Source organism: Acinetobacter sp. GW821-FHT09D10 (genome assembly GCF_059416285.1).
On the sequence record NZ_JBWKOW010000005.1, the window covers coordinates 2,614 to 117,956 of the forward strand.

General features: G+C 38.6%; 102 protein-coding genes, 1 tRNA gene and 2 pseudogenes (1 of these 105 running past the window's edge). 43 read left to right on the forward strand and 62 right to left on the reverse strand.

All coding sequences use genetic code 11. The features are described from left to right. The 4 genes from AC07M3_RS12275 to AC07M3_RS12290 all read right to left on the reverse strand — a co-directional run. Positions 1–932 (reverse strand): BapA/Bap/LapF family prefix-like domain-containing protein (locus AC07M3_RS12275; RefSeq protein ID WP_494599133.1); only part of this gene is annotated, 932 nt, incomplete at its 3' end. A gap of 457 nt (positions 933–1,389) precedes the next feature. Beyond that, complete coding sequence (locus tag AC07M3_RS12280; protein WP_092708989.1) at positions 1,390–2,892, reverse strand: cation:proton antiporter; 1,503 nt, start codon at positions 2,890–2,892, stop codon at positions 1,390–1,392. 242 nt (positions 2,893–3,134) lie between these two features. Beyond that, a complete protein-coding gene (gene ypfJ, locus AC07M3_RS12285; protein ID WP_198496739.1) occupies positions 3,135–4,034 on the reverse strand; it encodes a KPN_02809 family neutral zinc metallopeptidase in 900 nt (299 codons plus the stop codon). Between the two features lie 26 nt (positions 4,035–4,060). Further along, positions 4,061–4,990, reverse strand: a complete 930-nt coding sequence (locus tag AC07M3_RS12290) for a DUF808 domain-containing protein (RefSeq protein ID WP_133747836.1) — start codon at positions 4,988–4,990, stop codon at positions 4,061–4,063. 207 nt (positions 4,991–5,197) lie between these two features. On the opposite strand from AC07M3_RS12290, the gene trpS reads away from it, so the two are divergent. Continuing rightward, the gene (gene trpS / locus AC07M3_RS12295; RefSeq protein ID WP_092708983.1) at positions 5,198–6,211 is read left to right on the forward strand and encodes a tryptophan--tRNA ligase; all 1,014 of its coding nucleotides are present in this window, start codon (positions 5,198–5,200) and stop codon (positions 6,209–6,211) included. Positions 6,212–6,611: 400 nt separating this feature from the next. Here trpS and sucD read toward each other — a convergent pair whose 3' ends face one another. The 10 genes from sucD to sdhC form a co-directional block, all read right to left on the reverse strand. Then, the gene (gene sucD / locus AC07M3_RS12300; protein WP_003655479.1) at positions 6,612–7,502 is read right to left on the reverse strand and encodes a succinate--CoA ligase subunit alpha; all 891 of its coding nucleotides are present in this window, start codon (positions 7,500–7,502) and stop codon (positions 6,612–6,614) included. A 14-nt stretch (positions 7,503–7,516) separates the two neighbouring features. Further along, positions 7,517–8,683, reverse strand: coding sequence for an ADP-forming succinate--CoA ligase subunit beta (sucC, locus tag AC07M3_RS12305; RefSeq protein ID WP_003655470.1), 1,167 nt, complete (start codon positions 8,681–8,683; stop codon positions 7,517–7,519). Positions 8,684–8,829: 146 nt separating this feature from the next. Further along, positions 8,830–10,263, reverse strand: a complete 1,434-nt coding sequence (lpdA, locus tag AC07M3_RS12310; RefSeq protein ID WP_042897586.1) for a dihydrolipoyl dehydrogenase — start codon at positions 10,261–10,263, stop codon at positions 8,830–8,832. Between the two features lie 61 nt (positions 10,264–10,324). Continuing rightward, a complete protein-coding gene (gene odhB / locus AC07M3_RS12315; protein ID WP_003655463.1) occupies positions 10,325–11,515 on the reverse strand; it encodes a 2-oxoglutarate dehydrogenase complex dihydrolipoyllysine-residue succinyltransferase in 1,191 nt (396 codons plus the stop codon). Continuing rightward, the gene (locus AC07M3_RS12320) at positions 11,515–14,355 is read right to left on the reverse strand and encodes a 2-oxoglutarate dehydrogenase E1 component (RefSeq protein WP_004639167.1); all 2,841 of its coding nucleotides are present in this window, start codon (positions 14,353–14,355) and stop codon (positions 11,515–11,517) included. The genes odhB and AC07M3_RS12320 overlap by 1 nt, the downstream gene beginning before the upstream one ends. Before the next feature lie 157 nt (positions 14,356–14,512). Beyond that, on the reverse strand, positions 14,513–14,641 hold the full coding sequence (locus tag AC07M3_RS12325) for a hypothetical protein (RefSeq protein ID WP_002116082.1): 129 nt from the start codon (positions 14,639–14,641) through the stop codon (positions 14,513–14,515). Between the two features lie 283 nt (positions 14,642–14,924). Further along, positions 14,925–15,635 (reverse strand): succinate dehydrogenase iron-sulfur subunit, encoded by a 711-nt coding sequence (locus AC07M3_RS12330; protein WP_003655458.1) that lies wholly within the window; start codon positions 15,633–15,635, stop codon positions 14,925–14,927. 14 nt (positions 15,636–15,649) lie between these two features. Beyond that, a complete protein-coding gene (gene sdhA / locus AC07M3_RS12335) occupies positions 15,650–17,485 on the reverse strand; it encodes a succinate dehydrogenase flavoprotein subunit (RefSeq protein ID WP_092708979.1) in 1,836 nt (611 codons plus the stop codon). 12 nt (positions 17,486–17,497) lie between these two features. After that, positions 17,498–17,863, reverse strand: a complete 366-nt coding sequence (sdhD, locus tag AC07M3_RS12340) for a succinate dehydrogenase, hydrophobic membrane anchor protein (RefSeq protein WP_003655454.1) — start codon at positions 17,861–17,863, stop codon at positions 17,498–17,500. Further along, entirely contained in the window at positions 17,863–18,264 is a 402-nt protein-coding gene (gene sdhC / locus AC07M3_RS12345; protein WP_003655453.1) for a succinate dehydrogenase, cytochrome b556 subunit, read from the reverse strand. Before sdhC ends, sdhD begins: the two co-directional genes overlap by 1 nt. A 497-nt stretch (positions 18,265–18,761) precedes the next feature. Between sdhC and AC07M3_RS12350 the strand changes: the two are divergent. Then, a pseudogene (locus tag AC07M3_RS12350) lies at positions 18,762–18,842 on the forward strand (hypothetical protein); the annotation flags it as partial. A gap of 366 nt (positions 18,843–19,208) precedes the next feature. Further along, complete coding sequence (gene gltA / locus AC07M3_RS12355; protein WP_004789414.1) at positions 19,209–20,483, forward strand: citrate synthase; 1,275 nt, start codon at positions 19,209–19,211, stop codon at positions 20,481–20,483. A gap of 80 nt (positions 20,484–20,563) precedes the next feature. On the opposite strand, the gene AC07M3_RS12360 is transcribed toward gltA, so the two are convergent. Next, positions 20,564–21,049, reverse strand: coding sequence for a DUF1289 domain-containing protein (locus AC07M3_RS12360; protein WP_307012758.1), 486 nt, complete (start codon positions 21,047–21,049; stop codon positions 20,564–20,566). Between the two features lie 111 nt (positions 21,050–21,160). Between AC07M3_RS12360 and trhO the strand changes: the two genes are divergently transcribed. Then, entirely contained in the window at positions 21,161–22,093 is a 933-nt protein-coding gene (gene trhO, locus AC07M3_RS12365; protein WP_494567430.1) for an oxygen-dependent tRNA uridine(34) hydroxylase TrhO, read from the forward strand. Positions 22,094–22,217: 124 nt separating this feature from the next. Here the strand turns inward: trhO and AC07M3_RS12370 are convergent, their stop codons facing one another. Both AC07M3_RS12370 and AC07M3_RS12375 read right to left on the reverse strand, forming a co-directional pair. Further along, positions 22,218–22,742 (reverse strand): YecA/YgfB family protein, encoded by a 525-nt coding sequence (locus AC07M3_RS12370; protein ID WP_003655445.1) that lies wholly within the window; start codon positions 22,740–22,742, stop codon positions 22,218–22,220. 74 nt (positions 22,743–22,816) lie between these two features. After that, positions 22,817–23,023, reverse strand: coding sequence for a PA3496 family putative envelope integrity protein (locus tag AC07M3_RS12375; RefSeq protein ID WP_002116495.1), 207 nt, complete (start codon positions 23,021–23,023; stop codon positions 22,817–22,819). 358 nt (positions 23,024–23,381) lie between these two features. On the opposite strand from AC07M3_RS12375, the gene rpoD reads away from it, so the two are divergent. The 6 genes from rpoD to AC07M3_RS12405 all read left to right on the forward strand — a co-directional run bounded on the left by rpoD (position 23,382) and on the right by AC07M3_RS12405 (position 29,959). Beyond that, positions 23,382–25,265 carry an RNA polymerase sigma factor RpoD gene (gene rpoD, locus AC07M3_RS12380; RefSeq protein ID WP_005036489.1) on the forward strand — a complete coding sequence of 628 codons (1,884 nt, stop codon included), beginning with the start codon at positions 23,382–23,384 and terminating at the stop codon, positions 25,263–25,265. A 97-nt stretch (positions 25,266–25,362) separates the two neighbouring features. Then, entirely contained in the window at positions 25,363–25,650 is a 288-nt protein-coding gene (locus AC07M3_RS12385) for a YbeD family protein (protein ID WP_045435226.1), read from the forward strand. A 202-nt stretch (positions 25,651–25,852) separates the two neighbouring features. Beyond that, positions 25,853–26,506 (forward strand): lipoyl(octanoyl) transferase LipB, encoded by a 654-nt coding sequence (gene lipB / locus AC07M3_RS12390; protein ID WP_151743340.1) that lies wholly within the window; start codon positions 25,853–25,855, stop codon positions 26,504–26,506. An 81-nt stretch (positions 26,507–26,587) separates the two neighbouring features. After that, on the forward strand, positions 26,588–27,121 hold the full coding sequence (locus AC07M3_RS12395; RefSeq protein WP_003655436.1) for a hypothetical protein: 534 nt from the start codon (positions 26,588–26,590) through the stop codon (positions 27,119–27,121). A gap of 1 nt (position 27,122) precedes the next feature. After that, the gene (locus AC07M3_RS12400; protein ID WP_092708965.1) at positions 27,123–28,307 is read left to right on the forward strand and encodes an iron-containing alcohol dehydrogenase; all 1,185 of its coding nucleotides are present in this window, start codon (positions 27,123–27,125) and stop codon (positions 28,305–28,307) included. A gap of 266 nt (positions 28,308–28,573) precedes the next feature. Continuing rightward, positions 28,574–29,959, forward strand: coding sequence for an APC family permease (locus AC07M3_RS12405; RefSeq protein WP_494567431.1), 1,386 nt, complete (start codon positions 28,574–28,576; stop codon positions 29,957–29,959). A gap of 37 nt (positions 29,960–29,996) precedes the next feature. On the opposite strand, the gene AC07M3_RS12410 is transcribed toward AC07M3_RS12405, so the two are convergent. Continuing rightward, positions 29,997–30,557, reverse strand: a complete 561-nt coding sequence (locus AC07M3_RS12410) for a flavodoxin family protein (protein ID WP_005036479.1) — start codon at positions 30,555–30,557, stop codon at positions 29,997–29,999. A 116-nt stretch (positions 30,558–30,673) separates the two neighbouring features. On the opposite strand from AC07M3_RS12410, the gene AC07M3_RS12415 reads away from it, so the two are divergent. Next, the gene (locus tag AC07M3_RS12415) at positions 30,674–31,054 is read left to right on the forward strand and encodes a winged helix-turn-helix transcriptional regulator (RefSeq protein ID WP_192834413.1); all 381 of its coding nucleotides are present in this window, start codon (positions 30,674–30,676) and stop codon (positions 31,052–31,054) included. A 71-nt stretch (positions 31,055–31,125) separates the two neighbouring features. On the opposite strand, the gene AC07M3_RS12420 is transcribed toward AC07M3_RS12415, so the two are convergent. The 3 genes from AC07M3_RS12420 to AC07M3_RS12430 form a co-directional block, all read right to left on the reverse strand. After that, complete coding sequence (locus AC07M3_RS12420; RefSeq protein WP_494567541.1) at positions 31,126–31,758, reverse strand: hypothetical protein; 633 nt, start codon at positions 31,756–31,758, stop codon at positions 31,126–31,128. 28 nt (positions 31,759–31,786) lie between these two features. After that, a complete protein-coding gene (locus tag AC07M3_RS12425; RefSeq protein ID WP_494567432.1) occupies positions 31,787–32,584 on the reverse strand; it encodes a DUF6502 family protein in 798 nt (265 codons plus the stop codon). Positions 32,585–32,669: 85 nt separating this feature from the next. Then, positions 32,670–33,860, reverse strand: a complete 1,191-nt coding sequence (locus tag AC07M3_RS12430) for a cupin-like domain-containing protein (protein ID WP_494567433.1) — start codon at positions 33,858–33,860, stop codon at positions 32,670–32,672. Positions 33,861–33,961: 101 nt separating this feature from the next. Here AC07M3_RS12430 and AC07M3_RS12435 point away from each other — a divergent pair, with 101 nt between their 5' ends. Further along, positions 33,962–35,569, forward strand: coding sequence for a PT dipeptide repeat lipoprotein (locus AC07M3_RS12435; RefSeq protein ID WP_494599134.1), 1,608 nt, complete (start codon positions 33,962–33,964; stop codon positions 35,567–35,569). A gap of 60 nt (positions 35,570–35,629) precedes the next feature. On the opposite strand, the gene AC07M3_RS12440 is transcribed toward AC07M3_RS12435, so the two are convergent. The 7 genes from AC07M3_RS12440 to rplU all read right to left on the reverse strand — a co-directional run bounded on the left by AC07M3_RS12440 (position 35,630) and on the right by rplU (position 41,418). Further along, complete coding sequence (locus tag AC07M3_RS12440; protein WP_002116042.1) at positions 35,630–36,103, reverse strand: tRNA (cytidine(34)-2'-O)-methyltransferase; 474 nt, start codon at positions 36,101–36,103, stop codon at positions 35,630–35,632. A 43-nt stretch (positions 36,104–36,146) separates the two neighbouring features. Next, positions 36,147–37,520 carry a siroheme synthase CysG gene (gene cysG / locus AC07M3_RS12445; RefSeq protein WP_231764682.1) on the reverse strand — a complete coding sequence of 458 codons (1,374 nt, stop codon included), beginning with the start codon at positions 37,518–37,520 and terminating at the stop codon, positions 36,147–36,149. Positions 37,521–37,587: 67 nt separating this feature from the next. Further along, positions 37,588–38,859 (reverse strand): serine--tRNA ligase, encoded by a 1,272-nt coding sequence (serS, locus tag AC07M3_RS12450; protein ID WP_017392554.1) that lies wholly within the window; start codon positions 38,857–38,859, stop codon positions 37,588–37,590. 118 nt (positions 38,860–38,977) lie between these two features. Then, positions 38,978–39,778 carry an RsiV family protein gene (locus AC07M3_RS12455; protein WP_494567435.1) on the reverse strand — a complete coding sequence of 267 codons (801 nt, stop codon included), beginning with the start codon at positions 39,776–39,778 and terminating at the stop codon, positions 38,978–38,980. A gap of 115 nt (positions 39,779–39,893) precedes the next feature. Beyond that, on the reverse strand, positions 39,894–40,589 hold the full coding sequence (gene lolA / locus AC07M3_RS12460; protein WP_003655415.1) for an outer membrane lipoprotein periplasmic chaperone LolA: 696 nt from the start codon (positions 40,587–40,589) through the stop codon (positions 39,894–39,896). Positions 40,590–40,830: 241 nt separating this feature from the next. Then, on the reverse strand, positions 40,831–41,088 hold the full coding sequence (rpmA, locus tag AC07M3_RS12465; protein ID WP_003655414.1) for a 50S ribosomal protein L27: 258 nt from the start codon (positions 41,086–41,088) through the stop codon (positions 40,831–40,833). An 18-nt stretch (positions 41,089–41,106) separates the two neighbouring features. Further along, a complete protein-coding gene (gene rplU, locus AC07M3_RS12470) occupies positions 41,107–41,418 on the reverse strand; it encodes a 50S ribosomal protein L21 (protein ID WP_004639133.1) in 312 nt (103 codons plus the stop codon). A gap of 443 nt (positions 41,419–41,861) precedes the next feature. Between rplU and sdsA the strand changes: the two genes are divergently transcribed. From sdsA to AC07M3_RS12510, 8 genes are all read left to right on the forward strand, one after another. Next, positions 41,862–42,839 (forward strand): All-trans-nonaprenyl-diphosphate synthase, encoded by a 978-nt coding sequence (gene sdsA, locus AC07M3_RS12475; RefSeq protein WP_494567436.1) that lies wholly within the window; start codon positions 41,862–41,864, stop codon positions 42,837–42,839. A 14-nt stretch (positions 42,840–42,853) separates the two neighbouring features. Next, positions 42,854–44,914: a site-specific recombinase gene (locus AC07M3_RS12480; RefSeq protein ID WP_133747821.1), complete on the forward strand. Its 2,061-nt coding sequence runs from the start codon at positions 42,854–42,856 to the stop codon at positions 44,912–44,914. 183 nt (positions 44,915–45,097) lie between these two features. Continuing rightward, the gene (locus AC07M3_RS12485; RefSeq protein WP_004639128.1) at positions 45,098–45,724 is read left to right on the forward strand and encodes a phosphatase PAP2 family protein; all 627 of its coding nucleotides are present in this window, start codon (positions 45,098–45,100) and stop codon (positions 45,722–45,724) included. Between the two features lie 23 nt (positions 45,725–45,747). Continuing rightward, positions 45,748–46,995 (forward strand): multidrug efflux RND transporter periplasmic adaptor subunit AdeI, encoded by a 1,248-nt coding sequence (adeI, locus tag AC07M3_RS12490; protein WP_056483250.1) that lies wholly within the window; start codon positions 45,748–45,750, stop codon positions 46,993–46,995. A 12-nt stretch (positions 46,996–47,007) separates the two neighbouring features. After that, positions 47,008–50,184 (forward strand): multidrug efflux RND transporter permease subunit AdeJ, encoded by a 3,177-nt coding sequence (gene adeJ, locus AC07M3_RS12495; protein ID WP_199990696.1) that lies wholly within the window; start codon positions 47,008–47,010, stop codon positions 50,182–50,184. Continuing rightward, entirely contained in the window at positions 50,184–51,638 is a 1,455-nt protein-coding gene (adeK, locus tag AC07M3_RS12500; RefSeq protein WP_004639123.1) for a multidrug efflux RND transporter outer membrane channel subunit AdeK, read from the forward strand. The genes adeJ and adeK overlap by 1 nt, the downstream gene beginning before the upstream one ends. A 109-nt stretch (positions 51,639–51,747) precedes the next feature. After that, the gene (locus tag AC07M3_RS12505) at positions 51,748–52,098 is read left to right on the forward strand and encodes a YbjQ family protein (RefSeq protein ID WP_003655405.1); all 351 of its coding nucleotides are present in this window, start codon (positions 51,748–51,750) and stop codon (positions 52,096–52,098) included. A 7-nt stretch (positions 52,099–52,105) separates the two neighbouring features. Next, on the forward strand, positions 52,106–52,540 hold the full coding sequence (locus AC07M3_RS12510; RefSeq protein ID WP_494567437.1) for a YbjQ family protein: 435 nt from the start codon (positions 52,106–52,108) through the stop codon (positions 52,538–52,540). On the opposite strand, the gene AC07M3_RS12515 is transcribed toward AC07M3_RS12510, so the two are convergent. The 3 genes from AC07M3_RS12515 to AC07M3_RS12525 are packed head-to-tail and all read right to left on the reverse strand — an operon-like array spanning position 52,537 to position 54,530. Beyond that, complete coding sequence (locus AC07M3_RS12515) at positions 52,537–52,971, reverse strand: nuclear transport factor 2 family protein (protein ID WP_005049894.1); 435 nt, start codon at positions 52,969–52,971, stop codon at positions 52,537–52,539. The two genes, AC07M3_RS12510 and AC07M3_RS12515, sit on opposite strands and share 4 nt — an antisense overlap. A gap of 53 nt (positions 52,972–53,024) precedes the next feature. Next, a complete protein-coding gene (locus AC07M3_RS12520; RefSeq protein WP_311075661.1) occupies positions 53,025–53,831 on the reverse strand; it encodes an SDR family NAD(P)-dependent oxidoreductase in 807 nt (268 codons plus the stop codon). Positions 53,832–53,858: 27 nt separating this feature from the next. Beyond that, positions 53,859–54,530: a hypothetical protein gene (locus AC07M3_RS12525; protein WP_494567438.1), complete on the reverse strand. Its 672-nt coding sequence runs from the start codon at positions 54,528–54,530 to the stop codon at positions 53,859–53,861. A gap of 196 nt (positions 54,531–54,726) precedes the next feature. On the opposite strand from AC07M3_RS12525, the gene AC07M3_RS12530 reads away from it, so the two are divergent. Beyond that, positions 54,727–57,624, forward strand: a complete 2,898-nt coding sequence (locus AC07M3_RS12530) for a valine--tRNA ligase (RefSeq protein ID WP_494567439.1) — start codon at positions 54,727–54,729, stop codon at positions 57,622–57,624. A gap of 66 nt (positions 57,625–57,690) precedes the next feature. Continuing rightward, on the forward strand, positions 57,691–58,602 hold the full coding sequence (locus tag AC07M3_RS12535; protein ID WP_494567440.1) for a hypothetical protein: 912 nt from the start codon (positions 57,691–57,693) through the stop codon (positions 58,600–58,602). A gap of 77 nt (positions 58,603–58,679) precedes the next feature. Here the strand turns inward: AC07M3_RS12535 and AC07M3_RS12540 are convergent, their stop codons facing one another. Further along, complete coding sequence (locus AC07M3_RS12540) at positions 58,680–59,696, reverse strand: molecular chaperone DnaJ (RefSeq protein WP_494567441.1); 1,017 nt, start codon at positions 59,694–59,696, stop codon at positions 58,680–58,682. A 129-nt stretch (positions 59,697–59,825) separates the two neighbouring features. Continuing rightward, positions 59,826–60,731 carry an AEC family transporter gene (locus AC07M3_RS12545; protein WP_494567442.1) on the reverse strand — a complete coding sequence of 302 codons (906 nt, stop codon included), beginning with the start codon at positions 60,729–60,731 and terminating at the stop codon, positions 59,826–59,828. A gap of 120 nt (positions 60,732–60,851) precedes the next feature. Between AC07M3_RS12545 and AC07M3_RS12550 the strand changes: the two genes are divergently transcribed. The 3 genes and pseudogenes from AC07M3_RS12550 (at position 60,852) to AC07M3_RS12560 (ending at position 64,162) form a co-directional block, all read left to right on the forward strand. Beyond that, positions 60,852–61,736: a LysR family transcriptional regulator gene (locus AC07M3_RS12550; RefSeq protein WP_494567443.1), complete on the forward strand. Its 885-nt coding sequence runs from the start codon at positions 60,852–60,854 to the stop codon at positions 61,734–61,736. 303 nt (positions 61,737–62,039) lie between these two features. Continuing rightward, positions 62,040–63,227 (forward strand): ammonium transporter, encoded by a 1,188-nt coding sequence (locus AC07M3_RS12555; protein WP_419297977.1) that lies wholly within the window; start codon positions 62,040–62,042, stop codon positions 63,225–63,227. Positions 63,228–63,453: 226 nt separating this feature from the next. Beyond that, positions 63,454–64,162 (forward strand): annotated as a pseudogene (locus tag AC07M3_RS12560) (phosphatase PAP2 family protein). Position 64,163: 1 nt separating this feature from the next. Here the strand turns inward: AC07M3_RS12560 and AC07M3_RS12565 are convergent. The 6 genes from AC07M3_RS12565 to AC07M3_RS12590 form a co-directional block, all read right to left on the reverse strand. Next, positions 64,164–65,498, reverse strand: coding sequence for an ATP-binding protein (locus AC07M3_RS12565; RefSeq protein WP_494567444.1), 1,335 nt, complete (start codon positions 65,496–65,498; stop codon positions 64,164–64,166). A gap of 24 nt (positions 65,499–65,522) precedes the next feature. Continuing rightward, on the reverse strand, positions 65,523–66,197 hold the full coding sequence (locus AC07M3_RS12570) for a DNA-binding response regulator PmrA (RefSeq protein WP_045435286.1): 675 nt from the start codon (positions 66,195–66,197) through the stop codon (positions 65,523–65,525). Positions 66,198–66,211: 14 nt separating this feature from the next. Beyond that, on the reverse strand, positions 66,212–67,861 hold the full coding sequence (locus AC07M3_RS12575; RefSeq protein ID WP_494567445.1) for a phosphoethanolamine transferase: 1,650 nt from the start codon (positions 67,859–67,861) through the stop codon (positions 66,212–66,214). Between the two features lie 181 nt (positions 67,862–68,042). Continuing rightward, the gene (locus tag AC07M3_RS12580) at positions 68,043–69,332 is read right to left on the reverse strand and encodes a DcaP family trimeric outer membrane transporter (protein WP_375037787.1); all 1,290 of its coding nucleotides are present in this window, start codon (positions 69,330–69,332) and stop codon (positions 68,043–68,045) included. 272 nt (positions 69,333–69,604) lie between these two features. After that, complete coding sequence (locus AC07M3_RS12585; RefSeq protein WP_132071766.1) at positions 69,605–69,796, reverse strand: hypothetical protein; 192 nt, start codon at positions 69,794–69,796, stop codon at positions 69,605–69,607. A gap of 73 nt (positions 69,797–69,869) precedes the next feature. After that, a complete protein-coding gene (locus AC07M3_RS12590; RefSeq protein ID WP_494567446.1) occupies positions 69,870–71,129 on the reverse strand; it encodes an MFS transporter in 1,260 nt (419 codons plus the stop codon). A gap of 127 nt (positions 71,130–71,256) precedes the next feature. On the opposite strand from AC07M3_RS12590, the gene AC07M3_RS12595 reads away from it, so the two are divergent. The 4 genes from AC07M3_RS12595 (at position 71,257) to AC07M3_RS12610 (ending at position 74,316) form a co-directional block, all read left to right on the forward strand. Next, a complete protein-coding gene (locus AC07M3_RS12595; protein ID WP_494567447.1) occupies positions 71,257–71,883 on the forward strand; it encodes a lysophospholipid acyltransferase family protein in 627 nt (208 codons plus the stop codon). 66 nt (positions 71,884–71,949) lie between these two features. After that, positions 71,950–72,867 carry a patatin-like phospholipase family protein gene (locus AC07M3_RS12600; RefSeq protein ID WP_205468595.1) on the forward strand — a complete coding sequence of 306 codons (918 nt, stop codon included), beginning with the start codon at positions 71,950–71,952 and terminating at the stop codon, positions 72,865–72,867. Positions 72,868–72,971: 104 nt separating this feature from the next. Further along, entirely contained in the window at positions 72,972–73,433 is a 462-nt protein-coding gene (locus AC07M3_RS12605) for an NfeD family protein (RefSeq protein WP_494567448.1), read from the forward strand. Between the two features lie 28 nt (positions 73,434–73,461). Next, positions 73,462–74,316 (forward strand): SPFH domain-containing protein, encoded by an 855-nt coding sequence (locus AC07M3_RS12610; RefSeq protein WP_005036413.1) that lies wholly within the window; start codon positions 73,462–73,464, stop codon positions 74,314–74,316. 63 nt (positions 74,317–74,379) lie between these two features. On the opposite strand, the gene AC07M3_RS12615 is transcribed toward AC07M3_RS12610, so the two are convergent. The 3 genes from AC07M3_RS12615 to prpF form a co-directional block, all read right to left on the reverse strand. Continuing rightward, entirely contained in the window at positions 74,380–74,748 is a 369-nt protein-coding gene (locus tag AC07M3_RS12615) for an MmcQ/YjbR family DNA-binding protein (protein ID WP_209735108.1), read from the reverse strand. Between the two features lie 58 nt (positions 74,749–74,806). Next, the gene (locus AC07M3_RS12620) at positions 74,807–75,718 is read right to left on the reverse strand and encodes a polyprenyl synthetase family protein (RefSeq protein WP_494567449.1); all 912 of its coding nucleotides are present in this window, start codon (positions 75,716–75,718) and stop codon (positions 74,807–74,809) included. 159 nt (positions 75,719–75,877) lie between these two features. Continuing rightward, positions 75,878–77,065 carry a 2-methylaconitate cis-trans isomerase PrpF gene (gene prpF, locus AC07M3_RS12625; protein ID WP_494567450.1) on the reverse strand — a complete coding sequence of 396 codons (1,188 nt, stop codon included), beginning with the start codon at positions 77,063–77,065 and terminating at the stop codon, positions 75,878–75,880. A 379-nt stretch (positions 77,066–77,444) separates the two neighbouring features. On the opposite strand from prpF, the gene AC07M3_RS12630 reads away from it, so the two are divergent. Further along, positions 77,445–78,800: an amino acid permease gene (locus tag AC07M3_RS12630; RefSeq protein WP_003655361.1), complete on the forward strand. Its 1,356-nt coding sequence runs from the start codon at positions 77,445–77,447 to the stop codon at positions 78,798–78,800. A 116-nt stretch (positions 78,801–78,916) separates the two neighbouring features. Here AC07M3_RS12630 and AC07M3_RS12635 read toward each other — a convergent pair whose 3' ends face one another. After that, positions 78,917–79,171, reverse strand: coding sequence for a TIGR03643 family protein (locus AC07M3_RS12635; protein ID WP_003655360.1), 255 nt, complete (start codon positions 79,169–79,171; stop codon positions 78,917–78,919). A 315-nt stretch (positions 79,172–79,486) separates the two neighbouring features. On the opposite strand from AC07M3_RS12635, the gene AC07M3_RS12640 reads away from it, so the two are divergent. Next, positions 79,487–79,559 (forward strand) — tRNA-Arg (locus AC07M3_RS12640). 1,249 nt (positions 79,560–80,808) lie between these two features. On the opposite strand, the gene AC07M3_RS12645 is transcribed toward AC07M3_RS12640, so the two are convergent. The 6 genes from AC07M3_RS12645 to AC07M3_RS12670 form a co-directional block, all read right to left on the reverse strand. Then, a complete protein-coding gene (locus AC07M3_RS12645) occupies positions 80,809–85,614 on the reverse strand; it encodes an RHS repeat-associated core domain-containing protein (RefSeq protein ID WP_494567451.1) in 4,806 nt (1,601 codons plus the stop codon). Positions 85,615–85,717: 103 nt separating this feature from the next. Next, positions 85,718–85,960 (reverse strand): hypothetical protein, encoded by a 243-nt coding sequence (locus AC07M3_RS12650; protein WP_494567452.1) that lies wholly within the window; start codon positions 85,958–85,960, stop codon positions 85,718–85,720. Between the two features lie 335 nt (positions 85,961–86,295). Continuing rightward, positions 86,296–87,171, reverse strand: a complete 876-nt coding sequence (gene hchA / locus AC07M3_RS12655) for a glyoxalase III HchA (protein WP_494567453.1) — start codon at positions 87,169–87,171, stop codon at positions 86,296–86,298. A 208-nt stretch (positions 87,172–87,379) separates the two neighbouring features. Further along, complete coding sequence (locus tag AC07M3_RS12660) at positions 87,380–88,378, reverse strand: NAD(P)H-quinone oxidoreductase (protein WP_494567454.1); 999 nt, start codon at positions 88,376–88,378, stop codon at positions 87,380–87,382. 46 nt (positions 88,379–88,424) lie between these two features. After that, positions 88,425–89,321 carry an AraC family transcriptional regulator gene (locus tag AC07M3_RS12665; protein ID WP_494567455.1) on the reverse strand — a complete coding sequence of 299 codons (897 nt, stop codon included), beginning with the start codon at positions 89,319–89,321 and terminating at the stop codon, positions 88,425–88,427. Positions 89,322–89,477: 156 nt separating this feature from the next. Continuing rightward, positions 89,478–90,296 carry an undecaprenyl-diphosphate phosphatase gene (locus tag AC07M3_RS12670; RefSeq protein WP_005036395.1) on the reverse strand — a complete coding sequence of 273 codons (819 nt, stop codon included), beginning with the start codon at positions 90,294–90,296 and terminating at the stop codon, positions 89,478–89,480. Positions 90,297–90,649: 353 nt separating this feature from the next. On the opposite strand from AC07M3_RS12670, the gene AC07M3_RS12675 reads away from it, so the two are divergent. Together AC07M3_RS12675 and AC07M3_RS12680 are read left to right on the forward strand one after the other, a co-directional pair. After that, positions 90,650–91,450 (forward strand): PaaX family transcriptional regulator C-terminal domain-containing protein, encoded by an 801-nt coding sequence (locus tag AC07M3_RS12675; protein WP_494567456.1) that lies wholly within the window; start codon positions 90,650–90,652, stop codon positions 91,448–91,450. 105 nt (positions 91,451–91,555) lie between these two features. Next, a complete protein-coding gene (locus AC07M3_RS12680) occupies positions 91,556–92,548 on the forward strand; it encodes a fatty acid desaturase family protein (protein WP_494567457.1) in 993 nt (330 codons plus the stop codon). 48 nt (positions 92,549–92,596) lie between these two features. Here AC07M3_RS12680 and AC07M3_RS12685 read toward each other — a convergent pair whose 3' ends face one another. Continuing rightward, entirely contained in the window at positions 92,597–93,634 is a 1,038-nt protein-coding gene (locus tag AC07M3_RS12685; RefSeq protein ID WP_494567458.1) for an AraC family transcriptional regulator, read from the reverse strand. 154 nt (positions 93,635–93,788) lie between these two features. Here AC07M3_RS12685 and AC07M3_RS12690 point away from each other — a divergent pair, with 154 nt between their 5' ends. Beyond that, complete coding sequence (locus AC07M3_RS12690; RefSeq protein ID WP_494567459.1) at positions 93,789–94,487, forward strand: NAD(P)H-dependent oxidoreductase; 699 nt, start codon at positions 93,789–93,791, stop codon at positions 94,485–94,487. 598 nt (positions 94,488–95,085) lie between these two features. Then, positions 95,086–96,516: an OmpP1/FadL family transporter gene (locus AC07M3_RS12695; RefSeq protein ID WP_199990724.1), complete on the forward strand. Its 1,431-nt coding sequence runs from the start codon at positions 95,086–95,088 to the stop codon at positions 96,514–96,516. 58 nt (positions 96,517–96,574) lie between these two features. Here the strand turns inward: AC07M3_RS12695 and thrH are convergent, their stop codons facing one another. Continuing rightward, entirely contained in the window at positions 96,575–97,192 is a 618-nt protein-coding gene (gene thrH / locus AC07M3_RS12700) for a bifunctional phosphoserine phosphatase/homoserine phosphotransferase ThrH (RefSeq protein WP_003655338.1), read from the reverse strand. A gap of 184 nt (positions 97,193–97,376) precedes the next feature. Between thrH and AC07M3_RS12705 the strand changes: the two genes are divergently transcribed. After that, on the forward strand, positions 97,377–98,111 hold the full coding sequence (locus AC07M3_RS12705; RefSeq protein ID WP_494567460.1) for a phosphoadenylyl-sulfate reductase: 735 nt from the start codon (positions 97,377–97,379) through the stop codon (positions 98,109–98,111). Positions 98,112–98,282: 171 nt separating this feature from the next. Continuing rightward, complete coding sequence (locus AC07M3_RS12710; RefSeq protein WP_042897680.1) at positions 98,283–99,668, forward strand: WS/DGAT/MGAT family O-acyltransferase; 1,386 nt, start codon at positions 98,283–98,285, stop codon at positions 99,666–99,668. 29 nt (positions 99,669–99,697) lie between these two features. On the opposite strand, the gene AC07M3_RS12715 is transcribed toward AC07M3_RS12710, so the two are convergent. The 6 genes from AC07M3_RS12715 to AC07M3_RS12740 all read right to left on the reverse strand — a co-directional run bounded on the left by AC07M3_RS12715 (position 99,698) and on the right by AC07M3_RS12740 (position 104,519). Beyond that, positions 99,698–99,871, reverse strand: coding sequence for a PA1571 family protein (locus AC07M3_RS12715; protein ID WP_002116397.1), 174 nt, complete (start codon positions 99,869–99,871; stop codon positions 99,698–99,700). A gap of 139 nt (positions 99,872–100,010) precedes the next feature. After that, positions 100,011–101,465, reverse strand: coding sequence for a ribonuclease G (rng, locus tag AC07M3_RS12720; RefSeq protein ID WP_005036381.1), 1,455 nt, complete (start codon positions 101,463–101,465; stop codon positions 100,011–100,013). Positions 101,466–101,578: 113 nt separating this feature from the next. Beyond that, a complete protein-coding gene (locus tag AC07M3_RS12725; RefSeq protein WP_494567461.1) occupies positions 101,579–102,139 on the reverse strand; it encodes a Maf-like protein in 561 nt (186 codons plus the stop codon). Next, positions 102,127–102,618, reverse strand: coding sequence for a rod shape-determining protein MreD (gene mreD / locus AC07M3_RS12730; RefSeq protein ID WP_003655328.1), 492 nt, complete (start codon positions 102,616–102,618; stop codon positions 102,127–102,129). Before mreD ends, AC07M3_RS12725 begins: the two co-directional genes overlap by 13 nt. Further along, positions 102,605–103,462, reverse strand: a complete 858-nt coding sequence (gene mreC, locus AC07M3_RS12735) for a rod shape-determining protein MreC (protein ID WP_092708854.1) — start codon at positions 103,460–103,462, stop codon at positions 102,605–102,607. Before mreC ends, mreD begins: the two co-directional genes overlap by 14 nt. 16 nt (positions 103,463–103,478) lie before the next feature. Continuing rightward, a complete protein-coding gene (locus AC07M3_RS12740; RefSeq protein WP_004789315.1) occupies positions 103,479–104,519 on the reverse strand; it encodes a rod shape-determining protein in 1,041 nt (346 codons plus the stop codon). A 133-nt stretch (positions 104,520–104,652) separates the two neighbouring features. Between AC07M3_RS12740 and gatC the strand changes: the two genes are divergently transcribed. The 5 genes from gatC (at position 104,653) to AC07M3_RS12765 (ending at position 109,295) form a co-directional block, all read left to right on the forward strand. Next, positions 104,653–104,967 (forward strand): Asp-tRNA(Asn)/Glu-tRNA(Gln) amidotransferase subunit GatC, encoded by a 315-nt coding sequence (gene gatC / locus AC07M3_RS12745; protein ID WP_000107699.1) that lies wholly within the window; start codon positions 104,653–104,655, stop codon positions 104,965–104,967. Positions 104,968–105,020: 53 nt separating this feature from the next. After that, entirely contained in the window at positions 105,021–106,499 is a 1,479-nt protein-coding gene (gene gatA / locus AC07M3_RS12750) for an Asp-tRNA(Asn)/Glu-tRNA(Gln) amidotransferase subunit GatA (RefSeq protein WP_494567462.1), read from the forward strand. Beyond that, the gene (gatB, locus tag AC07M3_RS12755; protein ID WP_494567463.1) at positions 106,499–107,968 is read left to right on the forward strand and encodes an Asp-tRNA(Asn)/Glu-tRNA(Gln) amidotransferase subunit GatB; all 1,470 of its coding nucleotides are present in this window, start codon (positions 106,499–106,501) and stop codon (positions 107,966–107,968) included. Before gatA ends, gatB begins: the two co-directional genes overlap by 1 nt. Positions 107,969–108,080: 112 nt before the next feature. Further along, a complete protein-coding gene (locus AC07M3_RS12760; RefSeq protein ID WP_092708845.1) occupies positions 108,081–108,545 on the forward strand; it encodes a hypothetical protein in 465 nt (154 codons plus the stop codon). A 171-nt stretch (positions 108,546–108,716) separates the two neighbouring features. After that, positions 108,717–109,295 carry a DJ-1/PfpI family protein gene (locus AC07M3_RS12765; RefSeq protein ID WP_017392506.1) on the forward strand — a complete coding sequence of 193 codons (579 nt, stop codon included), beginning with the start codon at positions 108,717–108,719 and terminating at the stop codon, positions 109,293–109,295. A 110-nt stretch (positions 109,296–109,405) separates the two neighbouring features. Here the strand turns inward: AC07M3_RS12765 and AC07M3_RS12770 are convergent, their stop codons facing one another. The 3 genes from AC07M3_RS12770 to AC07M3_RS12780 all read right to left on the reverse strand — a co-directional run bounded on the left by AC07M3_RS12770 (position 109,406) and on the right by AC07M3_RS12780 (position 111,909). After that, positions 109,406–109,924: a hypothetical protein gene (locus tag AC07M3_RS12770; RefSeq protein WP_005049977.1), complete on the reverse strand. Its 519-nt coding sequence runs from the start codon at positions 109,922–109,924 to the stop codon at positions 109,406–109,408. 110 nt (positions 109,925–110,034) lie between these two features. Continuing rightward, a complete protein-coding gene (locus AC07M3_RS12775) occupies positions 110,035–110,805 on the reverse strand; it encodes a hypothetical protein (RefSeq protein WP_494567464.1) in 771 nt (256 codons plus the stop codon). A gap of 39 nt (positions 110,806–110,844) precedes the next feature. Further along, on the reverse strand, positions 110,845–111,909 hold the full coding sequence (locus AC07M3_RS12780) for a DUF1176 domain-containing protein (RefSeq protein ID WP_494567465.1): 1,065 nt from the start codon (positions 111,907–111,909) through the stop codon (positions 110,845–110,847). A gap of 124 nt (positions 111,910–112,033) precedes the next feature. Between AC07M3_RS12780 and AC07M3_RS12785 the strand changes: the two genes are divergently transcribed. Beyond that, positions 112,034–112,783 carry a DUF4850 domain-containing protein gene (locus AC07M3_RS12785; protein WP_494567466.1) on the forward strand — a complete coding sequence of 250 codons (750 nt, stop codon included), beginning with the start codon at positions 112,034–112,036 and terminating at the stop codon, positions 112,781–112,783. Between the two features lie 40 nt (positions 112,784–112,823). On the opposite strand, the gene sbmA is transcribed toward AC07M3_RS12785, so the two are convergent. Together sbmA and AC07M3_RS12795 are read right to left on the reverse strand one after the other, a co-directional pair. Next, on the reverse strand, positions 112,824–114,020 hold the full coding sequence (gene sbmA / locus AC07M3_RS12790; protein ID WP_494567467.1) for a peptide antibiotic transporter SbmA: 1,197 nt from the start codon (positions 114,018–114,020) through the stop codon (positions 112,824–112,826). Between the two features lie 236 nt (positions 114,021–114,256). Further along, positions 114,257–115,343 carry the 3' portion of a threonine ammonia-lyase gene (locus tag AC07M3_RS12795; RefSeq protein ID WP_045435365.1) on the reverse strand. The gene runs 149 nt beyond the window's last position, so the window shows 1,087 of its 1,236 coding nt (coding positions 150–1,236); its start codon lies off the right edge, out of view — the gene reads right to left on this strand; it ends in the stop codon at positions 114,257–114,259.

Genomic DNA, 115,343 nt, shown 5'->3' on the forward strand with positions numbered 1-115,343 from the left:
GGGTCAATCACTGGCACATTCGGTGCTGTGGTATCTACTGTATATGTTTGTGTGTCGTTAACAGTACTGCTATTACCTGCTGCATCTGTAAACGTTACTTTCGCATCAATGGTTTTATCTGCATCTGCCGTTAAGCCACTACCCGGTATGCTTACTGACCATGTACCTGCAACCTTGTCTACAGTTGCGGTATAAGTCACCCCATTAATAACAACTGTAACGGCTGTATTCGCCGCATCTGTTGGAATATTTTTAAGAACACCAGTAATCGTAACGTTACCAGCTGCTTCTGATGAATTGATTACATTATCTGAAGTAACAGGATTAACTGAGAAAGTTACCCCATCTGTATTTGGTGGTGTTGTGTCGGTAGGTGTTGAAGAGTCGTCATCATTGCTATCACTGTTTGATGCTGCTGCAATGATACCACCCGCAACTAATGGGATAGCCCATAACCATGGGTTTATGCCCGCATCATGATAAAGCAATGGTTCAATTGAAGAAATAGGCTGATAAATAACATCAGACACCAACTCTTGTGGTGCCTCTGCAGGTAAAGCGGCTGGTAAATCTTCAGCTACGAGTGCTTGTGGTTCAACATCACTGTCGGCATCCGCATCGGCATCCGCATCCGCGTCTGCATCATTTTCAGCATCTTTGAATTTTGCCCAGATTAACTGTCCATTTTCATCTTGAAAAACAAGGCTGTTATCTTTAGGCTCAGCTGTTCCACTAAAGAAGCCTTCAATAACAATAGTTTCACCGTTTTTAAGGCGAATGACTGCATTGGTTCCCTCCCTATTCACTACCAATACATCACTGGCAGCCACTTTTACTAATACCACCGACGCTTCTGTAAGCGATGCGGAAGTTCCCTTGATGGTTGACAAGGTGTCGTGACTATCCTTGGCAATAATTTGTATTTCAGGCATATCTGTATTCCTTTTATATTATTGATTTAAATGATTTTATGTATAATTCTTTTTACTTAATGTTTTCAAGTTTTTGACCTACAACTTAAAAACATTAAGTAATGTGATCATTTTTACATTAAACACTTTAAAATAAAAAAAACAAATACTAAAGTACCTATAGAAAAAATTTTAATTAATACAAATTATATATAAGTCTTCTTTAAGTTTTTCTTGTGTTAATTTAACTAAAAATTGCATTAAATGTTTTATATATAAAACAAATTTAATCTTTTATTATTTACCATTTGTTGAAATGTCATTTAATTAAAATATTCATATAACAATTATTAATATCTTAATAAAATAAAATATATTATTAATGATATATATAGAAAAAAAAGGCTTTAGGTAATATTTTACTATTACACTAAAACCTAATTTTTAAATATCTTATAAAATTTAAAACTGAAAATATTTAGAAATTATCAGGACTCTCAAATCGTTTTACTTCTTGTAACTTATTTGGGTCATGCATTGTTGCAATTCCATCTTCAGTTTTTTGGTCTACCAGAATATCCGGATTAAAAACGGTAATCGTTTCTCTACCCAGTGCATCTTCACCTACAATATATTGAAAGCCTCTCCGATTCATCTTATGACACAATCTTTGATATAGACCTTTTAGTCCTTCGGTTTCTTCATTCGGATTGTAATAGAAAGCATTCATCACAGCTGGTAGGCCTAGACCACATACAATGCCTGACAACAACACACTAATAAAAGTATAGCCAATCAGGATACTGCTATATGGACTTAATGCGGGAATATTGGCAACTGCCAAAATCAGTGCAAGTGAAATCCCCCCTCGTACCCCACCCCAAGATAAAATGGTTAAACTACCATTATAACTTTTCATTTTCCGCATGTTCGGGAAAAAGGCAAAAGCCATAAAGTTGGCAGCAAAACGAGAGATATGAAGTATAAAGAATGCAACAATACCACCTAAAATTAGGCTAAAGTTTAAATCAAGAATAAATAACTCTAAGCCAATTAAAGTAAACAGGAATGAGTTGATAATTCCTTCTACGGTATGCCAAAAATGATTAATTTCTTGAATCTCTCGCTCTTCTCGTATTTCTTTCCATTTGTTTCCAACAATTAAACCGCCAATTACACAAGCAATTGGTGCTGATGCATGAGCAAACAAAGCAACCAAATATGCTCCACTCGCGAGCAAAGCTGTTGTTAAAATCAGAGACTCCATTTCGTGTTTACCACGTAATAGACGCAACACCCCTACTCCAAATGCCCAACCAATTCCGACCGCAACAACGATTTCATAGAGTAAAGCTTCTAGTGTCGCTATCAACGAAAAATGTTCACCTTGTAAAACATTGAGCAAGGTCATAAATAATGCAATACACATTGCATCATTAAACAGTGACTCGCCTTCTAGTTTAACAATCAAATGATGCGGCGCACGAATCGAACTCAGTACACCTTTAATACCAATAGGATCTGTTGCCCCTAAAGCTGCACCTAAAAGTAAAAGCACCAGAATTGGCACATGATATCCAACCAGTAGTTGGAACCCATAGAGCAATCCACCAAATAAAACGGCGCAAATGACTAATGCAATGGTGGCCAAAATACTGATTTGCTTCCAGTAACTTCTTAAATCAGAAATTTTAAATTTAAGTGCTGAAGAAGTTAGAATAAAACAGATCACACCATTAATTAAAAAATCGTAGAAGTCGATATGGCGTACTACTTCCTCAATATGGTGGATATTGATGGTAATAAATTCGTTACCATTTAACAGACTAGCCCCCCATTGCAAAATAAAGACAAAAATTGCCGAAACCAGAGGTACACCAATAGCCTGTGGAAAGCCCAAAATACGCTTATTAAAAATCGTGGTGGCTATTGAGAGCGCAAAAACCACTGTAAGTGCTTGTAGTAGAAAAAAATTACCCATGAATACCCTTCTTCTGGGTCAACGACCAAATAAAAGAAACTTTGCTAGATCGACCAAACTGAACAAAAAAGCTGGCATTAACAATGCCATAATTTAAAAAACAAAAACTAGGACACAAGTTTAACGAATTGATTGAACAATCTATCACTCTGTTAAATTTCTTAACATTATTTATAGTTATGATCTCAAGAAAAATGGATGAGCTTCTTAAATATGTTTAACAAGACTCACCCTATAGAATCTTAAACTGGATTATTAAAAGTATCACATTGGTTAATATCGCCAGTTTTTAAACCGACCTGAAACCAGTGCATTCGCTGTTCACTACTACCATGAGTAAAGCTATCTGGAACAACCTGACCAGTAGAGCGCTTCTGTAAATAATCATCTCCAATTTTTTGAGCAGCATCCATCGCTTCTTCAATGTCACCTTGCTCTAAAAATTGTGTACGTTGCTGATTATGACTCGCCCAAATACCAGCCAAACAATCAGCTTGCAACTCTTGGCGAACAGATAATTGATTACCTTCTCTTTGGCTCACTTGTGCACGGGCTTGTTGTACTTGTGAAGAAATACCAAGCAAGGTTTGAACATGATGCCCTACCTCATGTGCAACAACATAAGCTTGAGCAAAATCGCCTGCCTGATCTTGTCTGGAAAGTTCAGATTGGTTTTGCTCACCAGAAATCCCCATTTGCTGACGCATATCTTTAAAGAATTCTGTATCGATATAAACCTTCTGGTCTGCCGGACAATAAAATGGCCCCATTGCAGATTGCGCAGTACCACACCCAGACTGAATCATTCCACTAAACAATACTAATCTTGGCGGTGTATATGTTTTACCTAACTGTTTAAATATAGGAGTCCACGTATCCTCTGTATCAGCCAAAACAGTTCCAACAAAATCAGAGGCTTCTTTTTGCTCGGCTGTTAAACTTTCTGGTGCAGTTGCATTTGACTGTTGTGATGCAGTGACCTGCTGAGTTGCCTGATAAGCTTGTTGGGGGTCAACCCCAAAAAACTTCCACGCAACAAATGCAACAACCAAACCAATAATGCTGATACCACCTGCTCTAACACCGCCACCACCTCGACGATCTTCAACATTGGTACTAATTCGACGACCTTTCCAGCGCATAATTTCCCTCTTATTTTAGAATGGCATCATGAACCCGATGCTTTTTTTGGCCACATTTTTTGTATTAAGCTCACAATTAATAAAACAATTGCACCAGCAACCAGTCCTATTACAAAGTTAACCAGCGTCGGTGTTAAAGCGCCAATGATATTTCCTACCGCTGGTATAGTCTCAACATGGTCCACTGTATTTTCAGTTAAATGATGTAGTAAAGGAATAGTATGATTAATAATCCCTCCCCCTACCAAAAACATTGCAATAGTGCCAACAATAGAAAGTAACTTCATCAAAATAGGTGCAAATGCGAGCAAGCCACGACCTAAAGTCTGCTTAAAAGATGCCGTTTGATCTGTTAGATATAATCCAAGATCATCAATCTTAACAATCATGGCAACCAAGCCATAAACACCAATTGTCATCACAACTGCAATAATGCTGAGTACACTTACTTTAGTCATTAAGGTAGCAGTAGCAACGGTACCCAGAGAGATCACAACAATTTCTGCAGATAAAATAAAGTCTGTGCGAACAGCACCTTTGATTTTATCTTTTTCAAATGTTGCTAAATCTAATTCTTCGTTTTCAAGCTCTGCTTTGGCCTCCTCAGGAGTAGAGGACTTTTTATGCATAATGGTATGAAGAACTTTTTCCACTCCCTCATAACATAAAAATAAGCCACCTAGCATTAACAAAGGATTAATGAGCCAAGGTGCAACCACACTAATTAATAATGCTAAAGGAACTAAAATAAGTTTATTAACAAATGAGCCTTTAGCCACTTTCCAAACAATAGGAAGCTCACGATCTGCACGAACACCTGTGACTTGCTGAGCATTCAAGGCTAAATCGTCACCTAAAACTCCGGCAGTTTTCTTTGCTGCCATTTTGCTCATTAAAGCAACGTCATCTAAAATTGTTGCAATATCATCTAGTAATAAAAGTAAGCCACTTGCCATTTCTTATCCAAGTTTGTATTTATTACGCTATTGTAAGATGATTTTTTTGAATTTCTGTAATTTTACTGAATAAATTCACAATATTATTTTAAGAAAAGTTTACCCAATCGCTGACGAATTTTTTTTATTTCCCGTACAATAATGCCAATCTTTTATATTGCAGGGCTTACTACCCCTGATTAAGCCAATAAGACAGTGGAATAAATAATGAGTAATGTTGATCAGCGTCCAATTATTTTGACAGGCGACCGCCCAACCGGACAACTTCATCTTGGGCATTTTGTCGGTTCTTTGCGTTCTCGTGTAGGTTTACAGGATAGCCATCATCAACATCTCTTATTAGCAGATGCTCAAGCATTAACAGACAATGCAGATAATCCAGATAAAGTCCGTCGCAATATTTTGGAAGTTGCTCTAGATTATTTAGCTGTAGGCATTGATCCAACAAAAACCACGATTTGCGTACAATCATGCTTGCCAGCACTGAATGAGCTCACCATGCTCTATCTTAACTTCGTGACGGTTGCACGCTTAGAACGCAACCCGACCATTAAGTCTGAAATTCAAATGCGCGGTTTCGAGCGTGATATTCCGGCTGGTTTCCTCTGCTACCCTGTTGCACAAGCTGCTGACATTACTGCTTTCAAAGCGACTGTGGTTCCAGTGGGTGAAGATCAAATTCCAATGATTGAACAAACCAATGAAATTGTACGTCGAATAAACCGTCAAATCGGCCAAGACCTTTTGCCTGAATGTAAAGCTTTGCTTTCAAATATGGCACGTTTACCTGGTTTTGATGGCAAGGCAAAAATGTCTAAATCATTAGGCAATACCATTGTTTTAAATGCTTCTGATAAAGACATCAAAAAAGCTGTAAATGCAATGTATACCGATCCAAATCATCTTCGTATTGAAGATCCAGGTCAGGTTGAAGGAAACATTGTATTTACTTACTTAGATGCATTTGATCCAAATAAAGAAGAAGTTGAAGAATTAAAAGCGCATTATCGTCGCGGCGGTCTAGGTGATGGAACGGTTAAAAAACGTCTTGAAAGTGTTTTGAAAGAATTGATCAGCCCTATCCGTGAACGTCGTGAAGAACTTGCTAAAGATCCTGACTACATTATGGATGTTTTACGTCAAGGTACAGATAAATGCCGTCTTATTACTCAACAGACCTTAGATGAAGTTAAAGATGGCTTAGGATTATTTAAATTCTAATGCTATTTATAACTAAAAGCCCTTCGGGGCTTTTTTTATGCTTATTTAATCCATAGTATTAATTTTTTAGAATTACTAATGTATCCACTATCATTCACATGCTTTTACCCTATTAACGTGAAGTAACACTTATTAACGCTAATAGCGATGAAGAATTTCTTAACTATCTCTATTATTTGTTATGTAGGTTACATTATATGAACCTCACGACATTTCTCCTTAAACCGAAACTGTTTTTACAGATTCGTTGTTCTACGCAATGATCACCCCAATCATTGCGTATTTTTTTTGCTTAAACATTTTATTTTGTCTTCTTTAGAAATTTTATTTTTGATTTATAGATAAAAAAACACCGCATCATTTTCAGATGCGGTGTTTTTTAAGATTCAGGATAAAGCGATTAAGCTAAACCTTTCTCTTTTAAAACTTGCAACATTGTTGAACCAAGCTCAGCTGGGCTACGAGTGTAAGCCATTCCAGCGCGTTCAAATGCAGCGAATTTCTCTTCAGCAGTACCTTGACCACCAGAAATAATCGCACCAGCGTGACCCATACGCTTACCTTTAGGTGCAGTTACACCAGCAATGTAACCTACTACAGGCTTAGTCACGTTAGATTTGATGAATTCAGCAGCTTCTTCTTCAGCTGTACCACCGATCTCACCGATCATGATGATAGCATCAGTATCTGGATCGTCTTGGAACAATTGAAGAGCTTCGATTTGGTTCATACCTGGGATTGGGTCACCACCAATACCGATACAAGTAGACTGACCTAAACCAAGCTTAGTTGTTTGAGCAACAGCTTCATAAGTCAATGTACCTGAACGTGAAATGATACCAATACGACCTGGTTGGTGAATGTGACCAGGCATAATACCAATCTTACATTCACCCGGAGTGATCACGCCTGGGCAGTTAGGACCAACTAAACGAGTACCGTTACCGTTAGTTTCTAAGTAGCGTTTTGCTTTAAGCATGTCGATTGTTGGAACACCTTCAGTGATCACAACGATTAGGCCAACACCTGAATCAACCGCTTCAACGATAGAGTCTAAAACGAATGGAGCTGGTACATAGATTACAGATGCATCTGCATTTGTTTCACGTACAGCTTCTTTCATTGTGTTGAATACTGGCAAGTCAAGGTGAGTTGTACCACCTTTACCTGGAGTAACACCACCAACAACTTTTGTACCGTAGTCTAAAGCTTGTGCAGAGTGGAAAGTACCGTTTTTACCAGTAAAACCTTGTACCAATACTTTAGTGTCTTTATTAATTAATACGCTCATGATTGATACTCCCCTTACGCTTTAACTGCAGCTACAACTTTTTCTGCGGCATCAGACAAGCCATTCGCAGAAATTAATTTCAAACCAGATTCATCAAGTAATTTAGCACCTAACTCAGCGTTGTTACCTTCTAAACGAACAACAACTGGAACAGTTACGTTTACTTCTTGAACCGCTGCAATAATCGCTTCAGCAATCATGTCACAACGTACGATACCACCGAAGATGTTGATTAAAACACCTTGTACAGATGTATCAGCAAGGATGATTTTGAACGCTTCGATTACACGTTCTTTAGTTGCACCGCCACCAACGTCAAGGAAGTTTGCAGGCTGACCACCATAAAGTTTAATGATGTCCATAGTTGCCATTGCAAGACCAGCACCGTTAACCATACAACCAATGTTACCTTCTAAAGCAACATAGTTAAGATCAAATTCAGATGCTTTTAATTCACGCTCATTCTCTTGAGATTTGTCACGTAAAGCAGCAACTTTAGGTAAACGGTAAAGCGCGTTAGAATCGATACCAACTTTTGCATCTACACATAAAATATCGCCATTTTCACGAACTGAAAGTGGGTTAATTTCGAATAATGCAAAGTCATTTTCTACAAATGCTTGGTAAGCAGCAGCCATAATTTTAACAAACTGGCTGATTTGCTTGTCTTTCAAACCTAAAGCAAACGCAACTTCACGCGCTTGGAATGGTTGTAAGCCAACTAATGGATCAACTTCAACTTTGATAATTTTTTCTGGAGTTTCTTCTGCAACTTTCTCGATTTCTACACCACCTTCTGTAGAAGCCATGAAAGTAATACGACGGCTAGAACGGTCTACAACCGCGCCCAAGTAAAGCTCACGCTCAACTGGGTATACGTCTTCAGCAACAATAATGCTGTTTACTGGTTGACCATTTGCATCAGTTTGATACGTTACAAGACGAGTACCAATAATGTTGTTTGCAAATTCGATAACATCTTCTTTAGATTTTGCAACTTTAACGCCACCAGCCTTACCGCGACCACCAGCATGAACTTGCGCTTTCATTACCGCGAATTTACCACCAAGCTGTTCGAATGCAGCAACTGCTTCGTCTGCATTGGTTGCCAAGATACCTTCTTGTACCGGCATACCATATTCTTTCAATAACGCTTTAGCTTGATACTCATGTAAGTTCATTTAGTTACCTACTTAACTTTGTTTGTTGTCTTCAATTTGCGCAACATTCTCATGTTGTATATGCAAATTGCTGTCTACTCTATCACCTTGATGTTTTTTTAATCACACCATCAAATGTGAAAAAGAGCGGAGAACCGCTCTTTATTTTATTTACGCTTACGTTGAATCGCGTGAATTGCACGACCATCTACAGCAAGTGCAGCTTCATGAACAACTTCAGAGAATGTTGGATGACCAAATGTCATTAACTGAAGGTCTTCAACAGAAGATACAAATTCAAGTGCGATCATACCTTGGTGTACGATATCAGATGCAGCAGGTCCAATGACATGCATACCTAATAAACGGTCAGTTTTTGCATCAGCAACGAACTTAACGAAACCAGCACCTTCACCCGCAGCTAAAGCACGACCATTTACAGCAAAACCGAATTGACCAGTTTTAACTTCATGACCTTTTTCTTTAGCTTGTTCTTCAGTTAAACCAACCCATGCCGCTTCCGGATGCGTATAGATAACAGAAATGATTGTGTCATAGTTCACTTGAGCTGCATGACCGTGGATACGCTCAACAGCCATTACACCTTCTTCCATTGCTTTATGAGCAAGCATTGGACCGCGAACCAAGTCACCAATTGCATATACACCTTCTACAGAAGTTGCACAGTAATCGTTTACTTCAACTAGACCACGTTCAGTCAATTTAATACCTGAATCGTCTGCCAACAAACCTTCTGCATAAGCTTTACGGCCTACACAAACGATTAATTTGTCAAAAGTCTGAGTTTTTTCTTCGCCACCTTGAGTGTATTTAACAGTCACTTCGCGACCATTAACTTCAGTACCAGCAACTTTAGCGCCAATACGAATATCAAGACCTTGCTTAGTTAAAAGTTTTTGGTAGTCTTTTGCCAAAGCTTTATCAGCCATTGGTAAAAATGCATCCATTGCTTCAAATACAACAACTTCAGAACCAAGACGACGCCAAACAGAACCAAGCTCTAAACCGATTACACCAGCACCAATAACACCTAAACGTTTAGGTACTTCTGGGAAGTTTAATGCGCCAGTTGAATCAACAATAATATCTTGATCTACAGGAGCTACTGGAATATTTACAGGTACAGAACCAGACGCAAGAATCACGTATTTAGGTTCTAAAACTTGAGTCTCACCTTCGTGTGAAACAAACTCAACTTTTTTACCAGCAAGTAATTTACCAGTACCTTTTAACCACTCAATACCATTGCCTTTAAGCAATTGATCGATGCCACCAGTTAATTGGTCAACAATTTTGTCTTTACGAGCAAGAAGCTTAGCAAGATCAAAATTCACTTCACCTGTAGTAATACCGTGATCAGCTAAATGATGCACTGTATCTTCATAACGATGAGAAGAATCAAGTAATGCCTTAGAAGGAATACAACCTACGTTTAAGCATGTACCACCTAAAGATGGCTTACCATTGTGAATACGTTTTTCGATACAAGCGACTTTAAAGCCTAGTTGAGCAGCACGAATTGCAGCTTCATAACCACCAGGACCACCGCCAATAACAACAAGATCAAATTGTTGAGACATTGTTTATCTCCATGGTCCGAGATAGAGGATCACTCTATCTCGGTAATATTATTCGAAGAAATTAAAGATCAAGGATGAGTTTAGCTGGTTCTTCTAACAATTCTTTGATTGCTACTAAGAAACCTACTGCTTCTTTACCATCAATCATACGGTGGTCATAAGAAAGCGCTAAATACATCATTGGCAAGATTTCAACTTGACCATTTACAGCCATAGGACGCTCTTGGATTTTGTGCATACCCAAGATACCAGTTTGCGGCTGATTCAAAATTGGAGTTGAAAGTAATGAACCGAAAGTACCACCATTAGTAATAGTGAAAGTACCACCAGTCATTTCTTCGATAGATAATTTACCATCGCGCGCTTTAGCAGCATAAGCACCAATACCTGCTTCAACTTCTGCATAGCTCATACGATCAGTATCACGTAATACTGGAACAACAAGACCACGATCAGAAGATACTGCAACACCGATGTCATAGTAACCATGATAAACAATATCATCGCCATCAATTGAAGCATTTACCGCAGGATAGCGCTTAAGTGCTTCAGTTACAGCTTTAACAAAGAATGACATGAAGCCTAAACGAGCACCATGGCGTTTTTCAAACGCATCTTTATATTGCTTACGCAATTCCATGATTGGCTTCATGTTAACTTCGTTAAATGTAGTTAACATTGCAGTTTCTTGAGTTGCAGAAAGAAGACGCTCAGCTACACGCTTACGTAAACGAGTCATTGGAACGCGTTTTTCGATACGCTCACCAACAGCTACGCTTAACGGAGTAACGTTAGCAGCTGGTTTAGTTTGATGGTTTGCCACATCTTCTTTAGTGATACGACCACCGCGACCAGTACCTTGTACGTCAGCAGCAGCAATACCAGTTTCAGACAAAGCTTTACGAACTGCAGGAGCTTGACCAGATACAGCTTCAGTGCGCTCAACAACAGGAGCTGCACCAGCTTGAGTTTGAGCAACTGCTTGCTCTACTGCAGGAGCAGCCGCTGCACCAGCACCAGCTTCAAACTGAGCAATCACTTCGTCAGAAAGAACTGTATCGCCTTCACCTTTAATGATTGCAACTAAGCTACCATCTGCAGGAGCAACCACTTCTAAAACAACTTTGTCGGTTTCAATATCACAGATTACTTCATCACGTGATACAGGTTCACCCACCTTTTTGTGCCAAGTTGCGATGGTTCCATCTGCAACAGACTCTGGGAATACCGGTGCTTTAATTTCGGTTGCCATTATTGAGAATCTCCTGATTGTTCAGCTTCGATTGCCAATGCATCATTAATTAGCTGAGCTTGTTGTTTTGCATGCAAGTACGGTGAGCCACAAGCTGGTGCAGCAGAAGCTTCACGACCTGCAAAACTGATACGGATTTGTTTGCCAGATTTTAAGATATCGTCATATAAACGAGGTGCGATAAATAACCAAGCGCCTTGGTTCTTCGGCTCTTCTTGTGTCCAAACAAGTTCTTTCACGTTTGGATATGCAGCCAAGATTTCCGCAAGACGTTGTTCTGGATATGGATATAACTGTTCAATACGTACGATTGCGACGTTAGTTAAGTTTTGTTCACGACGTTTTTCGAGTAAGTCGTAATAAACTTTACCGCCACAAAGTACAAGACGAGTTACATCTGACTTGTTAATTTGATCGATTTCGTCAATTACAGTCTGGAATGAACCATTTGCAAGCTCTTCTAAAGTAGAAGTAGCAAGTTTATGACGAAGTAAAGATTTCGGTGACATTACGATCAATGGCTTACGAATTGGGCGTACAGCTTGACGACGTAATGCATGGAAAATCTGTGCAGGTGTCGTTGGAGTGATCACTTGCATGTTATCTTCAGCACATAACTGTAAGAAACGTTCTAAACGAGCTGACGAATGCTCTGGGCCTTGACCTTCGAAACCGTGAGGTAACAACATTGTCAAACCACAAACACGCTCCCACTTAGTCTCGCCAGAAGCAATAAACTGGTCAATTACAACCTGAGCACAGTTTACGAAGTCACCAAATTGTGCTTCCCAAATAATTAAGCTCTTAGGAATTGTAGTTGCATAACCATATTCAAATGCAAGAACAGCTTCTTCAGACAATAAAGAATCGTAAATTGCAAAACGAGGTTGGTTCTCTTTGACATTGCAAAGTGGAATATATGTTGAACCATCAACTTGGTTATGCAATTTTGCATGACGGTGCGAGAATGTACCACGCCCAACGTCTTCACCAGTAATACGAACAAGGTAATCCTCATCAATCAAGGTTGCGTAAGCTAAAGTTTCAGCAGCACCCCAGTTCAATGCAATTTCACCAGTTTGCATTTTCACACGATCTTCAATTACTTTTTGCACTTGACGCTGCATAACAAATCCTTCCGGAAGTTTGCTCATGCCTTCGCCTAATTCTTTTAAGCGATTTAAGTCAAATGAAGTATCCCAATCGTCTGTGTAGTCATGGCCCAAATAAGGCGTCCAATCAACAAACATTTTCGTATTTGGTTCAAGTACTAAAGCATTTGCCACATGGTTTCCGGCTTCTAAATCTGCACGGTAATCTTCAACCATTTGGTCTGCTTCAGCACGATCAATTACTTTTTGTTGAACAAGCTGATCTGAATAGAGTGTACGAGTTGTTGCTTTTTTAGCAATCACTTGATACATCAATGGTTGTGTACCAGATGGCTCATCTGCTTCGTTATGACCACGACGACGGTAACAGAACAAGTCAAGCACAACATCTTTACGGAATTCGTGACGGAAATCATGTGCTAATTGAGTAGCAAAGATTACTGCTTCAGGATCATCGCCATTCACATGGAAAATTGGCGTCTGAATCATTTTTGCAACGTCAGTACAATATTCAGTAGAACGCGCATCACGTGGATCAGAAGTTGTAAAACCAACTTGGTTGTTCACGATAATGTGTACAGTACCACCAACCGTATAGCCACGAGTTTGTGACATCTGGAAGGTTTCCATGTTCACACCTTGACCTGCAAATGCAGCATCACCATGAACAATTACTGGCAATACATCATCACCGCCGATGTCTCTACGACGCACTTGACGTGCGCGCACAGAACCTTCAACTACAGGACCAACGATTTCCAAGTGAGATGGGTTAAATGCTAATGCCAAGTGAACTTCGCCACCTGGAGTCATTACATTACTTGAGAAACCTTGATGGTATTTAACGTCGCCAGAACCTTTCTTATGAATAGCCTTACCTTCAAACTCGCCAAACAAGTCTGCAGGGTTTTTACCCATAATATTAACAAGAAGATTTAAACGGCCACGGTGTGGCATACCAATAACAACTTCTTTACAACCAACAGCACCAGCACGTTGAATGATTTCATTCACCATAGGAATAAAAGATTCACCACCTTCTACACCAAAGCGTTTAGCACCAACGTATTTATTACCTAGGAATTTTTCAAGCCCTTCTGCAGCGGTTAAACGCTCCAAGAACCCTTTCTTTTGATCATTTGTAAAATTAAGCTGACCACGAACACTTTCAAGACGTTGTTGAATCCAACGCTTTTCTTTTGTGTCCACGATATGCATATATTCAACACCGATTGAACCACAATAGATTGCTTCCATTGCTTCAATCATTTCAGCAAGCGTTGCTTCGCTTTTGCCAATCTCAAGATTGCCTGTGTTGAATACTGTGTCTAAATCTGATTTGGTTAAACCATGTGCTGAAAGATCTAAATCAGGAATATCTTCACGCTTAGCAAGACCTAATGGATCTAATTTAGCTTTTTGATGTCCACGATTACGATAAGCAGCAATAAGTTGTAAAACGCCAATTTGACGACGTTCATGCTCAGTACTTACCGTACTTTGTACAACAGGTTGAACACGATTAGCATTACGTCCTAGTAATAGGAATTGCTCACGCACAGCGCCGTGTGGTTGGTCACCCTTTGGATATTTATCGAAATATTGGCGCCAGTCCTCAGCTACAGAGGTTGGGGAAGACAGGTACTGCTCGTAAAGTTCTTCAATATACGCTGCACTATCAGCGGAAAGTTCAGTGTCAAGACGCAATGCGTCAGCAACTTCTTGCATTTGTGGACCCATTTCCTATTGCAAAAAATATTACAGGCTGCCTTTTAAGCACACCCATGATGCATAATGCCAAATTGGTAAAAAAGGCATTACTTACCCAACAGGTCTTTAAGACCATGGGGCGTCATACTACCTAGAGAGGAAACTCCATAGGTAATTAATGAATCACAACACCCTCAATGGCATCATCACTCACCTTATACTCGATTAAAACCGAGCAATTTTTTGCAAATCTTTTTAGAAAAATTAACTTTAAAATTAACTTTTCTAAAATGACTTTAACCATAAAAATTAAGCACAGATCTAAGATCGTGCTACTTAAATTAATTTCACTAGTATACGCTTTTTTCACCTATAACTTTGTGGCAAATCGTATCATGTTCTTAACGAACGATTGATTTTTTTGACACATACCACCTATAAACTGGCGAAATACATATGCGATTTTATCTTTTAATATATGGTGCAATATATAAAAACCTCATCTTTTTCGACCAAAGTCTAAAGTTTACATTATAAAGTTAAAAAAAAACGCACATCAAGGATGTGCGCTTTCTATTTGTGCAGAATTAACCCGCTTGATCTAATAGCATATTACGGATATGACCGATTGCTTTTGTAGGATTTAGACCTTTAGGACATACTGACACACAGTTCATAATACCTTTACAACGGAACAAACTAAATGGATCGTCAAGACGAGACAAACGGTCTGCAGTAGCAGTATCACGAGAATCAATAATAAAACGGTATGCATTCAACAATGCTGAAGGACCCAAGAACTTGTCAGGGTTCCACCAGAATGATGGGCATGAAGTTGAACAACATGCACAAAGAATACATTCATACAAACCATTTAAGTGTTCACGCTCTTCTGGAGATTGTAAACGCTCTTTAGGTGGAGCTGGTTGATTATTGATCAAGAAAGGCTGAATCTTGTCATATTGATCATAGAATTGGTTCATATCAACAACCAAATCTTTAACTACCGGCAAACCTGGTAATGGACGAATTACGATTTTCTCTGGTAAATCATTCAGGTTTTCTAAACAAGCCAAACCATTTTTACCATTGATATTCACACCATCTGAACCACAAATACCTTCACGGCAAGAGCGACGGAATGTTAACGTTTCGTCTTGAACTTTCAATGCAAGCAATGCATCAAGCAACATACGGTGCTTATCAGTCAATTCAAGCTTGAAAGTTTGCATGTACGGCGCTTTATCCTTATCAGGATCATAGCGGTAGATTTCGAATGTACGAGTACCTCTACTCATCTTTATACTCCCGATTAGAATGTACGTGGTGCTGGCGGAATTGCATCAACAGTCAACGGTTTGAAGCGCACTGGCTTATATTCCAAACGGTTATCTGATGAATACCATAACGTATGTTTCATCCACTCATCATCACGGCGACCGTATGAATAAGTTGGGTGATCAGCTGGTAATTCATAATCAACTACAGTATGCGCACCACGACACTCTTTACGCGCAGCAGCTGAAATCAGAGTTGCTTTTGCAACTTCATACAAGTTTTCAACTTCAAGTGCTTCAACACGCGCAGTGTTAAATACTCTAGATTTATCTTTCAAGTGGATATTACGCACACGTGGCTCAAGAGCAAGAATCTCTTTTACACCCTTATCAAGCAATGCTTGAGTACGGAATACACCAGCGTGATCTTGAACGATATCACGAATTGCATCAGCAACTTCTTGAGCATTTTCACCAGAAGTTGAATCATCCAACTTACGTACACGAGCTAATGTTTGCCCCAATACATCTGTTGGAAGTGGTGCATATTCATCACCATGATGCTTAGTTACGTAATCGATAATGTGCTCACCAGCAGCTTTACCAAATACAACCAAGTCAAGAAGTGAATTCGTACCTAAACGGTTTGCACCATGTACAGATACGCAAGAACATTCGCCAATTGCATAGAAACCTTTTACAGGTTTAGTGTAGTTGTCTGTACCCACTTCAGGTAAACACACCTGACCATGCATATTCGTAGGAATACCACCCATTTGATAATGGATTGTTGGCACTACAGGAATCGCTTCTTTTGTGATATCAACGTTCGCGAATTTTTTACCAATCTCAAATACAGATGGTAAACGCTTCATGATTGTTTCAGCACCCAAGTGAGTCATATCAAGTAAGATATAATCACCTTTTGGACCACAACCACGACCTTCTTTAATTTCTTGGTCCATAGAACGTGAAACGAAGTCACGTGGAGCCAAGTCTTTTAAAGTCGGTGCATAACGTTCCATGAACGGTTCGCCATCTTTATTACGAAGGATTGCACCTTCACCACGACAACCTTCAGTCAACAACACACCAGCGCCCGCAACACCCGTTGGGTGGAATTGCCAGAACTCCATATCTTGCAATGGAATACCAGCACGAGCAGCCATACCAAGACCGTCACCAGTGTTGATATAAGCATTTGTTGATGCACGGTAAACACGACCAGCACCACCAGTAGCAAATAATGTCGCTTTTGCTTGGAATACTGAAATATTACCAGTTTCTTGATCAATCGCTGTTACACCAAGAACATCACCAGCTTCGTTACGGATCAAATCAAGAGCGATCCACTCAACGAAGAATTGAGTGCCCATTTTCACGTTGCTTTGATAAAGCGTGTGCAATAATGCATGACCTGTACGGTCGGCAGCTGCACAAGCACGTGGAACTGGTTTATCACCATAGTTAGCAGAGTGACCACCGAACGGACGTTGGTAAATTGTACCATCAGCGTTACGGTCAAACGGCATACCCATGTGTTCAAGTTCATACACAACTTTTGGTGCTTCACGACACATAAATTCAATTGCGTCTTGGTCACCTAACCAGTCAGAACCTTTTACTGTATCGTAAAAATGGAAATGCCAGTTATCTTCTTGCATATTACCTAACGACGCACCGATACCACCTTGAGCAGCTACAGTGTGCGAACGTGTCGGGAAAACTTTAGTCAGTACTGCAACCTTCAAACCCGCTTGAGCGAGTTGGTAAGATGCACGCATACCAGAACCACCACCACCAACGATAACTGCATCGAAAGTGAGGTTTTGAATATTTGAATAATCTTCTTTAGGGGTTATCGCGCCCATGATGTCTTCCTATCAATTCGCCCAGAAAATCTGGATACCCCAGATTGCGTACACAAACACTGCAATAATGACAGCCGTCGTCAGTACAAGGCGTAAACCTTTCGCTGAAGGACCCATTTGACGAGTAGTGACATAGTCAGTAAAAACTTGCCACATACCAATCCATGCGTGTGCGATAAGCGATAAAATTGCCAATAAAGAAAAAATCTTCATTGGTAATGTCATCATGAAACCAGCCCACTGTTGATAGTCAAATCCACCTTTGCAGAGAATCCAACCCAAAAGAACAACAGTATAGGCTGCTAGTACAACCGCACTTACACGCTGGATAAACCAATCACGAGAACCTGAACCAGTTAAACCTGTAGCACTTTTCATTAGAACATAATCCATACAAAGGCTGCGATAATGGCTACCACAGATAAGATCAATGAAATTGTCGCTGCAATACGACCACTTTGCAGTTCTTCAGCAAAACCTAAATCTGCAAGTAAGTGCTTCACTCCAGCAATAAAGTGGAATAATAAGCCGGCTACAAATACCCAAACGATAAAACGTACAAGGATATTTCCAAACACGACATTTTTAACGTAGTCAAATCCTTCTGGTGAAGATAATGATTTATCTAAAATCCATAATAGAACTGGTACTAATAAGAAAACGATGACACCTGATAAACGGTGTAAAATTGATGCAATAGCCACGGGTGAGCGTAAATTTACCGCTAACACCTGACCCATGGACAAATTGACAGGTCTGTTGCTTTTCACAGCGGGCATCCTGTAGGTAGAAACTCCGACCGGAGTTTGTTGAATTAATTCCAAGGAAAGCTGGCATTGTTAGGCAAGCACAGCTCATGCCTAACCTATAAACGACACTGAATTATAAAACGCGAAGTATCAAAATACAAACAATCAACTTTCCCATTTAAGCAAAAAACAATTAAATAAGAATCATTCACAATGATATCTCCCTATTCACCCTATTAAAAAGGTATACATAGTTTCATCATGTTATTGTTTAAAATAACTTTTTATTTAATTTCATTTTTTCTGAAATTTCTTTTAAATAAGTAAGTTTTAGACTAAAGATAAAGTTATAAATTCATCATATAAATAGAAAAATGTTAGTAACTCCTCATATTTTCAATAAAAGCTACAATTCAAATAAGTAAACGTACTTATATTCAACCCAAATCAGTCAACCTAAAATACATTTGAAAAAGCAATTTTTACTAGAAATAAGAGTTTTTATTATTTTAATGCAGTTCAATTAGCTATTTTTTATACAATTAAACTTAAAAAAACACCAATATTCTTTGTTACAACTCAATAAAAATAGAGTTTTTTTTGATTAGCAATTTGAAATTACACCATGAGTTTTATGATTTTTTTAATTGGATTGGCATTTTCTACCGACTTGTCATTTTTAATCTTAATTTTAAAATTTGCTTACAATTGTACTCATCCTTCATTTTTTTTCTGCACGTTCTTGTTGAATTGACTTATTATACGATCCCGATGCAGTGATTTTACTGACTTTTTTTTGCTCGGGTCTTGATGACTAACCCTCTGTGGGATCGTCATTTTTTATCCATAAGTATAATTGACAAAATTTCAGTACTCACTAATCTTATAGCAAATTTTGACAGCGTCTGATTCGCACATGAGAACATTAGGATTTCGGGTCAGATCAACATTCACCAGGACAGGAGATCTATTGAATGTCTGAAGCAAATGGCAAAAAAGCCGTATTACATCTTGATGGCAAAGAAATTGGATTACCAATCTACAGTGGCACTTTAGGTCCAGATGTAATTGATGTCAGCAGCATATTGAAAGAAGGTCATTTTACTTTCGATCCTGGTTTTATGGCGACAGCTGCATGCGAGTCTAAAATTACGTTCATTGATGGTGACAAAGGTATTTTATTACACCGCGGTTACCCAATTGATCAGTTAGCAACTCAAGCAGACTACCTTGAAACTTGCTACTTGCTATTAAATGGCGAGCTCCCAACTGCTGAACAAAAAACAGAGTTTGATGCCAAAGTTCGTGCTCACACTATGGTTCACGATCAAGTTAGCCGTTTCTTCAATGGTTTCCGTCGCGATGCTCACCCTATGGCAATCATGGTTGGTGTTGTTGGTGCATTATCTGCGTTCTATCACAACAACCTTGACATTGAAGACATCAATCACCGTGAAATCACTGCGATTCGTCTCATTGCAAAAATTCCAACACTTGCTGCTTGGAGTTACAAATACACAGTAGGTCAACCATTCATCTATCCACGTAATGACTTAAATTACGCGGAAAACTTCTTACACATGATGTTTGCTACCCCTGCTGACCGTGATTACAAAGTAAATCCTGTTCTTGCTCGCGCAATGGATCGTATCTTCACGCTTCATGCTGATCACGAACAAAATGCTTCGACATCTACAGTACGTCTTGCTGGCTCTACTGGTGCAAACCCTTATGCATGTATCTCTTCAGGTATTTCTGCACTTTGGGGACCTGCTCACGGTGGTGCAAACGAAGCTGTACTTAAAATGCTTGATGAAATCGGTAGTGTAGAAAACGTTGCCGAGTTCATGGAAAAAGTAAAACGTAAAGAAGTTAAACTCATGGGCTTCGGTCACCGTGTGTACAAAAACTTCGACCCACGTGCAAAAGTCATGAAACAAACTTGTGACGAAGTTCTTGAAGCATTAAATATCAATGATCCTCAATTAGCGCTTGCTATGGAACTTGAGCGTATTGCATTGAACGACCCGTACTTCGTTGAACGTAAACTTTACCCTAACGTAGATTTCTACTCAGGTATCATCCTTAAAGCGATTGGTATCCCTACAGAAATGTTTACGGTAATCTTTGCACTTGCACGTACAGTAGGTTGGATCAGCCACTGGTTAGAAATGCACAGCGCACCTTACAAAATTGGTCGTCCTCGTCAGCTTTATACTGGCCCGACTCAACGCGATATCAAACGTTAATATTCGAAAGAAAATTAATGATAAAAAAGCTGCCTTCTGGCAGCTTTTTTATTGAGGTATCTTCAATTCAATCTACAAACTTATTCTTCGTCAAACACACTTAATAAGTGATGACTAATTCCATCAGCTCTCAACCAAGCCAACTCATAACTCGCTTTAGCTAAAGCTAAAACGCGCCTTTCGAATTCAACCCATATTGTTTTGACTTGAGACTCTGAAATACCCAAACCACTTTCTGTTGCCAGATGCTTATTTTTTTCACATATTTTTAAAGCATGATAAAGCTTACGACCTTTGCTCGCCCCTTCCATCAGCCGAACACGTTTACTTAAAATAAATCCTTCTACATGCTGCAAGTTCGCATGAGGTAACATGGGCACTAGGATTTGATTCAATTGATCATCTAAACGCTTCCATACAGCCAAACGCTGCTCTGCTGTATAAGTATTCCATTGAATCACTTCATGGTTAAAACGACGACAACCACGGCAAACCTGATCACCAAAAACTGTTGAACAACGCCCTGCACATGGGGTGAGAGAGAGCATTCGATGATCACTACTCAAAACCGACTCCTTAAATAAACCATATACTTTTTATGGTTTTCTCGCTTATTACAACTTTTCGCGCTAAAATATGCGCCTTAAATTTCTATCTTAATACATTTGGAGTTTTCCATGAACGCTACTGTAGAACAGCTTGCACCTGTAGAACAGCAAGCGACCGCGGGTTGGGTTGTTGCAGCACTATATCAATTTAAAGAAGTTCAAGATCCTGCCGATCTTCAACAACGTTTATTAGACTTAGTGAAAACAATCAACCTTTGCGGAACTCTGATTGTAGCAGGTGAAGGAATTAATGGTACTGTTGCCGGCGACCGTGTAGCAATTGATAGTCTCTATCAATTTTTACTCAATGAAGGTTTTACCTCTATGGAATATAAGGAATCTCATAGCTCTGACAAACCTTTCCGTAAAATGAAAATTAAACTTAAAGAAGAAATTGTGACTTTAGGTGTTGAAGTTAAACCCCGTGACTTAGTGGGCCACTACCTTGATCCAAAAGAATGGAATGATTTAATTGCACGTGATGATGTAATTTTGATCGATACGCGTAATGATTATGAATATAAGGCAGGTACTTTCAAAGGTGCTATCGACCCTAAAACTGAAACATTCCGAGAGTTTCCAGAATACGTTAAAAAAGAATTAGAACAGCATAAAGATAAAAAAATTGCGATGTTCTGTACAGGTGGTATTCGCTGTGAAAAATCAACCTCTCTACTTCTTCAAGAAGGATTTACAGAGGTTTATCACCTTAAAGGCGGTATTCTTAAATATTTAGAAGAAACTCCTGCCGATGAAAGTTTATGGGAAGGTGAATGTTTTGTTTTTGATGGCCGGACTGCTGTAACTCATGGCGTTGAAGAAGGCGTAAATGTTAAATGTCATGCTTGTGGCTGGCCATTAACTCCAGAAGAGTCTGCTTTACCAAGCTATGAACATGGTGTTTCTTGTGTGTATTGCATCGACAAGACAACTGAAAAGCAAAAAGCTGGTTTCCGTATGCGCCAGTCACAAATTGCGGCTGCAAAACGCAAACGTTTATAAGACTCTATAAATAGCGTTCAGAAGGCATTTAGATTTCTAAGTGCCTTTTTTTATCTTTATATAAGTAAATTTATCGCAATAAAAAACGCCCTAGAAAGGACGTTATTTACTTAATTTTTAAAGTTTAATTTGGCGTATGATACATCAAGTATAATTCATTCAAATTATCTGGGATTTCTTCTGCCAGTTCATCCATTAACTGTCCATTACGACGGAAAGATTCCATCTGTGGATCTTCTTCATCAATTCCACTAAATACCATCATTGGTAAAGTTAAATCAATTAATTGTTCTTCATATTCAGGTGCAAACCATGCATCTTCATTTAAGAACATTGCATCAACGAATCCCACACTCCAGTCACCTAAGCTAGATTCAACATCAGCTTCTTCAACTTCAAATGGAAATGCAATTCCATTTTCATTTGCTAAATCTTGTCGAATTGACTCTAACCACGCCTTGATTTGCTGAATAATTTCAGCAGGAACCTTTTTATGGTTATTATCAAACAGCTCATCTAACCAACGGTCAAACTGAGGGCCTACTGCAATTGCACACAGAAAGCCATGAGTTGCAGCGAAATCTAAACCATACTCATTGTGGTCTCCATCTAGATATTCACTTAATTGGTCTAAATCTAACGCACTCATTGTGTTACCTGACTATAAAAAAGAAATCTACGATAGCATAGCATTTAAGCTGACGATGCCCTATTCAGATTTGATTAGTCTTCATCATCAAGATCATCATCGTCTAAATCATAATCAAAATCTTTCAACTCACGCTCTAAACGGCGTTGAGCTAATAGATCATCGATTAATCTACGTTTTTCTAATGATTCTTTCGCAGTGATTTTGCCTGATGACTCATCAAAACCGACATCATCATCATCACCGTAGTTATCATCTAGTTCAAAATCTGTAGAAGACACTAAAACTACCTCTAATGAAAAAATGTGAATGGGTCTAGGCGCTATTTATCTCTCTTACAGAACCATGTCAAGTTTTATTTATATTTTTTTCATTAAACTGCATATTTGTACTTTTTTTCACCCAAAAAATTGTGTATTTATAAAACTGAACTATTTTTTTGATCAAGAAAAAATTCTATGATCTTTTCCATGATTTAAGCTTGAAAAAAATGATTTTAGCCCAATATCCAAAAAACAGACGTGAATTCAAAGATATTTTTTATTTAACGGTTACCGATCAAATCCAAAATATTTCAAGCAAATTGTGCTATCATGCACGGTTTTTCACTGCCACAGATTCAACGAAGAGTAAGCAAAGATGAGCGATATGCATTCCCCTACTTCTCAAGTAGCGGCTCTGATTAGCCGAGGCAAAGAACAAGGTTACTTAACTTACGCTGAGGTTAACGATCATCTGCCGGACTCGATTACTGAAAGCGAACAGATTGAAGACATTATTCAAATGCTTCAAGACGTTGGTATTCCTGTACACGAGCGTGCACCTGAATCTGACGATACCATGTTCGGTGAGTCAACTGACACAGCCGATGAAGTTGCTGAAGAAGAAGCTGCTGCCGTACTTGCATCGGTTGAAAATGAGCCTGGGCGTACGACAGACCCTGTACGTATGTACATGCGTGAAATGGGTACAGTTGAACTGTTAACCCGTGAAGGTGAAATCAGCATTGCAAAACGTATTGAAGAAGGGATTCGTGATGTCCTTAATTCAATTGCGTACTGGCCAAATGCTGTTGAAGTTGTATTAAAAGAATATAATGATTTCTTGACTGGCGAACGTCGCCTTGCCGATATTTTATCTGGCTATCTTGATCCAGAAACTGACGAAGATATTCCTGAAGTTCTAGAAGAAGAAACAGAACTTGAGGAAGAAGAAGCGCCAGCTGCACCAGCAAAAGAAGTTAAGCTTGACGATGATGAAGAAGATGAAGAGTCAGAAAGCGACGATGATTCTGAAGGTGAGTCTGGCCCAGACCCTGAAGTTGCAAAAGTTCGTTTTAATGAACTTGAAGCTGCATGGACTAAAACAAAAGCTATTATTGAGAAACATGGCCGTAACAGCCCAGAAGCAGATGACGCTTTAGAAGCTTTAGCTACTGTGTTCATGATGTTTAAATTTACACCACGTTTATTTGACATCATCTCTGAAATGATTCGTGGTACACACGAGCAAATTCGCGCCAACGAACGTGAAGTTATGCGTTACGCAGTTCGTCGTGGCCGTATGGATCGCACTCAATTCCGTACATCTTTCCCTAAGCAAGAATCAAATCCAGCTTGGTTAGATGAACAGATTGCTAAAGCTCCTGCTGAGATCAAGGCGCATTTAGAAAAGGTTCGTCCAGATGTTTTAGCATTCCAGCAAAAGATTGCAGATATTGAGAAAGAACTTAATTTAAGCGTTGCTGAAATTAAAGATATTTCTAAGCGTATGGCAATTGGCGAAGCGAAAGCACGCCGTGCTAAGAAAGAAATGGTAGAAGCCAACCTTCGTTTGGTAATTTCGATTGCGAAAAAATATACTAACCGTGGTTTACAGTTCCTTGACTTGATTCAAGAAGGGAACATTGGTTTGATGAAAGCAGTAGACAAGTTTGAATATCGTCGTGGTTATAAATTCTCGACTTATGCAACTTGGTGGATTCGTCAGGCGATTACCCGTTCGATTGCCGATCAGGCTCGTACAATCCGTATTCCTGTGCATATGATTGAAACGATTAACAAGATCAACCGTGTATCTCGTCAATTGTTACAAGAAATGGGCCGTGAACCAACACCTGAAGAATTAGGTGAACGTTTAGAAATGGACGAAGTGAAGGTTCGTAAGGTACTTAAAATTGCCAAAGAACCAATTTCAATGGAAACACCTATTGGTGATGATGAAGATTCACATCTTGGGGATTTCATTGAAGATCAAAACATCACTTCTCCAATTGATGCTGCGACTTCAGAAGGCTTAAAAGAAGCAACACGTGAAGTACTTGAAAACTTAACTGAACGTGAAGCAAAAGTCTTGAAGATGCGTTTTGGTATTGATATGCCAACCGATCATACACTAGAAGAAGTGGGTAAGCAGTTTGACGTAACACGTGAGCGTATTCGTCAGATTGAAGCGAAAGCGTTGCGTAAATTGCGCCACCCTTCTCGTTCTGAACACTTGCGTTCTTTCCTTGAAAATGACTAAGTTTTGAAAGCTTGAAATTTCAAAACCAAGCCCCATTTAATAGAAAGAGCTATAAACGCCTGCGATGATGCAGGCGTTTCAAATCATGAGGTAACTTATGTTAGACCGCACTCCATCTCGCGAACTACAAGAACATCTTTGGGTATTTCCGATGGATTATCCAATTAAACTTATTGGCGATGCGGGTGAAGAATTACGTGTTGCTGTACTCGATATTTTGGTTAAACATTTTCCAGACTTCGATCATACAACACTAAAAGTTCAAGAATCTCGCACCGGCAAGTATCACTCTTTAACAGCACAATTGCGCTTTGAAGAATTGGAACAAGTTCATGCACTTTATGCTGACTTGGCTGCTTGTCCGCAGATTAGAACTGCGCTTTAATTTTAAGTTCTTCAATCAATACCACAGTCAGACATTCTTACTGTGGTATTTTTTTGGAAATTTTAGAACCAATCTATCGTGAAAAACCATACAAATATTTAGAATTCCTCTTATAGAATCCTTTAAAATTACAAGGTTTTCGGCTTCTATCTCGCAGATATTAACTGGCGCCGCATGAACTAACTTATAGGAATATTTTGTGATGAGCCTTGATAAACCCAACTTGATCATTCGGCAATGGAACGATTTACAAGATTATCAAAGCAAATTTGAAACCATGAAACTCTTAACAAACGAGCGTAATGAAGATACGCCTGATGAGCTATGGTTACTTCAACATCATAATGTATTAACTCAAGGTCAAGCTGGTAAACCAGAACATATCCTAATTTCATCAGACATTCCTATAGTACAAACTGACCGTGGCGGGCAAGTGACTTGGCATGGTCCAGGTCAACTCGTCGCTTACTTCATGTTTGATCTTAATCGTCTAAAATGGAACGTACGTACATTGGTCAGTTTTGCTGAACAATTCATGATAGATGTTTTGAAAAAGTATGGAATTGAAGCTTATGCCAAGCCTGATGCACCTGGAGTATATGTAGATGGCCGCAAGATTGGTTCCTTAGGTTTTAAAATTCGTCGTGGCCGTAGTTACCATGGGTTAGCACTAAATCTGGATTGTGCCTTAACTGGGTTCCAGACCATCAATCCTTGCGGCTATGCAGGCTTAGAAATGGTACGTATACAAGATTTAGTGACTCCTTATCCATCATTTGGTCAACTTTGTCAGGACTTTATTGAGTATATTAATAGCACTGGGTACTTTAATGACCCTAAAGTCAAATATGAATAAATCGCTTTGCGATGAAATAAAAATGGATTAGAGTAATTACTCTAAATTTGCTTTCGCATAATTTTAACAAGGGATACGCGAGTGATTTCGACAAAAGCGGTAAAGCCGACTCTGCAACTTGCCTACGTTAAGCTCATGATGGATGTTATTGGTCGTGGCTTAGTCATGGCAAGTCAAGTGGACAATGAAATACAAGAGGAAGTATCTAAATTTCCTGTTCACTTTGTACTTTCAATGAATGTTTTCCCAAATGGACCAGCATTTTTTGCTCGAGTGACAGAAGACAAACAGTTAGAGCTACTTGAAAGAGCTGAAAAAAAACCAGACTTAACGATTACATTCAAACATGTCACTCATGCCTTTTTAGTGTTTTCTTTTCAAGAAAGTACTGCTCAGGCATTTGCCAATGACCGAATGATTGCCGATGGTGATGTATCTGCTGCGATCCGCTTGGTACGCTGCCTAAATAAAATGGAATCTCTTATTTTACCTAAATTGGTTGCTTCCCTAGCAGTCAAAGAATACCCAACCGAACTTACCCTAAAAGAAAAATTCAACGAGGCTGCAAATATTTACTTAAAAGTAGCCAAGTCCTATTTCAAGCGGAGCGCATAACATGGCCAAACCATATTACGAATTTTTTTGTCCTGTAAAAGTCATTGCTGGTAATGCTGCGCTAGAACATATTCCGTTTGAGCTTGCGACTTTAGGTGCAAAACGTCCTCTTATCATTACAGATAAGGGTGTTCGTGCAAATGGATTATTAAATCCGATTGAGGCTGCATTTAGTACGACTGATGCTGTCATTGGTCATGTTTTTGATGATGTACCACCTGACTCGAGTTTAGAAGTCGTTCGCCTTGCAGCAGAAGCTTATCGTGCAAACAAATGTGATGCGATTATTGCTGTAGGTGGCGGTTCAGTCATAGACACTTCTAAAGCAACCAACATTTTGGTGTCTGAAGGTGGAAATGACTTATTGCAATATGCAGGTGCTCATAATCTACCGAAACCATTAAAACCATTTTTTGTGATTCCAACAACTTCGGGTACTGGCTCAGAAGTAACGATGGTTGCTGTAGTTTCAGATACTCAAAAGAATGTTAAGTTAGCATTCGCTTCTTATTATTTAATGCCACATGCTGCAATTTTAGATCCACGCATGACGCTTACATTGCCTCCTCATTTAACTGCAATGACAGGTATGGATGCTTTAACCCATTGTGTTGAAGCATATACATGTATGGCTGCCAATCCATTGAGCGATGCTTATGCAAGCGCTGGAATTAAAAAGATTAGTGAAAATCTATTTAATGTCTTAGAAAACCCAAATGATGCTCAAGGCCGTTTAGAGCTAGCTCAAGCTTCAACAATGGCAGGTATTGCATTTTCTAACTCAATGGTCGGCCTAGTTCACTCTCTAGGGCATGCTTTAGGCGCTGTTGCTCACCTGCCCCACGGTTTATGCATGAATTTATTCTTACCATATGTGCTTGAATATAATAAACAAGTAAATGGTCAGAAAATTGGCGAGTTATTATTACCACTCGCTGGTGCAGATATTTATGCACAAACTCCAGCAAGCCAGCGCGCAGATAGAGCAATTACGACTATTTTAGCAATGCGTGATCGCCTATTTACTTTAACAAAGTTACCACGCACTTTACGTGAAACAGGTAAAGTCACTGAAGCACAGCTTGATGAAGTTGCAGAAAAAGCACTAAATGATGGCTCAATTATTTACAACCCGAAAGAAGCAAGCTTAAAAGATATCCGAGATATCTTAGAAAAAGCTTGGTAATTCGATAAGTTAAACTCCAAAAAGCACCATAAAGGTCTGATTTATATATTAAATCGGACCTTTTTTATGAATAAGAATTTTTATTCATTATTTTATTTGGAATATATGGCAAAAAATTTGCTAAAAAATAGATGAAAGTACTGACAATTTATATCAATTTAGGATAGATTGGCGCACTTTATCTTTTTCTGTAGGGGGGATCGTTCGTCTCAAACGATCCTTAACACCAAGCTGATCCTTGATCAACGATTATGAGGATAACGCCGTTGACAAATTTATCTGGGACTAAACCAACAGCTAAGCTTCAAAAGAATCTTGTGCTTTGGCATATTATTATTATTGGTTTAGCTTACATTCAGCCATTAACGTTATTTGATACTTTTGGTTTAGTGTCAGAACGAAGTGGTGGTCATGTACCAACTTCCTACATTTTTGCATTAGTCGCAATCTTATTAACATCGATCAGTTATGGACATATGATTAAGCGCTACCCTTCTTCTGGGTCGGCCTATACGTATGCTCAAAAATCAATTCACCCTAACGTTGGCTTTATGGTGGGTTGGTCTTCTTGGTTAGACTATCTACTGTCACCGCTTGTTAATATTATCTTGGCAGATATTTACCTAAGAGCTCTTTTTCCAGAAGTAAATAACTGGTTATGGGTGATTGGTTTAACGACCCTAATGACTGTTATTAACTTATTTGGTGCACGGTTCGTTGCACGTTTTAACAGTACGATCGTTGTTATTCAGCTAGGCGTAATTTTTTATTTCGTTTATCAGGTATATATCTTACTTACTCAAGGTGTATATGCAGATGGAACTTTAAATCCAGATAAAGCGGCATTGTGGTCATTAACTCCTTTTTGGAACGACATGACATCTGTAAGTGCTTTAATTGCTGGTGCAACTGTACTCTGCTTCTCTTTCACAGGGTTTGATGCTTTATCTTCTCTTGCTGAAGAAACAAAAGATGCAGAAAAAACGCTACCAAAAGCTATTTTTTCTACAGCATTACTTGCAGGTATTATTTTCATTGTAAGTACTTACTTCATCCAATTATATTTCCCAAGTAACCCAAACACTTACTTTAATCCTCTAGATGAATCACAGCCCGTGATGGTCGCTGCGATTGGTAGTTTGATGTTTAAAACTTTGGTTTTATATTTTGCTGTAGTCGCTGTGATGGCATCAGGTATTTCTGCCCATGCGGGTGTATCACGTTTAATGTATGTGATGGGGCGCGATGGGGTCATCAACAAGAAATTATTTGGTCATATCAATCCAAAATTGCATACTCCAACTTACAACATTCTTATTGTTGGTGTAGTTGCGTTATCTGCTGGCTTTTTAGATCTTGAGCATATTGTTAACTTGATTAGTTTTGGTGCCTTAACTGCTTTTAGTTTTGTTAACTTCTCTGTGATTTCTCGCTATGCATTAAGAGATGGCAAGAATAAAACGCTTAAAGACATCATCAATTATATTGTTATACCAACGCTTGGTTTTGCCAGTGTGTTTATGATGTGGTTAGAGATTGATAAGCTTGCCTTACAAATTGGCTTAGCTTGGGCCGTGATTGGTGTAGGTTATCTTGCCTATAAAACCAAAGGCTTCAAATATAATGCTCCGCAACATAACGAGCATGAGTAATAAAAAAGGCGCTTAAAGCGCCTTTTTTATGGTCAAATTAACCGTAAATTTTATTCACAATGCTTTGTACACGTTGAGCATAAACTTTTGCTGTTTCCAGATCACCTGTCGGAATTTCTTCCACACTTGCATCTGAAGGCGATTGAACTAAAAGCCCTACTGAACCGCCTAAGTTGTTTACATCTTCACGTGTTGCATTTTTTGTATTTGCTGGTAATAAACCAAGACTCACCCAAATCCCACCATGCTGTGCTGCTAAAGTTTGTAATTGGATAAGAGTTACTTGTTTATCCCCATTTAAGCTCGCGCTGTTTGTAAAACCTGCAAATACTTTATCTTGCCAGCCACGTGTAAACCATACTTTTGAAGTTGCATCAGCGAACTTTTTAAACTGCCATGGTGCTGTACCCATATAAGTCGGAGCACCAAAAACAATCCCCTTCGCATCATTTAATGTCTGCCAATCTTGATCAGTAATATTTCCTTCCTGATCAATCTGAATGAGCTGAGCATTAATCTCGTTTGCGAACGTTTCAGCAACAACTTTTGTGTGGCCGTAACCAGAGAAATATACAACCGCGATATTAGAGTTAGACATGGGAGCAAACCTTTGTTTTATTAAATTCCACTTTATGATATATTTTAGAAACTAGGTGTCAATTAGTTACTAGTTGGTAACTAGTGTAATTTTTCAAAAAATTATAGGTAAATGGTATGAATGAATGTCTAAAATATAATATTTTTCAACAACATTGCCCTGCTCGTCTATTTTTTGAAAAAATTGCAGATAAATGGGTTTTATTGATTTTAAACGTTCTTGAAGAAGAAACTCAACACTTCAATTTGCTCAAAAAGAATATTCAAGGCATTTCCCCTAAGGTCTTATCACAGAAGTTAAAAATGCTGGAAAGAGACGGTTTCATCGAGCGCAAAATCCAGAATACATCCCCGATTCGCGTTGATTACTCACTTACTTCTTTAGGGCAAAATGTAGCTTCAATGGCGTTCCAATTAAAGGAATGGGCCGAAACCAATATTGAACAGGTTTTAGCAGCCCAAATAACTTATGATGGAAAAGTGCTAGAGCAAGCTTAACTCATGCTTTCTTTAAAATTTTATTAAACCTTATCGATTAAGCTTTGTTCTTATCTTAAAGGTGACTCAATTTAATTGATTTTAATCGGTTCGGGTGGTGCGCTTATTTTAAATTGAATAGTTAAAGGTTCACATTGCTTTAACTCTTGATTATTCTTCAAATAGGTGCTTTCCTGACCATATTTCCAAGTACCATTCACAACTTCAAATGCAGGATAATTGACAATAAAAGTTTTTGTTTCGCCTGATTGATACTCATATGTTTGAGTCTCTTTACAATCATTTTCCGGATAAGAACGTTTGATATTTCCAAGTAAATAGAGTTCTAAAGGTACATAACAAGCAGGTTGTCGTTCTTGTATTTTTTCTAAGCCCATATTCGTTTGAGTAATCTGTAAAGCAAGAGTACCGTTTAATGTTAACTGTTGTGCGTATTTAAAAACTGTTTCTTTTTCAATTGGTTCTCTTGTTACATTATTAAGAAATTCTAATTTACGATGCAAGCCATTACAGTCATCTTCACTTGGTGCAGGTAACCAAATTTCATTATCTTTTGAGTCACCTTTATTTCCATCGGCTGGAGTCTCATAATCACCTGGTTTACCGGGTTTAGTTGGATATCCTGACCCACCCAAACTGGCACCACCTGCGAATAAATCCTCTCCGCAAGCAGTCAAAAGGCTGCCTATCATAATGAAGCTCATGGATATTATTAATTTTTTATAAGTTGTTTTAGTCATATTGATAAGCTCCGAAACGGAAAGTTTTGGTTGCACCCTCTTTTCCTTCATCGAGTGCACAACGTTCAATCGCTAACTTGAGTACTTGTAATGATAAATCTTCCCATAAGCGTAAACTTGCTTCTTTGAGTAAAGTAATCGATTCATCTGTTAGTTCATCTGCAAAAATTGCTTGTTCTAAATAAGGTTCTTTTTCTGGCTGAAATAAATTATGAACCCCGGCAGCTAAATGTGCCTCTAAGTTATTCGTTAATAATTTTCGAACCTCGAATTGCTCTACATCAGGCATAAAACTTCGCTGCTGTAACGATACAATACCATCTTCTTCTTTCACTATATTTAAACGTTCAAGTTCATTCAAAATAGATCTTGGATGTTTTTCGGTTGAAACTTTCTTTACCAAACTTTCAAAGCTAATCTGATCTTGGCTAATAAAAGGAATTTTTTCTGCTAAGCCCTCTGCAAGCCATAAACCAATCACCCGAGCAGGAACACTCACTGGCTCTGCTACTTTTGCTTCAGTTAAAGGCTGCCCAGCCAGTGTCGCTTTTTTAAAAGCACTAACATCTTTACGATGTAAACCAGAAAGTAGACTAACTGCCGAATCAGTAGTTTTTTGATCTATACGTTCTAGCTCAGCTAAAGACTGCTGATAGAAAACGGGTTTTAAAGCAGTAACAAAGTCGTTATACCCAACTCCCGAACGAATTAACCATTGCGTCAGATATTCCATTAACTGCAATACCTGCTTTTGGTTAAGTTCTGCATTATTCGTTTGGAGTGTCGACATAGGTTATCAATTTTCCTTCATCTTTGAAAAACAGTATGGGCTGAGCAATTGTCACACTGAACGGTTTAAGATGCAATTTTCATTCTTAGGCCTCCTTTGGAAACCGATGAACAAAATGATTTGGCGCATTAAAATTGGTAAAAGAAATACTCATTGAAACATCCAGACTTTCTACACTGTGCCACCAACCAATAGGGATAAATAAAGCTTCCCCTGCATTCAAAACACATTCCACTGGGGTAATCGATTTTGCTAAAGGGTATTTTTTAAAATCAATTTCATTTGCATTACTCAGCTCACTAAACACCCAATGGTCGTTATATAGATGAGGTACTTGCAAAGCTGGAATCAAAGTTACTTTTTTACGTCCATAAATTTGAACTAACATATTATTTGTTAAATCGTGATGTAATGGCGTAAAGGTTCCCTTCGGCCCGAACCATAAAAAACTACGCTCATCTTTTAAAGCCAAGTTGCTGTAGCCGTCTGCAAAATCGCCTATATCTAAAAATAACTCCTGAAGCATCTTATGACTATTGGTCGCATTATTTGCAGTCATATAGAAATCGTTGCTTGCCTCGACAGACACAACTTTTGATACAAACTCCGACATTTTCATGGTCTGCTTTAACAAAGGAGAATGTCTTTCAAACTGCTCATCTAGATTTCTATTCATCTGAACTTCAACTGAATGATAGCCAAATTTGGATACAAAATATTCAGGTGTCCACTTATGTAAAGCAGGCCAGTGCTCTACCCCTTTTTTCAAAATCACAGGACGGTGTTGACTGTAATAATCTTTAATAAAATCTGAGAAAATTGGAGCAGGGATTGAAGGTATTTCTTTACAATAATTAGAATCTAGCTGGGCCAGTTGGTCTAAAGTTTCTATTAGCCACTCACGTTTCTTAAATTGGTGGTGCTTTTTCTTCAGAATTTTATATAACTGATTATTTTCTAAATTACCTAAATATTCTTCTACTTTTTGCCGATGAAGCCCCTGCTCTACCAATCTTTTCACTATTTCCGTAGATGTTACCCCATTCAAAATTTGTTCGATTATCCATTCCTGATCTTGGTCAGATAAGCTTAGGAAATTCGGCTCACTCGTTTGAAACGTTAACCCAAATCCATTTTCTTTTAAAACATCGACTAATTGTTCGATCGAACATCCTTTTTCTAAATTTTCTTCAAGCCATTTTTTCCATTCAAATGGCAACTGATCAAACCATTTCTGGCTTTGTTGGAATATTTCAATTTGATTATAAGCTGCCATGTTGAACCTTTTTTTCAAATTTGATCTTTACAACTGCATTATAATTGATCTATTTTAAAAATGTTAAATTTTCACATTTTTATAAAAAAAGGGCTTATGTGATGAATAACATAGTAAAAGGAAGCAGCATTGCTTTGATTTTTATAGCATTAAGTGGGTGTGGGTCTGACGATAATGATTCGACACCAACACCGACACCGACACCGACACCAACACCAACACCAACACCAACACCAACACCAACACCAACACCAACACCGACACCGACACCGACACCGACACCGACACCAACACCAACACCAACACCAACACCAACACCAACACCAACACCAACACCAACAACGGTAGCAGATCGCTTCGTTGGAAGTTGGCTAGCAGGTAAAGGAGCTTGTATTAATGGCTCTGCTCTAAAAATGAATGTTATTAAAGTTTCTGATAACAGTGTGCGATTTGCCAGTGAAACCGTACGCTATGAGAATGAAGCGAACTGTACAGGTAACATTGTCGCAAGTTACCGCCAAGCTGAAGATTTCAGTCTGGTTTCAAATATTGGAGCCCCACAGACTGTACAAACTTCAAGTTATAACAAAGTAGATTGGCAACTTGTAGTAGCAGGAAAACTAACTCAGAAACAGCCAGCTATTTTAGGATTTAAAAACGCAAATCAATTCTGTTTAGTACCTACAGATCAGCCAAATGCAATACATAATTATCTACAGCAAGCAAACTTTGATCTCATAAATACATGCTTTACAAAAACGACTCCTCCAGCAAGTATGCAAAAGCCAACTCAAGTATTGGCAACGGCAAGTTATAGATTAGGAGATAATAAAGAATCTTGGGCAGATGTATTGAACCAACTCAATGACCAAGGACGCCAAGGCTATGCCCTTCTTACTCCATCAGTCAGTTTAGATAACCCTGACGGTAGCTTTGCGCTGTATAAAAATTTATATGTAAAAAACAATAAATCCACTGACACATATACCTATAAAACGGTTGATGTAAAAACCACTTCAGTAGCAAACCGTTATTTACTATGGGTTAATGAGTTAAACAAACAAGGTAGCTTAGGCTATATATATAAACTTTCATTTGGAGAAGTGACATCAAACACAGACAAATATTTATTTGTGAAAAATGATAAAAAACCAGCAACTTATACTTACTCTAACAGATTCTTAACAAATACTTCTCGGACTAGCATCATAAATGCTTTCAATGAACTTGGTGCGCAAGGGTGCAAATTACTCTACGCAAACTCGACATTTACCAATAACGGTACAACAAATGGCACATTCTATGTACCAACATGTGTAAATAGTAGTACGCATAACGGTACTTATGCTTATCGTTATTTTGAAGTTCCACAACATATTCCATTTAACAAAGATGATGCAATAAAACTTGAAAAGCTTCTTAAAGAGCAGGCTGCAGAGGGTTATAGACTTGTTGATGCGAATAACAATCTTGGCTTCTTTAATGTTGATGGTTATCTATTTGAACGTGACAGTGAAAATACAGGACCTATTGAATATAAAGTCTTTGTTGAAGATGCAGCATCTGAATTAGATGAACCTTATATTGTTGAAAACCGTATTCAAGATCAAGGTAAATTAGGATGGTTCTTTGCTGTTCGACTTGGATCAGTCTATACCAACTCACCGACTAACTATGATTTAGCAAGTGGTATCGTTTTCCCTAAATAAACCATCTAATAACAAATAAGGCCACAATAGTGGCCTTATTTTTATTTAAAACTTAGTTATTTATCCTAAGTTTTTGAAACCTTGCTGACGCCATGCTTCATAAACAATGACGGCTGTGGCATTAGACAAATTTAAACTTCTTGAGTTTTCAGCCATCGGCAAGCGTATCCATTGTTCTTGCGGAAACATTAAGCGAACATGCTCAGGCAAACCACGCGTTTCCGGCCCCATCAATAAAGCCACAGGTCGATTTAAATCAACTGTATGCGGGGTTGCAGAACCTTTAGTGGTGAGCGGAAAAACATGCTCAACACCTTTGGCTTTTAGATCTGCAAGACATAGTTCAATATTGTCCCAAATCTGCATACGCGCCCATTCATGATAGTCCAATCCTGCACGCTTAAGCTTTTTATCATCTAACTCGAAACCCAAGGGTTTGACTAAATGCAACTGTGCGCCCGTATTAGCACATAAACGAATGATATTGCCTGTATTGGCAGGAATTTCAGGTTCGTAAAGGACAACATGAATCACAAATTTTCTCGACTTTAATAACAAACAATAAATTCAGATGAACTTATTGCCATTTTAACTGTTCACGTAAACTCACTACTTCACCAATAATGGTTAAAGTCGGCGCTACGATATGATGTTCAGACACTTTAGTCGCAATATCGGCTAATGTTCCAACAATAACTTTTTGTTCCGGTGTAGTTCCTTTGGAGATTAAAGCAACTGGCATATCAGCACGTTGACCATGAGCAATAAGTTGCTCACAAATGCGCTCTAACCCAACCAATCCCATATATAAAACTAAAGTTTGATTTTCATAAACCAATTCATTCCAAGGGAGTTCAGGTGAACCTTCCTTTAAATGCCCTGTTAAGAAACGGACACTTTGTGCATAGTCACGATGTGTTAGCGGAATACCCGCATAAGCGGAACAGCCTGATGCTGCCGTAATACCTGGTACGACTTGGAAAGTGACATTTGCTTCAACCAGCTCTTGAATCTCTTCACCACCACGCCCAAAGATAAACGGATCACCACCTTTCAAACGACAAACACGTTTTCCCTGTTGAGCATATTCAACCAGTAGAGCATTAATACCGTCTTGTGGAACCGAGTGATTTGAACGGGCTTTACCGACATAAATCTTAGTCGCATCACGGCGACAAAGTTCTAAGATAGGTTCAGATACCAAACGATCATAAATCACAACATCTGCTTGTTGCATAAGACGTAATGCTTTTAATGTCAGTAGCTCAGGGTCACCTGGCCCAGCACCTACCAAGTAAACCTCACCTTTAGGCGCGGTCCACTCTGTTAAGGCTTGCTGAATTAAATCATTTGCCACGTCCAGATTGTCATTAAAGACTTGTTCTTTTAATGGACTAGCATATAAGTTTTCCCAAAAGATTCGGCGCTCATCTGGGTTAGTAATCTTTTCTTTTACTTGCTTACGCCATTGGCCAGAAAACTCAGCCAACTTACCCATGCCATGAGGAACAATCGTTTCTATTTGAGTACGAAGTTGTCTGGATAAAACTGGCGATGCACCATTTGAGGCGACAGAAATAATCAACGGAGAACGGTCAATAATCGCTGGAACCATAAAACGGCAGTGTGGAATATCATCGACACTATTTACCAGCAAATTACGCGCTTCACATTGTTCAAAAACGGCTTTATTCACTTGCGCATCATTAGTCGCAGCGATCACTAAGCGATAAGGGGTATTTAATATTTTTTCGACAAAGGACTCAGCAAAATACTGCCCACCTGTCGTTTTGACTAACTGTAAAAGCTGCTCTTCAATCGCAGGAGCAATAATATCAATTACTGCTCCTGCTTTCGCTAATAAGTTTGCTTTGCGCAACGCAATATGCCCACCACCCACAATCAGACAACGTTGCTCTTGCAACTTTAAAGAGATTGGAAAAATATCCACCTTAAACCTCTACATTAATCATCTGATTATGTTTAAGCAAAAACCGTGCACAATTTAGATGCAAAGCTTAATCAATAAATGTTAAACCACCCATATATGGGCGTAATACTTCTGGAACCTCGATAGAACCGTCTTCACGTTGGTAATTTTCCATTACAGCAAGCAAAGTACGTCCAACCGCAAGACCAGAACCATTTAAAGTATGCACCAATTCGATCTTCTTTTGATCCATTCTGTAGCGTGCTTTCATACGGCGTGCTTGAAAATCACCCATATTAGAGCAGCTTGAGATTTCACGGTAAGTATTTTGGCTTGGAACCCAAACTTCTAGGTCGTAAGTTTTAGTCGCACCAAAACCCATATCACCACCACAGAGCAAAATTTTGCGGTATGGCAAACCAAGTGCCTGTAAAATGCCCTCAGCATGTGCAGTGAGTTCTTCAAGTGCTTGCATAGAGGTTTCAGGTTTAACGATTTGCACCATTTCAACCTTGTCAAACTGGTGCTGACGAATCAAACCACGTGTATCACGCCCATAAGAACCTGCTTCACTACGGAAACAAGGCGTATGCGCAGCGTATTTTAATGGCAAGCGTTCGGTATCAATAATCTCATCACGAACGAAGTTAGTAACAGGAACTTCTGCTGTAGGGATGAGGTAATATTCTTTTTCGCCTTGAAGTTTAAATAAATCTTCTTCAAATTTTGGTAACTGACCAGTACCACGCAGTGAATCAGCATTTACCAAATAAGGCACATAAGCTTCTGTATAACCATTTTTTAACGTATGGGTATCAAGCATGAATTGCGTTAACGCACGTTGTAAGCGTGCTAAAGAACCTTTCAATACGCTAAAACGTGAACCAGTCAATTTAGTAGCAGTTTCAAACTCTAAACCGCCCATCCACTCACCTAAATCAGTATGATCTTTGATTTCAAAATCAAACTGACGAGGCGTGCCCCATTTTGAGATTTCAACGTTATCATCTTCATTTTTACCAGCAGGAACAGATTCATCTGGTAAGTTAGGAATGCTAAGCGCTTTTTGCTCAATCTCGTTTTGTAGCTCTGACAACGCAACTTCAGCAGCTTTGATTTCATCACCAATGGCTTGCATACGCGCCATGATTTCAGAAGCATCGCCACCGGATTTTTTAATCTGACCCACTTGTTTTGCACCGGCATTACGTTCTGCCTGCAATTTTTCAGTTTTTGATTGCAAGTCTTTACGGCGAGTTTCTAAAGAAGCCCATTCTTGAACATCTAATTGAACACCACGTTTTGCCAAAGCCGCATTAACGGCTTCAATATTATTTCTGAGTAACTTAGGGTCGATCATAATCAATCATAATATGGGTAAAAAACTGGCTATAGTGTAAGGCCTTCACACTAAAAAATATAGTGATCATCTTCATAACGAATAGCTTTCACACAATTGTTAGAATAGATCACCTATTTTAGAACTTATAGTTTGGGACACTCGGTAAATACTCAGGTTTAATGAATTTACTCGCTTCAAAATACGGCAGCGTTAATTCAGTCATTCCTTCTGCATAAGAAGCCAACTCATAAATTGGATAGACAAAAACAATCCCATTTGCGCCATAGTAGAAATTATCACTTAATTGCAGTTTTTCACGGCTGATATTGTGCTCTTGAAGCCAATTGGTATTCGCATCAAAAAGCGCATCAACTAACTGTTTTTCAACATCTGGCTGAATAAGTTCGGCAACAGTAATGTGCTTTTTATTTAATAAATCAAAAGTCACAAATTCTTGATGAGACATGCCATGTGCTGCACCAGCAGAATATGAATAGGTCTGTAACGCAAAAGTTGCAAGGTTATAATTTTGCCCCAAATAGCGGACATAAATTGCACTTTGACTCGAACGAGGCTCACCTTCAGGTACATCGACTGGCTGATCAGCTAAATTTGCAAAGGCATTCGGATCTGCTTTCTTTATACGATTGGTAAAGTAATCATTAATCCACTTTTGATTGGTTTGTACTGTTTGAAAATCATACTCTGTACAACCATCTTCTAAACAAACTTTTGATTTCGGCAATTTTACTGGGATTACTTTTGCCTGAATAACAGGAACACCAGCCTCTTTAGTCTCTTTAACTTTTGCAGTCGAAGCAGCCTGCTCTTCTTTGGCTGCCGACTTTGGTTGGCAACCACTCACAATTGCCATTGCAGCCATTAATGGAAGAATACAAATAATTTTTTTATCGTAAAGTCGCATAATAATCCCCATGAATTTACCTCTATCACTATACAAAGCGTAAGAATAAGACGGGGTTAAAAAATGTATCTATCTCTCTAATATAAAAAAAGCTACCGTGAAAGGTAGCTTTTTTGAGAAGGACTAATTATTGGTCAATAACATCTGTGCCTTTTGGTGGTGTAAAGTTAAAGACAGATGCTGGAATTGAAGCATTTACTTTCACATTTTTGAAGCGCACATAGGTGGTTTGACCTAATGAGTCTTGTAACACCATAAGCGTAGGCGCTTTATTTGCTCCAAAACTAATGGTTAGGCTTTGGAAAGCACCATCTTCTTTTTTAGGGAATAATGTGAAATATAATTTAGATTTATCTGGCTGTGTTACACGATAAGACTTCATGATTTGATTGGTGTTACCAGATAACAATAATGCTGGTGTATCTGCAACCTGATCATCCAAGCTTTGACGTACAGCTTGTTGTAAATCTGGGTCGTAAATCCAAACCGTTTTCCCACTCGTTACAATCGTTTGTTTAGAAGGACTCACCGTTTCCCAATAAAATTTCCCAGGGCGTTCAACTTTCATTGAGCCTTTAAATGTCTGGTTCATATGCTGTGCACTTAAACTCTTTTTCTGTGCCACAGTTTTTGTATTGGCTTTCGTTGTTTGTTCAAAATCGGCAGTCAAACGCTGTAATCCTGATAACTGATTAACCAGGTTCCCAATTGCCTGTTGCTCCGGTGCTGCTACAGGCGCAGCAAACACTGTAGTACTCATTACAGGAGCAAGCACTGACGCGCTGAGTGTAATAGCACACATAGTTTTACGAAGCATATTCATGTCATCACCTTTTTAGTTGCTGTAAGACAACTTGCCATCTTTCAAAGTTATAAAAAATTAGCAAGCTCTTAATTCAAGACTCATATTAACCGACAAACTCTGTGCTAATCATTGAGAAAATAAGATATTTTGTTATGTTATTCATGTTGTTTGTAGAATTTCATTCATCATGATGAAGATAAACCAGATTAGATTCCATAAAAAAAGCCCACAAAATGTGGGCTTTTTTTGAAGCTAAAACTTAAACAGTTTCAACTTTTACGTAGCGACGGCCAAATTGACCTTTCACTTCGAATTTTACTACGCCGTCAGCAGTAGCAAATAAAGTATGGTCACGGCCCATACCAACATTTGCACCAGCGTGGAACTCAGTACCACGTTGACGAACGATGATGTTACCAGCAGTTACAGCTTGACCGCCGTAAATTTTAACACCTAACATTTTTGGGTTTGAATCACGACCGTTCTTCGTCGATCCACCGGCTTTTTTAGTTGCCATGTCTCTTACTCCTCGTGATTAGCCTGAAATACCAGTAATTTTCAACTCAGTGAACCATTGACGGTGACCTTGTTGTTTACGGTAATGTTTACGACGACGCATTTTGATAATGCGGATTTTGTCGTGACGACCATGACCAACCACTTCTGCAGTTACTTTAGCGCCAGCTACAACTGGAGCACCGATTTGAATGCTATCACCGTTTACAACCATTAATACATCATCAAATGTAATAGTCGCGCCAGATTCAGCTTTCAATAATTCAACTTTAAGGGTTTCACCCTCAACTACACGGTGCTGTTTACCACCGCTTTGGATTACTGCGTACATAATGTACTCCAATTAGCCCGTGTCGACGTGCCGATAAGGGATATATCGATCTTAAAACGCTCGCCACTGGGGTTATATAAGGCGACAGATTTTAAGTGAAATTTGATCAAACGACAAGTATTTTCTGTTTATCAGTAAAGTCTATTGCCCTATTTTTACAAAATCAACAAGCAGCTTAGATTGGAATTTAGCAGTTTTCATTGATTCTGAATGAAAATTAAAATACAGTTCCAGACACAAATTGCGACAAGAACAAGTTGTATTAATGCTGATGTCATTAAATTTATTGTTTTGCCGGAAATATCATGTTTTGCTTAAATAAAGAACAAAGAACGCATAAAGACAATAGAAATGATTAATATCAGCCACTTGTTCACCTGTGCAACACATCTTTACTTGATACACTAACGCCACTTATCTACCAATACGGGGTTTTTCTTCATATGGTCATCGATTTCAAGCAAGACATTCTTGCGCCTGTTGCCTCAGACTTTGCTGCGATGGATCACTTGATTAATGAAGGAATTAGCTCAAAAGTCGGTTTAGTCATGTCTGTCAGCAAACATGTTGTTGAGGCTGGCGGAAAACGTATGCGCCCAATCATGTGCTTACTCGCTGCTCGCGCATGTGGCCTAGATAACATGGCAAACGCACAGCGTCTGGCTGCAATCATTGAAATGTTGCATACCGCGACATTAGTCCATGATGATGTGGTAGATGAATCTGGGCTTCGTCGTGGTCGACCTACAGCAAATGCGACATGGAACAATCAGACAGCCGTATTGGTCGGTGACTTCCTCATTGCACGTGCTTTCGATTTACTGGTCGATTTAAACAACATGACTTTATTGAAAGACTTTTCAACAGGTACATGTGAAATTGCGGAAGGTGAAGTATTACAACTTCAATCTCAACATCAACCAGATACAACAGAAGAAACTTATTTAAAAATTATTCACGGTAAAACTTCTCGTTTGTTTGAACTGGCTACAGAAGGCGCTGCTATTTTGGCAGGACAAGAAGCGTATCGTGAACCTTTGAGATTATTTGCTGGCCATTTTGGTAATGCATTCCAAATTATTGATGATATTTTAGACTACACTTCAGATGCTGAAACATTAGGTAAAAATATTGGTGATGATTTAATGGAAGGTAAACCAACTTTACCGTTAATTTCTGCATTAGCACACTCAACAGGTAAAGAGCATGCGATTATTCGTCGCAGTATCGCAACTGGTGGAGTGGACCAATTATCTCAAGTTATAGAAATTGTACAGAAGTCTGGTGCTTTAGATTATTGTCACCAACGTGCCCAAGAAGAAACAGAAGCAGCACTGCAAGCTTTATCAAACCTCCCCGATACGCCATATCGTCAGGCTTTGATTAACTTAACTCAGCTTGCGTTACATCGAATACAATAGATATTATTTTGCCTATGCATATAAATTTTTCAGATCATTTTTTAAAAATACAGAAACAGCTTGAGGATCCTCAAGCTGTCATTGACGAAAATCTACTCATTGAGTTAGTCAATGCCATTCGTCCATCCGATCCTCATGATACGGATGAGATTAAGCAAAAAATACAGGCTTTAATTGAAAGCCTATTACGCACACCTACAGCACCGTTTCTACTACAAACTTATTTATTACGTTTGATTAATCGCTATAAACAAGTCAGTTTATATGCCGACAGCGGAATTTTGTCTTTAGATGGTTTCTGGAACCAGCTTGGACAAAGACTCGGAGCACATTTTTTACCGTTAATCGAAGATGCAAGCCAACTCAAAATATTAATTGGTCGAATTTTCTATTTAGAAAGTGACAAAATCTGGCTCAATAATATTGATGACGAAGATTGGGCAAATTTATTTAGTCTTATTGGACAAAGCCAAAGTAATGTAGACGAAAAGCTTGTCATTCAAAGTGAAATGATTAAAGCAATTACTGTCTTAACTTATCGAATTAGTGGAATTGGCCTTTACCCTGAATTTATTAATGCTCAACCGGAATTAACTGAATACGAATCACCCTTTTTAGTTCAAAACCGCGAAATTATTGAGTTTATCGAAAAGTACAAAAAACAAGAACTTTCTGAGCATGAAATTGCGGTTATTTCACCGCCCGATGCATCGCAAGCATTTGTTATGCTGGAACAGTGCCGGGATGTGGTTTTAAAGATTCGCCGTGCCACCAAAAGAATTGGTGTCAGCTTAAGTTTGACATATTTATTGTCTTTACTTGAGCAGTGCCTCGACCGAATTGAATTACTGCTTTATTTGGTTGTAGATAACAGTAAAGGAAAATATGTCTCTTTAGGACATCTTATTTCCGATTTAACCAAGGCGCACTACAGTGAAAAAAGTGTTCGCTCTTTACTCAGCACGACAAGTGAACTCATTGCCTTTCAAGTGACTGAAAATGCCAGCCGAACAGGTGAACATTATGTAAGTACCGATACAAAAGGTTTCTGGGGCATGTATAAAGCTGCCGCTGGAGCGGGCGTTATTATTGCCTGTATGGCATCTTTAAAAATTCTTGCAGCAAGAATGACCATGGCTCCGCTTATGCAAGCCTTTACTTTCAGTATGAATTATTCTCTAGGGTTCATTCTGATTCATGTTCTGCATTTCACAGTTGCAACCAAACAACCCGCAATGACTGCTGCTGCCCTTGCTGCAACGGTACAACAGCGTAAAGGCTCTAAAACAGCTCAAATTGCAGAGTTAGCAGCTCTTATTATTAATATTATTCGAACACAATTCATTGCTATTTTAGGCAATATTTCAATTGCGATTCCTACTGCCGCGCTCATTACTTTTGCTTGGCAGTTCTATCTTGATGAGCCTTTATTAACTCATACTAAAGCAACTTATTTGTTGCACAGCCTAAATCCCTTCACCTCTTTGGCAGTTCCACATGCAGCCATAGCTGGAGTTTGCTTATTTTTATCAGGCCTTATTGCAGGATACTTCGACAATATGGCTGTTTACCGAAAAGTCGGTCCACGCCTTAGAGCACATCGCCGTTTAGCAAACTGGTTAGGACAAGATCGCCTCAACCGTTTTGCTGAATATATTGAGCGCAATTTAGGAGCTTTAGCTGGTAACTTCTTATTCGGGATTATGTTAGGGAGTATGGGCACCATAGGTTTTATTCTAGGTTTACCTTTGGATATTCGCCATATTGCCTTTGCCTCTGCTAACTTTATTCAAGGTTTAATGACAATTAACGGCAGCCCAGATATCGGACTGATTATCGTGTCCTTTTTAGGCGTGTTATGTATTGGTCTCACTAACTTATTCGTTAGTTTCACCTTAACCATTATTGTGGCACTACGGGCACGTCGAGTTCGCTTTGAACAATGGAAACCTTTAGCTAAACTGGTAATGACCCATTTTCTGACTCGCCCAAGCGATTTTTTCTGGCCACCAAAACAACCGCTAGAACTTGAAGAAAATACGACAACAAATAGTGGAAAAAAGGCAGAACACTAAGAATCTTGCTTTGTACACAAAATGTGAATTCCGTCAATTTTGTTGTGATTGTTTTTCCAAATGTTAAAAAATTTTCAAAATGAATTTACGATGATCTATCAGGCTTGAAAAAAAGTGTACTGGCAAGTACACTTTTAACGGCTTTCAGTAGTGGACACTGCTTGAATAAGCAAAGGTATATACATGCCCTATATGTTGCTTTTTATTGGTTGTATTTTTTTCGGATTAGGTGTGCTTGGTCTTTTTGTACCAAGACTTCAATCTATGGATCTCCTGAGCGTTCAAATATTGAGTGAACACCGATCAGATTATCTTAACTTTATTACGATCTTTCTGGCACGTGTAGGTGGTATGCCTTTTGTATGTTTTTTATCCTTTCTGGTATGTATATATCAGGCATGGTATAAAAAATATATTACTGTTATTTTCATTAGCGTGGGAGTTATTGGCAGTATCACCATGGGTTGGCTGCTCAAGTGGTGTGTTGACCGCCCAAGACCCCCACAGGTATATCATATTGTCGAAAGTTACGGTGCATCGTTCCCAAGTGCACACAGTGTTTATGCATCAACACTGGCCTGTCTGGCAATGATAATGTTATGCCATAAGCCCAACACTAACTCTCCTTCTATCATTTTGATCTCCTGTCTTTGGTTTATCTGTATGGGGCTTTCAAGAATATATGCTGGAGTTCATTTTCCAACAGATGTACTCGCCGGTTGGGGCATTGGTTTTATTTGGATTGCACTGCTTTGGCTCTGGTTATTACAAACACAAAGTAGGTTAAGTAAAAAACAAATATATTTTTAGATTTTATCTAACGAGGTGGAACAATGATGTCGGCTAAGCTTTGGGCTCCTGCCCTTACTGCTTGCGCATTAGCAACAAGTATCGCACTTGTTGGTTGTGGCAAAGGCTCCGATGAGAAACAGCAAGCTGCTGCTGCTCAGAAAATGCCGCCTGCTGAAGTAGGTGTTATTGTTGCTCAACCACAAAGTGTTGAACAAAGCGTTGAACTTTCTGGTCGTACTTCAGCATATCAAATTTCTGAAGTTCGCCCTCAAACAAGTGGCGTAATTTTAAAACGCTTGTTTGCTGAAGGAAGTTATGTTCGTGAAGGTCAGGCTCTTTATCAACTTGATTCTCGAACTAACCATGCAACGCTCGAAAATGCAAAAGCGGCACTTTTACAACAACAGGCAAATCTAGCTTCCCTACGTACTAAGTTAAACCGTTATAAGCAACTTGTTTCGAGTAACGCTGTATCTAGACAAGAGTATGACGACTTACTTGGTCAAGTTAACGTTGCAGAAGCACAAGTTGCTGCAGCGAAAGCTCAAGTAACAAATGCAAACGTAGATCTAGGTTACTCTACAATTCGCTCACCAATTTCTGGTCAGTCTGGACGTTCTTCTGTAACAGCTGGTGCTTTAGTCACTGCAAACCAAACTGATCCTTTAGTGACGATTCAACAGTTAGATCCAATCTATGTTGATATTAACCAGTCTAGCGCCGAGTTATTACGTTTACGTCAACAATTGAGTAAAGGTAGTTTAGACAATAGTAACAACACGAAAGTAAAATTGAAGCTCGAAGATGGTTCAACCTATCCAATCGAAGGACAACTTGCTTTCTCTGATGCTTCTGTAAATCAGGATACAGGAACGATTACTTTACGTGCCGTATTCTCGAACCCGAATCATCTGTTACTTCCAGGCATGTACACAACTGCACAAATTGTTCAGGGTGTAGTTCCAAATGCTTATCTGATTCCTCAAGCTGCAATTACCCGTTTACCGACAGGTCAAGCCATGGCGATGACTGTGAATGCAAAAGGTGCTGTTGAGAGTCGTCCTGTTGAAACTTCTGGTGTTCAAGGACAAAACTGGATTGTGACCAATGGTCTCAAAGCTGGTGATAAAGTGATTGTTGATGGTGTTGCCAAAGTTAAAGAAGGGCAAGAAGTATCAGCAAAACCTTACCAAGCTCAACCAGCGACTCCTCAAGGTGCAGCTCCAAATGCGACAAAACCGGCTCAATCAGGTAAACCTCAAGCAGAACAGAAAGCATCTAATGCATAAGGGGTAGATTGAATGGCACAATTTTTTATTCATCGCCCCATTTTTGCGTGGGTGATTGCATTAGTCATTATGTTGGCGGGTATTCTCACGCTCACAAAAATGCCTATTGCACAGTATCCGACGATTGCACCACCGACAGTTACAATTGCTGCAACTTATCCTGGTGCATCGGCTGAGACTGTTGAAAACACCGTAACCCAGATCATTGAACAACAAATGAATGGTCTAGATGGCTTACGTTATATTTCATCTAACAGTGCTGGTAACGGTCAGGCTTCTATTCAATTAAACTTTGAACAAGGTATTGATCCAGATATTGCACAGGTTCAGGTTCAAAACAAACTGCAATCTGCAACTGCTCTTTTACCTGAAGATGTTCAACGTCAAGGTGTGACAGTTACCAAATCTGGCGCAAGCTTCTTGCAAGTTATTGCATTCTATTCGCCAGATAACAGCCTTTCAGACTCAGACATTAAAGACTACGTAAACTCATCAATTAAAGAACCACTTAGCCGTGTTGCTGGTGTTGGTGAGGTACAGGTTTTTGGTGGTTCATACGCTATGCGTATCTGGCTCGACCCTGCAAAATTGACTAATTACCAGTTAACCCCAAGTGATATTGCGACTGCTTTACAAGCGCAAAACTCACAAGTTGCTGTAGGTCAGTTAGGCGGAGCGCCAGCGGTACAAGGTCAAGTGCTTAATGCGACAGTGAATGCACAAAGCTTGCTGCAAACACCTGAGCAATTTAAAAATATCTTCTTAAAGAACACAGCATCAGGTGCTGAGGTTCGTTTAAAAGATGTTGCTCGTGTTGAGTTAGGTTCTGATAACTATCAGTTTGATTCAAAGTTTAATGGTAAACCTGCTGGTGGTCTTGCAATTAAAATTGCAACTGGTGCCAACGCACTTGATACCGCTGATGCTGTTGAACATCGTTTAGCTGAATTACGTAAGAACTATCCAACAGGCCTTGCAGATAAACTGGCTTATGACACTACTCCATTTATTCGTCTTTCAATTGAAAGTGTTGTACACACATTAATTGAAGCGGTAATTTTAGTATTCATTGTCATGTTCTTGTTCTTGCAGAACTGGCGTGCAACCATCATTCCTACACTTGCAGTACCTGTTGTTGTATTAGGTACATTTGCTGTCATCAATATTTTTGGATTCTCAATTAACACCTTAACCATGTTCGCCATGGTATTGGCAATTGGTCTTCTGGTCGATGACGCCATTGTCGTAGTGGAAAACGTTGAACGTGTCATGAGTGAAGAGCATACCGATCCGGTCACGGCGACTTCACGATCAATGCAACAGATTTCTGGTGCGTTAATTGGTATTACAAGCGTATTGACAGCGGTATTCGTACCAATGGCATTCTTTGGTGGTACGACTGGTGTAATTTACCGTCAATTCTCGATTACCCTTGTAACAGCAATGGTTTTATCGTTAATTGTAGCGTTAACCTTTACGCCAGCACTTTGTGCAACAATTTTAAAACAGCATGATCCTAACAAAGAACCAAGCAATAATATTTTTGCTCGTTTCTTCAGAGGATTTAACAACGGTTTTGACCGCATGTCGCATAGCTACCAAAATGGTGTTAGCCGCATGCTTAAAGGCAAAATCTTCTCTGGCGTACTTTACGCTTTAGTGATTGGTCTATTGGTGTTCTTGTTCCAAAAACTCCCATCTTCATTCTTACCAGAAGAAGATCAGGGCGTGGTCATGACACTTGTACAATTACCACCGAATGCAACGCTGGATCGTACGAATAAAGTTGTTGATACCATGACAAACTTCTTCATGAATGAAAAAGATACAGTGGAATCTATTTTCACCGTTTCAGGTTTCTCATTCACGGGTGTTGGTCAAAATGCTGGTATTGGCTTCGTTAAATTGAAAGACTGGAGTGAACGTACTTCACCAGAATCTCAAATTGGTGCGTTAATTCAGCGCGGTATGGCATTAAACATGATCGTCAAAGACGCATCTTACATCATGCCATTACAGCTTCCAGCAATGCCTGAACTCGGTGTAACTGCTGGTTTTAACTTGCAGCTTAAAGATTCAAGTGGTCAAGGCCATGAGAAACTAATTGCCGCACGTAACACAATTTTAGGTTTGGCTTCACAAGATAAACGTCTTGTAGGGGTACGTCCTAATGGTCAAGAAGATACACCTCAGTATCAAATTAACGTAGATCAGGCTCAAGCTGGTGCTATGGGCGTTAGCATTGCTGACATTAACAACACTATGCGTATTGCATGGGGTGGTTCATACATTAACGACTTCGTTGACCGTGGTCGTGTGAAAAAAGTTTATGTTCAAGGTGATTCGGGTAGCCGTATGATGCCTGAAGACTTAAACAAGTGGTATGTACGTAATAGCAAAGGCGAAATGGTACCGTTCTCTGCATTTGCTACAGGCGAATGGACATATGGTTCTCCTCGTCTTGAACGTTATAACGGCGTGTCATCGGTTAACATTCAAGGTACACCTGCACCGGGCGTAAGTTCTGGTGATTCTATGAAAGCCATGGAAGAAATTATTGCTAAGTTACCATCTATGGGCTTACAAGGTTTCGACTATGAATGGACAGGTTTATCACTTGAAGAACGTGAGTCTGGTGCTCAAGCTCCATTCCTTTATGCTCTTTCATTGTTAATCGTTTTCCTTTGCTTAGCTGCATTATATGAAAGCTGGTCTATTCCGTTCTCGGTTTTACTTGTAGTACCACTTGGTATTATTGGTGCAATCGTATTGACTTACTTGGGTATGATTATTAAAGGAGATCCAAATCTCTCAAATAACATTTACTTCCAGGTAGCGATGATCGCGGTCATTGGTCTTTCTGCAAAAAATGCGATCTTGATTGTTGAGTTCGCAAAAGAGTTGCAGGAAAAAGGCGAAGACCTACTTGATGCAACTTTACATGCTTCAAAAATGCGTTTACGTCCAATTATTATGACCACCCTTGCCTTCGGTTTTGGTGTACTTCCACTTGCCCTTTCAACAGGTGCTGGTGCAGGAAGTCAGCACTCAGTCGGCTTCGGTGTACTCGGTGGCGTACTCAGTGCAACGTTCTTAGGTATCTTCTTTATCCCTGTATTCTATGTGTGGATTCGTAGTATCTTTAAGTACAAACCAAAAACCATAAACACTCAGGAGCATAAATCGTGATGCAAAAAGTATGGTCTATTTCAGGTCGTAGCATTGCGGTATCTGCACTTGCGCTTGCTTTGGCAGCTTGTCAAAGCATGCGCGGCCCAGAACCAGTCGTGAAAACCGATATACCACAAAGCTATGGATATAACAGCGCTTCTGGTACGTCTATTGCAGAACAGGGTTATAAACAGTTCTTTTCTGACCCTCGTTTGCTCGAAGTGATTGATTTGGCTCTTGCCAACAACCGTGACTTACGTACAGCAACGCTCAATATTGAACGTGCTCAACAGCAATATCGAATTACTCAAAACAACCAGCTTCCAACCATCGGAGCAAGTGGTAGTGCAATTCGTCAGGTTTCTCAAAGCCGTGATCCGAATAACCCCTACTCTACCTATCAAGTGGGTTTGGGTGTAACTGCCTATGAGCTTGATTTTTGGGGCCGCGTTCGTAGCTTAAAAGATGCTGCATTAGATAGTTATCTTTCAACGCAAAGTGCACGTGATTCGACACAAATCAGTCTGATTAGTCAGGTTGCTCAAGCATGGTTGAACTATTCTTTTGCATCGGCGAATTTAAAGCTTGCAGAGCAAACTCTAAAAGCACAGCAAGACTCTTACAACCTCAACAAAAAACGTTTTGATGTGGGTATCGACAGTGAAGTTCCACTACGTCAGGCACAGATTTCTGTAGAAACTGCGCGTAACGATGTAGCGAACTACAAAACTCAGATGGCTCAAGCACAAAACTTGTTGAACTTATTATCAGGTCAATCGATTCCGCAAAACTTGTTGCCAAACCAACCTGTAAAACGCATTACTCAACAGAATGTATATACAGCTGGTTTACCAAGTGACTTGCTTAACAATCGTCCAGATGTAAAAGCTGCCGAATATAACTTAAGCGCTGCTGGTGCGAATATTGGTGCTGCAAAAGCACGTTTATTCCCAACAATTAGCTTAACGGGTTCTGCAGGTTACGCATCGACTGACTTAAGTGATCTATTTAAGTCGGGTGGATTTGTGTGGTCAGTTGGACCAAGCCTAGACTTACCAATTTTTGATTGGGGTACACGTCGTGCCAATGTAAAAATTTCTGAAACCGATCAGAAAATTGCATTGTCTGATTATGAAAAATCAGTTCAGTCTGCATTCCGTGAAGTTAATGATGCGCTTGCAACTCGTGCCAATATTGGTGAACGTTTAACAGCTCAACAACGTCTAGTAGAAGCAACTAACCGCAACTACACATTATCAAATGCCCGCTTCCGTGCTGGTATTGATAGTTACTTGACAGTTCTTGATGCACAGCGTTCATCTTATTCAGCAGAACAAGGTTTATTGTTGCTTCAACAAGCTAACTTAAACAACCAAATCGAGTTATACAAAACTCTAGGTGGCGGTTTAAAAGCAAACTCTTCAGATACAGTGGTTAATCAACCATCAAGTGCTGAACTTAAAAAGCAATAAGTTTTAAATAACTTATCTATAAAAGCTCACTTCGGTGGGCTTTTTTATTGCATCTCATGTGAATATTTCTTATCTTGAAAGCTTAAGAGATTTAGATTGATAAAAAATAATGTTACTGAGTAATTTAGAAAGCGTTCCGGGCCACCAGATTTTAAAACAGCTTGATGTTGTTTATGGAAGTACTGTCCGTAGTAAGCATGTTGGCCGTGACTTGATGGCGAGTTTAAAAAATATTGTGGGTGGTGAACTTACAGGTTATACCGAATTATTAGAAGAATCTCGCCAAGAAGCCATGAATCGTATGATTGCCAAAGCCCAGCAACTGGGTGCGAATGCAATTGTCGGCATCCGTTTTTCAACTTCAAATATTGCTCAAGGTGCTTCCGAACTATTTGTCTATGGCACAGCAGTGGTTGTGCAACCTCAAGCACCCCATCTACCAGATCCATTTAGTGCATAGGTAGAAAATGGAAAATCTTATTTTTCAGCTTGTTATTTTTCTGATTCTTTTCAGTATTGGTTGGGGTTTTGGACGCCATATTGAACGAAAACATTTGAAAGAACTTCTAGAAAAAGAGCAACGGCTGGCCCATATCAGAATTGATACGAATCGTTTTTCGACGAGTGATCAGCTAGGCCATTTCATTAGTAGTAATGTCGTGATTTCTCATGACTACTTTAAATATGTATTGGCATCCATTAAGAATATTTTGGGTGGTCGACTCACCAGTTATGAGAGTGTGGTTGAGCGTGCTCGCCGTGAAGCGATTGTCCGTTTAAAACAACAAGCACATACCGCAGGAGCTAACCATATTATGGGAGTTCGGCTGAGTACAACCGAACTAGGAATGCAGGGCGGAATGGTTGAAGTCTTTGCCTACGGTACAGCAGTAAAAGATTAATACTGCCCTACACTAGAAAAATGAATGCGTGGATTGCCAATATTTTTAGTTAAATGTTGGCAAATTCCGGTAATTTTCCAACTGCCCTGTTGTTTTGCCAAAGTAAAATAATAACGACCAAATGAATGAAAATAATCATTTTCTGAAAAACGATAAATTTGATAATTACACTCTAACCATGCCCGATCTTGTTCAATACGGATGATCGGATTACTTAAGTTATGTTGCAATCTGAGATGAGACAACGCCTGTTGCCGAGAACCTTTATATTCATGACAAGACACGACACATAAAGGCTCTCCCCTAAATTGGAAATAGTCCACCTCAAGTTGATCGGCCAATAACTCATCAAAAGCGTCCCAATTTTTCTGATCAAAGACCAATTGAAAACGCGTAATGACTTCTAAAATACGGTGATAATCTTGATCCATGGTGAACCTTCTATACGGGTTTTCCATCAATTTAGCATGGCGAAATCACTTTTTTATTTTACTTTTGTTTTCCGAATCATTTTATAGAGAAGTTTTGGAGACATTCGTGAAACCATAACACCTAGTTTTTCTTTTGTTCCCCCAACAACAATATATTCTTGCCCATGCATTAAAGCTTTAACTGCTTGTTGGGCAAATACATCTGCCTCTAAACCATTCTCGATGGCTTCATCTTGATGACCTTGAGGTTGTCCAGCACCATTTAACGCATTAAAAGAAACATTAGTTTTTACAAAGCCCGGGAAAATAACTGAAACTTCAACGCCTTGATCTGAGACCTCAGCACGTAAACTATTTGCCCACATATGAATTGCAGCTTTAGCAGCCGAGTAGCTTGCACGGTACTGCGTTCCTAATAAACCCGCTACACTCGACACAAATACAACTCGACCAGACTTTTGTTTTAGCATGGTCGGAAGCACAGTTTTGGTTAACGCCACTTGTGAGAAATAGTCGACTTCCATAATGGCCCGTTCAGTTGCCATCGTCGTATCTTCAATTAAAGCACGTTGGCTTAAGCCTGCATTATTAATGAGCCAGTCAATTCGCCCTTTCGCTTTTAAAATCTGCTTATAAGCCTCATCAACTTGTTTTTCATCAGTAATATCTGCAACCACAGACAAATGATGGTCTGGGTTTAACAAACCAACCCGAACTGCTTCTAATTCCTCAAAACGACGCGAGGTCAAAATCACCTCCGCCCCTTGCAAAGCCAACTCCCCTGCTAAGGCCTTACCCAGACCAGAAGATGCTCCCGTAATCCATACCACTTTATTTTGCAAAGTATCAAGTTTGGCCATGCTTTATGTTCCTATTATCTTTTTAAATTATGCTGCTTGATGCATGAAGGCCAAAAAGTGGTTGATATAATGAGTTGCTGTGGTCTGATCGACCTGTGTACCTAACTTTTCCAAACGTTTATAGCCTAAATGCGTCGTCATGTTGATCACCCCATTCAGGGTTTTATCGACAACTAAATTAAATTTTAAACGCTTTTTAGGTTCACGTACTAGGCTTGTTACGCCTAAATCTACAATTTGAATGAGGGTATCAAAAGCAGCTGCAACACTCTGCATATTCCCATCACGAATTTGCTGAGTCAGAGTTTCGGCTTGTTGCACGAGTTGGAGGGTAACTGGATAGGTAATATAAACTTGCTGCCCCTGCTCTTTCATCAGAGATGTCATGTAGTCAACTAAAGGTAAAAGACGTTCATTTCCAAAGAATGAAACTGACCAAGGCATGTATTTTCGAAAAGTCTCTAAAACTTGCTGAACTACTTTTTCAGACTCAGCTTGCTGTTTTGGGGACATGGTTGTATTTCCTGACTGTAAAAGTACAGAAAAAACCTGCTCAATAATTTCACAAGAAAGGTCAGAGAGTACATCGCCTAAGGGTTTTGCCTGACTTTGTCTTACTCCATCATGCAGTTTCTGCCGGATGGTCTCGAATTGGGTATAAGTTGAATCGGAAATTTTCAAAAAAACTTCATAACTCATGAGTAGCATCCTTCTTCAATTCTTTTGTAATTTTTGTGCCGTGTCTCTACACGATTAAATTGTGATCCATCTTTCATAAATCTACCGTTTTTTGAAAAAAATACAAAACCGTTTATCTGTTTTCAGCACATTAATTTCGAGGCATTTTTTTGCTACAATAGGTGCAATTTTTTATGCATATTCGATCTAAGCTACTATGACTGACGCTCAAACCGCTCAAAATATTGCGACCACATACGATCCAACCGAGATCGAAAAGAAGTGGTACCAAACGTGGGAAGAACAAGGTTACTTCAAACCTTCTGGTCACGGTGAATCATTCTGTATCATGATTCCGCCACCAAACGTCACTGGTAGTTTGCACATGGGCCATGGCTTTAACAATGCCATTATGGATGCCCTCACCCGTTATAACCGTATGATGGGTAAAAACACCTTGTGGCAACCAGGTACTGACCATGCGGGTATTGCAACTCAAATGGTTGTTGAGCGTCAACTAGGTTTACAAGGTGTGACTCGTCATGACTTGGGCCGTGATAAGTTCATCGAAAAAGTTTGGGAATGGAAAGAACAATCTGGCGGCACGATTACTAAACAAATTCGTCGTTTAGGTTCATCTGTAGACTGGTCACGTGAACGCTTCACGATGGATGAAGGTTTATCAAACGCAGTTAAAGAAGTATTCGTTCGTTTGCACGAAGACGGTTTAATTTACCGCGGTAAGCGCCTTGTAAACTGGGACCCTAAACTTCAAACTGCTCTTTCTGACCTTGAAGTAGAAAGCAAAGAAGAAAAAGGCTCACTTTGGCACTTTAAATATTTCTTTGAAGACAAATCAGTTAAAACTCAAGATGGCAAAGACTATTTAGTCGTTGCAACGACTCGTCCTGAAACTTTACTGGGCGATACTGCGGTTGCTGTTCATCCTGAAGATGAGCGTTATGCACATCTTGTTGGTAAAAATATTGTATTGCCAATTACTGGTCGTTTAATTCCGATCGTTGCCGACGACTACGTTGAAAAAGACTTCGGTACTGGCTGTGTAAAAATCACGCCTGCTCATGACTTTAACGACTATGACCTAGGTAAACGTAATAGCTTGCCAATCATTAATATCTTCAACAAAAATGCCGAAGTTTTAGGCGAGTTTGAATATATTGCAAAAGCTGGTGAACAGATTTCTAAAACCATTACTGCGCCTGCGGAATATGCTGGTTTAGAGCGTTTCGCAGCACGTAAAAAATTAGTTGCTCAAGCTGAAGCTGAAGGCTGGTTAGATCAAATCCAACCGTATGACTTAAAAGCGCCACGCGGCGACCGTTCAGGCGTGATCATTGAGCCATTATTGACTGACCAATGGTATGTAAAAATTGCTCCTCTTGCTGAACCTGCAATTGAAGCAGTTCAAGATGGCCGTATTAAGTTTGTTCCAGAGCAATACAGCAACATGTACATGGCGTGGATGCGTGACATTCAAGACTGGTGTATTTCACGTCAGCTTTGGTGGGGTCACCGTATTCCAGCTTGGTACGATGCAAATGGCAACATCTATGTTGGTCGTAACGAAGAAGAGGTTCGTGAGAAAAATAACATTGCTGATGATGTTGAACTTAAACAAGACGAAGACGTTCTTGATACATGGTTCTCTTCTGCGCTTTGGACTTTCTCAACCTTAGGTTGGACTGGCGACAACAAAAAAGATGCAGCAAATGATTTCCTTAAAACCTTCCACCCAACAGATGTGTTGGTGACTGGTTTTGACATCATTTTCTTCTGGGTTGCCCGTATGATCATGATGACCCTGCACTTCATGAAAAATGAAGATGGTTCATCGCAAGTACCATTCAAGACTGTTTACGTTCACGGCTTGGTACGTGATGGTGAAGGTCAAAAAATGTCTAAGTCTAAAGGTAACGTACTTGACCCATTAGACTTGATTGACGGTATTGATTTAGAAAGCTTAGTTGCAAAACGTACGACTGGCCTGATGAACCCGAAAGATGCAGCGAAGATTGAAAAATCAACGCGCAAAGAGTTCCCAGAAGGCATTAATGCTTATGGTACTGACGCAGTTCGTTTCACGTTCTGTGCGCTTGCAAACACTGGTCGTGACATCAAGTTCGACTTAAAACGTGTTGAAGGCTACCGTAACTTCTGTAACAAAATCTGGAACGCGACTCGTTTCGTTCTGATGAATGTTGAAGGCCAAACTGTTGGTCAAGAAGCTCGTCCTGATCTTTGGGAACTTCCAGAACAGTGGATTATCAGCCGTCTGCAAAAAGCTGAAGCTGCTGTACATCAAGCGTTTGCAACGTATCGTTTAGACCTTGCTGCACAAGCGATTTACGACTTTATCTGGAATGAATACTGTGACTGGTACGTTGAGTTAACTAAACCAGTTCTTAACGATGCAGAAGTTGCAGAAGAGCGTAAAGCTGAAGTACGCCGTGTATTGCTTGCAGTGATGGAAGCTTCTTTACGTTTGGCTCATCCGTTAATGCCGTATTTGACAGAGGAAATCTGGCAAACGCTTGCACCAATGCTTGGTCAAGGTGGTCCAACCATTATGACTGCTCAATACCCTATTCCTGAGCAAGCAAAAATCAATGAACAAGCTGAAGCAGACATGCAATGGCTTCAAGGTTTGATTGGTGCGGTGCGTAACATTCGTGGTGAATTGGGCTTAGGTAATGCACGCTTATTGCCAGTATTACTTCAAAACACGTCTGATGCTGAACGTGAACAAATTATTCGTATTGAAGCATTGTTCAAAGCATTGGCTAAAGTTGAAAGCATTGATTTCTTGAATAAAGATCAAGAGCCACCATTGTCTTGCTCTAGCGTTGTTAGCCATGCATCAGTATTTGTACCAATGAAAGGCTTAATTGACCCTAAAGCTGAGCTTGCTCGTTTGCAAAAAGACTTGGATAAAATCCAAAAGCAACACGACCAAATTGCAGGCAAACTTGCAAACGAAGGCTTTGTATCTAAAGCACCAGCAGCAGTTGTTGAAGGTGAAAAAGCGAAGCTTGCTGAGTTTGCTGCTCAGTTAGAGAAAGTTAAAGCGAATATGGAGCAGATTGCTGCGCTTTAATCTTTAAAGTTCACAATTTAATCTATAATATAAAGGGCTGATTATTCAGCCCTTTATATATTTAAAATGAGAAGCTATACAAATTTTGATAGATGGACTAGCCAAGAACATCGTAGTTGGCAATTTGAAATATTCAAACAATATAATAAAGAATTAACAAATATGTTAATTTCCTTCAATGCCTCTCAAAGCTATACGTATAAAAATTTGACAGCAAGTGGAGCAAATTTTTCGCTTCAAGCTGATAATTATTTTGATTTCAAAGATCATAGGCATGTTGGTACATTCAAAACTCTTGGAGATTGGTCAAAGACTCACAATGAATTCAGTAAATGGATTTATTTAAATGCATTAGTATCTTTAACATCAAATTTTGAGATTTATTTATCTTCAATTATTAAAATATCATTGGATTCAGATCCAGGTACAATTATTGGATCATCCAAATCTGTTGATGGAATGTTTTTAAAAAAATATAAAAAGCATAAAATAGATCATGAAGAATACGTAACAGGATGTGTTAAAGGTACATGGCTGAGTAGAATTAATAATTTAGAAAAAATATTTAATACTAATTTTCCTATTATTCGAAATAACTTAAAGCATCTTGAACGTATTCGAACTACGAGAAACAACGTAGCACATGCTTTTGGACGTAGTATAAAAGATACAGAAAATTATGAGGTCGTAAATAATTATGCATTACCACGAATGACCTTTGAAAGACTTATCAAATACCAAATCCTAATTTTTAAAATTGTAGAAACTATTGATGAATATTTATTAAAAAATCATATCGGACAATATCAACTTATTCTTTATTATCACCTTTGGAAAATAGAAAAAAAGAAAACGTATCCTTTTAATAAATTACAAATTCAATATTTTAGTCATAATTTTCAAAAAGATTTGGGACAATATAGAAAGATTTCTACTAAAAAAAAATTTGCATATAATCTTGTCGTCTATTATGAATAGTCTTTGAATTTAATTGGATATTTAAAACTAACATTTCATAAAAGCATTTGATTTTCCTAAATTTTAGGTGGGGAAACTTACAACACCCCATTCCCCAACAACATCTCCACCCCACTCACCTTTTTCATATGCTTTAAACGCTCCTTTTCCCACTTCACCTGCTGCTTTAGCTCAGCACAGTCGGCATCTATAGCTTTATAAACATCACTAATATGCACATGCTCCGCTTTCACATTCTTCGCTAACTCAAAAGAATCCAAAATATCTGCAATTTGGCTTTCAAGCTGCTGACTTTGTGCATCCAAAGCCAGTTTGTAAAACCGCAATTGCTCAGCAGATAATTCTTTAGCTCCTACCCCTTTATTCTGTTCAAGCTGTAACTGGAGTTTGAGTAAATAAAACAAATCCTGCTTTTCATAGGCCTGACTTGCCTGCTGGAACAGCTCGGTTTTTTCCTGTTTCTTTGTTTCATCCTGCTCACGGTCTGGATGAATCCTCGCGGCAATTTTTAAATAAACCGTTTTAAGTGACTGCGCTGCCATTTGCTCAGCTTGTTCACGTTTTTGTTGTTGTCTTTGCTGTTTGGCTTGTTCTCGCGCTTGTTGTTGCTCGGCAGCATACTGTTCAAAGTCTTCATCAAATTCTGCACGTTGATCAGTACTTTCTTCATATTCAAATTTTATTGACTGAGCTTTTTTAGTCTTTTTTGCCGATTCCCCTGCATGTTGCTGATAAAAGGTATCGATCTGATTCACTAACTCTAACTGTTGAGCAGACAGCATTTTGGAGCGCTTCAACATGTGTGCAAGCTGGGCAATTTTTTCATCGAGTTGTTGCATATCCGCTTTGGAAAACTCATGGCTATGTAACATATTCCAGAGTTGATCTAACTGCTGAAATAAGACCTCATGTAAATCGCCATACACAGGCATCAGCTTTTGCCGAATGTGCTGTTGAATCTCAGCTTGCGCATTTTGCCATGTGCTAAGGCTAACTTTTTGCTGTTCTATTTTATCAATCAGGCGATTAAGTTTTTTCTGCTGTGCAGACGGTTCTGACCTTTGCTGCAAGCTAACTTTGAGATCAAAGGACATACTCATCCACCTGAAAAAGAAAAAAGTGTAGCAATAATCAGATGAGGAAGGTAGCAAAGCATTCTTTAAGTAAGAATCGGCACGTTAATTTTTGGAAAATAGAACGTGTCTTACCTAAATGTTTATATCTTAGGAAATCCACCAAATCACTACTGGTAAAGTCATGGCAGCACATAAGGTTTGAAAGCTAATCACGGCTGCCATCAACTGGCTATCTCCACCCAAAACTTTGGTTAAAATGTACGAAGCAGAAGCAGTCGGTAACGCAAAGAAAATGACTAAAATTTGTGTCTGTAAGCTTGGTAAACCAAACCACATGCAGACCACATAGGCTAAAGCAGGCACTGCTAAAAGTCGTGCAAAAGTGTCTGCCGCCAACACAACAATGTCTTTTTTAATTTGCATGAATTGCAAAGCTGCACCCACACATAACAGACCCAGTGGCAAACTCGATGCTGAAAAAAGCTTAATAAAGCTAGAAAAGCCTTCCCAAATCGGGATGTGAAGTGCATTGACTGCCGCCCCCACCACACACGATGCAATCAACGGGTTTTTAAGAAGCGCAATCAAAACAGGTTTAATTGCCATGTGTTCTTTAGAGGTTAAAGCAAGCACCGAAATAACGTTCACAAGTGGAATGCAAAGCGCCAATAAAATTGCCAGTATTGCCATTCCTTCACTTTTAAAAAGCGAAGTCACTAAAGCCAAACCAATATAAGTATTAAAGCGAACCATACTTTGTACGTGCACACCAAAACGTGCAGGTGGTATGTGCCAAAACAAGCGAAGTATGTACAAGAAAATGGTGACTGCCAAAACTACAATCAACATCGCAATAATGGCTGTACTCAAACTTTGTAAGTCAATTTTTGCGGTCGATAGCGTACTAAAAAGCAAAGCGGGAAATAAAATATAGTAATTGAGCTTCTCTGCCCCAGCCCAAAACTCATCGCTAAAAAAACGATATTTTTTAAACAGGTATCCCGATGCAATTAATGCAACTAAAGGAAATAGAGATAAAACAATGCTATTCATTTCTTTACTCGAGTTTGATTGAGGGGCTTGCTGTTTTTTGGCAATTCCTTTGGCTTACTCATATATTAAAGATAATGAAAACTCATGATAAAATGAGTTTTTACTCATAATAAGTACAATATGACATTTACCCAGCTTGAAATTTTTGCACTCATTGCTGAACTAAAAAGCTTTACTGCTACGGCAGAAAAGCTGGGAATTTCACAATCGGCAGTTTCTCATGCGCTTAAGTCATTAGAACAACAATGGGGTATTAACCTCATTTCAAGAAACCAAAGTGATATTGAGCTGACTACAACAGGTCAGCAGTTATTGACTCATGTAAAAGAGCTATTGAGTATTTCCAATACATTAGAAAAAGAAGTGGCTGCGATACATGGTTTAAATGAAGGCACATTACATATCGGATCTTTTGGGGCTTCATCATCCATTTATCTATTGCCTGAAATTTTAGAAAGCTTTCGGCAGCTCTATCCTAAAATCGAAATTTATATTGATGAAGGTGAGGATAAAGAAGTGGCTCAGTGGTTATTGGAACGGCGTATAGAAGTCGGTTTTTTAATTATGCCAGATGAGCGTTTCGATACGTTTCCCTTAATTGAAGACCGTTTTGTTGCCCTAATTCCGAATGGTTACCCACTGGCGCAACAACTCTATATTGATCCAGCACAGCTAGAAAACTGCCCTTTTATCATGACAATGGCAGGCAGTAGACATCAGGTCGAATTAATTTTAAAAAACTTTAATGTGAAACCAGACATCAAATTTTATGTTTCACAAATTCTGAGTATTGTTAGCATGGTTCATAACCAGTTAGGGGTTTCGATTGTGTCGGATATGGTAATTACTAAAGAGTTACTCTCACTCTATCCAAATGTAGTTAAACGCCCTTTTAAACCGAACCTTAAACGTTCTATTGGACTCGCAGTGAAAAATAAAAAGCATATGAGTCCAGCTGTGAAAGCATTTATTGAAGTTGCTCAGGAAGTTTGGTCGGATCATTAGTTCAAATACAAACAACTCTTTTAAATTTTAATAACGAACTTTTTAGGTCAATTTATAAACGTATTAGATGATTTTTAACATAAAAAGCGCCATTACTGCCCTATCTTGACTAAATCAACGCACCATTTGTCGTCAAAACCCCATTATCCAATCTAAATTGGTGCGCTTATTGCATATTCACTTTTATGCAATTGAGTTTGTTTCGACAAACTTAGGTTTTTAGATTCCTTAAATCTATTTTGGTGCAATTTACAGACCCAGATTTGTTCCAAAATGGAATTTAGCACTTTTTTCGAGCATGCTATGCAAAATGTAGATCTATTTTTCTTATTACTTGGTGCTGTTTTGGTTCTTGCCATGCACGCAGGTTTTGCATTCTTGGAACTTGGTACGGTTCGCCATAAAAATCAGGTGAACGCACTGAGTAAAATTCTGACTGACTTTGCCCTCTCTGCAATCGCATATTTCTTTGTTGGTTACTATATTTCTTATGGCCAGCATTTCTTCCATGATGGTACGGTTTTATCAAGTGATCATGGCTACAACCTCATGCGTTGTTTCTTTTTACTCACTTTTGCTGCTGCAATTCCTGCCATTATTTCGGGTGGTATTGCTGAACGTGCAAAAATGCGTTCTCAAGCCATTGCAACACTCGCTTTAGTTGCGCTGGTTTATCCATTTTTCGAAGGCATGGTCTGGAATGGTAACTACGGTCTGCAAAAGTGGTTAGAAACCACCTTTGGTGCAGCTTTCCACGACTTTGCCGGTTCAGTTGTGGTGCATGCTATGGGTGGTTGGATTGCGCTTGCTGCTGTCATTTTATTGGGGGCACGTTCTGGTCGTTATAAGAAAGATGGTCGCGTAAGTGCTCACCCACCGTCTTCTATTCCATTTTTGGCACTGGGTTCATGGATTTTAATTGTAGGCTGGTTTGGCTTTAACGTGATGAGTGCTCAGCGTGTAGATGCTATTTCTGGTCTGGTTGCCATTAACTCACTCATGGCAATGGTTGGGGGAACGATTACAGCAAATGCGATTGGTAAAAATGACCCAGGTTTCTTACACAACGGTCCTCTTGCAGGCTTAGTCGCAATCTGTGCAGGGTCTGACATTGTTCATCCAATCAGCGCGCTTGTTATTGGTGGTGCAGCCGGTGCGATGTTTGTGTACCTATTTACCTACACACAAAACAAACTCAAAGTTGATGATGTGTTGGGGGTATGGCCATTACATGGTGTGTGTGGTGCATTTGGTGGTATTGCAGTGGGTCTATTTGGTCAAAAGTGGCTGGGTGGTTTAGGTGGCGTGTCTTTTGCCTCACAGCTCATTGGTACAGTACTTGCGATTGCCATTGCACTTGCTGGCGGCTTTATTGTGTACGGCTTACTTAAAGCGACCATTGGCATTCGTTTATCGCAAGAAGATGAGTTTAGAGGTGCAGATTTATCCATTCATAAGATTTCTGCAAACTCTGAAGAAGGTATGTTCTAATTCAACGATTGATAAGCAGGATCAAAATGTCCTGCTTATCATTACTTCAAAGGTTCAATAGACTTAGAAAGATTAAAAACGCTCAGCCATTCCTAGAAATAATTTAGAACTATGAATCATTAATATTATTTTTTAAATTCACTTCATTTAAAGATTAATTTTTTGTTTAGTTTAAGAACAATTTAAGTTTTATTTTATGTAATGCCTTTAACTCACAATCCTTTTGATGTTGCATGGCAATGAACCAACAAAAACAATTTTTTCAACTTCAGCTTATTTTTCTTGCCATTAGTTTTTTTATACTTTTATTTATATTTCCGGTGGGTGGAAAAATTGATATGTATTTCATCCACCCTTGGATGGACTCAACAGGTCATTTTTTTAATCGGGACAATTGGTACCTTGTAAGGGTTAACCATGAAATCGTAAAGCAAATCATCACCACCGTTTATGTCATCTTTTTAGGTCTGTGGATTGCATCATTCAAAGTAGAAAAATTGAAGCTTTATCGCTGGCAATATGGCTATATGTTTTTTGTGAGCATGATTGGTAGCGGTATAGTTGGCTTATTAAAATCACAATCTGCTCACGCTTGCCCTTGGAATATGGTTCATCCGAATGCTTTAAGTTATGTGTGGGACTTTACCTCTACACATGGTCATTGCTTTCCGGGTGGTCATGCAAGCGCAGGCTTTATTTTAATGACAGGCTATTTTGTTTATCGTCTTGAGCAACCTAAACGTGCCTATTTTTATCTTATCGCTGGCATCATCTTAGGCTTTATGATGGGTTGGGGGCAAATGATGCGTGGCGCGCATTTCCTTAGCCACAATTTATGGACAGGCTGGGTAGTTTGGGCAGTAAATATCTTATTTTACAGGATTTGTATTCACCGCTTTGAATTTGAAAAACGAATCAAACAAGAACTTGTATAAATCAAGCTCTTGTTTCATGACTATGTAGAGTTTTAGGCAGTTTAACCAGAACAGAAAGCCCGCCAAGCTCTAAGCTTCGATCTAGCGTCAAAGTTCCACCTAAACGCTGAGTCGCTCTGTCAACAATTGATAGACCTAAGCCACTACCCACTTCAAGGTGATGGTGTACCCGATAAAAACGTTTTAAAACTTTATCATAATGTTCAGGGTCAATACCTACACCGCTATCTTCAATTTGTATACACGCATCGCCATCTGTAGCAGTAAAGACTGAAATATTTATCATTCCTTCATGAGGTGTGTATTTGATTGCATTATCAATTAAATTAAAAATAATTGAGTGTACTGTGGGCTCAATACTATGCATTTCAATAGATTCGTTACGGACAAATCCTAAGTCAATATCTTTTTGCATAGCTAAATTGACGAGCTGTTCAACACAATTTAAAGCGACATCATTGAGTTGAAAAGTTTTGGTCGGTTCAATCACACTTAAAGAGACATCTTGCTTAGCCAAAGCCAAAAGCTGTGTGACCAAATGCTGAATACGTGCTAATCCTTTACTCAGATTTTGCAAAGACTCGTGCTCAGGAAGCTGACTAATTAGAATTTTAGTTTGTAAATTTAAGGCTGTGACAGGAGTTCGTAATTCATGAGCAGCATCTGCAATAAACTGTTTTTGTTCCATTTGAGCCTTAGATATACGTTCAAACAGACGGTTCATTTCATCAATAGTAGGCAATAATTCTTGAGGATAGTCTAAAGCTTCAATTGGCGTTAATTCTTCCGAATCACGATGAGTCAGTTCATTTTTAAAGTCATCTATCGGCTTTAGACCTCGGCGAATAATCGCTGCTAAAGCAAAAATCGCAAATGGCAAAATAATTAGATAGGGAATGAACATACTTCCAGCAAGCTCCCAAGCAAAAGCTTCACGAACTCGCTCTTGTTGACTGACCTGAATCTGATAATCTTTCAAAGGTAAAACGTAAGTTCTTACTACGCCTTGGCTAGTTTTATGCGAGTAAAAACCAGCTTGTGAGACAGGTGGAACCAACAGATGTAAATGATGAGATAAATGGGCCTGATCTTTATAAGCCCAAATGTCTACAAATAGATCTTCTTCATGATAAGTTTTGTGTAAATCGAACTTACTACTTACTGTTTTCAATGGATATTCAGCTGTTCGCTCTGCTAAATACTGCATTTGAGTATCTAAAATTTCATCAACTTCTTGAAGTGCAACCTTATAGGCACTAAAAATTAATATACAACCTAAGATGACACTGAAAATTGAGGTGCCCCAAATCAGTCGTTTCTTTAATGAATAATGCACTTTTATAAAGTTCCAAAATTTAAGTTACGATTGCCCTAAACGGTAACCCAGCCCTCGAATAGTTCGAATAAAGTCTTTCCCAAGTTTAGCTCTCAAGTGATGCACATATACTTCAATCGTATTACTGGTCACCTCACTATCGAAATCATATAACTTATCTTCAAGATTTGCTTTAGAAAAGATTTTATTTGGGTGACTCATTAAAGGAATAAGAATCGCCCATTCACGATTAGACAAATCGATCCGCTGACCTTTAAAGGTTGCAATATGTTGTTCAACATTTAAAACCAGATCGCCACTTTGTAATAGTTGCTCATGGTTCGCAAGCTGAGCTTCCACCCCACTACGACGCAATAGCGCATGTATACGAGCAAGTAACTCATCAAATTCGTATGGTTTGATTAAGTAATCATCTGCACCGTGGTTTAATCCATCTACACGGTTTTGTAACTGGTCTCGCGCCGAAATGATTAAAACTGGAGTGACAGCTCTTTGACGGATTTGCTTTAAGACCTGCATACCATCCATCATCGGCAAACCTAAGTCTAATAAAATGATATCAAACTTATTTTTGGCCAATTGTGCCAGACCATCCAAGCCATTATTGACCCACTCCACCTCAAATTGATGATATTGCAGCAACGTTATTGTTGACTCAGCAATCATAAAATCATCTTCAATCATCAAGATTTTTGTCATGTTCTAGGCTCGCTTTAATTCACATGGGCACAAGAGTGCAACATGTCCAGTTGAGGGTTGATGACCTGAGTTTTTACATCCAGCATACTTAACAAACTTGGGAATAAATTATCCTGACTTAACTTTTGTTTCGTTTGTTGGCCTAAACAACTCACTTGTGCAAGATTGTGCTGTTTCCAATTATCAGAGAACCACATAATCATTGGTACATGTGTTTGTTGAGTCGGTGCAATTGCATACGGTGACCCATGCAAATACATACCATGTTCGCCAGTTGATTCACCATGATCAGATAAATACCATAAACCTGTTTGATATTTCGATACTTCTTTTAAATTATTAATCATCTGACTTAATACATGGTCTGTATATACGATTGAATTATCATAGCTATTTACTAATTCGGTTGGAGAACAGCCCTGTATCGCATTAGTATCGCAAGTCGGTTTAAACTTTTGATATTCCGCAGGCGCACGCTTGTAATAAGCTGGGCCATGACTTCCGACTTGATGTAAAACAATGAGTCGTGGACGCGTGTCTTCTTTAGAAATAGTAGCTAAATACTCATTTAAGCTATCAATTAAAATATCATCGAAGCATTCGCCATCTTTACACCATTTTTGCTTTAACTTTTCTGATATTTGATATTGCTCAACACGATCACAAGCACCTTTACAACCAGAATTATTATCAATCCAAGTCACTTGGTAACCCGCACGCTTTGCAATGTCCAATAGACCTTCACGATGACTTGCTAATTGCTCATCATAGTCAACACGTGGCATGCCAGAGAACATGCATGGAACTGAAACAGCAGTTGCTGTACCACATGAGCTAACTTGAGAAAAATTCAAAATATCTTGTTTAGAAAGCTCTGGATTTGTATTTTTGGCATAACCATTGAGTGAAAAACTTTCCGCACGAGCTGTCTCTCCGACAACCAGCACCATTAATTTAGGCAGGTTCTTTTGTACTGCCTGAACTTGATGAGCATCTTCACCATAATGTATTAATGGTAAGTTCTTCTTGGGTGCCTTCTTATGATAATAAGACATTAATGAAGAAATACTATTTTGAGGAGAAATCATGCCTTTTAAATCACGATGTTCACGAAAAATCGCAGCAAAATCGACATAATAAGTAAATAGCAAAATACCGACAATTGCAAAAGAGGCGACAATTGAACCGACTTTTTTCAACAATAAATGAGATACTTTTTCTTTTTTAAGTTTTACTTGAGTAATTAAAATAATAGGTAAAACAACAAAGAAAACTGTCCAAAGTCCAAACCGTAATGAAACTAAATCAGAAACTTCAGATACATCTGTTTGTATCATATTTTGAATCTGATCTGGCGAGATGATTACACCTAACGTATTAACAAAATAAGAGCTGAAACCACCAATGAAGACCAGCAAAATTGCAAAAAATTTAGCAGTCCATTTCCAGTTTAAAATTTGTAAAAGTGCATAGTAAGCAGCAACAACAATAACCACTGTAGCAGCTAAAAATAGAATAGCCTTTACTCCAAAATATGGAGTTAAAAGATGTACTTTATTATAAAAACCAACATTTAGAATTGCACCTAACCAAATGGCTATAATGAAATTAAACATAAACAGTGAAATCTGTTTATTTTTTAATGTAGAAAAAAAATTCAGCATCTTGGGGAACTACAATCTTTTTATGATGCTTTACTGTAGAAATTGAAACTTAAAAATGACTTAAATAAAAAATGATCTAAGACAGATACTTTAAAAAAACACTTATTTTAAAAATTTTTCTAACAAAAAGACGAGGTTAGATTTAACCTCGTCTTTTTTAATTTTTAACTAAATATTGTTCTTAGAAACTATATTTAGCCATTAAACCAACACGGTTATCTTTGTAGTCATCACCAGCAAAGGTTTCACGTTTACCGTTGACATACTCAATACCTAAGTCAATTGGCTTAACTGGTGAGTAAATTACGTTCAGCCATGCTTGTTGAACTTTTTCATTACCCGCAGTATATGCTTTAGCGTAGTCTGTGCCGTCATCAGCGAATTGGGCGCCATATGCTAAAGTAGCGCGTAAGTTAGGTAAAATTTTATAAGTTCCACCCACTTGTACTGCTACAAATTCATTTTGTTCAATATTATCATTAACTAAAGTATAAGCAGAATTACTACCATATAAGTAGTTACTATTACCTACTACATAAGATGCATCAGCAAATAGTTTTAAAGGATCTGATACTTTAAAGTCGGTACCTGCAGCAACACCCCATCCTGTTTGGTCATCACCTTTACCTGATTTATAGTTTTCAACAAAAGCTCGAGCAGAAGCATTACCATTACCTGCAGCGTAACCTTGAGTAATTTTAGCTGTTAATACAGGTAGTCTGTATTTAACTGAGTCACCTGTTGCCGAACTATTACCTTCTTCTGCTGAAACAAATAACTGAGTTGCAGGAGCTAATTTATAGTTATAACGTACTTGTGGAATACGTGTTGTACCACCACCAATGTTGGTCGAGAAATCGATCATTTCTGGCGCATGGCTAGACAAGAAGTTAGACGTTGTTTGACCAAACAACCAGTTGTTATAAGTTAAGTAAGCATGACGAATACGTACGTTTTCAGATTTGTTATTGTCACTACTTGCAAAGTCTAATTCAATTTTACCGCCTACTTTTGCACCGCTTACAGGAGCAGTAAAATCTAAACCTAGACGCGTCGTTTTCGCAGTCGCACGCAATTTATCTTTTGCTTCACCAGTTGACTTACTTGCATCAGCAAAGTCACCATCCGCACCTTCAATAATATAGTTAGCGTCACCACGAACAAAACCATATAGGTTCACATCAGCACCAGCTTTAGATTTTAATGATGCTAAAGGCGAAACTGGTGCAGCAACCGGTTGTGCCTTAACTTCAGCTAACTGTACTTGCTGTTGTTGCTGTACTTGCTGCTGCTGTTGTTGCACTTGGCTTTGTTGTTGAATTAAAGCTTTTAAAGCTTCAACTTCTTTACGAAGCTGTTGAATTTCCGCTTTGTCGGAAGTCGCAGCATGTGCCCCACTCATCATTAAAGCTGTAACTGTAAGAGCTAAACTTTTAATAACGAAAGATTTACGATTAAGGAATAGATCCATCAAAAACTCCAAAAATATATTTTATGTTGCCTATCCATGCCAAGTTGATTTACGCCATTAAATTAGGGGGCTAAAAAATCAACTCTCCTCCACTTTGGTTACATTAATTTTATTACCGCAACCAAAACCAATTTCAACGTTATGCAAGACCAAAACCAATAACCAAAGATATATAAAACATACTTTGACTTACAGATTTTTACCTTAACTTCATGTTGTAACGAATCCTACACAACTCTCTTATCTTATAGAATGATTAAATCGTTATTTCATTATTCTTTTTTAGACTTTAGGCTAATATCCAATCTACTTGAACATTTTTCTACCCATTTTGATTGATTCACATGATTTTTCTTGTTAACGAAATCCATTTTTACTCCAGTTAGCTTCCATTTGCTACCCAAACAAGATGGCATAATTAATAGAGCATTTAAATAGCTAAAAACATACATTTTTAAAAACATAGACAAAGGTATTAGATAAAGCTTAGATCACCGCTTAAGCAATATTAACTTTCTTTATTTCATTTAGTTAACATTATTTTTCCTGTACTTTTGCATGTTTCCACAGGTAAATAGGCAGTAAAGTAACAATGCCAATAATGACAATAGCTATCAAATAATGGAAATAACCAAGTGCATCTCCAAGCACACCACTAAAACTATAAAGGACACCACTCACAGTCGCCATGACCGAAACCTGAAAGGTAAAATCTGTACCCGCATATTCCTTTCGACTGTAGTGCATGACTAAGGTCAACATAACAACCAACAACATTGCAGAGAATGCATCCTCTAAAGCATTTACGGCATAAACTCCCCAAACATTGAGTTGAATTTTCTGTTCGTAGGCATAAGCTAAATAGGTATAAGCCGCTAAGCTCATAATTTTAAATACTGAAAAAACAATTAAGGCTGTAGGTCTAGAGAAGTATTTAAGCATCCAACCTGCAATTGCGGCCCCTGCCAATGCCGCTACCGCACCAAGCATCGTGATATAAACGCCAATTTGAGTAAAACTTAGCCCCATATCAACCATTAAAGGTTTAAGTAGTAGTCCAGCTAAACCATCTGCTACTTTAAAAGTAATAAGTACAACCAACCAAGAACGAAGCTCTTTATTTTGAGAGAAATAACTCAAGTAGGCCTTAATCTTTATGACTAAGTTTTGTTGGTTAAGTTGAGGTTCATTATTTGAATGAGAAGTGTGTTTAGGTTCTTTAAATAATAAAACAGGTAAAGTGTTTAAAAATACCAAAGCCGCTAATAACAGAAAAGTAGGTTGCCATGTCAACCAGTCTAAACACCAAAGTACGGCGCCTCCCCCGACAATAAAACCCAGTCGGGAACCAATCACCTGAAATGTATTTCCCCAATGTTGCTGGTCATGCTGCAATAAATTGACCGCCAAAGCATCGGTTGCAATATCTTGTGTTGCTCCTGTTAAGTTCATTAAAAGAAGCGAAATAAAAAAGGCAAATAGATAAATAGGCTGATCTAAAGCTTGAATGGGGAAAAAAGACAAAATGCAAATTACGACCACAGTCAAAAACTGAGTAGGTAAAATCCAGCTGCGGTAGTGCCCTAAACGTGAAAGCGCATGTCGATCAACCCACGGCGCCCAAAATATCTTGATTGACCAAGGCAACATGAGTAAGCCAAAACCACCAATATGGGCGAGTGACACGCCTTGCGCCCTTAAAATAACGGGTAAGGCATGGGTCATAAACCCGACAGGCAACCCTTGTGCCCAATATAAGGAAAATAGCAGAAGATACAGGTTTTGCTGCCGCCACATAGATACCTACTTTTTATTTCTTTAATGAGGAATAACATCAAATGTCATGTTGTTCTTACATTTTGCCAATGAAGCATATATTTCAAAAGATTAAGATTAAACAAGGACAAGTTAAAATTTAAAAAATATGGATCAACATTTCCCTAATTTACCCCATTTGGTACCTCAACGCGGCACTGCGTTAAGCCGAGCACTATTTAAAAAACTTTTTTTAGCGCAAGGTTGGACCATTGAAGGCGAAATTCCTAATTATCCAAAAGCAGTTGCGATTATTTCACCACATACGTCTAACATTGATGGGTGGTATGGTTTTCTTGCTATTTTCGGATTAGGTATCCAGATTACGGTTTTAGGTAAAGATGCTCTTTTTAAACCACCTTTTAAACGGGCGTTAGATTGGGCTGGTGTTATTCCAGTTAAACGTGACACAGCCAATGGACTAACTGAACAAGTCGTCGCCACGATTCAAAAATATGACAAGATCTGGATTGGGATGGCGCCCGAAGGCACACGTAAAAAAGCAAAAAAAATGAAAAGTGGTTTTTACCATATTGCCGCAAAAGCCAATATTCCAATTGTGATGTTTTCTTTTGATTATGACCATAAAATGATTCACTGCTTAGGTCACTTAGACCCAAGTGGAAACTATGATGAAGATCTACAAAAGATTTTTGACCGCTATGAAGGAAAAATTTCACCCAAAAATCGAAATTGGCTTGCTGAACCTTTACAAAATCTAGTGAAAAAAACCTAGCAAAAATTGAGCGAATCTGGTCTTATGGCCCTTCTTAATTTATCTCGACATAGATTATTTTTAAAGATGAAAATTGCTCAATTTGCCAGTATTGGATTTATCTCTCTAGCACTATTTGGCTGTGATAAATTTAGCAAAACACCAACGCCGACTACCTCAATTAAAGCCCGTGAACCTGTCATTGCGCTTGCTTTAGGTGGCGGTGGAGCAAAAGGATTTTCACATATTGGTGTGATCAAGGTTTTAGAGTCTCATGGAATTAAACCTAAAATTGTAACGGGTACCAGCGCTGGTAGCTTTGTTGGAAGTATCTACGCGAGTGGGCAAACACCTTATCAATTGCAAAGTCTGGCTCTGAAATTACAAGAATCTGATATCCGTGATTTAACCCTTAATCGTCAAGGCATTATTCTCGGACAAAAGTTACAAGACTACGTGAATCGTAATGTTGGCAATAAACCAATTGAGAAGTTCCCAATCCGCTTTGCGGCTGTGGCAACTCGTCTTGATAATGGTCAAAAGGCAGACTTTATTAAAGGTAATGCTGGTCAAGCTGTACGTGCCTCTTGCAGTATTCCTAATGTGTTCGTGCCTGCCACAATCGGCAATCAAAAATACGTAGATGGCGGCCTAGTCAGCCCAATTCCTGTAAAAACAGCTCGTGATATGGGTGCAGATATTGTGATTGCAGTTGATATCTCCGCGCGTCCAGTAGGTAATCGCCCAGCCAATATGTGGGGATTGCTTGATCAGACGATTAATATCATGGGCCAACAAAGTATTAATGAAGAACTCAAGCAAGCGAATGTGGTAATTAAACCTAAAGTTGGTCATTTAGGTACACTAGACTTGAAATCCAGTAATGAAGCAATTTTAGAAGGTGAAAAAGCTGCCCAAGCTCAAATGCGTCAAATTGAAGGTGCAATTGCAAACTTCAAAAAATCTCCAGCAGCATTTAAGCCCGCGCCACGCTCTAAATTCTAATTGAAGTGGTTTTTTTCTATCCACATTTCCTATCATCTGCTACAGTGGTAAAAGTGATATTGAGTCACTTTTACTCACATAAATATATATAAAAGAGCAGATCTATGGAGTTTGTTGTACAACCTTGGCACTGGTTTGTATTGGGTATCTTACTTATTCTTTCTGAACTGATTCTACCTGCCTTTGCCGCACTCTGGTTTGGTATTGCCGCCATTATGGTGTGCATTCTCTATTGGTTATTTCCAGATATTAGCCTCACAACGCAAATTGTGTTGTGGATTGTATTATCAGTGCTATGCACCATTCTTTGGTTCAAGTTTATTAAACCCTTATCAATTGATAAAACGAAAGCGGGCCTCCCCCGTGAAGCAACAATTGGTCAAGTTGGAATGGTTGTTCAAACTGGTCTAGACCATGATCAAATTATTGTTCGCTTTCCAATGCCTATTTTAGGGGCCGATGAGTGGAATTGTCGGAGCACCACTCCTGTTAAAGTGGGCGATCGTGTCAGAGTTATTGACATTTCGGGTAACGACTTAATTGTTCAAACCCATGGTACTTCATAAACATTAAAGATAAAGAGAGGGTATTTTCATGCCAGTCGGTACTATTATTGTTTTAGCCTTTTTGGCTTTTGTAGGTGTTACCATTTTTAAAGGGGTTCGTATTGTTCCTCAGGGCTACAAATGGATTGTCCAACGTTTAGGTAAATATCACACGACCCTTAATCCGGGACTTAATTTTGTGATTCCCTATATCGATGAAGTGGCTTATAAAATTACCACGAAAGATATTGTGCTAGATATCCCGTCGCAAGAAGTGATTACACGTGACAATGCTGTATTGCTCATGAATGCTGTAGCCTATATTAATTTAACCACACCAGAAAAAGCAGTTTATGGTATTGAGAACTATACATGGGCGATTCAGAACCTTGTACAAACCTCATTACGTTCTATTGTCGGTGAAATGGATCTAGATGATGCATTGTCTTCACGAGATCACATTAAGGCTAAGTTAAAAGCTGCTATTTCTGACGATATTTCAGATTGGGGCATTACCTTAAAAACTGTTGAGATTCAGGACATTCAACCGTCTCATACCATGCAAGCTGCCATGGAAGAGCAAGCTGCCGCAGAACGTCAACGTCGTGCTGCTGTTACTAAAGCCGATGGTGAAAAACAGGCTGCTATTTTAAGTGCAGAAGGTCGTTTAGAAGCTTCTCGCCGTGATGCAGAAGCTCAAGTCGTATTAGCTGAAGCCTCTCAACGTGCAATTGAAATGGTGACCAGTGCAGTTGGCGATAAAGAGATTCCTGTGGCATATCTGTTGGGTGAACAATATGTAAAAGCAATGCAGGATATGGCGAAATCTAATAATGCTAAAACTGTGGTTTTACCTGCGGATGTTTTAAATACAATTCGCGGTATTATGGGAAAGCATAATTAATTCAATTACTTCAATTAAGTAATTAAAATCAAAACGGTGACCATCATGTCGCCGTTTTTTATATTATTGGTTTTTTAATCTTTTCTGATCTTTCAAAGGTAATTTCTTTACGACCAAATCATAAGAATCATGAATTAAGTCTTGAAGTAAATCGCTTGTTAAGTTCTTATGCGGTGTAATCGAAATCCAGTGCTTTTTATTCATGTGATAGCCCGGAATAATAAATGAATAGAGTTCCTGATATTCCTGACTTTTATACGGATCACACTTCACATTAATCATTTTGACGCCTGCAACTTCTGTCGTCAGCATGAACATTTTCTCTAAAATTTTAAAAACTTCATAGTCAGGCCCAAAAGGATGAGTCTGTTGACTAAAGGGAAGATTACGTGCAATTTCAATAGCTTTTTGATGGAGTTGTTCACCATTCATTTTTTTCTCCTTTATTCATTTCGCATGAATAGAAGTTATGAATATTGATTTAATATTATTAGTTCGTACGCGCCAAAAGAAATTGTGAGATATCCACTAATTCTTTTGCATTATCACCAAAATGAGCTAAGGCCTCAAAAGCTTGATCGTGCAATTCTTTGGCATAAATCTGTGCTTGTTCGAGACCCATTAAGGCTGGGTAAGTCGATTTTTGCACTTGCTCATCCTTACCAGCAGTTTTACCCAAAGCTTCGGTACTCGAAGTAATATCGAGAATATCGTCTAACACTTGAAAAGCTAATCCAATCGTCTGCCCATATTGGCGCAATTTTGGAATTGCTTGATCCGTTCCAGAAAAGATGGTGGCTGCACCCATCATAATTGCGGCCTGAATGAGCGCACCAGTTTTATTGCGGTGGATATTTTCAAGTTCGTCTTGAGCAATTTGCTTGCCTTCAGCTTGTAAATCTAACACCTGTCCACAAACCATTTTAGAGCTAGCTGTAGCCAAAATTTGGACTTGCTTTAATACAATTGCGGCATCTGTACCCTGCCCTTGTTCATCAAACAAACGACTACCTAAAACCTCAAAAGCCATCGATTGTAAAATGTCGCCTGCAAGCAAAGCAGTATCTTCACCAAACGCAACATGACAAGTCGGCTGACCACGACGCAGTAAATCATTGTCCATACAAGGCAAATCATCGTGCGCTAGTGAGTAACAATGAATGAGTTCGACTGCAACCGCAGCACGACGAGCGGCCGCAAAATTTGGATTTGGCTGTAAAGAAGCAGTGGCATAACATAAAGCCGGACGCACACGTTTTCCACCAAGCATAACTGCATGGTGTACTGCACTTTTTAAAGGCTCTGGAATTGAGAACGCGGCCAATGTCGTCAATAAATCTTGTTGAATACGTTGTTGAGCTTGTTTTAAAACATCCGCATTAACTTGAGAGAGTGATGACACAGTCGCCTCGATAAAATCAGTAGAGAAATTTTATTGAATGTAATGAAGCATTCATGTGCTACATCATACACGATTCACTGTGAAAAGTGGGTGCTGAGTTTTTAAAGGCAGGTGTAAAAAAGCCTCTACATATTGAGAGGCTTTTTATTTAGATGAGGTTTAGAAACTGTCACCCGGAACGCGCACCCAACCTTCCATTAACACACGTGCACTACGACTCATAATGGCTTTTTTAACCGCCCATTGATCATTAACAAGTTCAGCTTGAGCACCAACACGTAATGTTCCAGATGGATGCCCAAAACGTACCGCTTCACGTTCGCCACCACCAGCCGCTAAATTCACCAATGTACCTGGAATGGCAGCAGCAGTGCCAATCGCAACTGCTGCTGTTCCCATCATGGCATGGTGCAATTTACCCATCGACAAAGCACGAACAAGTAAATCAACATCACTCTCTGAAACTGGCTTACCACTCGAAGCGGTATAGTTTTTCGGTTTAGAAACAAATGCAATTTTTGGTGTGTGCTGACGTGCAGCTGCTTCTGAAATATCTTTAATTAAACCCATTTGTACAGCACCATATGCACGAATTTTTTCAAAACGTGCCAGTGCAGCTGCATCACTATTAATATGATCTTGTAATTCAGTGCCTTGGTAACCCAAATCTTCTGCATTTAAGAAAATGGTTGGAATACCAGCGTTAATAAATGTCGCTTGGAAACAACCAATATCAGGAACGTCTAATTGGTCAACCACGTTTCCTGTCGGGAACATATCCCCGCCTTCTTCCCCATCATCGGCTGGATCTAAAAACTCAATTTGAACTTCAGCGGCCGGAAATGTCACACCATCAAGTTCAAAATCACCAGTTTCTTGAACTTGACCATTGGTGATAGGCACATGAGCAATAATGGTTTTTTGAATATTTTTTTGCCAGATTCGAACAGTACAAAGGCCATTTTCAGGAATACGGTCTGCATCAACCAAACCATTTGAAATAGCAAAAGAGCCAACCGCAGCAGTTAAGTTTCCGCAGTTACCACTCCAGTCTACAAAAGGCTGATCTATTGAAACCTGACCAAATAAATAATCTACATCATGATCTGGCTGAGTACTTTTAGCGAGAATAACAGTTTTGCTGGTACTAGAAGTGGCTCCCCCCATCCCATCAATTTGTTTTCCATAAGGGTCTGGACTACCAATTACACGGAGTAAGAGTTGATCTCGTGCTTGTCCTGCAACTTGGGCTTTTTCCGGCAAATCATCAAGCTTAAAAAATACACCTTTACTGGTTCCACCACGCATATAAGTTGCTGGAATTTTAATTTGCGGTACTGAGCTCATATCAACTGTTATCCTTACTATTATGTTCTTCTATATCAAAACAAGCATTCTTGTTTACCCTTCTCTTCATCTTAAATTGTTTTAAGTTCAAGAGATAGCACTCTGCTTTTATACATCAATCGTATTGACGCGAGCATATTTTGAGAATTTAACAATATGCTTGCAATGACTTAATCTAAGCAAAATCTAAGAAAAAAAGTCTATATGAAATTATATTTTTTAGAACACTTTTCACCCGATATTGAAATATTAAATACAAATTATTGATTTTAAATATTTTTTAAGAGTACTTTTCAGTCACTCGTTATTAATTTGTAGGCTAGGCTAAAATAACTCCATCTATTAGAATAATTTACTTATTCATTGTGAGTGAAGACCTTTGACCAACGAATCTTCTACACTGCAACGAGGACTAAAAAATCGACACATCCAATTAATTGCTATGGGTGGAGCAATTGGTACCGGATTATTTTTAGGCTCGGCGCAAGTGATTCAATCTGCGGGACCATCCATTATTTTAGGATATGCCATTGGCGGCTTAATTGCGTTTTTGATTATGCGTCACTTGGGAGAAATGATTGTTGAAGAACCTGTTGCAGGATCGTTCAGCCATTTTGCTTATAAATATTGGGGGAAATTTCCTGGATTTTTAGCTGGATGGAATTATTGGATACTCTATGTTCTGGTTGCGATGAGTGAACTCACCGCTGTGGCCAAATATATTAATTATTGGTGGCCCCACATACCAGCATGGACTTCTGTCTTATTTTTCTTTGTCGTAATCACGGCAGTTAACTTAACCAACGTTAAATTTTATGGTGAATCTGAATTCTGGCTCGCCATTATTAAAGTAACTGCGGTTATCTCGATGATTGTATTTGGCCTTTATTTGCTATTTACAGCAGATGTAGGTTCAAGCATTTCATTTAGTAACCTATGGACACATGGTGGCTTTTTTCCAAATGGCTTTAGTGGCCTGTTCTATATGTTAGCTTTCTTAATGTTCGCCTTTGGCGGTATTGAGCTAATTGGTATGGCAGCGGCTGAAGCAAAAGATCCGAAAAAAACCATTCCAAAAGCAATTAACCAAGTCGTTTTCCGTATCTTAATTTTCTATATCGGTTCATTGACAATTTTGCTTTCATTAGTGCCATGGAACCAGTTAGATCTTGGTGGTCTCGACAAAAGCCCATTCGTCATGATTTTTAGCCAAATGGGAATTGGTTGGGCTGCACATCTTCTTAACTTTATTATTTTAACTGCTGCTTTATCTGTTTATAACAGTGGTATGTTCGCAAACAGCCGTATGTTATACGGTCTAGCTCAACAAGGTAACGCTCCAAAAGTTTTCAAAAAAGTAAACAAACAAGGCGTACCTGTTCCAGCCGTATTACTTTCTGCATTGTTAATTTTTGGTTGTGTACTGTTGAACTACTTTGTACCCGAAAATGCATTAAGCCACTTAATGTATATCGTCGTTGGTGCATTAGTATTGAACTGGGCAATGATTAGTTTGACTCACCTCAAATTTAGATCAGCAATGAAAGCAAAAGGTGAAAAAACTCACTTCCCTGCACTTTGGGCACCATTTAGTAACTATTTGGTTTTAGGCTTTATTGCAGTTGTTCTCTACATTATGTGGAGCCAAGGTTTCAAAGAGTCAGTGATGATGATTCCAATCTGGATCGTTCTCATGTTTGTACTATTTAAATTATTGAATTCTAAAAAACAATAATCTATATTTCATACTTAAATACAAAAAAGCCTCTGTTTCGACAGGGGCTTTTTTATTCATAATCAGAAAATTATGCGCTGTAAAAATTAAAATTTCATCGAGAATAAAATTAGAAGTTATGCATATTTATACTGACGCGAACAGTAAGCTCGTTCAATTTCTGGTGAACGTAATTGCTGATGCTTAGTTTTACGCCCAGCCATACGTTTGCGCCAGAGTTTAAAACTGTTGGTTTTCAGGTTGTATCTCATCAAACGAATAACTTCACTTTCACTTAAGCCATACTCTCGCTCAATTGCTTCAAATGGAGTGCGATCTTCCCATGCCATTTCAATAATTCTAGATAAGTCCTGTTCATCAATTTTTTTCATGTTATGCCCTTTTGAATTATACGATAGCCAAATCTGATTTTTAACAAACAACTCTCTGGTAATAACGCTATCTACCCGATTGCTTGCCTTAAACCTTTTTCGTGTTTTGCTTTAGATCATAGAAAGATAAACATGAATTTTTTGTGATTTTTTAACTTTATAAGCTGTAATTTTCTACACGGCATAAGTGGTTGTGAAACCATTGAGTGGCTCAACTTTATCTTTATTACCCACTATGGCAAAAGTTTTAATACTTAAAACATGAAAAAGCCATTGCTTTAACAATAGCTTTTTCGTTTATAATCATTAAATTATGCGCCCTTAGCTTAACTGGATAGAGCAGTTGCCTCCTAAGCGACCGACGTGGGTTCAAGTCCCGCAGGGCGTACTATAATCTAGCAAATAGATATACTAGTAATGATTATAGAAAAGGGTCAATTAAAGTATACACATAGAACGAAGAGCTAAAAATAATTACACACCATCTCCTATAAACCTCTCCTGTACTACTATTAACATCTATAGCAAATACAAAGGTAAAAGTTCCATTAAACCAAGCATATAAGCAAAAAAATGTTGATAAAAAAATACTTAAAATAGAAGATATAGATAAAACTTCGTTGATATATTGCAAAAATAATCCAAAAGCAGAAATTAATGTATATACTAAAAATATTAGAAATTTATATCTTGTATATATTAGAAGATAAGTCTCTTTCACTTCCTACCTCTTATCCTTTTTATTAGATTATTTTTGTAGAAAAAGATAATAGATAAGGAGTATCAATTATATTTTCTATAAATTTTTCAATATTCCTTAAATTTACTTTTGGCAACACAACCATATTTTCATAAAAAAATATTGATTTGAATTTAAGTCATCCTCTATTGTTTGATTTAATCTAATTGGATCATAAAAATTGAAAGTATATATTTTATCAAATATCTTAATATCCACTTCAAAACATCCTTTCGACTCAATCTCCCAAGCATATTCAGAAAAATCATCGGACAAATTTAGAATATAATTTTCCATATAATCTCATCAATCATAAATATTTAATATTAGAACATAATTCAATGTACTTTTTTTAATTTTAAAAATTCTAAATTAAAACAATATCTATCCTATATCAGATAAATCACATGATTAAAAAAATTAATACATAAAACTTATTCAATTTTATTTATTCATCCCTTTATTTATACTATTTAATTTTAGAAATAAATATTATTTCAACACAAAAATAAAAAATGGATACTGATTATTAAATTAAAAATCAGTATCCACTAAAAAACCTAATACAATTATTTACCTAACAATGGATTAAGCATCATATAAAAATGAAAAAATGTACTTGAAAAAATTATCATCCACCTTGCAATAACTTCTCCATTACTACTTGATTCTGTAATGGGAAAAGTTTCAGCAAATAATCCATTACACCAAGTAGAGATACAAACATAACAACTTAAAAAACTAGCAAAAAAGTATCCATAATCAATTAATCCCATCTTAACTTGCATAAAAATACTTAATAAAGTTAAAAATAAAATTAAAAAAACTATCTTTTTTTTATGCCTTTTAAGCAGATAAAAGTAGATTCTTTTTAGCTCCATTAGCGAACCTCTTAACCTTAACATCTAAATGGTGGTTTAATATTTTTACAAGTTTCATTATAAGAAGCAGGGAGGCCTCCCACATAATACCCTACAGCTGCACCACTAATCTGACTAGATACCTTTCCTCCTCCTAACTTTATAATTGTTTTACTAGTTTGAGAACCAGCAATACGCCCTCCAGCAAGAGCCAACATTTTCTGGCCATTGGTAAGTTCTGTATCAGCAACTATACCTGCTCCACCAATATATTCGCCTGCAGCAAATAAAAAAGGTGCTGCAGGAGTACACGCAAATAAACAGACTGCTCCCGCACCAGTAGCGAAATCTCCCCAAAATTGTAAAGAATCTGCAGCATTTTGCCTAGAATACTGCCCTTTAACATTTCCTATCCATTTAGCATCATCTTTTGCAACCATTGCAGACAATGAGTCATTATAAGTAAAGAAATCATTACGACCTGTTCCCGTATAAACAGGCCTAATATTTTGAGCGGAAAAATTCATGATAGATTCTTGCTGTCTTAACATCCATTCCAAGTTACTACTATTATTTACATATGCCATTGACATTCCTGCATCTGACAACATATCTAAACGTAATCCACTTGGATCAATATTCATCACTGGATTACTACCCGCATATGCATACGGATTTAAACCACCTTCTAACCCAATTGGGTCCGGTTCCATATAACGGCCAAGTTCTGGGTTATAGAAACGGTTGTGGTTATAGAACTGATTAGTGCCCACATCATAATATTGACCAGGGAAACGTAGGTTAAATGTGATTGATCCTGTCGGGTTACCCACACCAAATGCTGTCGAATCCCAACTCCATACTACGGCATGAGTCACACCATCAACTAAACGCCTTGGAGTGTTTTGAGCATCTGTAACGATGTAATAGATCTTGGTGGCCGCACCACTACCATAAATCGCTGCTACTGGTTTGTCACCCATCCATACATATTCTACAAGTGCTCCAGTTTTGTCATATTCTCCAATTAAATGACTTTGTTCATCGTAGATGTATTGAGTCATTGTAGCTACAGCACCATTAACTACTTTATCTCTAAAACTACGCTCATTTTTATGGTTGTAGTTCATGAAATAATAATCTGTGCTTGCACGGTCTACTTTACGACGACCTGCATAATCATAAGTCGGTAAATAAGTACCATAGCTTAGCTCACTGTTAGCAGTATGACTGAAAGTCTGCGCAACGCCTCCTTTTGTAAAACTCGCTAACTTATTTGTGTTAGCTGTATAGGTATAGGCAGCACTTGCAGCAGGCTGCATGTGTTGTCCCGTAGCATTTAAAGTTAAACGATTGCCATTTTTGTCATAGGTATAGCTAATACTATAAGTCGCTGCTGTACCTGTTGTACGGGTTTCACTAAGTAAACGGTCTACAGCATCATAGGTATAAGCATCTTTAGTTCCATTATTACGAGTAACGAGAGTAATACGCCCATCTTTATCATAAGCATAAGTTAATGAATAATTAACTGCTGATGCATTATCCTTATTCGTTAAAGCCGCTATAGAACCATCATTATTATAACTTTGAGTGTAACCCGCGTTACCTGATGCTCCCCATTGCCAGCCTGTAACTCGGTTAGCTCCGTCATAGCTAATACTACGAACAAGCGCACTACCGTTTAAGTTAATACCCGTCAGCATTCCCGTTGTGCTATAACTATAGGTAACACTACGACCAGATGGTAAGGTCATTGAAGTGAGTTTACCGCCCGTGCTATAGCCATAATTGACATTGAGGGTATTACCAGGGGTGTTCGCATAACGGTTAAACAACTGGTTAGTGGTACCTTTTTGGGTAACTCGGTCATATGCATCGTATGTATATAACGTATCTACATCATAGCCTGTCACACCCGTTGTAACTTTATCAAGACGACCATAACGACTTTGGTCATAGGTGTAGTTATTATTTACTTGGTATTCGCTTGCTGTAGTCCCACTATTTGCAGCACACACAAATGCCTTATAACGGCCTAATTCATCTAGAGTGTTATAATTACATTTACGTGGGCCATGTAAACGCTGAATTAACTGATCTGCTTCATTATAAGTGTAAGCTTTGGTTCCATAGTCAGTATTCACTTCTTGAGTTAATACATTACCGTTACGATAACTAAATGGGTTACTTCCTGCATTTAAAGCATCTTTTGAAAGCACGATATTATCGTTAACATCATAACCTTTTGTATCGATGTTACCTGAGCCATCCGTATGACTAGTTACACGGTTAAGTACATCATAACTCCATTTTTCAATTACACCTGCTGCAGTTGTAGTTTGAATAACATTACCATTATTTTCATAAATAAAAGTAGTGTATTGACGTGTAGCATCACTGCCCTGCTGAGTTTTACTAATTCGCCCTTTAGTATCTAAATATTGATAACTTTCTGTAGCGACTAAGCCTGTACTGGTAACGCTCTTTTCGCTCGCCACTGCTCCGATTGAATGATAAGTTTTTTGAATACGGTTACCATTTGGTAATGTTATTTGAGTTAATTGACCAGCTAGATCATATGTAAATTGCGTTAATTCAGCATCTGGAGTAGTTTCACTGATTTTTTGCTTAAGAGTATTATAAGTATAAGAAGTTGTTTGACCTGTAATCGTACCTGTCGATCCACCAACACCAGTAGTTTGGCTTTTTAATGTTCCATCAGTATTATAAATAAATTGATTTACAAGACCATTTGGATTTACGTTTCGTTCAGGCTCACCAAAAGTGTTATAACCTAAATATTGCGTTATACGTGCAATACCATTAACAGTTTGAGATTGACTAGCCAGGTTACCGTAAACATCATAACTATAAGTGATTTTATCTGCTGTACCAGAGCGTGGCCCGTCTACACTTAATAGACGCCCAAAATGTTTACTTGTTGTCGTTTCATCATAACCATACGTAGTTACTTTACTTGTACTTCCAGTCTGACTTGAAGCCTGAGTCTGGGTAACAATCTGACCTCTTGGGTTAACTACATTAGTAATAGTAAGATTAGGCGTAACAACGCTCGTTGGAGTCAAAAATAAATTAACACCATTATTATTTAATAGCCCATAAGTGTATGTCGTTTTACGGCTTAAGGTGGTGCCATCAGCATCAGTTATTCCCGTAATACGCGCTTGTGTATCATATTCATAACTCGTAGCGACATTGTTGGCATTGGTAACTTTCACTAATCGACTACGATCTGTTTTAAACTCAGCGCTACTCACAGGTGTACCATTAGATGTTAAACATGGATAACCTGATGCTGTAATAGTCAAACTATTATCTGCATTTACTGTACTTTGAATAGAACTAGTTGCTGTACTATTAGCAAGCTGCAACGTTAAATTAATTGTTTTAGCGTTATCATCATATACCGTAGTAAAGTCTTGAGCTGTTCCAGACGAAAGTGGTGTGTATGACCGTAGTGTAGTTTGTGCAGTTGAATAGCTTGTTCCATTCAACACATAATTTTGAGTTACATCCCATTGTCGCACTATTTGACCAGAAGTATTTTTTACCTGCCTTAATACTGGATAATAATAACTTGAATCTGCTGTTCTACCTTTAAAAGCAACATAGGCTTTAACTGCACCTATTTCAGTCATCTCATTCACATAACTGAAATTTCCTGCAACAGTTGAGCTTGAACTAATTAAAGCAAATACAGTGGTATCAGCTCCTGTACTTGGAACCTTATTTGCATAAGCTTTGTAATTAAAAGTCGCAACTTGCGTGCCCCCTTGAGCAGCAGTATAAGTCACTTTAGTTATTAAACGAGATTCATCAATAGTTTGCGTAGTGCCTAACGCCGTATCATGAAAAGTATGCTCAAATACTAACTTATTATTATATTGATCATTGACTTGAGTCAGGTTCATTTTACTATCATACTGTAAATTTAGAACACGACCTTGATCTTCAATTTTTGCTACTCGATACAAATCCACTGAAACCGTTGCTGTAGTTTGTATGTAAGGTGCGGTATTAGAAATAGCTATTGGATATAATCCATTACTACTCCATTCACCAGTAGTGGTTCTCAAATATCCATAAGGATCAACATAAAGATTTATTGTACTTGTATTACTCTGCTGTGGAGACATCGTATAAGAAGTATCAGTTATAGTATATTTTACTCCATTTTTTATAATAATAAGATTATTACCGGAGCGACTCAGTTGATATTCGCCTAAATCCGAATTCCAAGGTAACTGATCCATTCCATAGTTATTTAAATCCCTAAAACCATCTGCTGAATATAAGCGTGTAAAACTCCCATCTTGCTCTTTAAAGATAGTGTCAACACTTTCTCCAGGTAACCTAACGATAATTTCTTTAGCAGAGACAGTTGTTGTTACAGGAGTATTTGTTTGAAGATAATAGCTTACAGGATTAGATGTAATTTGGGTTGCTGAGAAGTTTTGATATTCTTTAGTAGTAAAACTCAAATTTTGTATAAGAACGTGAGCTTGATAATTATCAGTCCACCCGAGAGAACTTTCTTCCGGTTGAGCGAATACTTGTGCTGAGGAAAGGTTTTGACGTAAAGGTGCCTTATAATTAAGACTAAAAGGTAAAGCTCCTGTAATTAAATTTTGTCCATAACTTATATCACCCGCCATTAAATCATAACCTACAGTACATGATTGAATTCCAGGCGAACGTGAAGCAGAATAGTTTTGTGCAACAATATCTGGTGCTGCGTAGGTGAGTTGGCTTAACAAGCTCAACATCCCCCCTATACACAGCCATAGACTATGTATAAATATACTGGCTATTTTTTTCATACTTTAAAATTCCATTATTTTTTATAAAGTTTTTATTCTCTAGCAAAAGAAACTATTTCCTTTTTAGAGGGTTTACATTGATTATTTCTATTACTGAAAAAGCTTACTTTTGTGTATTGATTGACTGAACCGATCCATCAGCTATCACTTTAACTTCAGGTAAAGATGATTTTTCTAACTGTTGTTGATTTGCAAATTCAGCTTGTGCCTTTGCTTGTTCCTGTGCATATCCCACCATTGAATTATTTTGAGAAGTTTGCTCAGTTTCACAACCTGATACCATTAATCCTCCTGCTGCAACAAATACAGAAAATAATAGCTTCAGTACACTGTTTTTCATAAACATTTTATAAAATCCTCTTTTGTCTTTTTTTAGCAAAGATGTTCCTACATAGAAAGAACAGTCTTTCTACAAAAGATAACATTTTTGATCAATAAAGCAACATACGTCTCATATTTGTTTTAATTATCAATTCAATAAAAGTGATTTTATTTAATAGAAATTTAATATATATTGTCAATTTAAGTCACTTATTTTAATGAAATTATTTTTTTAATAATAAAAATATTTCTAACATTTTCTTATTAATTATCGAGTCATTTAGTAAAAAATATTTTAAGTAACAATAGAACTTAAGAATATAAGCTCTATTGTTATTTTTAAATTATAAAAAGGAAAACTTAATCCTTCACTTCAGCCAACAACGTTTCAGCTGCAAGTTTGCCTAAATTATTAGAAGCAAGCGGACTATCACCTGTTAACAATTTACGGTCTCTATGACATTGTCCGGTAATACCCTTATTTAAAATTTCCACACCGAGTTTTTCAAGGTTTTCACCAACTAACCAAGGTAACGCACCCGGCATATAGCCAATATCGATATTCGCCCCTGCATCTAAAGCATCAGGGAATACACAAATTTGATAACCTTTGAAAATATAGTTTTCAGGCGCTTCGTCTACAGCCGCAGCCAATAACGCAGCAGGCCCATGACATAAGGTAATAATAAATTTATCTTGCTCAACTGCCCATTTAAGAACTTTTTTTACGTCAAGGCTATGTGGAATCTTAGCTAATACACCATGTCCACCCGGAATAAAGACAGCCGCATAAGGTGAGTTTTCCCCTACTACTTTTTCTAAAATATCTCCGAGCTTTAGAGGATTCTTTAACTTGTCTGCATATTTCTGAAAGGTATCTAATACGACTTGTTCTTGTTTTGGCATCGCCCACATTTCAAGTTTGGCAGGATTACCTGAAAGTGTCGCAACATCAATTTCAAAGCCAGCATTATCTAAATGAAACATCGGTAAAAGCATTTCAACAGGATGATTTCCTGTTGAAAAAAACTTACCGTTTTGCATTTGAATATAACGCTCATCGGTTGCAATCACTAAGATTTTTTTACTGCCCGTATATGGCGTTGAGTATGTAGTTCCATCGTAATCTGTTTTTGGAGCAGTATATTGACTCAGTGAATAAGGCGATGGGAAAAAGGCATTATCTTCAGCCAAATCTGGAGTAGGATTTTTATCATCAATATTTGCGGTATTCATTGTTACTATCCTTTTTCATCAGTATGGAAAGAAATAATAAATTAAGAGCCAATTCTTATTTCTTACTCAATGTATAGGTGAATTCATAGAACTGGTGCAATCTGCCAATAGAATTTGGCAATTTTTATAGAGAAATAGGCAGAGTTTTAAATTATAAAATTTAGTTTAGGCGAACCTGTCGTTCACCTAAACTTTAGTGATTACAGCTTTACGCATTCATTTCTAAAACGATCTTTCCAATGTGATCACCCTGCTCCATACATTCATGAGCACTTTGTACATCTGAAAAAGCATACGTTTTATAGATTTGAGGTAAACACTTACCTTGTGCCAATAATGGCCACACATGCTCATGCAAAGATTGGGCAATTTGTGCTTTTTCTTCACTAGTACGCGCTCGCATCGTTGAACCCGTAATCGTGGCACGCTTTAAAATCAATTTTTGTAAATCAAATTCTTTTGCGATTCGACCACCCATAAAACCAATAATGACAAGTCGACCATCACGTTTTAATAGATTTAAATTTTTCTGGAAATAAGAGCCACCCACAATATCCAAAATAACATCAATACCTTGGTCTTGGGTGTGTTTCAAAATTTCTTGCTCAAAATCTTGGGTTTTATAGTTAATTGCCGTGGTCAAATCAAAGAGTGCCTCAACTTTATCTTCGCTTCCAACCGTAGCAAAAGTCTTAATCCCTAAAGCATGACAGATGGCTAAAGCAGTGGTACCAATGCCACTGGCCCCTCCGTGAATCAATGCTGTTTCATTTGCCTTTAAACGACCAATATCAAAAAGATTGGCCCAAACTGTGAAGAACGTTTCTGGAATAGCAGCGGCTTGAATAAACGATAAATTTTCAGGTATTGGTAATACTTGTGTCGCAGCAACTGCACAGTACTCTGCATAGCCACCACCATTTGTTAAAGCACAAACTTTATCTCCGACTTTGAACTGTTGCACTTGGTCACCTACCGCAACCACCACTCCAGCAACTTCTAGTCCCGGTATTTGAGTAACACCTTTAGGCATTGGATATAGGCCCATACGCTGTAACACGTCAGGGCGGTTAATTCCCGCAGCCTTTACTTCAATCAAGACTTCATCTGTTTGAAGTGCTGGAATATTAGCATCTTGAACTTTTAGGACCTCAGGTCCACCTGGAGCGGTAATTTCAATAATTTTCATAGTGGTTGGAAGGGTCATTTATATGCTCCATGTTTGATTTATATTTTAAAAATACTGATCTAAGTTAAATAATCGAAGACTTAGGTGGAATTCCAAACAGTCGTTTAAATTCTCGACTAAATTGTGAGGCACTGACATAACCGACTTCATAGGCTGCTTCTGCTACCCCCATTTTGTTGTTCATGATCAACTCACGTGCTTTATGCAGTCGAGTAATTTTGATGTACTGTAAAGGAGAATAATTTGTCACTTTTTTAAAAGTTTGGTGAAAAAGCGATATGCTCATTCCCGCTTGTTTCGCCAACTCTTGAACCGTTAAATTACGATAATAATCACGCTGAATAATTTCACAGATTGTATAAATCACGCCGTTTCGACTTGCCATGGCAGATAAATTTTTTATGAACTCTCCTCCAGAAGCCTGTAATACACGATAAACCAATTCTCTTTTTACTTGTTCACCCAATATAAAAGTATCTTGTTTAGAGCGAAGTAAATTAAGCAATCGTAGAGCAACTTCCGAAATAGTCGCGTTCATATCAATCACTCTAAGCCCGCAGCTCAATTTTAAATCGCCTGACTGAGAGTCTTCGGTAACCACTTGTTGTTCTTTATCCAGTTTAGTTACTAAATCAACCTTCATTTGAGATTCAAATTTTATTGCAATAGCCAACATTGGTTCATTATTTTCAACTACTGTATCGCAATCAAAGGGAATGGCAATTGAAATGAATAAGCACTGCCCCTGACGAAATTGAAAAATATCTTTGCCGATATACCCTCGCTTTACTCCCTGTATGACTAAAACAATTGAAGGTTCTTGCAACACTGCAACAGGTGATGTGGAGTGATCAACACGCATCAAGGTGATGTTGGAGATAAAAGTAGGATAAAGACCTTCTGCTGGAGCCAAATGTAAAAATGCGTCGACCAAATTTTCCGAGAGATGATTTTGCGGCATAGTTTTATTGCGAGATGTAATCTAATAATCAATATAACAATGAACCTAAAATGAAAACATGTGTCTTAGGTTTACTTTGTATAAATAGGCAATTCAAATCAATTTTTAGGCATAAAAAAGCCTAGAATATTCTAGGCTTTTTCACTGCATCAGATTTTAAGCCGATAAATTAAAGAACATTGCTGCAATCAGAATAATTACACCCAATACGATTCGATACCATGCAAATACACGTAACGTATGGCGCTCTACAAATAGCACCAATGCTTTTACAACAAATAAAGCGGCAATAAAGGCTGCAACGAAGCCGACCCCAATATTAATCATATTATCAGCGGTAAGTACGTCTGCATTTTTGATCAAGTCAAAAGTTGCTGCGCCCAACATGGTTGGCATTGCAAGGAAGAAAGAAAACTCTGTAGCAGCCTTACGTGATAAACCCGCAAACATTCCTCCTACAATTGTTGCACCTGAACGTGAAGTTCCTGGAATCATGGCAACACACTGAGCAAGTCCAACTAGAAGTGCTTGTTTAAAAGTAATTTTGGTCGCATCGTCTGTCTTATGTTCAAACTGCTTAGATTCAACCCAGAAAATAATGAGAGCACCAACAATCAATGCAATAGCAACGACAATTGGGCTGAACAAAACACTTTTAATAAAATCGACGGCCAAAACACCAATAATGACTGCAGGGAAAAATGCAATAAGTACACTGATGGCGAAATGACGAGACTCGACGTCTCCACTAAAAAAACCTTTAATCAAATTAATAATTTTTTGTCGGTATAACCAGCACACTGCCAAAATAGCACCTAACTGAATTACGACCTCAAATACACGTCCACCGTCTGAATGGAAATCAATAATATGACCAAATAAAATCAGATGGCCTGTACTCGAGATGGGTAAAAACTCAGTTAAGCCTTCAACAAAGCCTAGAAACAGTGCTTTTATAACTTCAAAATTTTCCATAACTTGCTCAAAGAAAGTTAATCATTAGAACGATCTAAAATTTGTTTTATCACAATTGGTAAGCCTCAAATTTGACTTAACACATATTCAATATCAGATCATTTCTAACGTTTGTGGTTATTGCCCCTAGTTAAAGGCAGTTTATTTAAAGTGCGATAATGTATCACATCATGATGACAAACTTGGGTTAACTATCGTAAAAAGATAAAACTTGGTAAAGAACTGCCAAAATTTCTCTTGTTATAGATAAAGCTTTTTGCCGCCTCTTACTCTACAAAATGATCTTAAAAAGTCCTTAAAAAAACATGATATTATTGTGACTAAATGCAGCTCTTATCAAAAATTCTATCTGAATGAAAAATACTAAAATTAATGCACGCCATCTTATTATCGATTTGTTTCTTTCCTCAGCCTATCCTCAACTCACCATCAAACAGATATTAATTGCAGCCAAACTCTTTAATATGAGTGAAAATGGAATTCGTGTTGCTACAACTCGGTTATTAAATGAAGGCATGATAGAAAGTGTGGAGCGCGGTATTTATCAACTTTCGCCATCAACCAAAGAATGGGCAAAAATCATTTTGAACCGCAAAAATGGCATTAAACAAACCAAAGAATGGCAACAGCATTATCTTGCAGTATTTACAGGCACATTAGGTCGCATAGATCGCACCGCTTTAAAAAAGAGAGAACGAGCATTACGTCAATTTGGCTTTAAAGAACTCGAAACCGGTATTTATATTCGACCTGACAATTTGGCCTATAGTTTCGAAAAAACATGTAAAGAACTTGTTTTAGCAGGCCTTGAAAGTGAAACAAAAATTTGTGTTATTCAACAGTTTGATTCAAAAAGCCTTCAGTTGATTGCTTCTTTATGGGATACCAGACAACTCGAATTAAACTACAAAAACTATAGCCAAGATATTCAGCAGTGGCTTTTAAAATATGAAAAATTACCACTCAATGATGCTGCTGCTCAAGCATTGTTACTAGGACGTGAAACCATTACTTTATTAATGAATGATCCTTTGCTGCCCTCTCCCTTTGTTAACGAACATGCCCGCAATCAGTTTGCTCAAAATGTACAACAGCTAGACTCGATTGGACAAAAGCTGTGGCAAAAACTTTATGAAAATGAATTAGCCCATTGACGGGCGATTTATTTTTTTACAAACAAATATTACACATTTTTAAATTTTATGATTATATTGGTAATATAAAAGATGGATACCAAAATCTGATTTGGGAGAATAAAAATGAATACACAGGTGAGTGTGACCGATCTATTTAGCAGAGAAGAAATACAAGAACTCACAGAGCCTTCAGATGCTTACGGCGCTTGGGCTGTTGCAAGTACATGGGCGGTTATTGGCGGAACATTTGCGAGCTTAATCATGATGTGGGATTACTTACCGAGCTGGGGCAAATTACTTGCTTGTATGCTTGCCTTAGCTATATTGGCGGGTCGCCAGTTATGCCTAGCGATTTTAATGCATGATGCATCGCATAAAAGCTTGTTCAAAAATAAAAAAATAAATGACTTTGTAGGCGAATGGCTATGCGCCCGCCCAATCTGGAATGATCTATACAAGTACCGTCAACATCACGTTCGTCATCATGCAAAAACCTCTACTCCAGATGACCCTGATCTTTCTTTGGTGTCAGATTTCCCTGTGAGCAAAAAATCTGTTACTCGTAAATTCTTACGCGACTTAACGGGGATGACGGGATTAAAGTTTAGCTTTGGTCGAGTGTTAATGGATCTCGATTTAATGAAATGGACTGTTGCAAATGATCAGATCTGGTTAGACCGCAGCAATAAACACCTTGTTGATTATGCCAAAAGTCTTGTAAAAAACAGTAGTGGAGCCATTGCAACCAACGCAGCTCTTTATGGTGTTTTAAAGGCATTTGGTCAGCAACGTTTTTATTGGTTATGGCCTTTTGCTTATTTGACTCCATTTCCATTATTTTTAAGAATTCGCTCAATGGCGGAGCATGCAGGTATGCAAACGAGTCTTACAGCCTTAACAAATACCCGTACAACACGTGCAGGTTGGATTGCTAGAAGCTTTGTGGCCCCTATTCATGTTAATTACCACATGGAACACCATTTAATGGCTTCGGTACCCTACTTCAAACTGCCACGCATGCATCGTCTATTGAGAGACCGAGGACATGTACCGACACCACCTAGCTATTTTGAAGTGATTCAGTCGCTTTCATCTAACCCAGAACGAACAGCTTAGAGCTCTCGAATCAGATTTAGAGGCCATGCAATTAAATCAGTGGCCTCTCTAACTCAAATGTGAACTCAATTCATCCATTTTGCTGTGGGTCTGAAAATATTTGGGTGTGACTCCCATCCAACGTTTAAACGCACGGGTAAAATGAGAAGTCTCGGCATAACCTAAAGTTAAAGCCACTTTTTCAATCGAGATGTTATTTTGAGCTAAAAGTTTCTGGGCATATTGCTTTTTAAGTGAGTCAACCAAGATGGTAAAACTTGTATTTTCAATGGCTAAATATCGTTGCAAAGTTCGCTCTGAAATATTCATGACTTGAGCCACTTGCCCTACCTTTAATGCCTCAACCTCGCCATTTACAAGTAATTTTTCAGCAACTTGTTTGACTTGCCCTTTCCAGCCAGTGCGTAACTTTAATTTTTCTATATCTCGCTTGCATTGTGCGTTTACCAAAGGCGCCAACATCGGGTCTGCAGTTAATACAGGCTGTGCTAAATACTCTTTTGGAAATATCCAGCTGTTGCGTTTTTGATTAAATAAGCAAGTGACTGCCAGTTGACTACTTATTTTGGCAAAACCTGTCGGTTCTGGCATTTGTAATTCAACTTTCCCTAAATTGGATAAGCCTGTTAAATTTTTTGCAATTTGAACAAAGCCTACCAATAAAAAAATATTGGCATTTGGACTCAACTGAAATTCCTTTACAGGCTGATGAATGAACCAATATGCATCATTATTTTCTTGTTTTACTTCTGGTTTAAAAACCTCGCAACGTGACCCAATGAACTGTTCAAGAATTTTCAAGGCTTCCCCTAAATTTGGAGAAACCATGGCAGCCATTCCAACTGAACCATAACATGAAGCAGTCATTTCTAAAGCCAAATACCCCGCTAATGCAGGCTCTTTGCACAACTCGATGGCCCGCTCAATGAGCTGATTTAAGGTATTAAACTCAACATACCAATATGGTTTTTTTAATTGATCTACTGTTATGCCGCTTCCATCTAAAAGCTGCTCGCAAGAGACACCCCAACGCTTAACAGTCTCGACCATTAAGTTAATATAAGTTCCGGGTAATTCTGGATTCATGAGCAACCCATTGAACAAAATAAAATGGCGCGAAATGGTAAAAACTGTCAGTTCATGAACTATGCCATGCTTTTAAATTGATGCATAGTGATTCAAAACAAAATCCGCTTAATTGCACTAAACAGTACAATTTCTGAAAAATACAGGTGCCCCTATGAATATCCTGATTGTCCATGCCCACCCAGAACCACAATCTTTTACCACTGCTCTAAAAAGTACAGCAAAGCAAACCTTAGAAAAATTGGGACATCGCGTAGAGGTTTCAGATTTATATGCCATGCAATTTAACCCTATTGCATCTAAAGAGGATTTTTTAGAGCTCAATCAGCCTGACTATTTTAACTATGCATTAGAACAAAGAAATGCCAGTAAAAATCAACTTCTAGCTCCTGATATTCAGGCAGAAATTGAAAAGGTAAAAAAAGCTGATTTAGTCATTTTAAATTTCCCACTCTACTGGACCTCTGTACCAGCAATTTTAAAAGGCTGGATTGATCGTGTATTTGTTTCAGGACTCTTTTACGGTGGTAAACGCTTTTATAACCACGGCGGAATGGCTGGTAAAAAAGCCATGCTGTGTTTAACACTTGGCGGCAGAACACATATGTTTGGAGAGAACTCAATTCACGGCCCAATTGAAAATTATTTATCACCGATTCAACGTGGTACTTTGGCATATGCCGGTTTTGAAGTTTTACCGCCATTCATTGCCTACCATGTACCCTACATTAGCCAAGAAGCACGAAAAATCCTTCTCGAAGACTATGTAACTTATCTAACGCATCTAGACCAACTTGAACCACTAAAATTTCCTAAGCTTGAACAATTTGATGAAAAGTTATATCCACTCTAACGCTGTGTTTTAGCTCTAAAAAATGAATAATCGAATCTAGCTTATTATTTTCGATTATTCTCTTGCTGAACCTCTCAAATAGAAAGTCTAAATTGGCTCAAAAAATAGATCAAATGGTAAAAAAATATAGGTGAAATTTTTTATAAAATTAAGAATATAAAACTGAATCAATAATATACAGATGTAGAGAAACTAGACTTATCAAGTAAAAATGACAACTAATACTCATTTCATAACCAACTAATCCATATTTTTACAAAAAAATCTTTGACCATTTTTCTTGGATTTGTGAAAAAAATGTCACTAAAACAAACCACTTTACTAATAGATTAAAAATATAAATATCAATTAATTAAAATAATTTACTAATGAAAATATTCCTTCATATTTCATCCATTACTGACACTCTTTGTATAAAAAGTGAGTACTGTTCAGTTCATATAACAGATTTACTCTTATTGTAATTATGCTATTTTTGTTACATGGAGTTATCAAAGCTTTTATAAGTTGTAATTAGAAGCTTTGAAGGCAACACAGTTTAAACGGTTTAACTCTGTTACTTTTAAAAAAATGTCTTGAAGTTCAAGGAAAGATTAAAATGAAATTAAAACATCTGAGCACTGCAATGATTTTAGCAACGCTGCCTGCAACTGGGGTTTTTGCAGCAGCATTGGATCGCTCTGGACAATCAATGTCTGCATTTTTGCAGCCTGGTAACTACTTTGAAGCTGGTATTTCTGTTTTAGACCCAGATGTAGCTGGTAAAGAGGCGGGTGGAACTCCAACACGTCGCGATATTAGCGATATGGGTGATGATTATTATTTTCCAAGCGCAGCCTTAAAACTACAACTTAACGATAAGTTCTCTTTTGGTTTGCTTTATGACCAACCATTTGGTTCAGATGCACAATACTCTGGTAATAATGCATTTGTTTCAAATCCAGGTTCTGACTCAGTTCTATCACCTGCTGCAATTGATGGAATTGTTACAAAAAAGGCAACTGAAGCCTTAATAGCACAAGGCGCACCAATCACTGAGCAAAATTTGGCACTAGCTAAAGGGAAAGTCTTAGCAAGTGATAGTTTTAAAGCATTAGCTGGTGCTCTCGGTGTAGCAAATAATTATTTAGGTACTGGTGGAACTAAAGTTGAGGTTGATACACAAAACTTATCTTTTGTTTTTGGTTATCAACCGACTCAAAATTTTAACTTCTATGCGGGTCCTGTATTACAAACAGTTAAAGGTAATGTAAGTTTACGTGGCCAAGCTTATAGTCTTTACAATGGTTACGATGCGAATATTAAAGAAACCACTGGTGTAGGTTGGTTAGCAGGTGCAGCTTATCAAATTCCAGAGATTGCGCTTAAAGCATCTTTAACTTATCGCTCTGAAATCGATCATAAAACCAATATTAATGAAGATTTATCTTTATTAAATTTCCCTGGTCTTACTTCTGTACTCGCTGGTTTAGATGTTCCAGCATCTAAGCTTCAAGCCATTAATTCAGAAGGCAAAACTACAATTACTACCCCTCAATCTGTAAACCTTGATTTCCAAACAGGTATCATGGCAAATACAGTTGCATTTGCTAATGTACGCTGGGTGAACTGGAAAGACTTTTCAATTCAACCCTATAAATTTGGCAAAGTTTCAGAAGCTATTGGTGGACTTGTTGGGCGTCCAAATGGTTTCAACTTAGTTGAATATGCTGATGATCAATGGTCTGTTAATGCGGGTGTAGGCCGTAAACTTACCGACAAGTGGGCTGGTAACGTTTCAGTAGGTTGGGACTCTGGTGCAGGTAACCCTGTAACTACTTTAGGTCCAACCGAAGGTTATTGGAACGTAGGTTTAGGCCTTCAATATAGTCCTACGCCACAAACCTTCCTTGCGGGCGGTGTAAAATATTACTGGTTGGGTGATGCTAAAGCTCAAACTGGCGCACAAGCAGGTACTGATCAATATGTTGCAGACTTCTCTGACAACAACGCAATCGCTTATGGTTTAAAACTTGGTTATAAATTCTAAGTTTCAAAACTCATTCATATAAAAAGGCGCTTTAAGCGCCTTTTTTTATTCTTGCTATTTAAGCTGGGATACTACGCTTTGAAACAGAACGAATTGCTTCTTTTAATGCGTCATAGCCGTGAATTGCAGGAAATTGCGGGAACTCAGCAATTACGTTTGCAGGTGCATCAAACAAGAAACCATGGTCAGCTTCGCCCAGCATCGTTGTATCATTATAAGAATCACCAGCAGCGATTACACGGAAATTTAAGCCATGTAGTGCCTTAACAGACTCACGTTTTTGATCTGGTTGACGTAGCTTATAAGCTGTAATCATTCCTTCTTCATCTGTCTCTAGCTTATGACAGAAAATTGTTGGCCAACCCAATTGCTTCATTAAAGGATGCGCAAATTCATAAAAAGTATCTGACAAGATCACGAGTTGGAAATGAGTGCTCACCCATTCAACAAATTCTTTTGCACCTGGTAAAGGCCCCATCTCAGCAATGACTTCTTGAATATCATTTAAGCCTAGACCGTGTTGTTTTAAAATATTAAGACGCTGAGTCATTAAAACATCATAATCCGGAATATCACGAGTTGTAGCCTCGAGTTCTTTAATCCCTGTTTTTTTAGCGAAATTGATCCAGATTTCAGGAACTAAAACCCCTTCAAGATCTAGGCATACGATTTCCATGAATGCTTCCAACGTTGGTTAAAAATTGCTGTATCATACCATTAAGATTTTCAGTTTTGCGTTGTTATTGATCAAATCAATTTTATTCATAAGGATCGAAATTAAAGTGCTAAGCAGTTTATCAACTATCCTTTAGAATATTTTTCATAACTCAATGCGCCCAAGCCTTTTGCCAGGAACACACATGACCGTTATTCCGACTATTGATATCGTAGATGCTCTTGCTGCTGAATATGCAACTAAAAGCCCTCGGGAAATTTTACAACTTGCCTTAAGCCAACAAGGTGAAATTGCAATTTCTTTTTCGGGAGCAGAAGATGTTGTCTTAATTGATATTGCTTCACGTTTAGGCAAGCCTTTCCGTGTCTTTAGTCTCGACACTGGCCGCCTCCATGCTGAAACTTATCAATTTATTGAAACTGTCCGTAAACATTACAATATTAATATCGAAATTTGTTTCCCTGAATCTGAAGCTGTTCAAAACATGGTAAACGAAAAAGGTTTATTCAGCTTTTTTACAGATGGGCATCAGGAATGTTGCGGTATTCGAAAAGTTCAGCCTTTGCGTAAAAAACTTGCGACCTTAGATGGCTGGATTACAGGTCAACGTAAAGACCAAAGTCCTGGCACACGTACAGAAATTCCAGTAGTACAAGCTGATGCTGGCTTCTCTGGACCAGATAAGCAACTTATTAAATATAACCCTCTAGCGAATTGGACAAGTGTCGAAGTATGGAGTTACATCCGTATGATGGAAATTCCATATAATCCTCTACACGAACGTGGTTTTGTCTCTATTGGCTGTGAACCATGTACACGAGCTGTTTTACCAAACCAACATGAGCGTGAAGGACGCTGGTGGTGGGAAGAAGCGACTCAAAAAGAGTGCGGATTACATGCAGGCAACATGAAAAAGTAATTTGTTATCAAAAAACCACTGCTAAATCAGTGGTTTTTTTTATGTCATGTTACGTACACAAAGTCATATTTTCTCTACTCTAAACGCTATATACTTAATTTTACGGTTCTATAATTCTAATAAGAGCTCAGATAAGGGCTTCTTAGAAAAATGCATGAGGCACAATGATTTATGCGTCCATTACACCCAATTGATTTCATTTTTCTGTCACTTGAAAAAAGACAGCAACCCATGCATGTCGGTGGATTATTTTTATTTGAAATTCCTGAAAATGCACCTGAAACCTTTGTACATGATTTAGTAGAAGATATTAAACGCTCAAAAAGCATTCCTATTCCTCCCTTCAATAACCGTTTAAATGGTCTATTTTGGGATGAGGATGAAGAGTTCGATATCGATCATCACTTTCGCCACATTGCTTTGCCTCATCCTGGGCGCATTCGTGAACTTCTGGTTTATATTTCACAGCAACACAGCTCATTAATTGACCGTGCCAAGCCGCTTTGGACCTGTGACATTATTGAAGGAATCGAAGGCAACCGTTTTGCCATGTATTTTAAAATCCATCATGCAATGGTTGATGGCGTTGCGGGTATGCGTTTGATTGAGAAATCACTTTCAAAGACACCTGAAGAGAAACACGTGGTTCCTTTATGGTGTGTTGAGAGCAAAAGAACTAAACGCCTAAAAGTGCCTACCCCAAGTACAAGTAAAATTAAGAGTATTTTAGGAGGCATTAAGTCTCAACTCGATATAGCTCCTAAAGTAATGCAAGAGTTATCTCAGACTATATTTAAAGAAATGGGCAAAAATCCTGATTATGTCTCTACCTTTCAGGCGCCAGTTTCGATTTTGAACCAAAGAGTAAGTGCTTCACGTCGTTTTGCTGCCCAATCCTTTGAATTGAGCCGCCTTAGAAAAATTTCAAAAGCATTAGGCGTAACAATTAACGATGTTGTACTAGCAGTATGTTCTGGTGCTTTACGTGAATATTTGATTAGTCAAAATAGCTTACCTAAAAAGCCACTTATTGCCATGGTTCCAGCTTCATTGCGCACAGATGATTCTGATATGAGTAACCGGATTACTATGATTCTGGCAAATTTAGGGACTCATAAAGACCAACCGTTAGAACGTCTAGAAATTATTCGTCGCAGCATGCAGAATTCAAAGCAACGCTTTAGCCGTATGACTGCTAATGAAATTTTAAACTATAGCGCGGTTGTTTATGGTCCGGCAGGATTAAACATCATGTCAGGAATGCTTCCTAAGCGACAGGCGTTCAATTTAGTGATTTCCAATGTACCAGGGCCACGTGAGCCACTTTATTGGAATGGCGCGAAATTAGACGCTCTCTACCCTGCTTCGATTGTCATGGATGGACAAGCTTTAAATATTACCATGACCAGTTATTTAGATAAGCTTGAAGTTGGATTAACGGCTTGTCGAAATGCTTTGCCAAAAATGCAAAACCTTTTGACTCATTTAGAGGATGAGATTCAACGTTTTGAAGAAATTATTGCTGAGAAGCAACTGAAACATCATTCAGCTAGCTAGAGAAAACTAAGGGGCTTTGAATTGGCCCCTTATTTTTTGATTGTGCGGCACTGGTTAAGCAACTGATGACATACTGAACGAATCATTGCAGTTGTGATCGGTACTTCTTTACCTTGGTCATTCAACATATAGCAGCTATTTACTGGCGTGCTTTCTAAAACATGTTTAAGACCGTTGCTAATTAAGTTTTCACTTACATTCATGGGTTATACCTCTTATTGTTTGCTAAGACGTTAAATAGGGAGAACGTCTAGGGCTACTGTATGTAAGTAGTATTTAAAATTCATGAATGAAAGTAAAATTTCAGTTGTAACAAGGATTAAGCGATATCTTGTTACAACTTTAACTTAAAATGATATCGTATTGCTCTTGCGTATATAAATTTTCGACCTGAAATTTAATCACACGGTTAATAAAATGCTCTAAATCAGCCACTGCGGGCGCTTCTGCTGTTAATAATCGGTCAATCACAGAAGGATGAGCAACAACAGTAAAGCCACTCGTTGACTCAAATGCGCGGGTATATCGTAATATCTCACGAAATATTTCGTAACACACTGTCTCTGCTGTTTTGACAAAACCACGTCCTTGACACGTTGGACACGACTCACACAGCAAATGTTCTAACGATTCCCGTGTTCGTTTACGAGTCATTTCGACCAGACCAAGTTCTGATACCTGAGTGATTTTGGTCTTGGCGTGATCGCGTTCAAGCATTTTTTCAAACTGACGCATCACCTCTTCACGGTGAGTTGCCTCTTGCATGTCAATAAAATCAATAATGAGAATGCCACCCAAATTACGCAGTCTAAGTTGACGTGCGATGACTTGAGTCGCTTCCATATTGGTTTTAAAAACGGTGTCTTCAAGACTACGACCGCCAACATATGAGCCAGTATTAACGTCAATTGTCGTCATGGCTTCAGTCTGGTCGATCATTAGATAACCACCCGATTTCAAAGCAACGCGTGTTTGAAGGGCTTTCTGGATATCTTCTTCGACGTTATAGAGATCAAATAGCGGTCGCTCACCCGGATAATGAATGAGTCGACTTTGCATATTCGGAACAAATTCTTCAACAAACTCAAGAAGCTTGGCATGAATTTCTCTCGAATCGACATAGATCTTTGCAGTCTCTTCGCTTGCTAAATCTCGAATAATGCGCTGAGGTAATGGAAGCTCTTCAAAAATTAAGGAAGGAACTGCAACATCAATCTGCTTACGTTGAATGTATTCCCATAATTTACTCAGATAGCACATATCACGTGCAATTTCTGCCTCATCCACACCTTCGGCAGCCGTACGTACAATCACGCTACCCGGCAGATTATGTTCAGATTGAATACTTTCGATAATATTACGTAGTCGCTCTCGCTCTTCTTCGGACTCAATACGCTGCGATACGCCAATATGGTTACCATATGGCATGAGAACCAAATAACGAGAAGGAATTGAGAGATCTGTACTCAGACGTGCCCCTTTCGTTCCTAACATATCTTTCATGACTTGAACGGTCAGGGTTTGACCGGGATGTAAGAGTTCAAAAACGTTTGGGGTGGGTTGTGAACGAGGCCAAACCATATCATTGATATGTAAAAAGGCTGTTCGGGATAAACCGATATCAACAAAAGCAGCTTGCATGCCCGGAAGCACTCGCACGACTTTACCCTTGTAAATATTGCCGACTAGACCGCGCTTGACTGTACGCTCGACATACAGCTCATTAACAGTTCCATTTTCGATTAATGCCACCCGACACTCCATAGGCGTGACATTAATAAGTAATTCTTCTGACATACATAAACTCAAAGCATTATAAAATTTTTATTAAAGAGTCAGAGAAGCTGTTAACTTTAACTTTGTCTAGTGTTCATCGACAATGCTATTCAATTAAGAATGATAACAACCCCTTATGTCTTTACTCTTTTTAATAACTGTGCAAATTCGTATAAAGGAAGTCCTACCACATTACTATAACTTCCTTGAATTTGGGGAATATATTGAGAAGCAATCCCTTGAATTGCATATCCACCGGCTTTCCCAACAGGCTCTCCTGTGGTCCAATAATCTTCCATATCTTGCGTAGTCAGATCTTGGAACTCGACTTGTGTCTGTACAACCTGACTCAACATTTGTTGTTGAGTAGCAACACATATTCCAGAAAACACGTCATGCCAACGCCCAGATAATTGTTTCCATATTTCAAAAGCATGGCTTTTCGATTCAGGCTTACCCACTATTTGGCCATCCAGCCCTAGACTTGTATCGGCAGCAATAACAATTGCGTCTGGAAAAAGTTTTAATACAGTTTGCGCTTTTTCTCTAGCTAAACGTTCAACATAATGATGAACAAGTTCATCATTATGAACAGATTCGTCAATATCAGGGCTATAGATTTCAAAATCCAAACCCAGTTGTTGCAACAATTCCTTCCGACGAGGAGAGCTAGATGCTAAAACTATATTCGCCATTTTGCCAAACAATAATAGACGATTGGCCAAGTGATGATACTTGTCATTAATGGTTGCCAGTGTCTAGCAATCGAAAAATGAATTCCACCCATAGTCTGGGTTACCCACATAAACGCTAAATGAGCAATAATGACCAGAGTTGCAATCGTCCATAAATTACCAAAGGTTAAAATACGACGTTCACGAATTAAAAAACGGGTAAGAAAAGTCATAATTACAAAGCTTAAGGCATTGAGACCTAAAGGTGCATCAAGCAATAAGTCTGTAAAAATCCCCATTCCAAATGCAAACCAGACCCCACACCACGTTGGCTGACATACCACCCAAAACAGCATAATCATCAACATGAATAATGGGCGCCAACCTGAAATATCGTAGGACAGCGGGTAAACCATGAGCACAGAACCCACGATAACGGAGATAATAATCCCCCATAATGGATCTTTGCGCTTTTCTCGTTTCAGTTTAGCGATTGGCATATGGCTGCTCCTTTGCTAATGAATCCGAAAAAAGTACAACTACATGGTGTCCTGTTGCTAATTGTGCTGCTGGTGTTACATCAATTTCCGCAAACTCACCTGAGTTATGACGTTTGATTTTGGCAACCGTACCTACTGCATAACCTGCTGGGAAGTGTTCACCCAAACCTGAGCTAAACACTTTATCGCCCACTTGAATATTTGCACTAGTCGGAACATATTCCATTTTCAAACGGCCCAAATCACCTGTACCAGAAACAATTGCCCGCATTCCAGTGCGTTCAAGACGGACCGAAAGTGAGTGTTCTTTATCTGATAACAACATTACACGTGAGCTATGAGGATATACATTAATAATCTGCCCCATGATCCCCTTATCATCCAGAACCGTTTGACCGACCTTTAAATGGTCCATAGAGCCACGGTTAATAATGATGATATGACGTAATGGGTCTGCATCTGTCCCGATCACTTCGGCAATTTCCATACGTCCATCAATAATTAATGGTGTATCAAGGAGACCTCGCAAACGGGTGTTTTCAGCAGATAGTTCAGAAAGTTTCTGTAAGCGGACTTGAGCTTGTAAAAGCTCAGCCTGCATCGCAGTATTTTCACGACGCAGTTGTGCTTCAGATTTTGTTTGTTGATTCAGCCATTCTCTCGACAGTACTGGATAACTGGCCAATGCATAAATTGGGTTATATGCAGCGTACAAGACATCCCTTGCTGGCTGAATCACATACGGCATGCGCCAATCAAAAAATAGCACAACCAAGCATGTAATGACCGCAATAATAAACGAGCGGAAAGATGGCGGCTGTCTTGAAAAAATATTCGGTTGCACCGCCTAATCCTTAAACTTAACCAACAAAAAGCATGTCATGGTTCGGATTGTCAAAGAATTCTAATACTTTACCACCACCACGGGTAACACAAGTAAGAGGATCTTCAGCAACCACAACTGGTAAACCAGTTTCTTGAGCTAATAACTTATCGAGGTTACGAAGCAATGCACCACCACCTGTCAACACAATACCACGCTCGGCGATATCAGAAGAAAGCTCTGGAGGAGTTTGTTCAAGTGCTGATTTTACTGCGCTTACAATGTTTTGTAACGGATCAGAGATTGCTTGAGTAATTTCGTCAGAAGTTACAGTAATCGCACGAGGTACGCCTTCTGCAAGGTTACGCCCACGTACTTCGATTTCTAATGTTGTACCATCAGAAACAGCCATACCTACTTCTTTTTTAATAATTTCTGCTGTGGTTTCACCAATCACGCAACCATGAGCTTTACGAACATAATTGATGATTTGTTCATCAAAAACATCACCACCGATGCGTAAAGAGTCAGCATAGACACAACCTTGCAATGAAATAATTGCAATTTCTGTTGTACCACCACCAACATCCACAACCATAGAACCACACGCCTGTTCAACTGGCATACCTGCGCCAATTGCAGCAGCCATAGGCTCTTCAATAAGACGAACATCACGTGCACCAGCATTAAATACAGCTTCACGAATAGCACGACGCTCGACCAAAGTCGATTTACATGGTACACATACAACCACACGAGGTGCAGGTGGGAACAAACGTTTTTCGTGAACTTTACCAATAAACTGATTTAACATGGTTTCAGTCACTTCAAAATCCGCAATTACACCGTCTTTCATTGGACGAATTGCAGAAATATTCGCAGGTGTACGGCCTAACATTTGTTTCGCGTCCAGCCCTACTGCAGCAACAATTTTTTGTGAACCACTGTGACGAATTGCCACAACTGTTGGTTCATTTAATATAATGCCGCGGCCTGGTGCATAAATAAGTGTATTTGCTGTACCTAAATCAATGGCTAGATCCGGCGAAAACAAGCCAATTAGTCGTTTTAGAATCACGGTTCGTTCTCAGTTAAACTTTCATGTGGATGCAAGGTGGCAACTTTAAACTAAATGTGATGATTTGAACAAGTCAATCGCTTATTATAACGCACGATATTTTGAAAATTTTTAATACTGATTAGGTGATGTTATGTCTACATCGGATGCACAGCATTCAGCAGATTTAAATGCACAAACAGTTTCAGCAATCGCCAATCTTGCTCGATTGTCGCTCAATGATACGCAATCTGCTGAATATGCTCAAAGTCTAAATAAAATTTTAGGCATGATGGAAACCTTAAAAGGCATTGATACTGAAGGCGTAGAACCTTTAAAGAGTCCTTTTGATAATCCTCAACCTTTACGTGCTGATGTGGTAACTGAAAGCAATCATCGAGATGAGTACCAAGCAGTTGCACCAGCAACTCAAGATGGTTTGTATCTTGTTCCTCGCGTGATTGAATAACTTTTACTCAATTAACCCATCTTCCCTATTTTGAATGTAAAGAAATTTTACTCATGACTGATTTACATCGCTTATCAATTCGTGAACTTGCTGAGGGCTTAAGCCAAGCGAAGTTTTCATCTCGCGAACTGACTGAACACTATTTAAAACGTATTGCGAAACTCGATTCACAAGTTAAAAGCTATGTGACGGTTACACCTGAACAAGCGCTTGTAGAAGCTGATGCTGCCGATGCTGCATTAAAAATAGGCAATGCAACTGCTCTAACGGGTATTCCTCTGGCACACAAAGATATTTTTTGTACCAAAGGCATTAAAACGACTGCTGGTTCAAAAATTCTCGACAACTTCATCTCTCCTTACGATGCAACTGTTGTTGAAAAAACTAAAGCAGCTGGTCTTGTCACTTTAGGTAAAGTGAACATGGACGAGTTTGCGATGGGCTCAACTTCTGAAAGCTCATATGTTGGCGCAACCAGTAACCCATGGGCACTTGATCATGTTCCCGGTGGTTCATCAGGTGGTTCTGCTGCGGCTGTAGCAGCTGATTTAGCGCCTTTTGCTACTGGTACTGATACTGGTGGTTCAATTCGCCAACCTGCCTCTTTCTGTGGCTTAACAGGCTTAAAACCAACCTATGGTCGTGTATCTCGTTTCGGGATCATTGCATACGCATCATCACTTGACCAAGCAGGTCCAATGGCACGTTCTGCTGAAGATTGTGCTTACCTCATGAATGTAATTGCAGGTCACGATGCTAAAGACTCAACTTCTGTTAAAAAAGAAGTCGATGACTACGTGGCAAACTTAAGCAATACATCTGTAAAAGGCTTACGCATTGGTATTCCTAAACAGTACTTCAACGTTGTTGGTTTAGATGCTGACGTAAAAGCACGCGTTGAAGAGTCTTTGAAAAAGCTTGAAGAAATGGGCGCAACGCTTGTTGAGATTGATCTCAATATGACTGAGGCCTATGTTCCAACGTATTACCTCATCGCGCCAGCAGAGGCATCTTCTAATTTGTCTCGTTATGACGGTGTTCGTTACGGCCACCGCTGTGAAAACCCAGCTGACTTAATGGATCTTTACAAACGTTCACGTTCAGAAGGTTTTGGTCCAGAAGTTCAACGTCGTATCTTAATTGGTACTTATGCTCTTTCTGCGGGTTATTACGATGCTTACTATGTGAAAGCACAAAAAGTTCGTCGTTTAATTCAACAAGACTTCTTAAAAGCATTTGAAAATGTAGACGTGATTGCTGCACCTTCTGCACCAACGACTGCTTATAAAATTGGTGCAAACTTAAGTCCAACTGAAATGTATTTAGGCGATATCTATACACTTGCAGTGAACTTAGCAGGCTTACCAGCGATTAATGCTCCTGTTGGTTTTGACAAAGACAGCTTGCCTGTCGGCTTACAATTGATTGGCAACTACTGGTCAGAATCACAATTGTTGTCGATTGTTCATCAATACCAACAAAACACTGACTGGCATACCAAACGTGCGGCAATTGCTGAGGAGAATGCATAATGGCTGAAGCTCAAAAGTTGAAATTAATTGACGGTTGGGAAGTCGTTATTGGTATCGAGATTCACACTCAGCTTGCAACCAATTCTAAAATTTTCTCTGGTTCATCGACTGAATTTGGTCAAGACCCGAATACACAAGCAAGCCTTGTAGACTTGGCAATGCCAGGTGTACTCCCTGTTTTGAATGAGAAAGTGGTTGATCTTGCAATTCGCTTTGGTTTAGGTATCGATGCATACATCGACCAAGCATCTGTGTTTGCACGTAAAAACTACTTCTACCCTGACTCGCCAAAAGGCTACCAAATTAGCCAGATGGATAATCCAATTGTCGGCTTAGGCCACATTGATATCCAACTTGAAGATGGCACAACAAAACGCATTGGCGTAACTCGTGCTCACCTTGAAGAAGATGCAGGTAAATCTGTACACGACCAATTTGAAGGCATGTCTGGCATTGACTTAAACCGTGCTGGTACACCGTTGCTTGAAATCGTGTCTGAACCAGATATGCGTTCAGTTGAAGAAGCTGTGGCATATATCAAATCAATTCATACACTTGTGCGCTGGTTAGGTATTTCCGACGGTAACATGGCGGAAGGTTCATTCCGTGCGGACTGTAACGTGTCTTTACGTCGTCCGGGACAACCATTTGGTACACGCTGTGAGCTGAAAAATCTCAACTCATTCCGTTTCATCGAGCAAGCGATCAATGTTGAAATTGAACGCCAAATGGAAATTTTGGAATACGGCGGAAGTATCGACCAAGAAACACGCTTGTTCGATCCAAATAAAATGGAAACGCGTTCAATGCGTTCTAAAGAAGAAGCGAATGACTACCGTTACTTCCCAGATCCTGATTTGTTACCAGTCATTATTGCAGATGAGCAAATTGAAGCTGCTCGTGCTGCGCTTCCAGAGCTACCTGCTGCACGCCGTGCCCGCTTTATCGCAGACTTTGGTGTAACTGAATACGATGCACATGTACTTACGCTTTCACGCGAAATGGCAGACTTCTTTGAAGCTGTTGTGGCTGCTGCGGGCGGTGCTGCACAAGGTAAAGTATCGGCAAACTGGGTAATGGGCGAATTCTCAGGCGCATTAAACAAAGCAAACCTAGATTTGGCTGACTCTCCTGTTTCTGCTGAACAGCTTGGTGGCATGATTGCACGTATTGTTGATAACACCATAAGCGGTAAGATTGCAAAACAAGTCTTTGGCTTTATGTGGGAATCGGAAGGTAAATCTGCCGATGACATTATTGCGGAAAAAGGCTTAAAGCAAGAAACTGACACTGGTGCGATTGAAGCAATCATTAAAGAAGTACTTGCAGCCAATGAAAAAATGGTTGAAGAGTACAAGTCTGGTAAAGAAAAAGCCTTTAACGGTCTTGTAGGCCAAGTCATGAAAGCATCTAAGGGTAAAGCTAACCCTACTCAAGTCAATGAATTAATGAAAAAATTGATTGGTTAAACTGATCTCACTTCAAAAGAAAACCCGCTTTAGAGCGGGTTTTTATCTATTTTATAAACTTAATGAATCCACAATAAATTTTTAAGCTAAAACTATACTCAACAGGTTAACCATGACAAATAGATTACTTATTACGACTTCTTTATTGTTAATAAACTCGACAATTTTTGCTCAAGCTGCTCAAGTTCCAAAGAGCGAGGTAGCACCTATTTTTAAAGCAGCAGGCTTTGCAAAAACAAAACATGTATGGGAAGGCAATTGTGATATTGGTGAAATTATCATTTATAAAGATTTGAATGGTGATGGGCGTAAAGATGCCGTTATTCAAGATAGTAGCAGCATGTGTTATGGCAATACTGGGGTTGGCTACTATATCGTTTCACAGCAAAAAGACGGAAAATGGAAACAATTATTTAGTAACTCTGGCATACCCACCTTTTTGAAAACCAAAGGTAAAGATGGCTGGCCTGATATTGACAATGGAGGCCCAGGTTTCTGTTTTGCTATTTATCGATGGAATGGTCAAGAATACGTCGTAAACCGTTATGAATATCAGGGTAAAGCTTGCCAGTTATAAGAAAAGACCTAAGGAAGTTTAAGCAGCCTCGATTTATCTGGAGGTTTTTCATATCACTCATGAAGTACCCTTCGACTAAAGAATGCGCTTTTTACTAAAAAATCGCATAGCGACTATGGTAATTTAAATTAAAACTTCAGATAACTTATATTTTAAAAAGAGAAATAAAACATGTCTAAAAAGATTTTAATGTTGGTCGGCGACTATGCTGAAGATTATGAAACCATGGTCCCTTTCCAGTTTTTAACTGGTTTAGGTTATACCGTGCATGCTGTTTGCCCAAATAAAAAAAACGGCGACCATATTGCTACTGCTATTCATGACTTTGAAGGTGACCAAACCTATAGCGAAAAACGCGGTCACAATTTTGCCATTAACTATGATTTTGATGCAGTTAATACTGAAGACTATGTAGGTTTAGTCATTCCGGGTGGTCGTGCACCAGAATATTTACGCATGAATGAACGTGTTATCGAAATTGTGCGTGAGTTTGATCGAGTGAAAAAACCAATTGCAGCCGTATGTCATGGCGCTCAGTTACTTGCTGCGGCAGATGTACTAAAAGACCGCTTGTGTTCTGCTTACCCAGCATGTGCTGCCGAAGTAAAATTAGCTGGGGGACAATACGCAGATATTGCCGTGACCGAAGCTGTTACAGATGGTCATTTAGTGACTGCGCCTGCTTGGCCTGCGCATCCAGCTTGGTTAGCGCAGTTTGTAAAAGTTTTAGGTGCGACGATTAGTATTTAAGTAGGTATTACCATTAAAGCCACTAAAAATAAAACCTGCTGTTAGTTAGAAACCCATTTCGTCTAACAGCAGGTTACATTCATTTATTTGAGAAGCAGAAAGCTAAATTACTATCTCGTAATTCCCAACTTATTCCAAATCTCTGGGGTTAAAAATGTTGTCACTAATTTATTTAAGTCGATATAACGCAATGTGCCCTGCAACTGCTGTTTAACTGCGGGGTCTTTCACAATATCTTCACCAGCACTTTGACCTAACTGCTGAAAAGCCTCTCCAACCGCCTTAACACCTTCCGCTTGAATCACAGCTTTAGTTTGGGTAGAACATTGCTCTACGATTATACGTTGTAAAACCTGTGCCAGTTTTTGGTCTAACTGATCTTTTTGCTCAGGTGTTACATTACTAAATGCTTTTAAGTCTGGATGAGCCGCTAAAGCCGTGAATGTCCATTGAAGTACAGTAGTCTTGTCAGAAGTAGTCGTGGCCTTAACTAAACAGTCACTCAACTGATCGACCGTTGGGCCAGCCATCGCAATTTGTGTTGTACCCAGTACAGCAACAGCCATACAAACTGAACGGCTCAAATGTGAAAACTTACGGCGGGCAATCGCATAAACATGACGTGACATAGGTCTAGCTCCAATAAACAATCTGTTCTTTGTATCACAGAGCGAGTGGAGTTACCTGTTATGACTCTGTAAATCGTCTACTTCTTCAAATTTATCAACTGATTTAATCCTTAACCCATTCCAGCATAATTCCATGTTTCAGGAATATTTGGCTGTTCTGGTGCTTTATTTAAGTCAATATTTAAGTTTCTACTGCCCTTATATGATTTCCCACCTGAATCTGATGCAGGTGATACGCCTAAACTATAACGATAGCGAAATTGCCACACTAACGGTTTGATTGGACGAATATCCAGACTTAAAGAATCCTCATCATGACAATTTCCTTTGGAACTTTCATAGTCTTGCTCAGAAAAACAGGCTCTGATCATCCGACTAAAACTAAATGGATAATTTTTAATAAAGGGACGTTCATTGCCTGATTCCTGTAACTCATAAAAGTTAGCCCGTTCAATATTTGCACCACCTCCTGAATACATTTCAGAAAACTGATCAATTATTGCAATTGCATAACGCTGTTGAGTGAGTGGAAAAAGCTTGGGAAATATATATTGTTTATGAAGATCATCTTCGCTTGCTATTGTCACAATATTCCATTTCCTGACCAATTTAAAACCCGTAGATGTAGGTTTAAACTGTGCGATATCATTACGACTCGATAATATCCATAAATTCTGGTCTGGAGTTTTTAGGCTACGCCATTGCACGCCTTGCAGACATAAATCTCTTATTTTCTCACATAATTGTTTCTGTTCAGTTTGGGACAATTGATCTTTTTTAAACTCTAAAATATCTAAAGGTGCAGCAAAAGCAGGATTGGCAAAACAAGCAAACATTGCAGCTAAAACCAAGAAAGCTATCTCTATTTTCCTTTTAATCATTTATTCTTTTCCTAAAGATATTTTTAGTCGACCACTAAGCTATTTGACAATAGACTCAATTTTATCAAGCTCCCACACGCCCCCTGCTGCCAAGCCTTTGCACATGCCTGTCCACATATCTTTCGTATGTACAAACTTTTGACCATCCCACACCCATTCTTCACTCGCCCAGCAATCTCCAACACCTCTTCCCTTTTGAGCACTACTAATCATACCTCTATCAAAATCCGATGCTGTCTCAGTTACAAATGTTGCTTTACCAGAAAAAGACTCATCAAGTACCCAAGCACCATACCCTTCATTATAGGCACCTCTCCAACATAGGGTAGTTGCCAGAACTTTCTTATTGGTCAGTTTATAAAGTTCAATTTCCTGCGGTTCAGCTCCATCGCTACTACCATAGATTCCTTCACAAAATCCTTCTTCTTTTGGGTTCGATTGAGCTGACATTAAACTATGATAAACAGATTGATACGACTTACTTTTTGGTTGCAACGTCAAATATGGTTTAGCCGCTGTTTTGACATGCTTTACAATTAATTTGGGTTGGGCTGCCAACACTTTTGATTCATTAGCAGGCCCTTTTTTGACCAAAGCACCAACAGTTCCGATACGCTTCTGAAAATCATCCAGTTTTAGCAACACAGCAGTCATTCCTGCATCGGAAATCGTCCATTCATGCTGTGTATTTTTAAATATAATTTCAGTTTTCTGCTTTGACTGCTGGAGTAAAGCGTTGACCTGTGAGTTATTCAGTTTCCCCATTAATGGCAGCTCGACACCATCCACAGTGACAGTGCCTAAATCTTTGCCATTCATATAAAAGTGGATATTTTTAAGCTGACTTGCAGGCAAGCTTTGCTCATAGTCTGATAAAGCAAATTCAGCTTGTACAGCTTGCTTTGGGCCTGCTTTACGTACTAATAGCAGCGACGCTGGATTATCACCATTTTCTTCATTTTGATAACCTGCCGCCTTACATGTTCCCGTATTACTGCAAGAAATTTCCCACTCTTGGTGTGAAAATGAAATGCCTTTTATGTCTTGAGCAAAGCCATAAGAACTCATGGCTGATAAACAGCAAATTGAAAGCATTTTTTTCATTTTTTCATGTCTCTATAGATCTGTTTTTATTATTAAGTTAAAAACAGTATAAAATTTTGGGTTACCGTCTAGTTTAAAAGAATATGCTAGGTTGATAGAAAATTTAAATGATTACTTTTTAAAAATGAAAAAACTATATTTTTTACTATGTGTCGCGTTAGTGAGTACAGTTTCAATTACACATGCCGAAGTAAAAAGCTTTACGCCCCATTTCCCAAAGTTTTATAGCTCTGCTGCAACCCGAAAAGCAGATAACCAGTTCTACGCTCTCGGAGAAGCAAAATTTTTAAATGGTATTACCGTGCCATTTTATGGTGTTACTGCACTGAGCCCAACAGATGATGGTTTGCTTAAAGATTTTGAAAAATGCACACTAAAAAATTGCCGCTTTAATTTTAAGCTTGATGCTCAACATGCCAAGCAGCTTAAGCTTCTTGCATTACCGGAAATAGGGTTAGTGCTTGTGCCTAGAAATTGGCAAGATGTGCAAGCAAATGCAGGTGCCAACGGTAGTGGTTTTGCTCTAATAATAAGTCCAGATCAAAAACAAGCGATAGAACTTTATGATTCTTCATTTTGTGTTGGATGTGGATTGCCAAATGCAACGCTCTATTTTCCAGAACTGTTAAAAGAAAGTATTGAAAATGAGTTTGGTGGATATAAAGACCCTAAAAAACTGATCAATACTGTTCATCCCTCTAAGAAAATAGCTTTTTTTAGTTATCAAATTCCTCAACTCAATAATAAAACACATGGCATTGCTAAATATTACAATGAAGACACGTTTAACTATAAAGAGATTCAAGTGACCTTAGATAAATCGCAACAGTCTTTAGTTGGCCCTATTCTCAACTTTTATAACACAACTCATTAAATCCAAACTCATAAAAAAACCCGCTTTCGCGGGCTTTCTTTTATTTGTGTAATATCGATTCAAAGGCTTTTAAACGCTTATAAATCGAAAGTAATTCAATAATTGTTTTCCATGAACTAATTAAGTATTGGAATGATTCACGAACCTTATCGAATACACCACCAATTTGGTTAATTAAACCTAAAGTCATTTTCCCACTTGCAATAGCAGGGAACAAAACAACTAGACTATATAAAATATCTAACTGCTTATACCATGTAGCGACTAAGTTAAAGTAAGCATAATGAAAATAGAGTCGGAAGTAGTTTTTACGGACTCTACTAAAAAGCTCTTTTAAAGTAGCTGGTCTTGCGCGGTCTGCATGGTCTTCGCCATAAACGAGTTCTTTACGATACGCTGCTTCTACTTTCTGATTATTAAATTGAAGGCCTGGTAATTTAATACCTACTACCATTAATAAAACTGTACCAAAAGCGGCCCATACAATTGCTGCCCATACTAAGGAATGTTCTAGTTCACCAACGATGGGTAAAACAGGAACATGTTTAGACAATTGAAATAAAATAGGTAAAAACGCAATTAAAATCATGACAGCTTTTACCAGTTCAACACCTAAATCTTCCATAATCGTTGCAAAACGCATGGTGTCTTCTTGCACACGCTGTGAAGCACCTTCAACATGACGTAGCTTTTCCCAATGCTCTGTATAGTATTCATTCATTGCTGTACGCCAACGGAATACATAATGGCTTGTGAAAAAAGCATTAATTACAGCAAGAGTCACAGCAACCATAGCAATATAAAGAAAAACCAAAGTCTCACTATATAGTGCCGAGAGATCTCCACCACCATCTGAAAGCATTTTTTGAATTAAATCCCAAAATGGTACATACCAAGCATTAATCGCAACACTGACCTGAACTCCAAACCAGATATTAAACAAAATAAATGCCGAGCCCCATATAGACCAACGCTGCCATGGATTATTGGAAATAATTTTCCAAAAGCCAGCAAAGAGAGCGGTAGAAACTAAAAACCAAAGATAAAACCATAAAAAAGCAGGTGACCAAAAACGGTTTACACCAACTGGTAATTCAGCTTCAGCATAACCATGAGGAAAGCCTAGATACTCACCGCAGTGATCTCCGCCTGTGTACCAGAGCACCATATTTAACGCGAGCCAAATAACCGCAGATATAAAAAAATACCGTGGTGATGGAAAAAATGATTTGAACATTGAGCGCGGATATCCTTATATTTCTTCAAATTTACAATGAGAAGAATACTAAAACCTAAACCTTAAAATTGTGAAGGGTAAAGTTTAGAGAATTGTCAGTTTTTCTCGTTTCATTGAAGGATTTGATCGTTTTTTTGTAAATTCATCCCTTTTGAGCAATTTAATCCATTTAAATTGCCTTGTATATGACCCTCAATAGAGCCATATACGGCTTTTATAACACAGCAATTCAGAGATTAAATCTCTTCTTTACGAACAATATAGCCTTCCAACTGCATTGCCTGAATGAGCAAATCTAGGTCTGAAGCGCTTTTAAGCTCAACGTCAACACTCACGGCACTTTCTTTTGCACGACTTGTAGCCGCGAATCGCTCATGACGAAGTTCATAAATATTACCGCCTTGCTCAGCAATAATTGCTGTTAAACGAGCTAAAGCACCCGGATTATCTGGTAATTCAACACGAATACGGACCATACGGCCTGTACGCGTTAAATGACGTTGCAATACGGAGACCATAACGCGTGTATCAATATTGCCACCAGACAGCACTACACCCAATTTATGGCCTAAAAATAGATCAGGACGAGACATAATTGCAGCAATACCTGTTGCACCTGCCCCTTCACACACCGTTTTTTCAATATTGAGTAACAGCGCAATTGCCTCTTCAATCATGTCTTCGGTGACAACCACAATATCGTCGACATATTCTTTAGCAACTTGAGTTGTAAGCTCACCCGGAGTTTTCACCGCAATACCTTCAGCAACGGTCGAACCCATTGAAACAGCATGCTGATAATTGCACAGTAGTTTTGCCATACTTGGGTATACAACTGATTGCACCCCAATAATTTTAATCTTTGGATTTATGGCTTTGGCAGCAATCGCAATACCTGAAATTAGGCCGCCCCCTCCAATTGGCACAACTAAAATGTCTAGATCAGGTACAGCTGCAAGCATTTCAAGCGCAATGGTTCCTTGACCTGCAATAATTTCTGCATCATCGAATGGATGGATAATCGTTAAAGATTCTTCTTGTGCAACACGGTGCATTTCAGCAGCGGCTTCAGAAAAATCTTGTCCATGTAAAATCACTCGTGCCCCATATTCACGCACTCGCTGTACTTTTACATTAGGCGTAGATTTCGGCATCACGATGGTCGCAGTTACCCCTGTGCGCTGAGCATGATACGCTACGCCTTGCGCATGATTGCCTGCCGAAGCTGCAATAACACCATGTTGTTTTTCTTGGTCAGATAAACACAGCAGTTTATTTAGTGCCCCACGCTCTTTAAAAGAAGCTGTAAATTGTAAGTTTTCA

Bases quoted from the DNA above. Each gene is read 5' to 3' on its own strand.
- AC07M3_RS12645 (WP_494567451.1), bottom strand. From the start codon at position 85,614: ATGAAAAAAATAGCCAGTATATTTATACATAGTCTATGGCTGTGTATA.
- AC07M3_RS12545 (WP_494567442.1), bottom strand. From the start codon at position 60,731: ATGAATAGCATTGTTTTATCTCTATTTCCTTTAGTTGCATTAATTGCA.
- AC07M3_RS12520 (WP_311075661.1), bottom strand. From the start codon at position 53,831: ATGGCCAAACTTGATACTTTGCAAAATAAAGTGGTATGGATTACGGGA.
- AC07M3_RS12280 (WP_092708989.1), bottom strand. From the start codon at position 2,892: ATGGGTAATTTTTTTCTACTACAAGCACTTACAGTGGTTTTTGCGCTC.
- sucD (WP_003655479.1), bottom strand. From the start codon at position 7,502: ATGAGCGTATTAATTAATAAAGACACTAAAGTATTGGTACAAGGTTTT.
- AC07M3_RS12595 (WP_494567447.1), top strand. From the start codon at position 71,257: ATGGATCAACATTTCCCTAATTTACCCCATTTGGTACCTCAACGCGGC.
- AC07M3_RS12775 (WP_494567464.1), bottom strand. From the start codon at position 110,805: ATGATTAAAAGGAAAATAGAGATAGCTTTCTTGGTTTTAGCTGCAATG.
- sucC (WP_003655470.1), bottom strand. From the start codon at position 8,683: ATGAACTTACATGAGTATCAAGCTAAAGCGTTATTGAAAGAATATGGT.
- AC07M3_RS12605 (WP_494567448.1), top strand. From the start codon at position 72,972: ATGGAGTTTGTTGTACAACCTTGGCACTGGTTTGTATTGGGTATCTTA.
- AC07M3_RS12610 (WP_005036413.1), top strand. From the start codon at position 73,462: ATGCCAGTCGGTACTATTATTGTTTTAGCCTTTTTGGCTTTTGTAGGT.
- sdhD (WP_003655454.1), bottom strand. From the start codon at position 17,863: ATGAAAAGTGCTACAGGTTTAACTGGTTCAGGTTCTCGTGATTGGTTT.
- lipB (WP_151743340.1), top strand. From the start codon at position 25,853: ATGAGCCTTGATAAACCCAACTTGATCATTCGGCAATGGAACGATTTA.
- rpoD (WP_005036489.1), top strand. From the start codon at position 23,382: ATGAGCGATATGCATTCCCCTACTTCTCAAGTAGCGGCTCTGATTAGC.
- AC07M3_RS12555 (WP_419297977.1), top strand. From the start codon at position 62,040: ATGCAAAATGTAGATCTATTTTTCTTATTACTTGGTGCTGTTTTGGTT.
- AC07M3_RS12420 (WP_494567541.1), bottom strand. From the start codon at position 31,758: ATGAGCTTCATTATGATAGGCAGCCTTTTGACTGCTTGCGGAGAGGAT.
- AC07M3_RS12695 (WP_199990724.1), top strand. From the start codon at position 95,086: ATGAAATTAAAACATCTGAGCACTGCAATGATTTTAGCAACGCTGCCT.
- AC07M3_RS12325 (WP_002116082.1), bottom strand. From the start codon at position 14,641: ATGGTTAAAGTCATTTTAGAAAAGTTAATTTTAAAGTTAATTTTTCTA.
- AC07M3_RS12510 (WP_494567437.1), top strand. From the start codon at position 52,106: ATGGAAAATCTTATTTTTCAGCTTGTTATTTTTCTGATTCTTTTCAGT.
- AC07M3_RS12770 (WP_005049977.1), bottom strand. From the start codon at position 109,924: ATGTCACGTCATGTTTATGCGATTGCCCGCCGTAAGTTTTCACATTTG.
- AC07M3_RS12330 (WP_003655458.1), bottom strand. From the start codon at position 15,635: ATGAGTAGAGGTACTCGTACATTCGAAATCTACCGCTATGATCCTGAT.
- hchA (WP_494567453.1), bottom strand. From the start codon at position 87,171: ATGAATACCGCAAATATTGATGATAAAAATCCTACTCCAGATTTGGCT.
- AC07M3_RS12320 (WP_004639167.1), bottom strand. From the start codon at position 14,355: ATGCAAGAAGTTGCTGACGCATTGCGTCTTGACACTGAACTTTCCGCT.
- AC07M3_RS12675 (WP_494567456.1), top strand. From the start codon at position 90,650: ATGAAAAATACTAAAATTAATGCACGCCATCTTATTATCGATTTGTTT.
- prpF (WP_494567450.1), bottom strand. From the start codon at position 77,065: ATGAGCTCAGTACCGCAAATTAAAATTCCAGCAACTTATATGCGTGGT.
- AC07M3_RS12290 (WP_133747836.1), bottom strand. From the start codon at position 4,990: ATGGCAAGTGGCTTACTTTTATTACTAGATGATATTGCAACAATTTTA.
- AC07M3_RS12650 (WP_494567452.1), bottom strand. From the start codon at position 85,960: ATGTTTATGAAAAACAGTGTACTGAAGCTATTATTTTCTGTATTTGTT.
- AC07M3_RS12570 (WP_045435286.1), bottom strand. From the start codon at position 66,197: ATGACAAAAATCTTGATGATTGAAGATGATTTTATGATTGCTGAGTCA.
- adeI (WP_056483250.1), top strand. From the start codon at position 45,748: ATGATGTCGGCTAAGCTTTGGGCTCCTGCCCTTACTGCTTGCGCATTA.
- sdsA (WP_494567436.1), top strand. From the start codon at position 41,862: ATGGTCATCGATTTCAAGCAAGACATTCTTGCGCCTGTTGCCTCAGAC.
- AC07M3_RS12725 (WP_494567461.1), bottom strand. From the start codon at position 102,139: ATGGCGAATATAGTTTTAGCATCTAGCTCTCCTCGTCGGAAGGAATTG.
- AC07M3_RS12525 (WP_494567438.1), bottom strand. From the start codon at position 54,530: ATGAGTTATGAAGTTTTTTTGAAAATTTCCGATTCAACTTATACCCAA.
- AC07M3_RS12665 (WP_494567455.1), bottom strand. From the start codon at position 89,321: ATGCCGCAAAATCATCTCTCGGAAAATTTGGTCGACGCATTTTTACAT.
- AC07M3_RS12505 (WP_003655405.1), top strand. From the start codon at position 51,748: ATGTTACTGAGTAATTTAGAAAGCGTTCCGGGCCACCAGATTTTAAAA.
- gatC (WP_000107699.1), top strand. From the start codon at position 104,653: ATGTCTACATCGGATGCACAGCATTCAGCAGATTTAAATGCACAAACA.
- gatB (WP_494567463.1), top strand. From the start codon at position 106,499: ATGGCTGAAGCTCAAAAGTTGAAATTAATTGACGGTTGGGAAGTCGTT.
- AC07M3_RS12410 (WP_005036479.1), bottom strand. From the start codon at position 30,557: ATGTCTAACTCTAATATCGCGGTTGTATATTTCTCTGGTTACGGCCAC.
- AC07M3_RS12615 (WP_209735108.1), bottom strand. From the start codon at position 74,748: ATGAATGGTGAACAACTCCATCAAAAAGCTATTGAAATTGCACGTAAT.
- sdhA (WP_092708979.1), bottom strand. From the start codon at position 17,485: ATGGGCGCGATAACCCCTAAAGAAGATTATTCAAATATTCAAAACCTC.
- AC07M3_RS12425 (WP_494567432.1), bottom strand. From the start codon at position 32,584: ATGTCGACACTCCAAACGAATAATGCAGAACTTAACCAAAAGCAGGTA.
- lolA (WP_003655415.1), bottom strand. From the start codon at position 40,589: ATGAATATGCTTCGTAAAACTATGTGTGCTATTACACTCAGCGCGTCA.
- AC07M3_RS12435 (WP_494599134.1), top strand. From the start codon at position 33,962: ATGAATAACATAGTAAAAGGAAGCAGCATTGCTTTGATTTTTATAGCA.
- trpS (WP_092708983.1), top strand. From the start codon at position 5,198: ATGAGTAATGTTGATCAGCGTCCAATTATTTTGACAGGCGACCGCCCA.
- AC07M3_RS12485 (WP_004639128.1), top strand. From the start codon at position 45,098: ATGCCCTATATGTTGCTTTTTATTGGTTGTATTTTTTTCGGATTAGGT.
- AC07M3_RS12670 (WP_005036395.1), bottom strand. From the start codon at position 90,296: ATGGAAAATTTTGAAGTTATAAAAGCACTGTTTCTAGGCTTTGTTGAA.
- AC07M3_RS12785 (WP_494567466.1), top strand. From the start codon at position 112,034: ATGAAAAAACTATATTTTTTACTATGTGTCGCGTTAGTGAGTACAGTT.
- AC07M3_RS12600 (WP_205468595.1), top strand. From the start codon at position 71,950: ATGAAAATTGCTCAATTTGCCAGTATTGGATTTATCTCTCTAGCACTA.
- gltA (WP_004789414.1), top strand. From the start codon at position 19,209: ATGTCTGAAGCAAATGGCAAAAAAGCCGTATTACATCTTGATGGCAAA.
- gatA (WP_494567462.1), top strand. From the start codon at position 105,021: ATGACTGATTTACATCGCTTATCAATTCGTGAACTTGCTGAGGGCTTA.
- thrH (WP_003655338.1), bottom strand. From the start codon at position 97,192: ATGGAAATCGTATGCCTAGATCTTGAAGGGGTTTTAGTTCCTGAAATC.
- AC07M3_RS12705 (WP_494567460.1), top strand. From the start codon at position 97,377: ATGACCGTTATTCCGACTATTGATATCGTAGATGCTCTTGCTGCTGAA.
- AC07M3_RS12370 (WP_003655445.1), bottom strand. From the start codon at position 22,742: ATGAGTGCGTTAGATTTAGACCAATTAAGTGAATATCTAGATGGAGAC.
- AC07M3_RS12540 (WP_494567441.1), bottom strand. From the start codon at position 59,696: ATGTCCTTTGATCTCAAAGTTAGCTTGCAGCAAAGGTCAGAACCGTCT.
- AC07M3_RS12690 (WP_494567459.1), top strand. From the start codon at position 93,789: ATGAATATCCTGATTGTCCATGCCCACCCAGAACCACAATCTTTTACC.
- AC07M3_RS12530 (WP_494567439.1), top strand. From the start codon at position 54,727: ATGACTGACGCTCAAACCGCTCAAAATATTGCGACCACATACGATCCA.
- mreD (WP_003655328.1), bottom strand. From the start codon at position 102,618: ATGCCAATCGCTAAACTGAAACGAGAAAAGCGCAAAGATCCATTATGG.
- AC07M3_RS12660 (WP_494567454.1), bottom strand. From the start codon at position 88,378: ATGACCCTTCCAACCACTATGAAAATTATTGAAATTACCGCTCCAGGT.
- AC07M3_RS12685 (WP_494567458.1), bottom strand. From the start codon at position 93,634: ATGAATCCAGAATTACCCGGAACTTATATTAACTTAATGGTCGAGACT.
- serS (WP_017392554.1), bottom strand. From the start codon at position 38,859: ATGATCGACCCTAAGTTACTCAGAAATAATATTGAAGCCGTTAATGCG.
- rplU (WP_004639133.1), bottom strand. From the start codon at position 41,418: ATGTACGCAGTAATCCAAAGCGGTGGTAAACAGCACCGTGTAGTTGAG.
- rng (WP_005036381.1), bottom strand. From the start codon at position 101,465: ATGTCAGAAGAATTACTTATTAATGTCACGCCTATGGAGTGTCGGGTG.
- AC07M3_RS12575 (WP_494567445.1), bottom strand. From the start codon at position 67,861: ATGCTGAATTTTTTTTCTACATTAAAAAATAAACAGATTTCACTGTTT.
- AC07M3_RS12635 (WP_003655360.1), bottom strand. From the start codon at position 79,171: ATGAAAAAAATTGATGAACAGGACTTATCTAGAATTATTGAAATGGCA.
- AC07M3_RS12480 (WP_133747821.1), top strand. From the start codon at position 42,854: ATGCATATAAATTTTTCAGATCATTTTTTAAAAATACAGAAACAGCTT.
- lpdA (WP_042897586.1), bottom strand. From the start codon at position 10,263: ATGTCTCAACAATTTGATCTTGTTGTTATTGGCGGTGGTCCTGGTGGT.
- AC07M3_RS12580 (WP_375037787.1), bottom strand. From the start codon at position 69,332: ATGGATCTATTCCTTAATCGTAAATCTTTCGTTATTAAAAGTTTAGCT.
- AC07M3_RS12710 (WP_042897680.1), top strand. From the start codon at position 98,283: ATGCGTCCATTACACCCAATTGATTTCATTTTTCTGTCACTTGAAAAA.
- AC07M3_RS12680 (WP_494567457.1), top strand. From the start codon at position 91,556: ATGAATACACAGGTGAGTGTGACCGATCTATTTAGCAGAGAAGAAATA.
- AC07M3_RS12590 (WP_494567446.1), bottom strand. From the start codon at position 71,129: ATGTGGCGGCAGCAAAACCTGTATCTTCTGCTATTTTCCTTATATTGG.
- AC07M3_RS12515 (WP_005049894.1), bottom strand. From the start codon at position 52,971: ATGGATCAAGATTATCACCGTATTTTAGAAGTCATTACGCGTTTTCAA.
- odhB (WP_003655463.1), bottom strand. From the start codon at position 11,515: ATGGCAACCGAAATTAAAGCACCGGTATTCCCAGAGTCTGTTGCAGAT.
- trhO (WP_494567430.1), top strand. From the start codon at position 21,161: ATGAACGCTACTGTAGAACAGCTTGCACCTGTAGAACAGCAAGCGACC.
- sdhC (WP_003655453.1), bottom strand. From the start codon at position 18,264: ATGCCCGCTGTGAAAAGCAACAGACCTGTCAATTTGTCCATGGGTCAG.
- AC07M3_RS12780 (WP_494567465.1), bottom strand. From the start codon at position 111,909: ATGAAAAAAATGCTTTCAATTTGCTGTTTATCAGCCATGAGTTCTTAT.
- AC07M3_RS12415 (WP_192834413.1), top strand. From the start codon at position 30,674: ATGAATGAATGTCTAAAATATAATATTTTTCAACAACATTGCCCTGCT.
- AC07M3_RS12455 (WP_494567435.1), bottom strand. From the start codon at position 39,778: ATGGGGATTATTATGCGACTTTACGATAAAAAAATTATTTGTATTCTT.
- AC07M3_RS12715 (WP_002116397.1), bottom strand. From the start codon at position 99,871: ATGAATGTAAGTGAAAACTTAATTAGCAACGGTCTTAAACATGTTTTA.
- ypfJ (WP_198496739.1), bottom strand. From the start codon at position 4,034: ATGCGCTGGAAAGGTCGTCGAATTAGTACCAATGTTGAAGATCGTCGA.
- adeK (WP_004639123.1), top strand. From the start codon at position 50,184: ATGCAAAAAGTATGGTCTATTTCAGGTCGTAGCATTGCGGTATCTGCA.
- AC07M3_RS12585 (WP_132071766.1), bottom strand. From the start codon at position 69,796: ATGTTTTTAAAAATGTATGTTTTTAGCTATTTAAATGCTCTATTAATT.
- AC07M3_RS12550 (WP_494567443.1), top strand. From the start codon at position 60,852: ATGACATTTACCCAGCTTGAAATTTTTGCACTCATTGCTGAACTAAAA.
- AC07M3_RS12535 (WP_494567440.1), top strand. From the start codon at position 57,691: ATGAGAAGCTATACAAATTTTGATAGATGGACTAGCCAAGAACATCGT.
- AC07M3_RS12760 (WP_092708845.1), top strand. From the start codon at position 108,081: ATGACAAATAGATTACTTATTACGACTTCTTTATTGTTAATAAACTCG.
- AC07M3_RS12385 (WP_045435226.1), top strand. From the start codon at position 25,363: ATGTTAGACCGCACTCCATCTCGCGAACTACAAGAACATCTTTGGGTA.
- AC07M3_RS12400 (WP_092708965.1), top strand. From the start codon at position 27,123: ATGGCCAAACCATATTACGAATTTTTTTGTCCTGTAAAAGTCATTGCT.
- AC07M3_RS12765 (WP_017392506.1), top strand. From the start codon at position 108,717: ATGTCTAAAAAGATTTTAATGTTGGTCGGCGACTATGCTGAAGATTAT.
- sbmA (WP_494567467.1), bottom strand. From the start codon at position 114,020: ATGTTCAAATCATTTTTTCCATCACCACGGTATTTTTTTATATCTGCG.
- rpmA (WP_003655414.1), bottom strand. From the start codon at position 41,088: ATGGCAACTAAAAAAGCCGGTGGATCGACGAAGAACGGTCGTGATTCA.
- adeJ (WP_199990696.1), top strand. From the start codon at position 47,008: ATGGCACAATTTTTTATTCATCGCCCCATTTTTGCGTGGGTGATTGCA.
- AC07M3_RS12430 (WP_494567433.1), bottom strand. From the start codon at position 33,860: ATGGCAGCTTATAATCAAATTGAAATATTCCAACAAAGCCAGAAATGG.